The following is a 115,343-nucleotide window of genomic DNA, read 5'->3' on the forward strand; positions in this document are numbered from 1 at the left end:
GTTTAAAGAGCATTTCGCGAGGTTTGAACAAAGTGCAAAGAAACTTGAACTAGCAATGCCCTATGATGTTTCTACGTTTAAAAAGCTTACAGATGAACTGATCAGTAAGAACAACATTGAGAATGGAATGGTCTACATTCAGATGACTCGTGGAGTCGCACCCAGAAATCATCTTTATGAAAGAAATATGCAAAGTGTTGTAACAGGTTTTGCAAAATCCGTTTCACTTGAAAACATTGCGAAATCTCAAGCAAGTGGAATCAGCACGTATCTAACAGAAGATATCCGTTGGCTGCGCTGTGACATTAAAAGCTTAAACCTACTTGGCAATGTGATGGCAAAACGGAAAGCGGCAGATTTTGACTGTCAAGAAGCGATTCAGCACAGAGATGGAACAGTAACAGAAGGGTCTTCATCCAACGTATTTATCGTAATAAATGGAACATTGAAAACACATCCAAGTACAAATCTGATCTTAAATGGTATCACTCGACAAATCGTGATTACATTAGCACTAGAAAATGGCATCTCCGTTCTAGAAGAAGCATTCTCTGTAGATGACCTTTTAAACGCAGACGAGGTTTTCATTACAAGTACAACGATGGAAGTAACACCAGTTACCAAACTTGTAGGCTCAGAGAATCAAACATACGACATTGGTCCTGTAACACTTAAACTGCAAGACCACTTTAAGAGACAGATAAAAAAGAATACTTCTGTCGTTAACTAGTCTTTAATTGTAGGGGAAAATATGAAAAAAATACTCAAGTACTTTATAAATGGACTGCTGACTATCCTTCCGATCGTGTTAGCTGTTTATCTGATATATAAGATTTTTGGATTTTTAGACAGCATCCTTGGTAACTTATTAAAAGATGTTCTAAAAGAAGATTATATACCAGGCATCGGACTTATCACGACGCTTTTACTGATTACTGTCTTGGGTTGGATGTCTACTCAATATGTATCAGGAAAGTTATTTAGTCTTATCGATCGCGTGCTAGAGAAGACACCTTTTGTTAAGACGATTTATTCTGTGATAAAAGATACGATTCACTCTCTTTTTGGAGAGAAAAGATCTTTTTCCAAAGTAGTGCTGATTGAATATCCGGAACTGAATGTAAAAAGTGTAGGTTTTGTTACGACTGAAGATGTAAGTAGTTTAAGTGATGAGTTGAGAGATCACGTTGCTGTTTACATCCCTCAAACGTTTCAGATTGCAGGTTTCACTTTTTTAGTACCAAAAGACAAGATCAAAGTTCTTGATGTAAAACCTGAAGATGCCATGAAGTTTTTATTATCTGGTGGCGTAGCAACTAAATAAAATAGTCGATGAACAAACACCCTTGTAACGGAAAGGGTGTTTTTCGTTTGCTTTTTTCATACATTGAAAGAAAAGGAGGGTGTTAAGCTGATGACATCAAAACGGTTATTTACAAAATTAACACTCATCCCGTTCGAAATGTTCATAAATGCCTTTCCCTTTTTTCATAGAGAAAAAGTAATCTGGCAACTCAGTAAAGAAGAGAGGATGTTGCTACAAGATGAATGGAAAAGAATAAAAAGAAGAAACGGAGAAGTTAAGATAAATCTTCAAAGCAATAGCAAAGAGTTAGTTCGAAGAATCAAAGCAGAGACGAAACGCTATAACAAAAATAATGTCACACGTACCACAGCTTATTTAACGTTCTATAATAAACACCCTGAGATCTCATGGTCATTTTTAGCTCATATGGTTTCTAGAAACGCTGGATATTTTATGAGTGATCTTAAAGGAGAGTTCTTACCACACATTCTTGAAGAAACATTTCTAACAAAATTGTACGACATGCTTGAAAAAGGAAACAGTATGATTTTTGAGGATGCTTATCCTCAACTGCTTTTATACGAAGAGAGTAAAAGAACAGGAATATCTCTGTTTCATCTTAGTCATCATTTCAACATTTCTCCTTTTATTGAAGGCGTTTGGGAGATTTATATACGCCAAGAAGATCAGGGCTTTTTACTTCCTGTCGCACAGATTATTAATGAACAAAGTCATATTGAAAAAGCACTTGTTCAAACAGAAGAATATAAAGAATTATTAAATTCTATCACATATCGTCTACAAGAATGGCTGAAACTTTCGCAAATATTGTTTCCTACATGGCCGTTGAAACAATCAATTGGAAGAAACATGAACCATTTTAAGAACCTTGATGAAAGAATTCGGTTGGGGCAAAATTTATACTCCACATTATTTCAAACACAGTTTGCAACGAACATACACAGGTTTGCGAATGCTATTCCTCATACGGGATCGCGATGTGATTATGATCACAAAAGTTTTACTGCTATCTATCCTTCTCCGGATAAGTTTCCTAAAGAAAAGCTCTCTTTTTTCAAAGTGAAAAATAACACGAAAATATATAGTCCATTTCTTCTAGATGTATGGAAGCACAACTGTAGTGGACCTTATCTTGGTTCGAATTGGTTTGATGATGAAGAGTATGTATTAAAGAAGATGAAGTTAGTGAATAAACCTTCTCCCTCCACATGGATGACGTATTGGTCTGGTCTACACAAAATAGAGTCTGTATTTCTCTTTAATCGATATTATAAGATGCTCAAAAAAAATAGAAACCTTTGATAAAGGCTTCTATTTAAAAAAGGAAAGGATGTTACCCATTTGCTGTGCAAGCCCCATCACTTGATTTGCTCCGCCCATCATTTTTCCGAAGTTAAGTCCAGATCCTTGATTGTTCGGCATCATACCCATTGAATTTTGATTGCCTTGACTCTGCTGTTGGTTAAATGGCATACCTTGCATCATTGGATGTGGCATCGCACCAGGTGGCATCATTGGCATCATATATGGCATGAATGGCTGTTGAGTTAATCCTTGTGAATATTGCTGCTGTGGCATAGAAGCTGGAGCTGTTGGAGCGTATGGCGGTCTGCCGGGTACCGTTTGGCTATTTGCATATCCCTTTGCAGTTGGTGTAGTAAAAGGGTCGTATCCGCCATATGGGAACATTCTTACAGATTTCTCTTTCAAAAAAAATCACCTCATAATAGTTTCTATATATGTATATTCAACGAATGAAAAAGGGACATAACCCTTTCGTGGAAGTGATGAAAACGCCCTGTCCAAATTTAAAACACATCATATTTTAATAATAGAAATGTGTGCTTTGAAAAGGAGGATAAGGGATTTATGTCTGATGAACATACTTCATATGAATGGTTGTTAACGGCGATCGGTGATTCCTTAACTGTTGGAGTAGGAGCACCGGTGTTCGGTAAAGGATATGTTGGAAGATTTGTAAACTTCACACAAACTACTTTTGATAAGCACATCTTAGTAAAAAACTTCGCAGTAACGGGTACAACTTCCGAAGAAATATTAAATTCCTTAAGCGATAAAGAGATCAAACGGTCGATTAAGGATTCTAAAATCATATTAATCACAGCTGGTGGTAACGATCTTATTCAAGCGGCTTTTAAATATATGTTTACGAAAGAAGAAGAATTGATCGATCATGCTTTAGAAAATTGCAAAAAAAATCTAAACAAAATTTTTAAGAAGATCTATAAATTAAAAAGAAACTCAACAGAGCCGTTTATCATCAGAATATGCACGTTGTATAACCCTTACTTTAAATGGAGTAAAGCCATGCAATGGGTCAACATGTTTAACGATTTGATCAAGAGCTATGAGAAGATGCCATATGTGAAAGTAGCAGATCTATACAGTGTCTTTATGGGAAGAGAGAGTGAGCTCGTCTGTTTTGATACGATTCATCCAAACAAAAAAGGCTATCAAGTCATAGCCGTTTCACTGTTTGATTTAGGTTTTACTGAAATCGAGTAATAAAATGTTCCGCACTCAAACCCAATAAAATTTCACGTACCGTAAGCGCATTCTATTTTAAAAAAATTAAAACCAGTCAATAACCAAAAAAAGAGGAGCTGCCACAATAATGACAGCTCCTCTCCGGAATTTTATTTACATAACAGGAACTTTTTCAAATTCTTTTCTAAGTGATCTGGAACGTTTTGCAGCATGTTCCACGGCTTTTTCAATGGCAACACCACCGCCATTTTCTGCAAGTGCATCAAGTCCTGCCGCAGTCGTGCCGTTTGGTGAGGTCACTTTCTTTCTTAGTTCAGCTGGAGAGTCATCGGACTCCATAACCATCTTACTTGCACCATAAAGTGTCTGAGCTGCAATATCACGGGCTAATTCACGATCAAGTCCGTTTTCTACAGCGACATCTTCCATATGTTCAAGCAAGTAATAAAAATACGCAGGTCCACTACCGGCTATTCCTGTGAAAACATCCATCTGTTTCTCAGATATAATTTTCACTTTGCCAATAGCTTTCGACAATTCTTGAGCTAAATCCAAATCTTCATTTTTTACATACTTACCGGCACTAATACCTGTAATGGATTCACCAATCATACTCGATGTATTAGGCATAACACGAATGATAGGTAAAGATCTGTCTAGGATCTCCTCTATATACGTTGTTGAAATTCCGGCAAGAACGGATAAAATGACATGGTGATCTTGAAGTGCGGGTCGAAGTTGTTGAAGAACTTCTTCCGCTTGTTTTGGTTTTACCGCAAGAATAATCACGTCTGTGTTCGTTAATGAGAGTTCTTGAACTGAAGTTGTCGTAATGTTATATCTGTTCGTTAGTTCTAATCTTCTGTTTTCATTCGTGTGGTTCGCTGCTATGATTCGATCAGGAGAAATTTTGGCTTTGTTGATCAATCCTGATATCATTGCTTCTGCCATTGAACCTGCACCAATAAAAGTAATATTTCTGTATTTTAACATGCAACCCCTCTTTCAATGATTTTACTTATTTATAAAGTACTATGTTAACATGTTCACAAATAGATGCAAGTCGTTATATCCATTTCCACTGGATTGTAATATGATTTTTACATAAGAAACAAAGGAGGAGCGTGAATGAAATTTTATGTGGCTTCGGGATTTCAAAATATAGAACGTGTAAAAAAGTTAGGTAAAGATCTGCAAAAAAAACTTCATTGGAAGCTTACATATGATTGGACTGTTAACGATAGAGCAGAGACGAAAGAAGATCTGGCTGAAATAGGAATAAAAGAGTATGAAGCAGTCATGGAAGCTGATATAACAATCGTGGTCTTACCTGGTGGGAAAGGGTGTCATACTGAACTGGGTATTGCTTTAGGGAATAAGAAAATCGTTGTTTTGCACGATCCGGAAGGTGTGTTGCATAAATTATCTGAAGCAACTACATTTTATTTTCTACCACAGATTATACATTGGAATGGGGTAGTAGAAGAACTGCCTGCATTGTGCAGCTCTTCTGAACCTTATCGTGCCTCTTTATAAGATTGATTTTGAAATGTTGTAACGGTTTTGGCAGCGATCCGATTGTATCCTTCTTCATTTGGATGGATGGAATCGTACAACCATTTATCCATATCGTCTGTTTGAAGAGCATCGCTAACGGGAACTACCAAAGCTGGCTTGTGAGAAAGTGCTGTTTCGTATGCGATTAAATTCCAATCATTCAATAGTTTTTCCGTCGCTGGGTAATATTTTTGTTCAGCATTAACAACGTTATACAGTTCATTCAACACTATTATTGCGTTAGGGTTATGTTTTCTGATGTTTTCGAAAATATCATTTAAGTTTTGCTTATAATTAGATTTAACATCATCGTAACTTTGTATAGCTTTTAGTGGACCTTGTTTCTTTGCAATTTGTACGAGGTCATTACCGCCAATATTTATTGAAATGATGTCTGCTTTCTCTACAGATTGCTGAACAGCTGGAATGTCCAGTTGATTCAATAAGCCTTTACTCGTAAAACCAGAAACACCTTGATTTTCGAGAATAAAGGTTTTTTCTGTTAAGTCCTGCAGGTTGTCATTCACTTTGTTAGCGAAACCACCTTGCTCAGAGCCTCTTCCTTCAGCTACTGAATCGCCTAGCACGAGGTGATTCAAAGTGGATTTTGGAGAATTCTTTAGATATTGAAGATAAGTGATTTGTTTCGAATCTGATGAATCACTTTGATCGATCACAGATTCTTTCTTGATCTGGTTTATCTTATATTGCGGATAATAATACCACCCGGCTGCACTTATGACTAATAGCAAAGCAAACAAGGAGATGATATATCTTTTTTTCATATATATCCTCCTGTAACATATTTTTTTAAAAATAAAAGTATTAGTTATAGATAATATCATAAATATGCCTAGAAAGTGAAAGGTGACCACTTGAATAATAATTCACTAAAGATACCTGTATTTATTCCATTAATAATTGGGATCATCGCAATATCGTTTTCTTCTATTTTTGTTAAATGGTCAGATGCACCTGTTTCTGTTCAAGGAATGTATCGATTATTATTTACATTGATCTTGATGTTTCCATTCGTTTGGAAACAAGTTCGTTTTTTGAAAAAAATGACTTGGCAAGAAGGCTTTTTGTTATTTTTATCAGGAACCTTTCTAGCTCTTCATTTCTTGTTTTGGATGGGATCTTTGAAATTAACTACCGTTGCAAGCTCTACGATACTGCTTTCTTTACAGCCTGTTTTTGTAATGATAGGAGCATACATAGCGTTTCGAGAAAGAACTTCAAAGGCAGCAATCATTGGGATGGTTGTTGCGATCGTTGGGGCTATTATGATTGGTTGGGGAGATATTGGCATCTCAATAAAACATATTCAAGGAGATGTTTTATCTATTTTAGGAACGATTGTAGTTGCAGCTCATATGCTGATCGGTCAAAAGCTTCTAAGAACATTTCCTGCTACACTTTATAGTTTTTCTGTATTTTTTGTTGCTGTCATTGTTTTTGGAATCTATAATTTGACTTTGTCTATACCGATGACTGGGTATCCTGAGAAAGAATGGGGGATCTTTGTACTGCTTGCCATCATACCAACTGTATTTGGACATGTATTGTTCAATTGGCTATTAAAATATGTAACAGCTGCTACGATATCAATGGCAATCTTAGGTGAACCAGTTGGGGCAACTTTGTTAGCTTACCTATTTCTTGATGAATCACTAACTCTTTCCCAATGGAGTGGTGGTGCTATCGTGTTAGCGGGGCTGTATTACTTCTTGCAAAATACGCGAAAACAAAATAGACGTTCAACTCCTGCACCGATCAAGCCACCAGTAACATCAGGTCCAATTGTAAAAAAAGGGTAAGAGCCTTTTTCTATGCTTTTTATGGGCATTCTTATATGATGAAACAAACAGATGAAAAAAGGAGATTGATCTCATGAGTAACTATGCAAAAGCTACTTTTGCTGGAGGATGCTTTTGGTGTATGGTCACACCATTTGAAGAGTGGCCAGGCATCATTTCTGTAGAATCAGGCTATACAGGTGGTCACAAAGAAAATCCAACCTATAAGGAAGTCTGCAGTGAAACAACCGGCCATTTTGAAGCCGTTCAAATCACATTTGATCCATCCATCATTTCGTATGAAAAAATCGTCTCAGTTTTTTGGAAACAAATTGATCCTACTGATGCTGGCGGACAATTTTACGATCGTGGAGATTCGTACCGTACTGCCATTTTTTATCATGATGAAGAACAAAAAACGGTTGCTGAAAAATCAAAAAAGGAATTAGAAGAGAGCGGTCGATTCGACAAGCCGATCGCAACTTTAATTTTACCTGCTGATACGTTTTATTCTGCTGAAGAATATCACCAGGATTATCATAAAAAGAATCCTTTTCATTACAAACGCTATCGCCAAGGCTCAGGGCGAGATGCCTTTATCAAATCACACTGGGTAGATAGTGGGCAAAAAGAAGAAATACTTAAAACCCTTAATCCTATGCAATATAACGTTACACAAAAAGATGCAACAGAACCTCCTTTTCAAAATGAATTTTGGAACCATACAGAAGAAGGGATCTACGTGGATATCGTTTCTGGGGAGCCTCTTTTCAGTTCTTTAGACAAATTTGATAGCAGCTGTGGCTGGCCTAGTTTTACAAAACCTGTTCGTTCATCTACTGTCGAAGAAAAGGAAGATTTATCTCACGGTATGATCAGGACGGAAGTAAGAAGTAAGGATGCTGATTCTCACTTAGGACATGTATTCACAGATGGTCCAAGAGATCAAGGTGGATTAAGATATTGTATCAATTCTGCAGCACTTCGTTTTATTCCTAAGAACGAATTAAAAGAAAAAGGATATGGAGAATACCTCACTCTGTTCGAACAAAAATAAACCAGCCTTGAGCTGGTTTATTTTTGTTCAGAAGAGGAATAAGAATGTGATTGTATATATTTTAATCGAGCAAATAAAATGATAGCGCCAGCTGAAAGACCAGATATCAATCCGATCCAATACCCATATGCACCAAGCGACGTAAAATTAGCTAGGTAGTATCCCACCGGTAGACCGAGCACCCAGTATGAGATAAATGAAAGCATAAAGGTGACATTTACATCTTTATAGCCTCTTAGTGCACCTTGAATCGGAGCGCCTATAGCGTCAGCTAGTTGAAAGAACACCGCATACCATAAGAACGAAGTCGTAAGTTGAATGACTTCTGGTTCTTTTGAATAGATTCTCGCTACTTGTTCATCGAACACCATTAAGAGACCAGAGAGAATTAGGGCAAAGCCAACAGCCGTAACGATTCCTATATAGCTATACTGTGCGGCATCCTTAAAGCGTTTCGCGCCTACTTCATAACCAACTGCAATCGTGAGTGCAAAAGAGATACTCAAAGGCAGCATATATAAGAATGAAGCAAAGTTTAGTGCAGCTTGGTGAGCAGCGATTGTTATCGTGTTGAAATCACTCATTAAAAGTGTAACAGCAGCAAATATACTTACTTCAAAGAAGATGGCAAGACCAATCGGGACGCCGATCTTCAACTGTTCTTTCCAAGCAGTTAAAGAAGGTTTATAGAACGTTCGAAACAGTTTATATCTTCTGAACGGGTTCATGTTAATAACGATCATAACGGTTATAATGGCAGTTACCCAATACGTTATTGCTGTTGCCACACCAGCACCTACACCACCTAATTCGGGAAAACCACCTTTACCGAATATGAATAAGTAGTTAAAGATAGCATTTACGGGTAATCCAATCAGTGTGATAAACATCGTAATTCTAGTCTGACCTAAAGCGTCGATGAAAGATCGAAGTGCACCGTATAAAAACAGCGGCATGATGCCGAACGATAATGCGATTAAATAGCCTCTTGCCACATTTTCTACTTCTTTTTCGAGAGACATCGCACCTAAAATGGAATCTAACACAACTGATCCTAATGCAACAACGATGACTGAAATTACGACCGACAAGTAAACAGCTTGCATGACGGACCGGGGCACATTTTTTGTATTCTTAGCTCCTTCAAGCTGTGAAACAATAGGTGTTAATGCCATTAGGATACCATTTAGTCCAGTGAAAATCGGAACCCATAAACTCGATCCGATAGCTACACCTGCTAGTTGATCTGCACCTGAACGGCCGCTCATTACCGTATCTAAGAAATTCATGGCATATAAGCCTAACTGAGTGATCAATACGGGGATCACCAGTATTAAGAAATTTTTATATTTACTTCTTAACGAATATGTCTGTATCATCTGCATACTTCCTTTAGTAGTTAAACTGTCAATTCGAGACAATGAATTATATCATAAAACATAACTAATATACGTGAAGGAGAAACTATGAGTGTTCAATTTCTTTTTGAAGTTCAATCTGTTCTGCCAGGAGAGCAAAGCAACGAAAAAATTGTACTGGTTTCAACAGAGCTTTTATATAGAAGCAGTGGAGAAACAATCTATACAGGTGTAATACCGGTAAGAGTAACTGAGCATGGAGTGTTTGTATCGGTCCCAGCAGTTACAGCTGCCTTCAACTCAAAGTATTTACGAACGGAAACGTTATTTCGGTTAAAACGATACATTAAACGAATGAGAGATTACTTGGATTTTGATAAAAAGGAATAAGTTGACTTTTTGCTTTCACCTTCATATAATATGAAAAACTATATGTCAGAACATTTATGAAAAAGAGAGTAGTCTGTAAAGATGTTATATAGCGAGCAAGGGATTGGTGTAAGCCTTGCACAACTTTCAGACGAAGCGCACTTTGGAAATGTTTGCTTGAAAACGAAGTAGAGCAAACCGGGACTTCCCGTTAACAAGTCAAGTGGCCTTTAGGCAATGAGAGTGGTACCGCGGTTAATTTCCGTCTCTTCTATTAATTTAGAAGAGGCGGATTTTTTTTATTTTAGGGAGGTTAAAGAATGGACGGTAAAAAATTATTTGCAGCTTATTTAAAAGAAAAAATTGGTAGTGAACTATCTTTCGAAGAAATTGATTCCGCTATTGAAAAACCTAAACAAATTCAACAAGGTGATCTAGCATTTCCTTGTTTTCAATTAGCTAAGATCTATAAGAAGTCTCCAAATGAAATCGCAACAACGTTAGCTGGTGGAACGAGTCAAGATGCGTTTGAGAAAATAGAAGTTGTAGGAGGCTACGTGAATGCTTTTTTAAATAAAAAAGTAGCTGCTGCTTCGCTGTTAACTCAAATATTAAAGGAGAAAAACAACTATGCAAATCATCGTTTTGGTAATGAAAAGACAATCGTTATCGATCTTTCTTCTCCTAATATTGCAAAGCCTTTCTCAATGGGACACTTGCGTTCAACAGTAATTGGTTCCTCAATAGCCGCGATCAGTGAAAAATGTGGGTACACGACAGTTAAAATTAATTATATAGGTGATTGGGGTACACAATTTGGTAAATTAATCTGTGCGTATTTAAAGTGGGGGTTGGAAAATAAGGTAAAAGATAATCCGATCGGAGAGCTGACTAAACTTTACGTTCGCTTTCATGAAGAAGCTGAAAAAGATCCTTCGTTAAATGATGAAGGGAGAATGTGGTTTAAGAAATTAGAAGATAATGATCCCAAAGCAAAAGAATTATGGATCTGGTTTAAAGAAGCATCCTTAGACGCATTTCAGAACATCTATAAATTATTGGATGTCCATTTCGATTCTTATAACGGTGAAGCGTTCTTTAACGATAAGATGGAAGCTTCCGTAAAAGCCCTGCAAGAAGAGCATTTGTTAGAACTCTCTGATGGTGCCCAGGTTGTAAGAGTAGGTGAAGATCTACCACCGTGTTTGATCAAAAAAACGGACGGCGCCACTCTGTATGCTACACGTGACATTACTGCTGCCATTTATAGAAAGAAGACCTATGACTTTGACGAGGCATTCTATGTTGTCGGTCACGAACAATCTCTACATTTTGAACAAGTGAAACGCGTATTGAAAAAGCTTGGACACGATTGGGCTGATCACATGCATCATGTTCCTTTCGGGCTTATTTTACAGAATGGTAAAAAGATGAGTACACGAAAAGGAAGAACTGTACTATTAGAAACTGTTATCTTAGAAGCAGTAAAGTTAGCAGAACAAAATATTAGAAGTAAAAATCCTGAACTCCAAGATTTACAGAATGTCGCACGTCAAGTAGGGGTAGGCGCGGTTATTTTTCATGATTTAAAAAATGAGAAAGGAAACGATGTGGAATTCTCGCTTGATACGATGCTTAAGTTTGAGGGTGACACGGGGCCGTATGTGCAGTATACAGCTGCTCGAATACAGACATTATTAAATAAAGGGAATTTTAACGGAAGTGTTCCGAAAGAGTTGTCTATCGAATCAGAAAGCTGGGAGATTCTATCTGTATTAAATGAATTCCCTGAAGTTGTTGAACAGGCATTTCGCAGAAAAGAACCATCTGTTATTTCAAAATATGTCTTAAAGTTATCTCATAAATTTAATCACTACTATGCAAATGTGAAAATATTAAACACTAAAGAAACGCCGGAACGACTTGCGTTATGTGCAGCAGTTCAGATCGTCCTGAAAGAAGGATTACGATTATTAGGCGTTCAAACACCGAATAAAATGTAAAGTTACCCGTTATTTTGCTGCGAAGTTTATTTAGTAGCAAATCATCTAGAATCCGTTATATAATCTTATAACTTCATATAAATTATGGGATCGAGGAACGGACAATGAAATTAAATGAACATACGAAGGGTATATGGTATGCCGCTTTTTCTTATTTAATATGGGGATTCCTTCCACTGTATTGGAAACCACTTCAATCAGCAGGATCCGTTGAGATTTTAGCACACCGCATCTTATGGTCTTTTCTTTTAATGATCGCTGTAATGTTCTTATTAAATAAGAAAAACGCTCTTACAAGAGATGTAAAAGTGCTCTTTGGTAATAAGAAACAATTTCTATCTGTATTTACCGCTTCACTATTAATAAGCGGGAATTGGGTCATGTATATTTGGGCCGTCAATACAGACCATGTTGTTGAAGCTAGCTTAGGCTATTATATTAATCCACTTGTTAGTGTAATTCTGGGCATGCTTGTATTGAAAGAAAAATTAAACAGCTGGCAGCTCGTATCCTTTGTATTAGCCGCATGTGGTGTTTTTCTATTAACGTGGCAACATGGAGAGTTCCCTTGGGTAGCTGTTTCTCTAGCTCTTTCGTTCGGCCTGTATGGACTTGTAAAAAAACTTGGGAGTTTTGACTCGTTAACGGGCTTAACATTTGAGACGATGTTTGTCTTTCCATTAGCTTTCATTTATTTGATCTATCTTCAATGGAACGGGGAGGCGTCATTTATTTCTGGAGGCACTTCTACGACACTACTTTTATGGGGAGCTGGACTTGTGACTGCAGTCCCATTACTTTGCTTTGCGCAAGGTGTAAAGCGGATCTCTATGACGATGATCGGTTTTCTACAATACATTGCTCCCACTATCATGCTCGTATTAGGTGTATTTTTGTATCATGAAACATTTAGTCAGATTCATGTCATTTCATTTACCTTGATATGGATCGCGCTCCTTATTTTTACGGTCAGCAAAACAAAATGGGCAAATTATCTCATAAATCGTAAAAAACAAAATTCACTTTCTGCGAAAATATAGTATAATGGCAATGACCATTGTTACAGTTGAAACCTTATCAATGATAAGGTTCTTTTCATTCATTGTTTGAGAGCGCTTTAAATAGGGAAAAATTCAATGGCGAGAAATGATGAATCACCTGTTAACAGCAACAGCACAATACTTACAAAGGGAAGCAGGAGGGAACAAAAGATGAGTCATCAACGTTCCAAATCAGAAAATCCTTGGCAGGGACTAAGTGGACCAAATATGGCCTACATCCTTGAACTATATGATCAATATAGTGTGGATCCGGAATCTGTTGACAGTTCATTCAAAGAGAAATTTGATGCTTGGGGGCCTCCTATTGAGGGCTCTGTATCAAATCAACGTACTGCACAGAGTTTTGATGGATTGGATTTCGAGAAATTAGCAGCTGCATTAAAATTAGCAGAAAACATTCGCACTTACGGTCACTTAGCAGCTAACTTATACCCAGTAGGGGAATTTCCGAAAGACAACCACCATATTGACCCGAAAGAATTTAACTTAACTAAAGAAGATTTGAAAGCGATACCACCTTCCTTTATTTGGAAAGAAGCGCCATCTAGTGTTAAAGACGGCTATCAAGCCATCCAAATGCTTCAGGAAGTGTATACGAAAACAATCGCTTATGAATTCAGTCATGTACATGAGACTGAAGAGCGCCAATGGTTAAACACCATGGTTGAAACTAGCCAACATTATCCTAAATTTTCGGCTGAAGATAAGAAAAACCTTTTAACACGCCTGAGTGAAGTTGAAGGATTTGAGAAATTCCTTCATAAAACATTCGTTGGGCAAAAACGTTTCTCTATCGAAGGCGTTGATATGCTGGTACCGATGCTTGATGAAGCAGCTAAAGAAGGATGCCGTGACGGAGCAGAACATGCTCTGATCGGAATGGCACACCGTGGGCGTCTGAACGTACTTGCTCACGTTCTTGGCAAACCTTATGAATTAATTTTCTCAGAATTTCATCATTCTCCAAACAAGGAGCTAATTCCTTCTGAAGGTTCTAGAGGAATTAACTTCGGATGGACGGGAGATGTAAAGTACCATCTAGGTGCAAGCCGATTAGTTGAAACAGATCAATCTCATAAAATTAAAATCTCACTTGCTAATAACCCAAGTCACTTAGAGTATGTTGATCCAGTTGTTGAAGGATATACAAGAGCAGCTCAGGAAACGCGTGACAAGAAAGGTTATCCGGTGCAAGATACTTCTAAAGCATTTGCGATCCTTATTCATGGTGATGCTGCATTTCCTGGCGAAGGAATCGTTGCTGAAACATTGAACTTAAGTCGCCTTAGAGGGTATCAAACGGGTGGAACACTTCATATCATCGCAAACAATTTAGTAGGTTTTACAACAGATAGCGGTGATTCTCGTTCGACGAAATATGCGAGTGACCTTGCTAAAGGTTTTGAGATCCCGATCATTCACGTTAATGCAGATGATCCAGAAGCATGTATTGCAGCTGTACATCTTGCTTATGAATATCGTAAAAAGTTCCAAAAAGATGTTCTGATCGATCTGATCGGATATCGTCGATTCGGTCACAATGAAATGGACGATCCATCTGCAACACAGCCTCGATTGTATAAACATGTAAACAGTCATCCGACCGTTCGTGACGTTTATGCAAAACAGCTTGTTAACGAAGGTGTACTATCTGATGAAGAAGTAAAGTCTATTGAAAATGATGTATTAACAAAGCATCAGACTGAATATGAAAAAGTTCAAGGTCGCAAAGAAAAATTCAAATTGGAAGACACAAGACTTCCTGATCCGTTATCGAAAGCACTTCCTGATATCGATACCACAATTTCAGTTAGTGATCTTCAAGAACTTACAGAAAACATGCTGAAGTTCCCAGAAGACTTTAATGTATATCCGAAAATCAAGAGAATCCTTGAACGCAGACGCAAGTCATTCCAAGGGGAAAAGATCGATTGGGGTATGGCTGAATCATTAGCGTTCGCTTCTATCCTTAAAGATGGAACGCCGATTCGTATTACGGGGCAAGACTCTGAGCGTGGTACATTCGCGCAAAGACACCTTGTATTAAACGATAGTGAGAGCGGAAAGAAGTTTTCTCCATTGCATGCCATGGATGACATCGATGTTTCGTTTGCGATTCATAACAGTCCATTGTCAGAATCATCAGTTGTTGGTTTTGAGTACGGTTATAATGTATTTGCACCTGAAACGCTTGTTATTTGGGAAGCACAATACGGAGATTTCGCGAACGTTGCTCAAGTTCTGTTCGATCAGTTCTTATCAGCAGGACGTGCGAAGTGGGGACAAAAATCAGGTATGGTGATGCTTCTTCCTCACGGATATGAAGGTCAAGGACCTGAGCATTCAAGTGCACGTCTAGAAAGATTCTTACAGTTAGGTGCAGAAAATAACTGGACGGTTGCTAACGTAAGTACTGCTTCACAGTACTTCCATTTGCTACGACGTCAAGCAAAGCTTCTATCAATGGATGAAGTTCGTCCGTTAGTCGTTATGACACCTAAGAGCTTGCTGCGTGACACGAAAGTAGCATCCATGGCGGAAGCTTTTGAAAGTGACCACTTTATGCCATTGTTACAACAACCTGGTCTAGGCAAAGAAAAAGACAAAGTGAAGAAAATCTTACTTTGCTCTGGTAAGATTGCGATCGATCTTGAAAAAGCTCTTGAACAAGATCAAGTAGCAAGAACGGAGATGCATATCGTTCGTGTTGAACAGATCTATCCGTTCCCAGAAGAAGAGATGAATGCTCTATTAAAAGAGTATCCAAACGTTGAAGACTTGATCTGGGTGCAAGAAGAGCCGAAAAACATGGGATCGTGGTTATACATCGAACCAAAACTTCGTGCTGTAGCACCAAAAGCTCACGTTTCTTATATTGGACGTCAAGAACGTTCGAGTACGGCTGGTGGGGAACCAGACATCTATAAAAAAGAACAAGAACAAATCATCCAAACATCATTAGCACTAGACATTCAATCGCGAGAGGGAGGCCGTGAACATGTTTGACGTTAAAGTTCCGGAGTTAGCCGAATCAATTTCAGAAGGTACAGTAGCACAATGGCTTAAAAAAGAAGGCGACACAGTTGTTAAAGGTGAAGATCTAGTAGAGCTTGAAACTGATAAAGTAAACATTGAAATCAGTGCTGAGCGAGATGGCGTTTTAAAAAATATCAAAGTTGAACCAGGCGACACTGTAGCCGTTGGGGATATCATCGCTTCTATCGTTGAAGGCGGAGCTTCTGAGTCTGCAGAACCTGCAGCAGAAGAAAAGACGGACGAAAAAGCAGCTCCAACTCAACAAAAACAAGAGCCCGTCGTTGAAAAAGACGCGGCTGAAGAAGAACTGAAAGCTTCTGATCGCCCGATCGCATCTCCTGCAGCTCGCAAGCTTGCTCGTGAGAAAGGCATCGATCTTTCTGAAGTGAATGCTCGCGATCCTCTAGGACGCGTTCGCACGGAAGATGTAAAACGTCACGCTGAAGGTGGAAGCACGGAAAAAGCTGCTCCGGCATCTAAGCCAGCAGCATCGGCTTCTAAACCAGCTGCTTCTGTTGAAGCTGTAAATCCTGAGAAACCTGTAGAGCGTGTGAAGATGTCCCGCAGACGTCAAACGATCGCTAAGCGTTTAGTTGAAGCTCAACAAACAGCAGCGATGCTTACAACGTTTAATGAAGTTGATATGACGGCGATCAACGAAGTTCGTGCTCGTCGTAAGGACAAGTTCTATGAGCAAAACGGAGTTAAACTAGGATACATGTCATTCTTCACGAAAGCTGTTGTCGGAGCACTGAAAAAGTTCCCTGCCATCAATGCTGAAATTCAAGGCGATGAAATGGTTCTTAAGAAGTTCTACGATATCGGAATCGCAGTTGGTGCAGAAGAAGGACTAGTTGTACCAGTTGTTCGCAACGCTGACCGTCTAAGCTTCGCTGGTATCGAAAAAGAAATCGGAAACTTAGCTGAGAAGGCACGTTCTAAAAAGCTATCATTAGAAGACCTTCAAGGTGGATCATTTACAATCACGAACGGCGGAATCTTCGGATCGATGCTTTCAACACCAATCTTGAACGCACCTCAAGTTGGTATCCTTGGAATGCATACAATCCAATGGAGACCAGTAGCGATCGATAAAGAGCGTATGGAAAACCGTCCGATGATGTACATCGCGCTTTCTTATGATCACCGTATTGTAGATGGAAAAGAAGCGGTAAGCTTCTTAACAACGATTAAATCACTTCTGGAAGATCCAGAATCACTTCTTTTAGAAGGTTAATGTTTAGTACTATAATGATGATATGGAACGCCCCCTGCTTGCAGGGGGTGTTTTTTTGTGGGTTCGAACAGGATAGGTCTTTAGTGCGGTGTGGGAGGTTAGCGAGTGTTTTGGAAGGAAGGTGGCTGGATTTGTCGAATGGCCTTTATTTTTGATTTTCGGCTTAATTGTGGTTGGTGTCAGCTTAATTGGTAGGCTAAACGACTTAATGAACGTCTTTTTTGACTTAATTTTTTCATTTTAGACTTAATTGTGCACAACCTAAATTCCGAGCAAAAATTATTCATCAAACCATTGCTGAAAATAAAGGTTTTTTCTCAATTTTTATCGAATGACATATGTACTAAAATAGCTAGAGGTGATACCTTGATAAAAAAACCACGTACCAAGCCCCTGAAACTATTAAAATTAGACGCCATCTTACAAAGATTAGTACACAATCATATGAAACACGGTGAATTACAAATTGAATTTGCTAGATATTCAGCAGGTTATAGAGGTGAAGTGGCATTAGATTTTTTTTTGCACGATTTAGATGAGAATTCATACCTCATTTTTCATGACTTGCGACTTCCAAGAGATAAAGAAAAGAAGTACTACTTTCAGATTGACTGTCTGATTCTTCATTCTTCGTTTGGCATATTACTCGAAGTTAAAAATCTCTCAGGTGATCTATATTTTGATCATCACTTCGATCAGATGAAACGAACGAAAAATGGCATAGATGAAACATTTCCTGATCCAGTAAACCAGGTCCAACAACAAAAATCATATCTGGATAGCTGGTTCACAAGAAATCAGTTGCCTAAAATCCCACTTTATTCCCTCGTTGTTCTAACAAATCCTAATCTTTTATTACACTATCACCCCATTATGGCAAAAAAGCAGCTCATATTATTCGAGCTAAGGGTCTAGCTAATAAAGTTCAAGACTTTTCAGCGATCCATCAAGAAATCCTCTCAAAGAAAGACCTCTCAAAACTTACTTCAAAGCTATTAAAGCAACACGAAAAGCATAATCCAGACGTATTAAGAACATATAACATCAAGAAAACAGATCTTATTACCGGAGTCTTTTGTCCAGACTGCAATCATGTTCCTATGAAACGAGACAGAAGTACTTGGGTTTGTTCTAGGTGCAATGTAAAGTCCAAAAATGCTCATATAAGAGCAATCCAAGACTACGCACTGATCTTTGGTGAGCCAGTTAAGAACAAAACCTTAAGACGTTTTTTACACATCGATTCTTCTACATGTATGAAAAATCTTCTAAAATCCATGAATCTTACCCCGAGCGGACCTACTAATTCAGCAAAGTACCAACTTCCTATTCCTTAATATCTCTACTGACATAAAATTATTTCAATCTAATAAAAAGCAAGAATAAAAACCTTCTATTTTAACTTTCTATATCACTTGCAAAATGCAAATAAAAATAGTTGTAAAATACATTCATTGCAACGATTATAAATTTGCATTTTGCAACCAATACGCAAAAAAGGCAGCTGCAACATGCAGCCACCTAAATCACACACCAATATTCTATTAAGGTATCAACAAAATCTTCCCTGTACTCTTTCTACTCTCCAAATACTCATGAGCTTTTGCTCCGTCACGCAAAGAGAAAGATGTTTCATTAATTTTTACATCTCCATCCTTAATCCATTCAAACAGCTCGCTTGAACGTTTTACACGTTCTTCGTGAGAGGTTAGAACGTTCCACAAGTCGCCTCCGGTCAACGTCTTAGAACTATCCATGAGCATGCGGGGATCAATGGACACAGGGTCGCCGCCAGCCATACCAAAGAATACTACGGTTCCGCCAATCCTTGTAACTTCGAAACTGTCCATTATCGTAGAACCAACTGACTCGTAAACAACGTCTACACCTTTGCCAGATGTTTCACTCAACACGCTTTCTTTCCAATTATCATTATACAAGAATACTGAATCCGCTCCTGCTTCAAAAGCGACCTGACGTTTTTCTTCTGAAGATGTAAGACCAATAACTTTTCCGCCAAGCAACTTGATGATCTGGATCAATAGCTGTCCAACACCGCCAGCGGAAGCATGAACCAATGCAACATGACCTTGTTTAATCGAAAAACTGTCTCTAGTCAGATAGTGTGCAGTCAACCCTTGTAACAAAAGAGAGGCTGCTGCTTCAAAGGAAACACCTTCTGGAATGGGTATTGCTTTTTCATTAGGGACAACGACCAGTTCCGCGTTTGCAGCGGGTACATCTGCGAATGCGATACGATCTCCAACAGAAACACCATTAACAGCACTGCCAACTTCTTTAACGATTCCTGCTCCTTCATAACCTAGAATGTAAGGAGGCTTTCCTTCTAGATGATAATTGCCTTTTCTTCTATAAACATCAGCGAAGTTTAAGCCAATGGCTTTCATTTCTACCAAAATGTCTTGGTCACCTATAACTGGATTCTTAATTTCACGATAGTCTAAAACCTCCGGACCACCGAATGAGTCAAAAACTAATGCTTTCATATATGTAGATCTCCATTCTAATAATTATCTTCCTTATCATATTAACCGAAACAATCTGTGAAATACTAGGAAAGGAGCTCTTATAAATGAATTTGACAGATAGAGCAGGGCACATTATGATTTAACAAAAGAATTTCTTAAAGGAGAGAGACTTCATGATTCATTTAGAGTGGGCGAACAGAGAAACAATTCGCGAGATCAAATGCGTACATACAGATGCAAAAAAATATATGGTTAACCGTGCTTTAACTGCCGGCAAAACATATGAACTAAAAAATGAAACAGAGGAATTTTATTTTGTAGTAGATAACACAGGGAAAATAGGCGGATACTACAAAGAATATTTCGAAGGCTAAGCCATAAAGCGACCAAAGAATAAGCCTGACTCATTGAGCCAGGCTTATTTTATCTATTAAGAATGAATCTTCTTTTTTTCCTTGTTTAATAGAGCATCCATGAATTCATGGAATTCTGGAATGTTCATCTGTTGTGCTGAATCTGATAGCGCTACTGCTGGGTCAGGATGTACTTCAGCCATAACTGCATCGGCTCCGATCGCCATTGCCGCTTTAGCAGCAGGGAGGAGAAGGTCTTTTCGGCCCGTTGAGTGTGTTACGTCCACAACTACCGGGAGATGCGTTTCTTTTTTAAGAATAGGTACCGCTGAAATATCGAGTGTGTTACGAGTTGCTCTCTCGTAAGTACGAATACCGCGTTCACATAGAATAACTTGTGAGTTACCTTGAGCCAAGATGTATTCTGCAGCGTACATGAATTCTTCAATCGTCGCAGCTAACCCACGCTTCAGCAATACTGGTTTGTTCACAGATCCAGCTGCTTTCAATAGATCAAAATTCTGCATGTTACGTGCGCCAATCTGAATCACATCAACATAATCTAGCGCCATCTCAATATCGTTCGGATTAAGAATTTCACTTACAACAGCAAGCTGATGTTCATCTGCTGCTTTACGAAGAATTTTTAATCCTTCAAGTCCAAGACCTTGGAAGTCGTAAGGAGACGTACGCGGTTTGAATGCGCCACCTCGGATTAGTGTTAATCCTTTTTCTGCAATGACTTCTGCTACTTGCTTCACTTGTTCGTAGCTTTCTACCGCACAAGGACCCATGATGAAGTGGGGATTACCATCACCAATCTTTTCACCTTTTACATTTACGATCGTATCTTCAGGTTTCTTTTTACGAGATACGAGTAATGCTTTTCGGTTATCATCTTTTTGGAGCTCCAAGCTCGCTTTGAAGATTTGCTTGAAGATGTGCTGTACCGTTGATGTTTCGAACGGACCATCGTTATGAGAAGCAATCAAATCTAATAGCTCTCTTTCTCTTACAGGATCAAACCGTTTAACTCCTTGCATTTCCTTAAGCTTTCCAATTTGTTGTGCAACATTACCTCGTTCATTTAAAAGTTCTAAAATTTTTAAAGAAATATCATCCATCTGTTTGCGTAAGTCTGCTAATTCGTTTGACATGTGTGGTTCCTCCCCATATTTATACTACTGTAATTAGTTCCTATATCGCGGCCGCTCATAGGCTTATATATATACATCGTTACATAGACACTTTCGCGCTTTAAAGCGTGTGTCTCATAAAGTATTGTTTGTAACTTTAAAGGGATTTCAAAAGAATGTCAAGTACTTACACAAAAAAAGACAAAAATTATTTTTCAGCCTGTTTTACAAGCTTTTTGACATATAGATGAAGGTAATGTAAATTTTAAGAAAAATGAATGAATTTCCTTTACAACAGCGCTTCAACGTGCTAAAACTGTTTATAACTTTATAAAACAAATCGCAATGAAAGAACAGCAGTAGTGAAATGGTTCCCTGTTATTAGAGAGCTGATGGTGGTGCAAATCAGTACATAGCCTTTCACGAATTACAATTCTTGAGCATGCTTTGAAAAAGGCCGGAAAAATTTCCGTTAACAAAATGAAGGTGGCAAAGATATATTCTTTGCTGTCAGGGTGGTACCGCGATGATAATTCGTCCCTGCTTATTAGCAGGGATTTTTTTGTACTATCAGAACTATTTTTACAAGTGCAATAAGTAAAAAAGGGAAATGTTATGTACAACTAAGGCTGACTCAAAGATAAACGGTTCAGCAAAGATTTTTCTATAAATAAACAGGCAAACAGGAGGAATAGAACATGAGATATTTAACAGCAGGGGAGTCACACGGCCCTCAACTCACAACAATCATTGAAGGTGTACCAGCAGGTTTGCCTCTAGTAGCAGAAGACATTAACGAAGAACTAGCTAGACGTCAAAAAGGGCATGGGCGCGGACGTCGAATGCAGATTGAGAAAGATCAGGTTCAGATCGTAAGTGGTGTACGTCACGGAGTAACGCTCGGCTCGCCGATCACACTCATTGTTGAAAACAAAGACTTTACTCATTGGACGAAGATCATGGGTGCTGAACCTCTCGAAGACGACAACGGAGAAGTGAAACGTGTTATCTCTAGACCTCGACCAGGTCATGCAGATTTAAACGGTGCTATCAAATACAATCATCGAGATATGAGAAACGTGCTAGAACGTTCTTCAGCCCGAGAAACAACTGTAAGAGTTGCAGCAGGTGCTGTCGCGAAAAAGGTTCTAAAAGAACTTGGTGTTGAAGTCGGTGGACACGTGTTAGAACTAGGAGGAGTTATCGCAAAAGACACTACTTATGAATCGTTAGAAGAACTTCGTGAAAAAACGGAGGTTTCACCAGTTAGATGTTTAGATAAAAATGTTGAAAAAACGATGATGGAAGCCATCGACAAGGCAAAAGAAAACGGAGACTCGATCGGTGGAGTTGTAGAAGTAATCGTAGAAGGTATGCCAGTTGGCGTAGGAAGCTACACCCATTACGATAATAAACTCGATGCCAAATTAGCAGCAGCTATTATGAGTATAAATGCATTTAAAGGTGCTGAAATTGGTATTGGATTTGAAGCAGCACGAAAACCTGGAAGTGAAGTGCATGATGAGATTCTTTGGGATATCGAACGCGGCTATACAAGAAGAACAAACAACGCAGGGGGCTTCGAGGGAGGAATGACGACTGGAATGCCAGTTGTTGTACGTGGTGTGATGAAGCCGATTCCTACTCTATACAAGCCGCTAAACAGTGTGGATATTGAAACAAAAGAAGTCTTTGCCGCAAGCATTGAACGCTCTGACAGCTGTGCAGTCCCTGCTGCTAGTGTTGTGGCAGAATCTGTTGTTGCTTGGGAGCTTGCAAGTGCGCTAGTCAATCAATTCGGACAAGATAACATGGAAGTGATTAAGAAAAACATCGTGCAGCACCAAGAACGTGCAAGGGTGTTTTAAATGAACACGATACACATAACAACACCTTCAAAGAACTACCCGGTTTTTATTGGTGAAAAAGTAATTAATCAGATTAAAGTAGTTCTTGAAAATCTGAATCCTTCACCTAAGAACCTATTGATCATAACAGATGAAAACGTTGGAGCTCTCTATTTAGAAACCGTACAAAGAGTGATCGGTGATGCATTCACTCATGAAACGATACAAATTCAGGCTGGTGATGATCAAAAGTCTTTTGAGAATTATATGGCTTGCCAAAGTTTTGCTCTAACTAAAGAGCTCGACCGGTCATCTGTTGTTATTGCGCTTGGAGGCGGAATGATCGGAGACCTTGCTGGATTTGTCGCTGGCACCTACATGCGAGGAATTCGCTTTATTCAAGTTCCGACTACTATTCTTGCACATGATAGTGCAGTAGGTGGAAAAACAGGTATTAATCACCCTGAAGGTAAAAACATGATCGGCGTCTTTCATCAACCTGAAGCAGTGATCTATTCCACAGACTTCTTGACTACCTTACCACTTAACGAAAAAAGATCTGGCTTTGCGGAGGTCGTAAAACACGCATTGATTGCTGATGAAAATCTATATCGTTCGTTAAGAGAAAACGTTAAAACCATTGATGATCTAAAAGGTGACTGTCTACAGCAAGCTCTTATAAAAGGCATTGAAATAAAAAATGCGATCGTCACACAAGACGAGAAAGAAAAAGGAATTCGTGCATATTTGAACTTTGGTCATACACTCGGCCATGCTATAGAAGGAGAGCTTCAATACAAAGGCATCACTCATGGTGAAGCAGTTGCATTAGGTATGCTATTTGCACTTTCACTAAACGAGGGCACAGAAAATTTAGGAAAAGAACTAAAACTGTGGCTAACATCTTTAGGTTATCCGTCATTTCCTAAGCATTTATCTTCTTCCTCATTAATCAATCGTATGAAAAAAGATAAGAAAGCTGAAAAGGGCATGATTCAAATGGTGCTGCTGAACGGTTTCGGTAAGCCCTATTTATCACCTTTTACTTCAAAAGAATTAGAGCGTAAATTATCTTCTTTTATAGGAGAGATTTAAAAAGGAGTATGAATACATGAAGAACGTCTTACTAATAGGGGTTGGATTGATTGGTGGTTCAATCGCTCTTTCTATCAAACAAGAACACGAAGCAACAATCTATGGGTACGACGTTTATGCTGACAACAGTGTAAAGGCAGCAGAGATAGGCGTAATTGACGAAGCTGTTACAGACTTTACTAGGATTTCCCAAATAGCAGATCTAATTATAATTGCAACACCTGTTGAAGCAACGTTGCAGGTGATGGAGAAACTAGCTACCATTTCACCTGTAATTAAAGCGTTAGTTATGGATGTTGGAAGTACAAAAAAATCGATTATGAATAAAGCAGAGGAAATGGCCGTTTCTGGCATTCGTTTTATTGGTGGTCACCCTATGGCTGGATCGCACAAAACAGGAGTGGAAAGTGCAAAGGTACATCTGTTGGAAAATGCCTTTTATTTTTTGACACCAAACTCCTTAACTACTGAAGTAGATATCGATGAAGCAAAGACATGGTTAAAAGGGACAAGAGCAAAATTTCTCGTTACTGATCCAGATGAACATGATTTTCTTACTGGAATCATAAGTCACTTTCCGCATCTTGTAGCCTCAAGCCTTGTGAGGATTGCGCAAAATCATGCGAAGGAAAAACCGTTGATTCAGCAACTTGCAGCAGGAGGGTTTCGAGACATTACGCGTATTGCTTCAAGCTCTCCTAAAATGTGGAGTGATATTGTCAGTCAAAATAAGTCACATCTTCTTAAACTATTAAATGAGTGGAAAAATGAGATGGATACGGTGATTGAGTTCGTTGAAAAGGGAGATGAATCGGAACTCTATGATTACTTTGAAGGTGCAAAATCATTCCGAGATTCCTTACCTGTTCGATCAAAAGGTGCGATTCATCCATTTTCAGATCTTTATGTGGATATCCTCGATAAAGTAGGTGCTTTATCTCACATTACTGAACTCCTGGCACAATCAGAAATTAGTATTATTAATTTGAGTATTTTAGAAGTAAGAGAAGGACTCAACGGAGTACTTCGATTGAGCTTCCAAGATGATAATGATCGAGACCAAGCACAAGAAATTCTACAGAATGAGAATTATTTAACTCAAATTACTTTATAAGGAGGCACTATTCTATGACAAAACAATTACAACCCATTCAACGACTAAAGGGATCTATTAAAGTGCCTGGAGACAAATCTATTTCACATCGAGCAGTCATGTTTGGGTCCATTGCAGAGGGTCGGACGACAATTGATGGTTTTTTAACAGGTGAAGACTGCTTAAGTACTATTTCTTGTTTCAAGAAACTCGGCGTTTCAATTCTACAAGAAGGTGAAAAAGTAACAGTAGAAGGAAAAGGACTTACTGGATTAACACCACCTTCAGAAGATTTGTACGTAGGGAATTCGGGTACTACGATCAGGTTGATGCTAGGCATTCTTGCTAACACACCTTTTGAATCGATCTTAACAGGTGATGATTCGATCGCAAAAAGACCAATGAATCGTGTTACCAAACCTTTAAAAGAAATGGGAGCTACGATTGATGGAAATGATTCAGGAAACAAGGTTCCACTTCACATTAAAGGTGGCGAAACACGAGGTATTCATTACACCTCTCCAATCGCTAGTGCTCAAGTAAAATCGGCTATTATACTAGCAGGATTAGATGGAGAAGGAACAACTTCTGTAAAAGAACCCTTCAAATCGAGAGACCATACAGAACGCATGCTAAAAGCGTTTGGAGTAGAAGTCGAAACGGATGATCTATCTGTTTCGGTCGCAGGTGGCCAGAAGTTAAAAGGAACTCATATTGAAGTACCAGGTGATATTTCTTCAGCTGCCTTCTTTTTAGTGGCAGGTGCGGTCGTTCCAAACAGTGAGATTACACTAAAAAAAGTAGGGTTAAACCCAACTCGTACTGGAATATTAGATGTGCTGAAGAATATGGGGGCAGATATAGCCTACCAAAATAAAAATGATGAAGCTTCAGAACCTTTTGGAGATTTAGTCATCAAAAGCTCTGCCTTAAAAGGAACGATTATTGAAGGCGATCTTATTCCTCGACTGATCGATGAAATTCCAATCATAGCTCTAGCCGCAACACAAGCGGAAGGAACGACGATTATAAAAGATGCACATGAACTTCGAGTGAAAGAAACAGATCGAATTGAGACCGTAGTGAACGAGCTTAAGAAAATGGGTGCAGATATTGAAGCAACAGAAGATGGTATGATCATCCAGGGTAAGTCTTCATTACATGGAGCATCTGTACAAAGCTACGGTGATCACAGAATCGGAATGATGTTAAGTGTGGCCGCTTGTATAGCAGAAGGTGAAACAACACTTGCAAACAGTGAAGCAATAGCTGTTTCGTATCCTTCATTCTTTGAACAACTGAATGATCTTACAAAGTGAATGATCTTACAAAGTAAAGAAAAAACGTTCCTAGTCATGAAAAGGGAACGTTTTTTTTGTATTATTGAACACTTGAAAATGTTCTTAGATCTTCAATGTCTGCCACCTTGAATCCATTCGCTTCTACTCGGTGAACAAGTTCATCAATCTCTTCACGCGATACACTTTCATTGAAAGTGATAACAACTCTGCGAAGAAATTGCTTACCCGCGTCTTGGGTGAAAACACCTTCAATATTGTATTCTTCATGAATAGCTGTAAATAGCTTTCTTAACGAACCTTTTCCTTCAGTGGTTGAAACCGTTAAAGAATAACCACCTTTCTTAATGCCATAAGAATCTTCTAGTATATCCATTACTTTTGAGTGAGTAATGATTCCTAAGAAGTTATGATCATCATCGACCACAGCCATAAAAGGTAAGCGTCTAATCGTGAAGAGCACTTTGAAATAAGCTGTATTCTCATGAATAAAAGCGTCTTTCTCCTCTACAATTCTACTAACATGGTCTTTCACTGATCCAACATTATCAATAATATAATCAGATGTAGTCTCTTTAAAAAGAAGACCTACAAATTTTTGTTCTGATTCATCCAAAACGGGTATGCAGCGATACCCTGATTGGATAATAGTATATCGAGCTTCGCTGATTGACATGTTCTCTGTTACATACGTTACTTTAGATTTAGTTAGATAGTTGGATTTTACTTTCATAAGACACACCCTTTTCAGAATAATATAAATATTTAAAACTATTTCGACAAAAAAAGCAAATAACCTTTCTTTTTACTCAACTTTATTACTAATTGCATATTAAGCAATAATACCATATACTATTACTAGAATATTTAATAAATTTTTAAAAGGAGGTGTAAGGCATGCTTAAAGGTGTACAAATGTTTAACTGGTTGGTTGTTTTCCGTGCAATTACTTATGTATTTTCTAAAATTGGCGGAGTCTGTCCATTTTCAGTTAAAACATTAAAGTACATCACAAAGTAACCTTACCCTATCCTTTTTTATTGTTAGTAACCATGGGCAGGTATGTTGCTCATGGTTTTTTTGTATACAAAAAAGGGCAGTGGCATTGGATTAAAAGGAGAAAATGAAATGATAATATGCACTGTTCATAAAGTTAAGAAAATGTATGGCGGAAATGAGATACTAAAAAACATATCTTTTGAAATTCACGAACAAGATCGAGTAGGTATAGTCGGACAAAATGGTTCAGGAAAAACGACTCTGTTTAAGCTGCTAAGCGGGATTGACCATCCGGACTCAGGTTCTATAGCCATCAGGAAGGATGCAGAAATCGGATATTTAGAACAACTTCCTGAGCGTACGGAGAATATGAGGGTATATGATGTGGTTTCTGCAGCCTTTCAAGAAATCAATGAGATCGAACTTAAAATTCAACATGTTAATGCATTGTTAAGTGATCCAGATCAAACACACCGATTAGACAAAAATCTGAATAAGCTCTACAGACTGCAAGAAGAATTTGAAGAGCTTGGTGGTTATGCGATTGAGTCGAAGATAAATGGCGTTTTGGCTGGTTTAGGTCTAACTCAACTCTCTCAACACCTTTTTAAACAACTAAGTGGAGGAGAACAAACGAAGGTGGGTCTAGCTTGTTTGTTATTAAAAGAGCCTGAGCTTTTACTCTTAGACGAACCTACCAATCATCTTGACATCGAAACAATGAATTGGTTAGAAAATTATCTTCAAAAATATAAAGGTTCCGTTATTATTATCAGTCATGATCGCTACTTCTTAGATAGAGTTACATCAAAGACGATTGATATAGAAGATGGTGAATGTACCTTATATCATCAAAGTTACTCAGGTTTTCTCAAAGAAAAAGAGAATAACCTTCTTCTAGAATTTGAGAAATATGAAGAACAGCAAAAGAAAGTTAAAAAGATTAAAGAGTCGATCAAACAACTAAGAGATTGGGGAGCACGTTCAGGAAATGAGAAATTCTTCAAAAGAGCGAGGAACATGGAGAAAGCCCTTCATCGAATACAGAGTATGAAACGCCCCAAACTGGAACGTAAAAAAGCAGCTTTCGAATTTTCAGTAAACAAAAGAAGTGGCCAAGATGTAGCGGTAATTAAAGGGCTTAGTAAAGAAATCGAAGGTCGCTCCATATTAAGTAATCTCGAATTGCAGATTCGATATGGTGAGAAAGTAGCCCTCGTTGGTAAAAACGGTTCTGGAAAAACAACACTGCTAGAGACCTTGCAAACTCTTGAAAACTGCAGCGGCACGATAAAGCTTGGACCGTCCGTTTCAATCGGTTACCTTTCTCAAAAAGGCCTTATTGCTGAATCAACTCAATCCGTACTTGATATCTTCAGAGAAAAAGTACCGATGGAAGAAGGAGAAGCTCGGCATCACTTAGCAAAGTTTTTGTTTTACGGCGCATCCGTTTATAAAAAAGGAAATGAACTTAGCGGTGGAGAACGAACACGACTCAGACTTGCACAGCTTGTTTATGAAGGTTTTAATTTCTTAATACTCGATGAACCGACAAACCATTTAGATATTGATTCACGTGAAGCCTTAGAACTAGCACTAGAAGAGTTTAAAGGAACGATTCTATCAGTCTCACACGATCGATACTTTATGAACAAACTCTTTGAACGTACCATATGGTTAGAAGAGGGAACCCTAGAGAGTTATAGTGGAAATTTTGATTATGCACTTGAAAAGCGTTTAAGTATTTAATTTCAACTTTTCTACTGATAAACAGGTTATTTTAAATAGCCTGTTTCTTTTTGGTTATATCTTGTTGTTTATAGTTTTGGCTTTCGTTCAAGAGACGTGACCTCGAGGGGCTAGCCACTGCACCTAGACAGGTGAGACACTTATACGTGAAACGTACGAATGTGGCTCACCGCCTGCCCCGTGGAAAGCGAGCATCCTGGAACGGAAATCGACTACTTCCAAAAGCTTCAAGGTTAAAAAGAGCCTTCTTTTATTCGTTTTCTACTGATTGTTCTTTCAATGTATGGGGAATAATGGTGAGAAAACGTGTCTAAACAGGAGGGATCTTATGAGTAACTATGAAAATAACATGCCGCAGTTTCCAGAACCGATTTGGAGGCAGCAATTAAATCTACCTACATACTCTGTATTGAATGAAGATAATCAAACGGAAGTAGTGGTTGTAGGAGCGGGGATAAGCGGTATTACTACAGCTTATCTTCTAGCGAAAGAAGGCAAAAAGGTTACACTGATTGAGGCAGGTAAAGTAATTAATGGAACAACTGGTCATACAACAGCAAAGATCACTTCTCAACATGATGTTATCTATGATCACCTTATTTCACATATAGGGTTAGAAAGAGCACGTCAGTATTATGAATCAAATGAACAAGCTAAACAGTTTATTGAGAATCTTGTTAAACAAAACAATATTCATTGTAACTTTGAGAAACACGATGCATTTCTATATGCAAACACTGAGGAAGGAATCAAAAAGCTAAACAAAGAAGCTGATGCTTATCAACAGTTAGAGATCGATGGTGAGTTGGTCGAACAAATTCCATTTAACATACCGCATAAAAAAGCACTTGTTATGAGAAATCAAGCGCATTTTCACCCTGTAAAATATTTAGCAGCGTTATTACAAGAAATGGAGTCGCTAGGTGTTGAGGTCTACGAAAACACGACAGCAACAGATATTATAGAAGAGAAACACAAAAAAGCTGTTGTGCAAACAAGTAACGGACACAAAATTACTGCCGACTTTGTAGCTTGTTGTACACATTTTCCGTTTTTTGATGGATTGGGTTTTTATTTTACAAGAATGATGGCAGAGCGTTCATATGTATTGGCTGTAAAAACACAAGATACATTTCCAAATGGGATGTATATGGGAGTAGATCAAACCTCATTTTCCTATCGGTCTATCTTACAAGATGGAGAAAAGATCGTACTGCTTAGTGGAGAAAGTCATCAGACTGGACAAGGAATCCCGACTCATCAGCACTATGAGGCTTTATTAAAGGAAGCAAAAAAATCGTTAAACTTAGATAGTGTACTTTATCGCTGGTCTGCTCAGGATTTAATCACACTAGATAAAATACCGTTCATCGGAAAGCTTACGCATAAGCATGATCACATTCTTGTGGCTACAGGTTACAAAAAGTGGGGAATGACGACAGGCACACTTGCTGCTTTAATCATTAGAGATCATATCTTGGGTAGGAAGAATGCATTTGCTGAACTCTACAAGCCCCAAAGATTTCAAGCTGATCCCTCTGATATTAAACAGTTTATCAAGGAAAACGCAGATGTTGCTAAGCATTTTGTTTCTGGGAAGTTAGACAAACCGTCAAAACATCCAAGAAGTTTAAATAAAGATGAAGGTTGTGCCGTAACGGTTGACGGAGAGAGATGTGGGGCTTATCGAGATCAAAACGGAGAACTTCATATCGTAGATACGACTTGTACACATCTTGGTTGTGAGACAGAGTGGAACAGCGGTGATCGAACATGGGATTGTCCTTGTCATGGTTCGCGTTTTTCATACGATGGTTCAGTCGTTGAAGGGCCAGCGAAAAAACCTCTCAAACGTGTAGAACTACAATAAACGAACGAGAATGACTTATTAAAGTGCTTATTTGCTTTAGTAAGTTATTTTTTTGGTTAAAGATTAAATTTGAATAAAAAACTTTCATGCTTAATATAGTGCTAACTAGATATCAATGAATTTATTCTTATATTTTCAAAAAAATAACAAGTAAAAATAATGAAAATTTTATGAATTTAGTATAAAATAAAGTGCTTGAAAGCGAGAGGGGGAAATGAAATATGAAGCTTTTAAGAGAAACATTAAAGCACTTTAAGCCTTATTGGAGGGGACTTCTTCTTGCTTTTATCTGTTCGTTGATCGGTGGCGCCTTTACGGTAATCCCACCCATACTAGCAGGAAAGCTTGTTGATGAGATTCTGCCGAATGAGATGACGGATATGATCGGTTGGTTAGTCGCAGGGGTTCTTTTCTCGTTTTTATTTAAGGTGATATTTGAATCCTTACAAGAATTTATTCAAATTCAGATCGGTTTAGATGTTATCACAGATATGCAGATGCGTGCATTTGGACGGTTGCATAAAACACCAATGTCATTCTTCACGACTACACCTCGTGGAGATATGCTATATCGTCTCACTCACGACGTAGAAGCTGTACAGAACTTAAATAATACGGTCGTACCTCGATTCGTACAACAAGTAGTGAGTGCGGTCGCGGCTTTTATTGCAGTGTTTGCTCTATACTGGCCAGTAGCTATCGTTATGTTCTGTGTATTCGCTATCTATCTGTACCCATCCTTTAAACTCGGAACGACTATGAGAAAAATGAGTGCTGTTCAGAGGGATATGCGTGCAGATATTTATCACCACCTTCAAGAAAGCATCGAATCAACAAGACTAGTTCGTACTTTTCAAACACAAGAAAGAGAAATACATACACAAGATAAAAAGCTAACAGATTGGAAGGATTATTCCATACGTGCTGCTTTGATCGGAAAAGTAAACTGGCGTCTTGGTAATCTATTCAATATTGCTACACCCGGAGTAGTAATGCTTGTTGGAGGAATGGCGGTCTGGAATAATACCATTTCGGTTGGAACACTTGTTGCTTGTTTAGGGTTTATTCCTACGATGTTTTTTCCCATTCGTTCACTCGCTGAGAACGCATTGATCATTCAGCAGGCTATCCCTGCTCTTCAACGAATCTATGAATATTTTGACTTACCTAAAGAACATGAAGATGACCTACCAAACATGCAACCGATTCGTGGGGATATTGATGTTGATAATCTTTGGTTTCGTTATCCAGGTAAAGAAGAATATGTGTTAAAAGGTGTTTCACTGAATATGAAAGCTGGGCAGCATATTGGAATCGTTGGTACGAGCGGCGGTGGAAAATCAACGCTTATTCAATTGCTGCTTGGTCTTTATGAACCCGAAGCAGGTTCTATTGAAATCGACCAACAAAACCTGTTTGAGTTCAATAGAAATTCTTTTCGTCAGCAAGTAGGAGTCGTCTCTCAGGAAACGTTTCTTCTTAACAACACACTGAGGATGAACTTATTATATGGAAGAAAAGATGCAACACAAGCCGATTTAGATGCGGCATGTGATGCTTCAGGACTTACAGATTTTGTAGCCGCCTTACCAGAAGGCTATGAAACAATCGTTGGTGAGCGTGGACTTAAGCTTTCTGGTGGACAAAGACAACGCGTAGCTCTTGCAAGAGCTATTCTTCGACATCCTGCTCTATTAATCTTTGATGAAGCAACTTCTTCACTCGATGGGGAAACAGAAGAACGCGTTCAGACTGCTCTTGATGAACTCATACCAGGCAGAACGACAATTACGATTGCACACCGGCTGATCACCGTTAGGGATTCAGATAGAATCGTACTCCTAGACAAAGGTGTAGTAGCAGAATCGGGTACTCATGATGAACTTCTTGCAGAGCGAGGACAATATTACGAACTTTATATGGCGCAATACAGTGAATTAGAAAAGGAGAGAGCGATATGAGCCAAACGAATTTGAAACAAAAAAATCGAGATGGCAGACGCGTTCTAGCCTTTTTAAAACCACATAAAAAATGGGTATTTGCTGATGCGTTTGTTATCGCTATATCTCAAGTATTTTCCGCGCTAATTCCGACGCTTGCACTCGGTTGGCTTGTGGATAAAATTCTACCAGGTGAGTCCAATCAACTATTATGGGGATTGATGTGGCTATTGATCTTTGCCGCAGTTGCTGATTTAATCCTGATGGTTATCGATGAGTATTTTTGTCACCAGGTCGCGAAGACTGTAACGAACTGGCAAAAGTTAAGACTGTTTAAACATCTACAGAACTTACCTTTTTCCTTTTATCAAAACAACCAATCTGGTGAGATGATGGCTCGTGTTTCTGATGATCCGGATACACTCCATAATTTCTTGGCTTGGGAAGGGTCAACCTTTATGGCATCTGTACAAGGTGTTATTTTATACAGCATCGTACTTTTGTGGATTCATCCTTATTTAATGATTACGAGTGTTGTGTTAGGTGTTACCTTTTATTTAACATCAAACGCTGTCGGTCAACGCACACGACAATCTTCGGCAAATGCCAGAAAAGAAGCTTCTCGTTATCTTGAGAGACTTCGTGAGTCTGTAACCGGTATCCATCTTTCCCGGGTTTTAGGCGTTTCCGATGGTGAGGTTTCAAGTGTTGCTGAGATTAGAAAATCATTCATAAAAGAATCTCGTCATGAATTAAAAGCAAGGATGCAATCCATCGTGGTAATCGGAAGCTACAATGGACTTGCCTTAGCAGTCGTTTATGGTCTTAGCGCATACTTAATCTGGAACGATAAATTAACAGCTGGTCAGATGCTTACTGCTGCAGGTCTTGTGGCAATTGCTGCTAATGAGATGCAGAGAATGTTAAGAAACTGGCTTTCAGTAAGAAGGACCGGTCCTGCATTAGATCGCTCTGAACTTTTACTCAGCCAAGAAGTATCAAGTGCTGAAACAGAAAAAGGATTCATTCCACAACAAATTGAAGGGGAAATTGAATTTAGGGATATAGCATTCGGTTATCCTGAAAAAGACGATAAAGTTTTAAAAGGGTTATCATTTTCCGTAAAATCCGGAGAAGCAGTAGCACTTGTAGGGCCGAGCGGATCTGGTAAATCGACTGTTGTAGATCTATTACTGCGATTGTATGAGCCTGAGAGTGGGGCCATCTTTATTGACGGAAAAAACGTATCAAAAATTGATGCAGGGTGGCTTCGCTCACAAGTTGCGATCGTTTCACAAGATGTACAGCTTCGAAATGGTTCTTTAGCTGATAACTTACGAATCGCCAATCCTGAAGCAACTGATGATGAATTGATAAGTGCACTCGAAGACAGCGGTCTCGGTGAATTCTTACTTACTCTTCCGGATGGACTCAACACGCTAGTTGGAGAAAGAGGGAGTCTATTATCAGGAGGACAGAAGCAAAGGCTTTCATTAGCAAGAGCTCTTGTAAAAGATGCGTCTATTTTAGTTCTTGATGAAGCGAGCTCTGCCTTAGATCCCATCACAGAAGTACAAGTCAACGAAGCGATCAATAAAAGAAAATCAAAACAAACGCTCATTATTATTTCGCATAGACTTTCAACCGTCTTAGCTGCCAATCGAATTATTGTCATAGAAAACGGAGTAATGATCGAGGACGGAGTTCATGATGAGTTGCTGAAGTCTGATAATGGCGTATACAGCAGGTTGTTTAAACGTGAAGCGGATATTGGGACACAAGCATTTAGCAGTTAAGAATGGTAAGGTAATCTAACTTAGATTGCCTTTTCCTCATAATTCCACTCTAATTTGGGTATATATGAAACTATATATCCAAAGGAGGGAACCTTCATGTCAGCAACAATTAGAGCTTTTCTGAATATCGCAGCACTCGCCGCAGTAATCTTTGTTAATTATTTGGCCAATGCATTACCTTTGAATGGAAGAACAACCGGAGAGTTATCAGCAAAGTACAATGTGTTGATCACTCCAGCAGGTTATGTATTTTCCATATGGGGACTCATATATTTGCTATTAACGATCTGGGTGATCATTCAAGTGATGCCTAAGAACAGAAATGAGACCGTGTATAGAAGCATCGGCTTATGGTTCGTTTTGAACTGTATCTTAAATTGTACATGGATATTTGTTTGGCATTATGAACTTCTAGGTTTATCTTGGATTGTGATGATCGGACTCTTATTGTCACTCATCATGATCTATACGAAGATCCAAAATCAAGATAACCAGTCTTCGTTCGTTCGACTTCCATTCTCGGTCTATCTAGGATGGATCAGTGTGGCAACAATCGTAAATACAGCGGTCGTTTTAAAGTATGGCGGTTGGAATGGTTTTGGACTTTCATCTGTTACTTGGACCGTGATCATGCTTATTGTTGGTACGGGATTGGCGATCTTTTTTACGATTCAAAACAAAGATATCATTTATCCGCTCGTCTTTGTTTGGGCTTATATCGGAATAGGTGTTAGACATAAGGGTGAGATAGACGTTCTCACGTATACGAGTTTTTCACTAGCTATTTTACTTTTGATCTTTATAATTTGGAGAGCTGTCACTAGAAAAAATGGAGAAACAGCAATGAAATAGGAACTTTAGAGGGAGAGTTACGAATGGTTAAGTTATCGATGCCGGTAGGTTTGTTGATGGAGTCAGCATTAGCAGGTGGTGTTTCGGGGGAAAGACTACTAGAAGTGATTGAAACTAAGGATTACGAAGCACTCCGGCATGTTGGGAAAGAAGAATCAAGCTGGACTTTCTTTTTTGAGTTTGCAGAACAAAACCGGGAAACTGTTGTTTCTGCGATTACATCGGGTTATACCTTTAAATTTATAACAATTAGAGGATTGTTGAACTTATTACAGACCAAATATAAACTAAAAGAAAACGAAGACTTTTTAATGAATGAATCTGGTATAGACATGAATCTCTCAGATGAACAACTCGATTTTCTTCGTTCTCGAATACCTTCACAATGGGTCTTCAAAAAACAAGAACAATCACAGTACTGTGTTCAGTCTTATTTAGCACAAACCATTTCAACAAGTGTGTAGTTAAGACTAAAGCGCTTAAGCGAGAAGCATATCCCGCTTAAGCGCTTTTTTAATCTTGATAGTTATTTCGTGCACTTAACCACGTGTTGATTCCGATCGCTTTACATACAGAGAAGTAATGAAGAAGCATCAATAGCACGGAACCTGCATTCATACCAATGATGATGCCATGCATCCCTAATGATGGTTGTGACCCTAACATGTACATAAGGACAAACGATAACGTTGTTGACCAAACCGACTGAACAAATGCTGTTGTAATTAAGCCTAGACCGATCAGATAAGCTTGGAGAGGTATTAGGAAAAAAGTAAATAAAAAACTTGGCCACAACAATTCTAAATACGTAGCTGCGGATTGTGAATGAAAGAACATTAAGGTAAGTTTTTCTGAAAACATTAAGAAGATTGCAACAGCTGGAAAACCGTATAATGCAGTTATGCCCATTACACGAATAAGAAGGCTTTTTAATTTTTCTACATCTTTTTTAGCCGTAGCTTCTGAAACTGTGGGTATTAAGACGACTAAAAGAGAGTGAGCAATAAATGCTGGGAAGAAGCCAATTGATATTGCTACTCCTGCCAATAAACCAAACTCTTCTGTTGCGGCAACTCCTGAAAACCCTGCAAGTGACAGTGAATATTTGATCAAAAACGGCTGTATGGCGTTTGTAACAGCATGAAACAGACGTAAGCCAGTAGTAGGAATGGTTACAGCCATAAGGCTCCTAGTCACTTCGTTTGATGAAAGATGTTCATTGTTGTGATTTTGCATTCTTTTGTATTGAATTAAATAAGCCGTGAAGAGATAGACGAAAACGATGAGTTCACTGCCTACAAAAGTTGCTAGGGCTATAAGGATTGCCGTTTCATTATCAAACGAGAACAATTGATAGATGCCTGTTAATAAGATGAGCTGAGCTAATTTCCGAAATAAGTTTGAGAATGCCAGTTTGCCCATCTGTTGTTTACCCATAAAGAACCCTCTAGCAATAGATGTTAGGGAGATTAAAGGGATTAATATGACCATAAGCCATCTAACTAAAGGATGATAACTATTGAATACGGGTATGAAAGGCAGGATCACTAAAGCGAGCACAATCATAGCTACAGTCAACAATATAGTCATCTTTGTAGCATGTTTCAACATGCTATAGTGTTGTTTCTCCTCTTTTTCTGCAACGAACTTTGAAATGGAGATCGGTAATTCCAAACTCGCTACAATAATGATTAAGATGACGGTTGGAAAGATCGACATATAATGCCCGAGTCCTAATTCACCTAGTTCTCTTGCTAACACCATGTTCACAATGAATTCTAGACTTTCACCAACTAATGCAGCAGCAGCAAGCAGCAATACTCCTCTAAAAAATATATTCATACGATGAGTGCATCTCCTTGTACACGTTGTCCTTTTATTCATATGCAAAAAAAAGGAAACAAGACCTCGAAGGACTTTAAACATTGAAAGAGAAAGATAAGCATATAGCAGAACAAGGAGAGATTATTGTGACATTACATACAGAACAAAATGCAAATCAAATTCTATCATTATCAGAACAAGAAAAGATTATGGATCAGTGGCTTTTTGAAAGGTTAGAGCATTTATTGCCTTTTTTAATGAAGAAGCATAACGTTGATATGTGGGTAACAATCGGCAAAGAATACAAGGAAGATCCACTAGGGAAGACTTTCTTTCCATCTGCGATCGATAGTTCAAGAAGACTAACCATACTAGCATTTGTTAAGGATATCCATTCTGACGAAATTAAACGGTTTGTTATCTCTTCAAACAAAAACTTCGAACCTTATTACTCATGCTTCCCACTGAGAGATAGTGAAGACTCTTTTACCGGTTTAAAACGATTGGTTGATAAATACGACCCTGAATCCATAGCAATTAATACTTCATTGCATTATGCTTTTTGTGATGGATTAAGTCACTCAAATTATGAGGAATTAGTGAAAGTCTTAGGGAAGCGACATAAAGAAAAATTGATGTCATCTGAATCCATTGCAATTGACTGGTTTCAAACAAGGACAGAGTCTGAACTTAATTCGTATAAAACATTAGAAGGCATAACAAAAGAAATTGTGAAACAAACGTTTACGAACGAACTAATCAAACCTCATGTAACCTCAACAAAAGAAATAGTTGGGTGGATCAGACAATACGTTAGAGATCTAGGGTTGAAAACATCCTTTCATCCTACTGTAGATATTCAAAGAAAAGATGGATCTTCAGACCGATTGGAAGACGTTATACGTCCAGGCGATATTCTACATCTTGACTTTGGCATTGAATATCTAGGTCTTTGCACAGATACACAACAATTAGCTTATGTTCTTAGAGATAACGAAAAAGAACCTCCTGCAGGGCTAATAAACGCATTAAGTGAGGCGAACAAATTTGAAGATTTTTTCTTTGAAGAAAGTAAAGTAGGAATGACGGGTAATGAAGTTTTTTTAAGTGTACTAAAAAAAGCAAAACTAAATCATATGGACGCCATGCTTTATTCACATCCGATCGGCTATCATTGTCATGGAGCAGGACCGATTATCGGACTGTATGATAAACAAGAATATATTCCTGTTCGGGGAGAGCTAAGGATTGAGAATAACACATGCTATGCACTAGAATTTAACATTAGACATTTCATACCTGAATGGAACAAAGCTGTTCCAATCTATCTAGAAGAGACGGTTTGTTTTATAGAAGGAAAAATGCAATTTTTTACAGGCAGGCAAACAGAATTTTATTTAATCGAGCCTAAGTGGTAATAAAATACATTTGAAATATCTATTCACCTCTAGTACAATGAGAAACTGTGTGTGTTTCAGCTTGTTGTAGGGGAGAGATTAGATTAAATGCTATTGCTTGGACAAGAACAAGACAAAGAAACAAAACTCGATCGCAACGAACTCGAGTTTCAATTATTGCGTATGCAGAACGATATGAAGCAAATTGCTAAAAGTTATGATGTGATCGGTGTGGATCAAACAAAGGACGATAACCTTGTGATCGTATATAAATCTGAACAATTGGATCAATGTAAAATTATGATTAATGACTGTGAATCAAGGTATGATGGATGGGACTTTTCAATTGATGCAGTTTATGAAGATGAAAACACTCTGCATATTGGTGATATTAAAGGACCTGCTAACAAAGGTTACGGCTCAATCTGTATGCATTATTTGAAAGAGACGGCATCAGATAAGAATATTCCAACAATCAAAGGCGATATTGCAAAAAGAGATTGGGGACATGTAGAGCGGCTTATCCATTTTTATGAGAAGCATAATTTTGCTATTGAACTTGATCCAGAAAACAAATGCGGAAAAATTGAATGGAACGATTTTTAAGAAAAAGACGTGTATCGTAGTGAACACACGTCTTTTTTTTTGTGCTTTTTTATTCATAAACATGAGAAAAATAAGAACGTAAGCATTTAAGCCTTGACTTGTTTTGAAACCTGATTTACGATATTAATCGTAATCATTACGATTTAAAAGGAGTTTTTAATACATGTTACATACACTGACAAAACGAGTTCCAGTTACCGTGTTGAGTGGATTTTTAGGAGCAGGTAAAACCACATTAATGAACCATGTCTTATCAAATAGAGACGGATTAAAAGTTGCTGTTATCGTTAATGACATGAGTGAGATCAATATTGATGCTGCATTGATAAAAAATGAGACGCAGTTATCTAGAACAGAAGAAAAACTCGTAGAGATGACAAATGGCTGTATTTGCTGCACCCTAAGAGAGGATCTACTGATAGAAGTAGAAAGAATCGTAAAAAACGGTGATATTGATTATATTCTCATAGAATCAACGGGTATAAGTGAGCCGATTCCAGTTGCACAAACTTTCACTTATCTAGATGAAGAATCAGGTGTAGATCTTGCTTCTCTATGCAAGTTAGATACGATGGTAACAGTAGTTGATGGAAATCGATTCTGGAACGATTTTTCATCCGGAGAAAGCTTATGGGATCGACAAGCAGCATTAGATGAGACCGATAAGAGAGAAGTGGTAGATCTGATAATTGATCAGATAGAATTTTGTGATGTTTTAGTTTTAAATAAGTGTGATCTATTGAAGAAAGAGGACCGAGAAGAACTCAAAAGAGTATTGAAAAAATTACAACCACAAGCAATACTAATTGAAACAGAATTCGGTAAAATAGATCCGAAAGACATTCTATCTACAGGTCTTTTTGATTTCGAGAAGGCAAGTGAATCAGCAGGATGGATGAAAGAGCTTGAAACAGAGCATATTCCAGAAACAGATGAGTACGGTATCTCTTCTTTTGTATACCGAAAGAAAAGACCTTTTCACCCAGCAAGACTTTTTACTTTTTTAGAGAATTGGCCAGCTGAAATTGTTCGAGCAAAAGGATTTATTTGGGTAGCCTCTCGAAACGATTGGGCAATTTTGTTAAGTCAAGCAGGTACGAGTATTATCTTCCAGCCAGCAGGTCAATGGGTGGCAGCACTGAAGAAAGAAGAACAAGAAGAAATAGTAGAAGAAGAAAAGAGTCATAATCCAAACTGGGATGAAGAATATGGTGATCGAATTACTGAACTAGTGTTTATAGGAATTGATTATAACAAAGAACAACTGTTAGAACAGTTAGATCATTGCTTATTAACTGACTTTGAAATGAATAACGAAGATTGGGGTGAGTTTAACGACCCGTTACCTCGTTTTCCTGAAAGTGAATAATATTAACAAACGAATCCATTCTGGGTTCGTTTTTATTCTGCTCAAAACTCTTTAAAGGATTAACAAAATGTTAGCATGAGCACTCTCCATAACTTTACATATTCACTAGAAATTTTAGTTTAAAGTTGTTAAAAAATTGGGTAGTAAAATGGTATTGATAGATAGAAGGAGAGATCGAACTATGAACGTAACTCATATAAAATCTAATACAGAAAACAGTCTTTCTGAACGATTTGAGATCGCCTTTAACCAGATACACAAATGTTTAATCGACAAAGTTAAAGATACGAAAGATGATCGGTTTAAAAACCTGGTGGAAACAGGAATGAAAAAGCATTCTCTTATCAGATCTTTTTATAATGAGCTGGGTCAGTTCGCGAAGCTTAGAAATGCTATAGTCCATGAAAAAGTTGATCATGATTTTTACATTGCTGAACCTCATTTAGAGATCGTAGAGAGAATAGAGAAAATAGCGGGTTATTTTATGAAACCTGAAACAGCGCTGAACATTGCAACAAAAAAGGTCCATCATTTTAAAGAAAGTGACCGTCTTGAAGATGTTTTAAGCTGTATTAGAAAAACATCGTATTCACGTTTTCCTATTTATAATGAAAAAGGAGAGTACCTTTGGCTTTTAACGGCTACATACTTATTGAATTGGTTAACTGACCGGCTGGCCGATCAAGTAATCGATCTAAACAATGCAAGAATATCAGATATTGCAGACAATGAGCAAAAACAGCTGGTTGCTTTTATTTCTAAAACTTCTAGTATCTTTAAAGCTGAAGAGATCTTTGAAAGCATCCATAAGGAAGGGAAAAAGCTTGAGGCAATCATTATTACTTTAAATGGAAGTGAGAATGAAAAGCCATTAGGGATTTTTACTTCTTATGATCTTATTGAGATTGATTTAGATGACTAAACAAGGAGGCACTCATAAAGAGTGTCTCTTTATCTGTCAAGGAATGAAAAAAAGCATTTGTTTAAGGAAATAACGATTAGGGAAACGGATGTTTGAGATGTCGGAATATTTTGCATGTTTATCTTAGGAAAGGGTGATGGTCATTTGAAAGATTTTACGATTAAAATAAACGGAACAAAAAGAAGTGCTAGTAGTGGAGAAACCGTATTAAATCTGCTAGATGGATCTCCAGATCAAATCCCTCATGTTTGTTATCATCCCAGCCTAGGACCAATTGAAACCTGTGATACATGTATCGTTAAAGTGAATGGTGAGTTTGTTAGAGCGTGTTCCACGACAGTTAATAACGGAGATGACATTGATACAAATTCTGATGAGGTAAGAGAAGCTCAAGTGATCGGAATGGATAGAATTCTTTTTAATCATGAGTTATATTGTACAGTTTGTGATTATAACAATGGCGGTTGTGAAGTACATAACACGGTTAAAGAAATGAAGATCAACCACCAGAGCATTCCTTTTGAACATAAGCCATATGAAGTAGATAACTCAAACCCATTTTATAGGTACGATCCTGATCAATGCATATTGTGCGGGCGATGTGTAGAAGCTTGTCAAGATGTACAAGTAACAGAGACACTCACAATAGATTGGGAACGAGAGCGGCCAAGAGTCATTTGGGACAAAGATGTACCGATCAATGAATCTTCATGTGTATCATGTGGTCACTGCTCTACAGTTTGCCCATGTAATGCCATGATGGAAAAAGGCATGGAGGGTGAAACGGGTTATATGACGGGAATTAATCGAGAGACACTCCGTCCGATGATTGAGATCACAAAAGGCGTTGAGACGGGTTATGGATCCATACTGGCTATCTCCGATATGGAAGCTGCGATGAGAGAACAAAGAATAAAGAAAACAAAGACCGTTTGCACTTACTGCGGCGTGGGATGCAGTTTTGATGTGTGGACAAAAGGAAGAGAAATATTAAAAGTAGATCCACAGATTGATGCACCAGCAAACGGGATATCCACGTGTATTAAAGGAAAATTTGGTTGGGATTTCGTTAACAGTGAAGAACGATTGACCAAACCCTTAATTCGTGAAGGTGATGTGTTTAGGGAAGCCACTTGGGACGAAGCGTATAACTTAATCGCTTCTAAATTTACTGAGATTAAGGATAAGAATGGCGCGCAAGCATTAACGTTTATTAGTTCATCTAAATGTACGAATGAAGAATCCTATTTGATGCAAAAGTTGGCACGTAGTGTTATAGGAACAAATAATATCGATAACTGTTCGCGTTATTGTCAGACTCCTGCCACTATGGGACTATTTCGAACTGTAGGTCATGGTGGGGATTCGGGGTCTATTAAGGATATTGAAAAGTCAGAGCTTGTTATCGTGATCGGCTCGAACACATCAGAATCTCATCCCGTCTTGGCGACGCGTGTTAAGCGATCACATAAACTACACAACCAAAAACTAATCGTTGCTGACCTTCGAAAGCATGAGATGGCTGAGCGTGCTGACCTATTTATTCAGCCACGGGCTGGTTCGGATCTCGTGTGGCTCTCTGCCGTTACGAAGTATATTTTGGATGAAGGATTAGCAGATCATGATTTTTTGCAAAACCATGTGAATGGATTAGATGAGTTTAGAGAGAACCTTGAAAAATTCACATTAAAATATGCAGAAAGAGTAACAGGACTTTCTGGAGATATCCTTATCCAGTTAGCGAAAACCATTTCACAATCAAAAAGTGTTTGTGTTCTCTGGGCAATGGGAGTTACTCAACATACGGGAGGAAGTGATACGAGTACCGCCATATCCAATTTACTTTTAGTAACAGGAAACTATGGACGAGAAGGTGTAGGCTCTTATCCATTACGGGGACATAACAATGTTCAAGGAGCCAGTGACTTCGGTAGCATGCCAGATCGTTTTCCATCATATGAGAAAGTGGCAGACATCAAGGTAAGAGAAAAGTATGAGAATGCGTGGAGTGTAAAGATTCCAGAAGATCCGGGTCTTAATAATCATGAAATGGTACAAGGCATCCATGATGGCCATGTAAAAGCGATGTATTTAAAAGGGGAAGACATGGGAATCGTTGACTCAAACATAAACCATGTTCATGCTGCTTATGAGAAACTAGATTTTTTTGTGGTTCAAGATTTATTTCTTACAAGAACTGCTCAGTTTGCTGACGTTGTTCTCCCAGCAAGTCCAAGTCTCGAAAAAGAAGGTACTTTTACAAACACGGAGAGAAGAATACAACGATTGTATCAGGTGCTAGAGCCACTTGGAGATTCTAAACCAGATTGGGAGATAATCCGTGATATTGCAAATCGACTTGGAGCTGGATGGGATTACAAACATCCGAGTGACATTATGGAAGAAGCTGCTCAACTAGCGCCGCTATTTGCCGGAGTATCCTATGAAAGATTAGAAGGGTACAAAAGCCTTCAATGGCCAGTGGCTGAGGACGGAACAGATACACCTATTCTTTTCAAAGATGGATTTCCGTTTGAAGATAAGAAAGCGCGACTTTTTCCAGTAAACTGGACAGAGCCAGTAGAATTCGGTGAAGAATATGATATTCATGTTAACAATGGACGCCTTTTAGAACATTTTCATGAGGGAAATATGACATATCAGTCAGAAGGCATTACATCCAAGACGCCTAACACTTTTCTTGAGATCTCACCTGAACTAGCTGAAGATCGAGGAATAAAGGATGGGACACTAGTAAGATTATCTTCACCGTATGGAAATGTAAAAGTGCATTGTTTAATAACGGATCGTGTTAAAGGTAAAGAAGTATATCTTCCTATGAACGATAGCGGAGAAGCGGCTATTAATCTACTTACGAGCAGTTATTCAGATAAAGATACAGATACACCCGCATACAAAGAGACAAGTGCAAAACTTGAGATCTTGATGGAAGAGGGTGTGAATCCGTTGCCAAAAACAAATTTCAGGTATGGAAACCCACAACCTCAAGTAGGAGTTAACGTAGAGAAGAAATGGGCAAGAAAGGATTATATTTTCCCAGGTGATGCTGTGAAAAAGGAGAGAAATCAACATGGCTAAAGCGATTAAAAACGTTCAAAAACAAACGATAAAAGCTGAAGAGAAACGTTCTAATGACCTCCGAGAAGTAGAAGATGCTCTTATTCAGAACAAGACCGCGATTCTGCAAACACTAGAGATCATGAACCATATGAACGAAAAAGGAATTCTCCCTCTTTTAAATGGTTTGTTCGGACAAGGTGATAAGGTGATGGATATTGCTGTGAAAGCGATGGACAAGCCTGAGAACACAAACACACTAAAGAATCTTCTCTTGCTCTTAGGAACTTTAGGTATGATCAATGTAAAGCAGCTTGAACCTTTCCTACTAAAAATTGATGCAGGGATTGCCCGAGTGGCTGAATACAAAGATACGGATGAAAAAACAAGCTACTTCGATTTAGTACGTTCCCTAAAAGATCCAGAGATCAACAAAGCAGTTACCATTCTCATGCAGTTCTTAAAAGGCATGGGCCAAGAAACAGAACACTATGAAAAAACAACAGGAGACACACCTGAAAAACGGGTGAATCAGAGCAAGGAGAAAACCTTAGAATAAAACGTGTAGAGGAGTAGAACGGATGGCTAAAAAAGTAAAAAACCGTTGGTTGATTGCTGCAGCTGCTGTAGGTATTCACATATCGATCGGGTCTGTCTATTCATGGAGTGTATTCACAAATCCACTCCGAGAAAAACACAATTGGGGGCTAAGTGAAATCTCTTTAACATTTAGTATCGCAATCTTGTTTCTAGGATTATCAGCTGCTTTTATGGGGCATTTTGTTGAACGGCATGGACCTCGTAAATCTGGTATCATAGCCTCAGTTTGTTTTGGTGCCGGTCTATTAGGTTCAGGCTTTGCTGATCAAATAAATTCTATTTATCTGCTCTACTTTTTTTACGGTGCCTTAGGTGGGATAGGACTTGGCATTGGCTATATTACACCTGTCTCTTCACTTGTAAAATGGTTTCCTGATCGGAGAGGATTAGCGACAGGTCTTGCGATTATGGGGTTTGGTTTTGCATCACTTATTGCTAGTCCTGTTATCGCAAGGCTGATATCAGGTATAGGAATTTCGAATACCTTCTACTTATTAGGTGCTGTTTATTTTACAATCATGTTTCTTTCTTCATTATATCTTACACCACCTCCAAAAGATTGGCAGCCACATGGCATGAACGAAAATAGTAAGAAAGAAGAAAGTAACTCAAAAGATCTTGCGCAGTTAACTGCTAATGAAGCGGTTAAGACGATTCGTTTTTGGGCTTTATGGGGAATGTTATTCATAAATGTTACATGTGGTATCGCCATTATTTCTGTAGCATCTCCAATGGCACAAGATATTGCAAATCTAAGTGCTGCCTCAGCAGCCACGATGGTTGGAATCATGGGGTTGTTTAACGGTTTTGGCAGAATTGGTTGGGCGTCGATTTCAGATTATATCGGTCGCCCGAACGTTTACACCACGTTTTTCTTGATACAAACGGTAGCGTTCGTTCTTTTACCGAATGTTACGAATGCCTTTTTATTTCAGTTACTTCTATATTTAATCCTTACCTGTTATGGTGGAGGTTTTGCTTCCATACCAGCATATATTGGTGATCTGTTTGGCACGAAGCAGCTTGGGGCCATTCATGGCTATATTTTAACCGCATGGGCAGCGGCAGGACTAGTAGGTCCTTTAGTTGTTTCGTGGATACGTGAATCTACTAACAGTTATTCCTTGACTCTGTATATCTTTACAGGTGCCTTTGTCGTAGCGCTTGCCATCTCGCTGCTTATTCGCATCAACATTCGGAACATTAGAAAAGAAAACAGTCAATCTCATGTAGCTAGTTGATGTTAAAAGAATAAGATTTAGAAAAAGCTTGGCACTTTTTTGCCAAGCTTTTTGTGATAAATTTTTTATTTATTTATCAAGAGAAACTAAGCTCTAATTCTCAACTTCTAGATATAGCATAAATCTATTGATATTGCTCTAAAACAGAGAAGAACTTAATCACAAATTCAAAGAACACTTGTTCAGCAGGAGCTAGTTCACGACTGCGAGGCGTAATGATTCCCACCGTGCGTTTTACATCTGGTATGTCAATCGGTATCTTCACTGTATAACGTGGTTTCGTTTCATAAAAGGAACTATCGGGTAAAAGGGTAACACCCATACCAGCTGTAACTAGCCCTTTTATCGCATCTAGATCTTCACCCTCACATGCGATCTTAGGAACGAAGCCTGATTCTTTGCAAGCATTAACTACTACATCTCGTAAAATATACCCATCCGGAAATAGAACAAATTCATCATTTCGTAAATCGCTCAATAATAAACTTCGTTTTTCGGCTAAAAGGTGCTGTTCGGGTAATAGTGCTGATATTCTTTCAGTAAAAAGAATATGTCCTTCCAAATCAGGATCGTTTGTAGGTACTGGTCCTAAAAAAGCGAGATCAATATCACCGCTCTTAACACTTTCTGTAAGAAATCTGTAAGACCCTTGCCTTAAATGGAAGGCGATATTGGGATGTTCCCGTTTAAAGGCTGAAACGACTGTTGGCAGAAGGTGTCCTGCAAGACTAGTAGGGAATCCAATCTTAATCGTCCCTCTTTCGGGATCTAAGTACTCATCAATTTGTTTTTTTGCATGGTCTATCGCTTTCATTGCAGTTTTTGCATGAATTAAGAATAACTTCCCAACAGGAGAGAGTTTAATATTTCTACCTTCTCTTTCAAACAACTCTACGCCTAATTCGGATTCTAAATTTGCGATCTGTCGACTTACTGCAGATTGCGCAACATGCAAAGCAATCGCTGCTTCCGAAACATGTTCTCGTTCTGCAACTTCAATAAAATACTGTAATTGTCTGATTTCCATGCCTTGTCACAACCAATCATTCTCAATTTGAGATCGTTTTAATCTAAATTATATATTGTTTCGATTAATTATAAAACCTAAACTAAATGAAAGAAAGTTTCGAATATTTCAAGTTGAAAAACTTAAGGGGGAGTTCAAAATGACCTTTAGTCAATTTCCAGAACCACAAGGTTTATATAATCCGAAGAACGAACATGACGCTTGTGGAATTGGTCTATATGCTCATTTAAAAGGGCATGCTACCCATGAAATTGTTGAAAAAGGACTTCATATGCTATGCCAGCTTGACCACCGTGGAGGACAAGGAAGTGATCCTTTAACGGGAGATGGAGCCGGCTTAATGACGAAGATACCGCATGATTTTTTTACAAAGGTTACTGACTTTGATCTTCCTGAAAAAGGACGGTATGGTGTAGGGATGATCTTTTTCCCTAACGATATAGCAGCTCAACAGAAATTAGAAAATCAAATCAACCATTTTATTAATCAAGAAGGCCAAAAACTTTTAGGCTGGAGAACAGTACCTGTAAATGTTGAAACGATCGGAAAAAAGGCTCAAGAAACTTGCCCTTTAATTAAACAAGTTTTTGTCGCTTGTAATGATACTTATTCTGAAGATTTAGCTTTTGAAAGAAAATTATTTGTGATAAGAAAACAAGCAGAGCATTGGGCAAGAGAAGAAGGACTTCAAACGTATTTTGCAAGTTTATCTTCACAAACCATCGTTTATAAGGGGCTTTTAACACCTGAACAAGTAGATGCCTTTTATTACGATCTACAAGATACGGATTTTGTGTCTCCATTCGCTTTAGTGCATTCCCGTTTTAGCACAAATACGTTTCCGACGTGGGAACGTGCTCATCCGAATCGATACATTATCCATAACGGAGAAATCAACACCCTACAAGGCAACATGAACTGGATGAAGGCACGAGAGAAACAATTTGTTTCAGAAGCATTTGGGGAAGATATCGAAAAACTGCTTCCTATTCTTGATGCAGATGGCAGTGATTCTTCGATCCTTGATCAAGCCTTTGAATTTTTTGTACTGGCTGGGAGAAAACCTTCACATACGGCGATGATGCTTATCCCAGAACCATGGAGTGAGAACCCTCATCTAGAAGAAGAGAGAAAAGCTTTTTATGAGTATCATAGTTGTTTGATGGAGCCATGGGATGGACCGACAGCAATCTCGTTTACAGACGGTAAACAAATTGGCGCGATACTCGATCGAAATGGTCTTCGTCCAGCGAGGTATTATGTAACGAAGGATGATTATATTATCTTCTCTTCTGAGGTTGGAGTTATTGATGTTGAAGAAGAGAATGTTCTTTATAAAGAGCGACTAAGTCCTGGTAGAATGCTTTTGATTGATCTCGAAGAAGGACGTATCATCACGGACAATGAGATCAAAACAGAAATGGCGAGTAAGGAACCATACGAACTATGGCTTACAAATGGGCTTCATCACCTAGATCAAGATAGCGAAGAGACGGAGATCATAGTAGAAAATGTAAGAAGGAAGCAAAGAGCTTTTGGATATACGTATGAAGATATTCATAAATATTTAATTCCTGTCATTACTGAAGGAAAAGATCCGATTGGTTCTATGGGTAATGATACACCTTTAGCAGTTCTGTCCGATAATCCTCAATCACTATTCAATTATTTCAAGCAGCTCTTTGCGCAAGTTACGAATCCGCCGATCGATGCTATTCGTGAGAAGATTGTTACTTCAACGATGACGCTGCTTGGGGCTGAAGGAAATCTCTTACATCCAGGACCGCAGAATGCTAAAAGAATACAATTGAATTCTCCTGTGTTAACAACGAATGAGTTTAAACAAATCACAGACAACTTGATTTATGAATTCAAAACAACTGTTCTACAGACTTTATTTTCGGAAGATTTGGAACTCGGTTTAATAAACTTGTTTAAAAGTGCAGAAGAAGCGATACAAGATGGAGCAACTTTATTAGTTTTGTCAGACAGAGAAATGAGTGAATCTTCTATTCCGATTCCTGTCTTACTTGCTGTTAGTTCTCTACATCATCATCTCGTAAAAGAAGGATTGCGCACCAAAGTAAGTTTGGTGGTTGAATCAGGTGAAGTTAGAGAAGTTCATCATTTTGCAGCGCTCATTGGATACGGTGCAGATGCTATCTATCCATATTTAACTTATAAAACATTTGAAGAAGCGATTCTTGATGAACATATTAAACTTTCGTTATCAGAGACTATCAAAACCTATAAACAAGGAATAACAGATGGCATCGTTAAAGTGATGTCAAAAATGGGTATTTCAACCGTTCAAAGCTATAGAGGCGCTCAAATTTTTGAAGCAGTCGGAATCGGCAAAGAAGTGATCGATCGATATTTTCCAGCTACGGCTTCTCAAATCGATGGAATCACGTTAGCTGAGATTGAAAAAGAAGCTACCCTTAGACATCAACAAGGCTTTAAAGAGACCATTGATGACACTTTAGATTCAGGTAGTGACTTTCAATGGAGGAATACTGGTGAACATCATGCTTTTAATCCAAAAACGATTCATACCCTTCAATGGGCTTGTCGGAAGAATGATTATTCACTTTTTAAAACGTTTTCAAAATTGGCAGATGACGAGAGAACAACTTTCTTAAGAAACTTATTCTCATTTGCTCCTGAAACAAAATCTATACCACTCCATGAAGTTGAACCTGTAGAAGAGATTGTAAAGCGCTTCAAAACTGGTGCTATGTCTTTCGGTTCTCTCAGTCGAGAAGCACATGAGTCTCTTGCTATAGCAATGAACCGTCTAGGCGGAAAAAGCAATAGTGGTGAAGGCGGAGAAGATCCAGCGCGTTTTGTTCCAGATGAACTTGGCAATAACCGAAGAAGCAGCATTAAACAAGTTGCTTCAGGTAGATTCGGTGTAAAAAGCCACTATCTTGTAAATGCAGATGAACTGCAGATCAAGATGGCACAAGGAGCTAAACCAGGTGAAGGTGGACAATTGCCTGGCAATAAGGTCTATCCTTGGGTAGCAGATGTTCGTGGATCAACGCCAGGAGTAGGTCTGATCTCCCCGCCGCCACATCATGATATCTATTCGATCGAGGATATGGCCCAATTGATCCATGACCTTAAGAACGCTAATCGCGAAGCAAGAATTAGTGTTAAGCTTGTGGCGAAATCCGGTGTTGGAACGATAGCTGCCGGTGTTGCAAAAGGCGCAGCTGATGTAATCGTTATCAGTGGTTATGACGGTGGAACTGGAGCTTCACCGAAGACAAGTATCAAACATACTGGACTTCCTTGGGAGTTAGGACTTGCTGAAACACATCAAACGTTGATGCTTAATGGACTTCGAGAACGTGTAACCCTCGAGACAGACGGGAAGCTGATGACAGGTAAAGATGTTGTGCTTGCTGCATTGTTAGGCGCTGAGGAATATGGTTTTGCTACAGCACCACTCGTTGTATTAGGTTGTATCATGATGCGTGCTTGCCATCTTGATACATGTCCAGTAGGTGTAGCTACACAGAATCCTGAATTAAGAAAAAAATATATGGGTGACCCTGATCATGTTGTCAATTACATGAGATTCGTGGCTGAAGAAATTCGTGAGATCATGGCTGAACTCGGTTTCCGTACGATGGAAGAAATGGTCGGGCGCACTGACGTTTTAACAGTTGGAGATCGTGCGAAAAATCACTGGAAAGCGAAGCATCTCGACTTATCAAAGCTTCTTTATCAAGCAGACGGTATTCGTACGAAACAGACTTCTCAAAATCATAAGATTGATCAATCACTCGATATGAATGAGATCTTACCGAAACTGCAGTCTGCCTTAGAAACGAAGAAGGCTGTTTCATTCAACCTTCCAATTAAGAACACGAATCGTGTAGCAGGTACGATTGCTGGTAGTGAAATAACGAAACGATTTGGTGAAGAAGGTCTTGCTGAAGATACTGTAACGCTTAACTTTACCGGATCTGCTGGACAAAGCTTTGGAGCATTCGTGCCACGAGGCATGACTCTCTATCTGAACGGTGACAGTAATGACTATTTCGGAAAAGGCTTATCAGGAGGCAAATTGATTGTTGCACCTCCTAAAATGGCTGAATATTTAGCTGATGATAATGTCATCTTAGGAAATGTTGCTTTTTATGGAGCAACGAGTGGTGAAGCTTACATTAACGGCTTAGCTGGAGAAAGATTTGCAGTTAGAAACAGTGGGGCTAACATTGTTGTCGAAGGAATCGGAGACCATGGCTGTGAATATATGACTGGTGGTCGAGTAGTTGTCCTTGGAGATGTTGGAAAGAATTTTGGAGCAGGTATGAGTGGAGGTATCGCTTATATCTACACACATCAGCCCCTTTTATTAAAACAATTGTGCAACAAAGAAGGTATTGAGTTTGAGAGATTAATGGATTCTGAAGAAACAGAAACAGTCAAGCAGATGATTATTAATCATTTTTCATACACTCAAAGTAAAAAAGCTTCAGCAATCCTTCAAAACTGGAAAGTAGAACAGTCACATTTTGTGAAAATCATTCCACATGATTACAAAGAAATGATTAAGAAAATAGAAGAAGAGAAAATAGCTGGATATTCCGAAGATGAAGCGATTATGAACGCTTTTGAAGCAGGTTCAAGCGCAGCGAAAGCAAGTGGCAGACCTGGACCGACAAAATTAATCCTGAAATAAATTGAGATGAGAGGAGAGATTTTACATGGGAAAACCAACCGGATTTTTGGAATACCCGAGAGAAGAAACGATAGAGAGAAAGCCTCTCCAACGTCTTAAAGATTGGAAAGAGTATACAAAAAAACAACCAGAAGATATGTTGAAAAGGCAAGGCGCTAGATGCATGGATTGTGGTACACCTTTTTGTCATATTGGTATCGAGATTAATGGGGCTGCTGCAGGCTGCCCTATTAACAATCTGATACCTGAGTGGAATGATCTGGTTTATCGTGGAAAATGGAAAGAAGCGCTTGACCGTTTGATGAAAACAAACAATTTTCCTGAATTCACAGGACGGGTTTGTCCTGCTCCTTGTGAAGGATCATGTACAGTTGAATTAGCTGGACCTGCTGTAACCATAAAGAACATTGAAAAAGCAATTATTGATAAAGGGTTTGAAAACGGCTGGATCCAACCTAGGATTCCAGAAAGAAGAACAGGAAAAAAAGTCGCTATTGTAGGTTCAGGACCAGCTGGGCTTGCTGCTGCTGACCAGCTGAACCAAGCGGGTCATTCTGTTACCGTTTATGAAAGAGCAGACAAAGCCGGCGGATTGTTAACGTATGGAATTCCTAACATGAAGTTGGATAAAGATGTTGTGGAAAGAAGAATCAAATTATTAAGACAAGAGGGTATTGATTTTATTCTTAACACAGAGGTGGGAAAAGATGTTACCTCTGAGGAACTAAAGAATCAATATGATTCTATAATTCTATGTACAGGTGCACAGAAACAAAGAGATTTAACTCTTCAAGGAAGAGAAGCTGATGGTGTTCATTTTGCTATGAACTATTTAACACAAGCAACGAAGAGGCTGTTGAACATCGAAGTTTCTGAACCACTTATTGATGCAGAAGGTAAAAATGTAATCGTAATTGGTGGTGGCGATACTGGTGCTGACTGTGTGGCAACGGCTCTTCGACAAAAGTGTAAGAGTGTAGTTCAATTTGGTAAGCACCCTAAGCTTCCTGATGTGCGCAGTGATGCAAACATGTGGCCAGAGCAACCTAACATTTTCACAATGGATTATGCCTATGAAGAAGCTACTGCTCAATACGGACATGATCCAAGAGAGTACTCCGTTCAAACGAAAAAAATCGTATCAGATCATAATGGTCGATTAAAAGAACTTCATACGATTCAGATGAAAAGAACATCAGATGATGCAGGAAATATGGTTTTTGAAGAAATTCCTGGATCTGAAAAAATCTGGCCAGCTGATCTAGTTTTCATCGCGATCGGTTTTGAGGGTACAGAACTGCCAGTCTTAAAAGAATTTGGTGTTGAAGTCAAACATAACAAAGTAGTTGCTAAACATGGTGACTATAGAACAAATGTAGATGGAGTATTTGCAGCAGGTGATTCTAGACGTGGTCAAAGTTTAATCGTTTGGGCGATCCAAGAAGGACGTGATTGTGCACGTCAAGTGGATCTATCGTTGATGGGAAGTACGGTTTTGCCTTAATACTTTTTTCCATGCTACAATAAACTCCAAAAGCCAAAAGCTTTTTATATATGATAAAATAGGGCTTAGGCTAAAACAATTCTTTTATTTATAAGGAGTAGACGCATGGAAAAAGTACTTATTTTTGGACACAAAAATCCAGATACTGACACGATTACATCAGCTCTGGTTTACGCTGACTTGAAAACTAAATTAGGACAAAACGTAGAAGCTATTCGCCTAGGTGAGATCAATGGTGAAACACAATATGCATTAGATTATTTTAAAGCTGAACTTCCGCGTTTAGTTGAACATGTCTCTGCTGAAGCAAACGCGGTAATCTTAGTTGACCATAATGAACGTCAACAAAGTGCAAATGACATTGACAAAGTAAGAGTATTAGAAGTTATTGACCATCATCGTATCGCGAATTTTGAAACAAGCGATCCTTTATACTATCGTGCTGAACCTGTTGGCTGTACAGCTACAATCTTAAACAAGATGTACAAAGAGAAAGGCGTTCAAGTTGAGAAGAACATTGCCGGACTTATGCTTTCTGCCATTATTTCTGACTCATTGTTGTTTAAATCACCTACTTGTACAGAAGAAGATGTTGCCGCAGCACGCGAACTTGCTGAAATTGCTGGTGTAGATGCGGAAAAGTACGGTCTAGAAATGCTAAAAGCAGGTGCTGACTTAAGTGATAAATCTGTTGAAGAATTGATTTCACTTGATGCTAAAGAATTTAACATTGGTGAAAATAAAATTGAAGTTGCTCAAGTGAATACGGTTGATGCTAGCGATGTAATGAAACATCAAGAGGATTTAGAATCAGCGATTACGAAAGTGATTGCTGACAAAGGTCTAGACCTGTTCATGTTTGTTGTAACAGATATCTTAACAAATGATTCGACAGCGTTAGCTCTTGGTAAGAGATCACAATCTGTTGAAGAAGCTTATAACGTTAAATTAGAAAACAATACAGCCATCCTTAAAGGTGTTGTTTCTCGTAAAAAACAAATCGTACCTGTTTTAACAGAAGCGATGAGCAAATAAATGAAGATTTTAAAGGGTAATGCCATACTACGGCTTTGCCCTTTTACTTTGTTATACAAAGGTCGTGTTTCTTAAAAATAGTTGACAATCTAAAAGAGACTGCTATCATTTAAGACAGAAACCAACTATATAAAAACGAACCACTAGGGGTGCCTTTTATAAGGCTGAGATCAAAGTGCGACTTTGAGACTCTTAGAACCTGATCTGGATTATACCAGCGTAGGGAAGTGGTGTTGCGGAGTCTTTATTCCTGTTTTGAATTCTCCATATACAACCACTTTCTTAGCTGAGAGTGGTTTTTTTGTTGGATAAAACAAGGAGGATTCATATGAACACATTTACTGATATCTTGCGAGAAAGAGCGGCTTCTATTTGGGAAGCGAACCTTCAACATCCATTTGTGAAGGGAATTGCAGATGGTGACCTTTCTTTAGAACGGTTCAGGTACTATGTATTACAAGATTCGTATTATTTATCTCATTTTGCAAGAATACAAGCGATGGGGGCTGCAAGAGCTGAAGATTTGTATACGACTTCTAGAATGGCAGCACATGCACAAGGTACAAATGACGCGGAGTTAGGACTTCATGAGACATTTATGAAACAGCTTGGAGTGACAGAAGAAGAACTAGCTGATTTTGAACCTGCTCCCACTGCTTACCATTATACATCTCACCTTTACCGAGTTGCAGAGTCTGGAAGTTTGGGAGAAATTATCGCAGCAATTCTGCCTTGTTATTGGATCTATCAAGAGATTGGTGAAACATTCAAAGGGGCGACACCACAAGAATCCATCTATCAAGAGTGGATCGCTGCATATGGCGGTGAATGGTTCACAGAACTTGTACAAGAGCAGATTGATAGACTGAATCAATTGGCTGAAAAAGCAAGCGATGTGGAGAGAAATAAGATGATTCAACATTTCTTGATCAGTTGTCAGTACGAGTATTCCTTCTGGGAGATGGCTTATACATTGGAAAAATGGCCGATTCCATTCAGCCTGACCACGTCGACGATCGGGAGTGAAGGGTAGTATGCAAAAGGGGTTAAAGTTAACGGATATCCTTGTAACAATCGTAATCTCTATCGCATTTGGCATACTGTATAAGATTTGGGGACCTCTATATTATGCCGTAAAACCGTTTGGCCTTCACATCGATCAGTTGATATATGGGATGTGGTTCATGGCGGCGACCGTTGCATTCCTAATCATTCGAAAGCCTGGAGTTGCCCTATTGGCTGAAATTGCTGCTTCTTCAGGAGAATTTTTGATGGGTTCTGAATTTGGACTTGAAGTGTTACTATACGGACTGATTCAAGGATTGTTTGCAGAATTTATCCTATTCGCATTTCGTTATAAACGATTTGACCTTTTCGTCATCTCACTTGCTGCACTAGGTTCATGTGCAGGATCTTTAATCATGGACTTTTACAAAGGATATATCGGTGATCTTTCAACATGGAATCTAACATTATTTATCGTATTTAGAATAATCGGTTCTATCTTGTTTACAGGATTGTTTGCCGTTTCTATTGCAAAAGCTTTAGAGGCTACAGGTGTGACGAATTTAGTACGATCTTCGTCAAAAAAGGATCATGAAGCGTTAGATCAATAACTGAGGTGGTTGGATGACAAGCGTAACTTCTGTGAGAAATCTGAGATTAAAGTTTCCGGGCGAATCAAAAATGCTGTTTAGAGATATGAGTTTGTCTATTAATCGTGGTGAAAAAGTGCTTCTTCTTGGCACCTCCGGATGTGGCAAATCCACATTGTTGCAGGTTCTTTCTGGACTAGTACCACGAACAATTGATATTCCTATGAAATGTGATGACATACAAATCCCTGATCAATGGGGATTTGTATTTCAAGATCCTGATACTCAGTTCTGTATGCCCTATGTTGATGAAGAATTAGCATTTGTTCTTGAGAACTTGGAAGTGCCTCGAGAAGAGATGACCAGCAAGATTTGTTCTTTATTAAAAGAGGTTGGTCTTGAGCTTGAGAACATTCATACACCGATTCAACATCTATCTGGTGGAATGAAGCAACGATTAGCGATTGCATCTGTATTAGCACTGAAACCAGATGTAATATTTTTAGATGAACCGACTGCTTTTATTGATGAAAAGGGTACAGAACAAATTTGGGAAACGGTAAAAAGAATATGGAAAGATAAGACGTTGATCATTGTTGAACATAAAATTGAGAAAATCCTAGATTTCGCTGATCGTCTCATTGTATTTACTCCAGATGGAGAAATTCTAGCTGATGGAAACACTTCAATGGTCTTTACTCATTATAAGGAAAAGATCAAAGAGTTTGGAATTTGGTACCCTGGTGTATGGGATGATTATAAACGAGAACCAATCATGAATAACAAGAAAGAACTTTCAAACACCATGAAGTTACAGATTTTCAAAGGATATCGAAACAAAGAAGTTAAGATCGTGGTAGATCACTTAGTGATCCATTCAGGAGAATGGGTCACTATAATGGGTGAAAACGGAGCAGGAAAGAGTTCATTATTATTGGCTCTGATGCAGCTCATAAAAACATCTGGAGACTATTTTATCAATGATGTACCTATTCGAAAAACGAAAGACATCTCTGGACTTCTTTACCTCGTATTTCAGAACCCTGAATATCAATTTTTAACAAATTCAGTTCACGATGAAATAACCTATGGATTAAAAAATGACCAAGAAATTGAATCCGATGTAAAAGAGATACTCTCTTCTCTCGAGTTGACAAGCAAAAAGGAGCAACATCCTTATCAATTATCTGTTGGTCAGAAGAGACGTCTAAGTGTGGCCACTGCTTTTTTACAAAAACCAAATATTTTACTTCTTGATGAACCAACTTTTGGTCAGGACTCTTTAAACACGTTTAAGATTTTGGAAATGATCGAACAAGAGCGTCAAAAAGGAACGATCATTCTCATGGTCACACATGATCATCATATTACCGAACGTTTTGCAACACGGTTATGGGAGGTACAGAACGGTAGAATTGTAACTGATCTTCAACTCAATAAAGGTGGTAACGTACAGAGGGAGATTCTGCATGAATTCATTATTTAGTGGGAAGTACACTTGGTTACACAGCATAAATCCATCTCTAAAACTACTAACAATATTGGGTCTGTTCATATTAGCCATCAACATTCATTATCTTAACTTCATGGTCGGTTTTTCTTGCGTGATCTTAACATTGTTTATATTCGGTACAGGATATTCTTATAAGCAATTATTCTTATTATCTCTGCCCTTTTTGTTTGTTTTTCTTTCAACGTCTTCATCTATGATTCTATTTGGAAAGGGAGAAACCATCCTATTTAAATGGGCATATGTTCAAATATCAGAGGAGAGTTTGATAAGGGGCATTCACCTAGGGTTTCGAGCTTTATCATTTGCAATGCTTGGATTGATATTTGCTTTAACTACCAAACCAGTTATGCTGTTTTACTCTCTCATGCAACAACTTAAACTGCCACCGAAGTTTGCTTATAGTTTCATGGCGGCCATACGATTGATTCCTATCATGATTGAGGAATACCAGATCATTATGAATGCTCAAAGGGTAAGAGGATTAGAACAAAAGAATCATTTTCTAAAAAGAATGCAAAGGCTTGCGATTCCTTTATTATCACAAAGTATTCGCAGAGCTTATCGAATAGCCGTATCAATGGAAGCAAAACGATTTCAATCAAACAGAAAGAGGACCTTCTATTATGAGGTCGGTTTTTCAAGAAATGATCTAATATTCTTATGCTATTTTCTTGTTCTGATAGGAGTCGCCTATCTTCTTTCTAACCATTTTCCATTCCTACCAAATACGGATGTGAGATATTTATCTGATTGAGAGACTGAAACTATATTCCTTCAGTCTCTTTATTTCATTAAGGTGATGTTATCATTTTGTTTCATCAGCACGGTATGTCTGCCTTCTTTAATCTTCAAATATATAGCGTTAGATACACGAAGTTTCTTACCATTCTCAAAAAAAACCATGTAATGTGGTTCTGTTACGAATGAATCTCCGATGCTAATTACTTTATCCGTTCTTTCCTTTTTAACGATGAAACCTCGATACTCACTTATATTAAATTCATCCTTTAAATAACCAGACCATGCAAAGAACAACAGAAATCCCGCAATAAATGTACAAACGGTCGAGCTTACTTTTTGCATTTTCTCACCTCAGTTTTGTTTATGACGAAAGAAGGAAAAATAATAGAAGGGTTTGCATCAAATTGATCTAATACTAATGAAACAATAAAATTACCTTTTTTCTTTTTTAATCAACTTGTTATGCCATGAAGTGAGCAATAGCAATGCGAGGAATGAACCGAGTAGCGTAAGTGTCATGTCCCATTGAGCATCCCAAATATCTCCTTGAGCACCAACAAAGTCTTTTGTTTCACGTTTTGCTATCTTGCCAGCGAGCCATTCAGCAATTTCATAGAGTGCTGCTATTGCCAACGTAATACTTATTGCAATAAATTGGACCCATTTTCCTAAACGCAAAGGTGTATTTAAAAGCAGAATATCGCGTATAACAATCGCCAACAAACCTTTCATAAAGTGGCCAAAGCGATCATAGTGATTGCGGTTCAAATCATAGTGCTGCTGCAGCCAATCGAAAAAGGGAACGTCATCATAGGTATAATGTCCACCTATGAATGTCAAAATCGATAATAAAGCAATGATGCAATATGTAAGAGAAGTGAACCTTAGCTTTTTATAAAGGAAGAAAACGAAGATTATACCTATAACAGTTGGAGCAACTTCTAGTATCCATATTGGATAATGTGCAGGTTTAATAAGTGACCACAGGAAAAAGAAGAAAACGATGATTAATAGAACCACATGGATTTTGTTAACTTTCATGATCTATCCCTCACAATCTAACATTAGTATTGATATGAAGTTAGAAACGTATTCTTTTGTTGCGTAAAAACAATTTTAAATAAGGATGTGATACATCATGACTAAAAAAATCGCAGTGGCTATTCTTCATGGAATCGGTAATCAAAACGAGGATTTTTCGGATTTATTTATTGAAGTGCTTTCCAAAAGATTCTCTCAACAGATTAAACCTTTTTATGCGACTCCTGAAAAAGAACTGATCATCCAACCTATATACTGGGGAAGTGTCTTTAACGAAAGGGAATCACACTTGTGGCAAAGACTTAATAAAGAAGACAATTTAGATTTTAAGCAGTTAAGACAGTTTGTCATCCACTTTTTTGGTGATGCCATTGCCTACCAGCCTGTAGCCGATCACAATCCGAACTATATTAAAGTACATGAGGTATATGCTAGGGGACTTCGAAAATTAAGTGAAGTGGCTGGTGAAGATGCACCACTCTTTGTCATTGCACATAGTTTAGGTACCGTGATTTCGAGTAATTATTTTTATGATCTACAATTCATTTCTGAAGAAATAGCTGAAGATGTCTTGCGAAACATGAAAAAGACTCCTTTAGAAAAAGGTGAGACTCTAACCAGCTTTTATACATTAGGAAGTCCATTGGCGTTATGGGGTCTCAGGTATGCAGATTTCGATAAGCCCATACAAGTTCCATCGCCACATTTAAAGGATCATTACCCTGAGATTCAAGGAAAATGGGTAAATATGTACGATAAAGATGACGTGTTCGGTTATCCTCTGAAAACGATCAATGACTCTTATGATCGAGCAATTGCTGTTGAGAAAGAAATAAATAGCGGCGGCATTATAAGCAGTTCTACACCACTCTCTCACAATAATTACTTTAAAACGAATGAAGTCATCAATGACATTGGTGATGATTTAGCTGAAATATGGAAGCAGTTAAATTTAGCACCTCAGCGAAAATAACGTTTCTTCTCGTCCACGAATACATTAAAACATCTTATTAAATGGACTGTTGCCGAATGGATAATCAGCAAAAACAACAAATTGGCGGTGTTATACAGGCAATTGGAACAGTCATTTCGGCGATTGCCAACACGCCGATTTCGGTCTTTAGTGATCAGTTTCAGGAAGATCTTGATTTAATAGGAAATGTTCTGCAAGCTACTGGAAATGGTTTAATTGCTGATGGACAAATCCCGTTTACCCTCAAGAGAATCGGAAATGAAGTCCAAGCCATTGGAAATACGACGGTAATCGCAGGTATGGTCTTACCATTAGAAGATGATACTTCTCAAGTCTTGAATATTAAAGGGAACTTACTTCAAGCATTTGGGGCAGGGATTGTTCTAGGTGTTGAATTCGACAACGAACTAGGCGATTCACCCTCGAATCAGGGGATAACCATTATTTCAAATTTACTTCAAGTTGCTGGAAACTCATTACAGGCATTAGGTGGGAAATTTGAACTTGACCATCCGAATGAAGATAAAAGCTATAGTGAATCCTTAATATTTGCAGGAAGTTGGATCCAGGCTGCCGGTGCCGTGATTTCAGCGTTACCACGTCAGTAAAAGGGGAGATACAAGTGGAGGAATTTCATAGCACTATTAATCGTTTTATAACCGAGAATAATATAGATGGCATTCATATGGTTTTAAGGGAATCATGTCATTCTGTACAGGATGCTTCTAGAGCACTAAATGTATCCCAACATGATTTCGTAAAAAACATTTGTCTTTTAGATAATAAAGAACAGCTCATCTTAGCCATTGTGAAAGGTGAAGACCGGGTGAGCACCACACGTGTTGGAAAGGCTCTGAATATTGAACGCCCTCGTCTCGCAACAGAGGATGAAATATTAGCTCATACTGGCTTTCCTGCAGGAGGAGTTCCGTCATTTGGATTTAAAGCCATTTTTTTAGTTGATCCAAAAGTAACAGAGCTTTCATACATATACACGGGAGGCGGCTCTCAGTTGTCATTGATAAAAGTAGAAACAAATAGTATGTTACAAGCAAACAAAGGACAAGTCATTCGAATTAGAAAATAAAAAATCTTAATAATCCCCGAAAAAAAAAACAAACATCCCATCATTCATCTATGGGATGTTTAAGTCTTTAATAAAGTGAAATATTAATCATTTTTTGAGATCATATGATGCATGTGAGCGCGCAATACCCATTTTAAGAGAGGAGGTACTGCAAAAAAGATAAAAAGAATTCGGAAAAGTTGATAACCTGTAATCATCGTAACATCCGCTTTCAGCTCATGTCCGATAATCCCCATCTGATCAGCTCCACCAGGTGCCATACTCAGGAAACTAGTAATGAAAGAAAAGTTAAATTGATACATCAGCAAAGAACTTAGAAGAAGTGCGAAACTTACCAACATGATTCCGCTGATCAAGGCTATTGGAATCATACTAGCTTTTTTTCTAAGCTTTTCAGGCTTCAATAATAATCCAATATAGCCCCCGATTAAAAATTGAGAAACATCGAGTATTGAAGCGGGAAGAGGAGGTCCTTTGAAACCAACTATATTTAAAGCAGCAATTCCTAGAATTGGACCAAGCAGAAAAGCTGTAGGTAGTTTTATTTTTTTTCCTAACAGTGCCATTCCAACTGAAAATAGTCCAAATAGAATAATCTGTGGAAAAAAGGCAGAAGAGGTTCCTTCCGAGATCACATCAGGAATAGTAGCAGAACTTCCTGAGGAAAAAATGGGACTGAAAATCAGAAAGGGAACAGCGAATATGATAACGATGAGACGTGTCACTTGAAAAAACGTAACGGTTGTAATATCAATTCCCTTAGTCTCTTCTGCAAAAGTAATAATTTGTGAAAGACCACCAGGAATTGAACTGGTAAGTGCAGTCGGGAAATTGATCGAGGTAGTACGAGATATTATAAAAGCCATCCCTGAACAGATTAATAATAATAAGATCGTCATGAATGCCATGGATGGTAAGTGAGTAATCATAAGTTTTAACGTATCTTTTGTAAACGTTAAACCGATTGAATAACCTACGATGATCAAACCCGTATTTCTTATAAAAACTGGCCAGTATAACTGGGTCCAACTTAGTTGGTTCACAATTAATACGGCAGTCATAGTTCCTAAAAGCCAAGGGATCGGCCAATTGAGTACATTGAATATGAAGCCCCCAATAAAGGCAATTGTCAATGTTACTAAGAGTTGATAGCTTTTTTGTTGATATAAACGTTTATATTTCATTGCAAAACCTTCTTCTTATGTTTGCTTGTGTAAACTAACAAACTTCTTTTTTTCTTCAAATCTATGCATATACTTTGCGATCCACTTCTTACAAACCAAATAGGATCTTTGGTAGATGGGTCTTTGAATGAAAGTATAAAAAAATGTGAAAATAAAAACTGGCCAACCCATCATGAGACCAATCCATAATACAAGGCACTCCATGGATATCCTTACTCTACTTATTGAAAATCCAGCACTTGAACCAGGATGGCGAAGATTAATTATTCTATAAAAAAAAGAATAGATTAATAGCATACTTCACCATAAACTCCTCTTTTCCAAAATAACCCTATAATTATCTTTGACTATAATGCAATATGAGAAAAAAAGAAAAGAAGTTGCTTACTATTCTTATAGGGCTTTATAAAAAATGAAGGATTTCACATGTGCATTTGTCGAAATAAGAAGAATGTCTAACAAATATAACAGGAGTGTTGAATATGGAATACATTAAAGAAGCAAAGGAACACGATCTTGATTCATTGACTGAATTGGCTTTAGCATTATGGCCAGATAATGAATTCATTGATCTGAGAAAAGAATTCAAACAACTTCTAAATTCTGATAAGGATAAAGTGATTGTATATCTAATGCATGCTCAACTCATTGCATTTATTCATATTTCCGTTAGAAGTGATTATGTCGAAGGATCTAAAGACAGTCCAACAGGGTTTATTGAAGGCATTTATGTAAAACCAGAGTATAGAAAGAAGGGCATATCAAAAAAATTAATAGAAAAAGGAGAAAGCTGGTTAAAGACAAAAGGTTGCAGTCAGATAGGTTCTGATATTGAACAGTCCAATGACACGAGTTATCACTTTCATAAAAGTGTAGGTTTTAAAGAAGTGAATCGTTTAATTGCTTTCATTAAAGAGATAGAGTGAGTGTAACAGGCATAAGTATGAATAAAGGGTTTCTTAAGGCACATTTCTGTGTCTTTTTTATTTGGATAGAAACGAAAGTATATATCGCATTAAAAAGGTTAAACCTGTTAATCAATGATATTTTAAGAAAAGTTGTAGGTTGTTTTAGTCAATTACTGTTTGAGAGATTGATTTCGTGAGGTGACAATAGTTTGAAACGAAAAATTCTACTTATTATAAGTACTGCCTATGCCATATTTATGGCTTACCTATGTTTTTATTATTTTTCAAAAGGTGAGACACACAGTTATCAGGTGGCATTCGGTGGTATATTCTGCGGGCTAATTCCATTATGTTTAATTCTATTCACTAAGATTAAATTCAATATGCCTATTATGATATCATACTTTGCTTTTTTATTTGCATCGCAGTATTTAGGATCTATCTTAGATTTCTATCGGTTAGGGTGGTGGGATACCTTCTTACACCTTTTAAGTGGAGCATTATTGGCTTTTGTAGCCATTGCCCTTTATGAGAGGATGACGCACCAAGAAGCTAGGAAAGAAATTTCTTATTGGCTTGTGTTTTTATTTGTTCTGTCTTTTTCTGTATTTGGTGGGGTGGTTTGGGAGATCTATGAATTCAGTATGGATCAATTCTTTGGAATGACCTTACAAGGCGGAGGGAATTTTGACACGATGGTGGATTTACTTGCAGATACGGCTGGAGCAATCGTAATTGCAACAATTGCTGCTTTTAGGACGAAAAAAAGGTTTAACATGTCATAAAAAGTATTACGCATATTAATTAGATAATATGCGTTTTTCACTATTATATAAACGGTTTGTAAATTAAGAGATGTTTTTCAGCCAACTAATTAATCTTATAATCTCAAAAGGTCTATGCCAAGTGATGATAAATATCAAATGCTGTAAAACATAGCATAGCCCCAAGCAGGATAATGAGAAATCCCCCTAGAACCTTCCATTCAGAATAACCTATTAAATCTCCATTAAATATAATTAAAAGTCCTAACATTAGAAAGACCAGTGACCACGTACTACTTTTTTTCATGGCATTTACCTCCAATCTCATTTTACATTTTACCATTTTTTAGGTAATGGTGATATTCTTATTAAAATAAAAAAATAAATGAAAAGCCCATTGACCTTCACGTGGCGTAAAGGTGTAGAGTTAAATGTGTCAGGAGGTGATCACATTGGAATACACCATACAAAAGCTTGGCCAACTAGCAGGAGTAAGCACCAGAACATTAAGATATTATGATGAGATAGATATTCTTAAGCCGGCAAGAATAAACTCGTCAGGATATCGAATATATGGTAAAGCAGAGGTGGATCGATTACAGCAGATTTTGTTTTACAAAGAGCTCGACCTCCCGCTTCATCAAATTAAAGAAATCATCACATCGCAAAGCTTCTCACCAGCCGAAGCACTACGTGAACACCGTGAAAAACTCCTGAACAAACGAGAACAGTTAGACCGTCTCATTTTGAATGTAGAGCAGACGATCGCTGCGAACGAAGGGAGAATAACAATGAAAGATAAAGAGAAATTTGAAGGATTTAAAAAACAGATGGTTGAAGAAAACGAACAAAAATTCGGTAAAGAAATCCGTGATAAATATGGAGATCAAGTTGTTGATCAATCAAATAAAAAAGTATTGAATATGACTCAAAGTGAGCATGACAAAGCTACACAACTTGCAGAGAAAATTCACACGGTACTTGCGGAAGCATTTAAAACAGGAGACCCTGCTGGTGATTCAGCGCAAGAAGCAGCTGAGCTTCATAAGGAGTGGTTGATGTTGTACTGGCACGAATATAGCAAAGAAGCACATGCGAATCTTGCGCAGATGTATGTGGACGACGAACGTTTCACTGCCTATTATGATAAAGAACAGCCAGGAACCGCTGCATTTTTACGAGATGCTATCCACATTTATACAGATTACAAATAAATATTAAAATGTTTCACCATCTCTAAGGGAGGAAACCATCTTGGTTTTCTTCTTTTTGTTTTATTCATCTCTTCAATTCGTTAAACTATGAATAATGAGTAAGAAGGGATGAACAGTTATGACTAAAAAATTATATTATTCTTCGCCATATAAAACAAATTGGGAAACAACTGTAAAAACTACTTTTGAGAAAAACGGAGAATTTTTTGTGACCTTAGAAAGTACCGCTTTTTATCCAACCGGTGGTGGTCAGCCATTTGATACAGGTACGATTGGCGGAAATGATGTACTCGATGTTTTTCTCGAAAATGAAGAAGTGATACATAAGGTGAGGAGTCTGCCTGAAACTTCCTCAGTAACCTGTGAGTTAGACTGGGATAGAAGATTAGATCATATGCAGCATCATACCGGACAACATCTATTATCTGCTGTTTGTTACTCTTTATATCAAGCACGTACCATTAGTTTTCATTTAGGTTCTGAAATCGCAACGATTGATATTGAAACAGACACACTGAGTCAACATCAAATGGATTTCATTGAAAAAGCCGTTAATCAGGAGATTTATAAAAACAGAACAGTACATACATACTTTGTTTCTGATAAAGAGCTTCAACATTTGCTGCTATTAAAAATGCCGAAAGTGAAAGAGAACATTCGAATTGTTCAAATTGAAGGTATTGAGCATAATGCATGTGGCGGTACTCATGTTCGTTCAACCGCTGAGATTGGAATCATCAAACTTTTGAAAGCCGAAAAACAAAAAGGTGCCACACGATTGTATTTTAAATGTGGTCAGCGTGCTTTAGTAGACTACAATGAAGCGTTAAAACTGCTTACGATGATCTCAGGCAAGTTTAATACGGGTCGAGATGAAGTGATGAACCGTCTTGAAAAATGGGAGAACAATCAAAAGGAATTAGAATTGGAGAACAGACGACTAAAAGAGGAGAACAATCATTTTCTAAGTAAAGAACTTATCTCAAAAGCAAAAGCAGGACTACTTATGCATGTTTTTGAAGAAAAAAGCTTTAATGATACAAAAGAACTTGCTATAAAAATTGCGAGTGAGGAACCATTATTGATCTTACTTGCTTCCACATTAGAAAATCGTATCATCTTCATGCATGACGGTTCGTCTCATGTTTCATGCGGAACATTTTTTAAAGAAAACCTTAGCTCTTTTAAAGGTAAGGGCGGCGGAAATGATAAATCTGCTCAAGCTGGATTTGCTTCAAAAGAGGATATGATTCGATTTATGGACTTTGTTCAGGAGACATTTAAAAATAATTAAGTATTCATTGATACTCTTTAAAAGTAGTTGATTTTTCGCTTCTGGTAGCTCGCTTTCCATGGGGCGCACGGTGAGCCTCCTGCCGCTCTGCGCCATTAGGTGTCACCACCTGACAGCTCGTCCCATAGGAGTCTCGCCACGTTTCACTTAAATGAACTTGCATAAGAAGAAAAAAACATTCAAAAGCAAAATCGTTTAGAAAGATTGTTTTCGTAAACTTTGTTGCTTTTGGAAGGTTGATTTCCGTTCCAGGCTGCTCGCTTTCCACGGGGCAGGCGGTGAGCCACATTCGTACGTTTCACTTTTAAGTGTCTCACCTGCCCGCCTGTCCCGTAGGAGTCTCGCACCTTCCACTCCAATCAACATTCAATGAAGTTAATTAAAGAATTTAAAAGCAACAATATAGCCTTAGAAGCATTAAAAATCGCAACGAAATTCGTTGCGGTTTTTTCTATGATATTTAAGGGTTTTGGTAAATTTACACCACTTTAATAACAAAACATTAGTACCCTAATTCACACGTATTAGCAAGATGACAATAGCTATTGTCACGCTGCGTTTTGATAAACTAAATTACTTGTTAAATGACTTGCCTATTGCGGTGAAAGGATTAGACGACTGCTAAATCGAATAAATAATAAGATTAATAGTTTGCAGTCCTTATTCAATAAACGTAGCAGGATTGTTGAGGAAGGAACCCATGTATAAAATGAAGAATTTAATACATTTGAAGTTAACTTTAATAAGTGAGGATGTATATGAAACAGAAACCTTTTGGAGAACACTGGAGAGACATAAAAGGATATAGAGTAATGGAAGGAATAGATAGGTATAAACATAATTTTGGTGGTCAAGATTACGAAGTACCTGTTTGTAAACTGTGCGAAAAGAAAATGCACCAAATATTTTGTTTTGATTTGAAAGATCCAAAGCTTTCAGTATTAAAAGTGGATGGAATTAGTATGTTACCACTAGTTTCTTGCCTAAACTGTGCGATGGTGTGGGAGCCTCAATATTTTCAATTAAGTAATGAGGGGAGAACTACACAAGTATTGAGTCAAGAGAATACTGAAGATTGGGCTCAAGATGAGGAAGATCAACTACCTGTACCACTTCCAGAAACCAATGTGAAATTAATTGAAATGAAAGATGAAGATGTTCCAATAAATGAAGACAATTATGATGCTGCATTTGCTTTATTTGGTTCTCAATATGTATGTAGATTGTTAGGTGCACCCTTGTATGAGGAAGTTCCTAATGATTTAGAGTGTCCGAGATGCAAATGTGAAATGATGTACATTGCTTCAATAACACAAGATATTGGTGATCCGGAACTTATTTCAGTTGTCGATTTTCAAATCGGTGAGATGAACATTTACTATTATTTATGTAAAAAATGTCTAGTTATAAAAACTGAAATACAAAGCACATAACATCAACAATCGGGTGCATTTCTTCAACAAGGAAATCTGCACTTTTTTATTGAGTTAACAAACGTAGAAGGAAACCAATAAGGATATATATAAGACTTAAATATGTTTGAGGTGATTTTTTGAAAAAAATTGGATACGGTCTAGTGGTAATGATTCTTGGATTTGTTATTATAATGTTCTCCGCATCAATTTATGATAATGGTTCGGAAGGTCCAATTACTGCTGGTACTTTTTACAATGGCTTAATGATGTTAATAGCCGCCATTTTGTTCTTCTGTGGAACAATCACCGTGTGTACACTTTTAATATTGGATGCATTAAAGAAGAAGTGAAAATTACTTCTATTTCGACCTGGGTGCATTTTTAAATACATAATGATAGCCTGAAATAATTGGGCGATTTATGTATGGTGAAGGAAAAATTCAACCATCAAGCTAAAGATTTTATTTATAATTAAACATCTGATTAACCTTTTTCTTCAACAATCGGGTGCGTTAATCCAAGAAGGATTAACGCACTTTTTAATGAATTTATTAAACAAATGAGCAGGAGTGTTGAAAAAGCTGTTAATAAAGCCTAAGGAGAATTACTGATCAATTGATACAGAGAGATAAATATAACTACCTGTATGAGAGGGGATATTTATGAAAGTCCAAATTATTGGTGGATCAGGAACTGGCAAAAGCACTTTAGCAAAATATATCAGTGAAAAGGAAGATATCAAGTGGATAGATACCGATAATTATCTTTGGAAAGATGATTCTTTTTTAGAAAATAATCCTATTGAGAAACGGGTTGAGATGTACCAAAGAGATATGTTTTCTAACGATAGTTATATAGCATCGGGTTCCGTTTTTATGTGGTGTCCAGAAGGCTTTAATAACCGTCACCTTTTAGTTTTTCTTTCACTTGATGAAGAAGTCCGTATGCAACGATTAAGGAACAGAGAAATCGAACGAAATAGTCAAATCTGGCTAGATGAAAATGGTGAGTATACAAATGATTTTCTAGAATGGTGCAAAACTTATTGGTCAGAAGAAGATAAGAAGATGGCAGGTACATATGGAGAACAATCCTATCAAATGACAATATCAAAGAGTCCTGTATTAAAGCTCAACGGCTCGCAACCTCTTGATGAACTCTATGCTGAAATAAGAAGAACTGTGAGTAAAGAAAATTGCTAGTTGCCTAATTAAGCGAGGTTATATCTTCAGCAATCAGGTGCTTTAATTGAATAAGGGTTTAAGAAAACGACCAGACAAAAATGAACTGCACCCCAATTGTTAGTGGTGTCTAACAATTGGGGTGCAGTTCAAAATCTGGTTGTTTTTAATCATTTACATATCCAATTATAGTGCTATTTCACCTGCTAATTGGCTTGCGAATTGCGAAATACGATTTTCTCCTACAAAAGAGAACCTGCTAGGCAACCAGCCCACTCCTCTTTTTCTACGTATCAAATCAAAAAGATTGCCACGATGGTAGTTACAACTAATCCGATAAAAACAGGTTTGATGTTTCTTCTAGCAAGTTCAAATGGATCAACTCCGCAGATTGCAGCAGCTGGAATTAACGCCCAAGGGACGAGTGTACCTCCGCCGACCCAGATTGCCGAGATCTGACCAAGTGCTGTTAATGTGGCTGCTCCGGCTCCTATTGCGGTTCCAAATATGTTTGCGACAGATCCTGCCAGTGAAATTCCTGAAAATCCTGAGCCATCGAGGCCGGTAATAGCCCCCACAGTAGTTAGTGTTATTGCCCCTACCTCTTTACTTAAAGGGACCACTGACGCAAGTGCTACACCTAAATCGTTAACGATTCCGTGAGATGTCTTTGGAAGGAAATCACCGATAATCTTAGCAAACCCTGAATCACCTAGATAAAAAAAGGCAGCGATCGGAATGACTGGACCAAACACTTTAAATCCAAACTGGAAACCATCAATCATATAAGAAGTTGTTTTCTCTAATCCTTTGTTCTTATGGCTGACCATCGTAATTAAAAGCAGAATTAATACAGAGGTTCCGCCAATAAGTGCAGTTGCATCTCCACCTTGAAGATTAAAAATGGACATCGCGGCTACATCCAGTGCAAACATGACAGGGATAAAGAGAGCAAAGAATTGTTTTTGCTTATTCGATAGCAAATTTAATTCCTGCTCATTTGAATTTTTTATTGGGTTAGCAGTAAGCCCTGTATTTGCGTTCAACTTTCCAGACTTCAAGTCCCGCTTTAAAAAGTAGAAAGCCGCTACTGTCGTTACAAGACCCATAACAAACACGAGTGGGAAGCTCGCATAAATAACTTCACTTACTGGCAAACCTGCGGCATCAGCGGTTAGTTTGGGTGCTGCCTGGATGATGAAATCTCCGGATAGAGCTATACCATGGCCAAACAGGTTCATAGCCATGGCTACGCCAAGTGCAGGAAGACCAACTCGAATGGCAACGGGAAGAAGCACAGCACCCATGAGCGCCACTGCAGGTGATGGCCAGAAAAACCATTTAATGCCCTTATAGACACCATTAAAAAACCTTGCTACAATAGGGTTTAGACAGACATAGGGGGTTATACCACATGACAATTGAGGAAATTAAAGTGCGAATCAAAGAACTAGAATTAAAACGAACAGAATTACTGAATAAGCGTGATGAAATTGATTTAGATTTAGAAGAAGTTAGGTTAGAAAAGCGTGATTTACTTCAAGCTTACCGTGAATTTGGTGGTTTTGATGGAAATTAAAAATGTAGCAATGTATTTAAGAATCAGTCGTGATAAAGGTGAGAATATAGATACCCTTCAGAATCACAGGGAACGTCTAATTAGAGTATGTGAAGAAAAGGGATATAAGTATACTATTTATGAAGAAATTGTATCAGGACAAGCAGAGTTAAGCGACAGGGAAGCATTGCTAAAACTGTTAGATGAACTATCTTTGTATGATGCAGTTCTTGTGACTGGATTGGATAGGTTAAGTCGTGACTTAGAAACAGCCATGCACTTATGGAAGAGGTTCAACAAAGCAGGTATTCCAGTTATTACACCTGACAGAACATATACGGATAGTGACTTTATGATATATGCAATGGAAGGCTTAGTTGCACATGAGGAATACTCAAGAATCACTAAAAAGATGAGAGATAATAAAAGGGATGTTGCTTTACAAGGTAACTATGTAGGAAGCAGACATCCGTTAGGATTCGATAAAGTAAAAGCAAATAACGGAAGGTATACTCTAAAGCCTAATCAAGATGCTGAGAAGGTAAGGAAGATATTTGACTTGGCTATTAACGGTTATGGTGCAAAGCGTATTTCTGAAGTTGTAGGGATTCCTCAAAGGTCTGTAAAGCATATGATTTTAAATAAGGCTTATATAGGCACTTCTATATTTAAAGATGTTGAAGTTCCAGACGCTTTTCCTGCTATTGTTGATAAAGATACTTTCTATAAAGCTAATGAAGCTATGAAGAGTAGATTTGCAGGAAGCAGAGAACAGAGAACAAGAACTAAAGGAACGGTAAGAACCATTCTTAAAGATTTAGTCTATTGTGGGGAATGTGGTCGGAAGACTTTATTCCAACTTAAAGCTAGAATGTACAATGACAAAATGGTCGTTAAGAAATGTGAATGTGGTATGCGTGGTGCTAAAGAAGAGATTATTTTGGAAGAGTTTAACCGTCTTATGGAGGACTATACAGAAGAGTTATTTTACAAAATTCAAAGTAATACAAAACCCAAGATAAATCAAAATGATTTAATTAAAGAAGAGATACAAAAGATTGAAAATGAGATAGCGGTTCTGAATAAAAAATTCCAAAAGATTAAGGAAGCTTATACCGAAGAAGTCTTTACATTATTTGAATTCAAGGAAGAGAAATTAAAGCATGAGGAAAAGGTAAAGTTTCTCACAGCTTCACAAAGGCAGTTAGAAGAAAAGTTAGATATACCGACTTTCTCAGACACCAAAGAAGGAATCCAAGAAAGAATAAGCAATCTTAGGAAGCTAAATTTTGATAATAAAGAAGACACAAACCGTATTCTTAAAACCTTAATTGAAAAGATATACTATAAGAGAGTTACGGAAGGTTTTGATGAAGACGGATATTTTGAAACAGATGAAATTGAATTAATTATAGAATGGAAATAAGGTTATCCAAACGGGTAGCCTTTTTCTTTTGTATAGGTAAAAAAAGTGAAGTGAATTACCCGTAACATTATTATAAGGAAATCCACTAAACCTATGCTACATAAGGGATTAAGAGTAATTGAATGCGGTGAAATATTTAAAATAAAGGTGTCATTCTACCCACTAAAAACAAATTACATATACAAGGATTAAAGTTACAAATAACCTCTTGACACAAACCTTTCCAAGAATACTTACGGGCATTTAATGAAGCTTCTGCCAAAATAAGTTTTTGTATAAGATTGTATGAAAATAAGTTGTCTGAAAGCTTTATATAACCCTCTAATATATCCCCGTTCCTGAAACCTTTCCAGTAGTATTCTAACGGTATATATAAGCTTATCCTTACATAACAAACACATATCATAAAGCCATTGGATAACGGTTATCATCAACTATTATATTAACTCTTAACATACCGCTTACAACACTCTTATTACAAATCACTTTTATTATGAATTATCCTAATAACGGTTAATGAAAGGAAGATTATGAAAAGGGTAGGGGTAGGATTAATTGGAAGCGGTTAGGTGGATGGGGTATTGATACATACAATATTCTCACATTTAAAACTGCAACTTGTAAAATACAATCTTTCTAATAGCTATATACAAACCAAATTTTAGTAAGTAAAATATTGGTAAAGTAATTTAAAGGGGGTATTTTTATATTTATTTTAGATAAATTGGAAGACCATTGTGATATTCATAAATGGGCAGAATATAGACCGTTTGAACAACATTATGAAACTTTTGAACCTCATGTTGTTTATACTGCAAATAAAATTATTGATGTTTACTACACTTTTGCTAGTGCACGTTCATACTTATCAGATTATGAATGTGAAGAGTTTGGTCAAATAATTACTGAACATGATGAAATTCATATTAACTTCTTAAGGTCTAAATACCTTCAAGCAGCCCTAGCCCATTATAATTATGCAATAGATTTGTCTTGGCAAGTTTTATGGTTTTATACGGGGGATAATTCTTATTTATTCATGGAAAAACCAAAGCTGTTTGAAAAATACTCAACTTTATGTACCGAAAAAAGGCTATATTTTAAGTTAAGGATAAATAAGATGGATGATATTAAGGAACACATCAGCGAATTCTTTAATTCTGATTTAACACAAGAAGTAAGAGAAACATATAACTATGTAAAACATAGAGGCAGTTTGCATACGGATGAAATTAGTAGAGAACACGAATATTACATGATGTCTTATACAGAAAATGAAAATTACTTCCTGCCAAGGATGTTAACAAGAAGAAAATTCAACCTAGAGGAATTCAAGGACATATTAATTGATTTTGATATTAGTTTTAGTGACTATTTCCAACAAATCATCAAATGGACGATGCCTTATAATTATATTGAAACTAAATTCAACATGTTTAACTGTATTCCTAGAGAAAGAATGAAATTTCACTTTTATGAGATGGAGAACTATGAAAAGTTATTTAATGAACATATTAAGCTTTTTTACTCTAATGATATAGATTCAATTAATCAGAATCCTAATAAATATATAAAAGACACGAATTTAGTAGGGGCTTACTATAATCCTCGAAAATTTAAAAATATCTGAAAAATTTAGTTGGTTTTGGAGGTTTATTATGAAAGCTAATGAAATTATAAAGGTACTTAATCAATTTAAAGATTATAGTTATCAACGGATTCTAATAAACGGTACTTGGGGGATAGGTAAGACAAAATATGTTTTAGATTTTAAAGAAGGACATTCCGAAGCATGTTATGTATCTTTATTTGGAAAAAAAGATATCGATAGTATTATTCAAGAAATATATTTTCAGATTTTAGAAAATGTGCCTAATAGTGGAATGAAAAAAGTTTCAACGGAATTAAGAGAAAAGCTTAAGAATGTTAACTTTCGCCTTCCAGGAGTTTCAATTTCAGTTCCACTTATAGGGAATCTGCATAAAACTTTATATAAAGAGTTAGACAAGAAAGACACATTTATTATTATCTTTGATGATTTAGAAAGAAAGCATGATGACCTTAATATTAAGGAAATATTAGGTTTAATTGATAGTTTTGCTAAAGTAGAAAATATAAAAACCGTACTCCTTGCAGATACTGACCAACTTGAAGATAAGGATAAAGATATTTTTAAAAATTATAAAGAAAAAACTATTGATAAGACATATACAATAGATGAATATGCAGGTGAAGCACCTATAGAAATAATGGGTGAACAAATTTGGAATGTAATTGAAAAGTATACAAAAGAATTCAAGTTCAAAAATTTGAGGACATTTGAAAAGACGAAGCTATTTATAAATGAAGTAGTTCGTGTTATCGGAGAAGATAATTTTACAGACAAATTTACAAAAGACGATATTTATAGAATGTGTTTGGCAACTATAATTTTTAGAATTGAACATAAAAGTGAATTGGTATTAGTAGATGATGATGGTAGTGAAAAAAGTAAATTCAACAAAGCTTATTACAAAGAAACTCCATCAGGTCATATCGAGTATGCACTTAATTATATTCTGAAAAATTCTCTTGATAATAGTAGAAATAAAGAAATTTTTTATTATATTTTCAAATGGTATGACTCAGGTTCTTATCCTAATGAAAATTTACTCAATCTAATTGCATCAATAAATAATTATGAAGATTCTACAAGAAATTTCTATTCTTCCCAAGAGGAGATAATTTTAGTTATAGAAAATTGTAGAAAGTATCTAAATAATTTAAATGGAAATGAATCATTGCAAGAAATAATTTCAAAAATTTCAACTGCGTTTTCATGGTGTGAAGTTTTATCTATAAATTTTGGATTTAGTGAAGATGAAATTCTATCAAAGATTGAGAAAAACATTTCAAGTAGTATTGACTTTAAAAAAGGATATAACGGTAATGATTTTCCATCGGGTCATGTTGATAGTGGTAAAGTAAGAAATATTATTATTTCAATAAATCAAGCTTTAAGAGTCGAATATTACAAACAGTTGATTATGCGAATTAAAGAAAGTTACGAGACACGTACTTTCAATGAAATTTATTTAGATGAACTTTCTTTCTTAATAAATCATATTGACCAAGAGGCGTTTAAAGATACCCTTTTAAATGCTTTTAATGAAAACCAATACTTTTTTCCAATTCCTTTTGGGAGGATTACTGAAGAACAATGGAGATGGTGTTACCACATTGAAGGAAATATAAGAAAATTTGATATCCGCTGGGGTTTGAATAATTTTCATGAAGGTTTTAAAAACTATCTATATTATCAAGAGATAATCAAAGAAGATAAAATGCTTCAGCATAGACTTGAAAAACTTTTTGGGAAAGGAATTAGCCATCCTTCACTTCCATAATAATGATATAATTGAAATATCTTACAGGAGGTGTTTTAGTTTGTATAAATTACAGTTTATCAATACCTACTCACAGGAAGTGTTAAGAGAAACTACATATGCTTCAAACGTTGAAATAAATCATATGCTTATGGGTTTTGAAAAAGCTAGTGAAATTGATGAACCTACATTGATATTTTGTAATAACCGAAAAACTTGGAAAGCAGAGTATCTGTTTCACAAGGTGATAACCGAAGGTAATGGAACTACATATAAAGTGTTTTTCATTGTTAGTTTATCGGAAGTACAAGCTAAAATACGTGATTAATTAGAAGAGAAGGTTGCCCAGTTCCTTGGGTAATCTTCTTTTTTATTTGCAAACTTTTTGACACTCTGTAATTCCTTAAAACTCCCAAAACCCTTATGTACCAAGAGGTTAAGGGGGTAAAGAGTTAATTTAAACTTTACTAAAACTCTTAACTATTAACATTAATTAAAAAGATAAAGAGATTATCTTCGTTACTTCGTAACTTCAGATTATTAATATCTATAGACGGTAGTTCTTATTTAAGAAAGATATACCGTTAGGTAATTAATAATTCGACTGAAAGGAGAATAATTCTTTTTATCTTTTTATATAAAACTTTATTAAATAAAACTTCTCTTATCCCCCTAAATCCTTACTCTCCCAAGGATTCTAAGCATTTCCATTGAGTACAGAGTGTCAAAAACTTTATTAAAAAACTTTCCCGATTCGTTGTGCAAAGCTGATGTTCTCACTTTATTAATAAGTATAAGGATTATTTCTTAATACCATTGTGCATTTGTAACACAATCACTTTATTAATAAGTATAGGGATTACACCATAGGAGAGAACATCATGGAAGCCTTACAATTAACAGTTAAATCAAAAGTCTTAAAGACATTATATAAAACCCAAAGCTTAATCGGAATGAATCACCTTAACTCAGTTTCACTAACATTTGAAGAGTTAGCTTTAGAAACAGGGGTTAGCTTAAGAACCGTTAAACGTCACGTTGAGGAACTTCAAGCAAATGAACTTCTTTTCATTAAAAAAGAACATTGTCCGTTTACTGGGAAGCAATCAGCTAACACTTACTACTTATACGACTATGAAGCAGCGATGCGTCTTAAAGAAGGAATGAAGAGAGTATCAATCACTATGGCTGACATTGCTAAAGCCGATGCAGACTACTGGGAACAATTCTAAGGAGAGTAATAATATGAAACTAACAGTACTATCTAAAAGCGAAGTAATGATTATAACAACAATTATGGCACTACAAAAACAAGGTATTAACAACCCGTCAAGAAAGGACATTTCACTTCTTTCAGGGGTTAACTTCCATACGGTTAAACAGTTACTACCAAAACTTGAAGAAAAAGAGTTCTTCACCATTGAACGTTCTAAGGATGAATACGGTAGACCTGATAAGAATGTCTATAAGCTTCCTGAAGAACTTAAAAGGAGATTAGTGAATTAGAATTTTTTCAGCAGGTTTGTAGAACGGGAACTAAGATTACAAATGTTAATGGAACACATTGAAACAATTAACTTCATCTTAGCGGAACAGTCCGCACTAATTAAAGAACAGCGTTACTTAATAGATATTCTTAACGAACAACTTACACAATTAAAGGAGACTAACTAAACATGGAACAACAATACAAGATGATGATGAACTCACCAGTATTTAAAAAGGCAATGCGTGATGCAGAACTTTACTTTGAAGGAAAGAAACAGGAATTAGAACAGCTTAAGGGACAAAAAGAAATGATTCAATCAGAGATTTCCCGTATCATGACTGGAAAACCTGAACATAGAAGCAAAACTATACTTAAGAATGTAAACGGTACGTTACTCCTTGTAAGTACAACAGACTTTGGTGACATTAAAAACGTTGACCCAGTTAAAGAGTTTGGACAGCTTTCAAACAATGAACGTACTCAACTATTTGAAACAGATAAGAAAATGTACAAACTACTCGAACATGGTTTATATCATCCTAAAATGACAGAACATACAATTGATTTAATGGTTGCTGAAAACATGAAATATGAAGAGTTCGCTTTACTAGCTGATACTCCACAAAAACCTGACTTATCGGGATTAACACGGGAAGAAGCTTCAGATGCAGTAAGAAAGTATACTACAGCTTTGGAAGACAATAAAGCAAGACTTAACGCTTTCCGTTCGGACATGGAAGCATACCAAAAAGGAAAGATTCAGGAAGACTTACGAAACGTTGAAGAGAAGATTGAAGCAGTAAAAAAAGAATTAGAATAAACCATTAACAAAAAGGTGTTTCCTTAACGGGAAATGCCTTTTATACATTTAGGGGGAAGAATTATGAAAGCTAAAGCAATGAACGGATACTGGATAAAAGGAAAATGGTCACTTACAGAGAGTGGGAAGAATGTTAAGCCTAATCATCATAATTCAGGAAGCATAGTTCTTCCAAACGGTAACAGTCGTAAATGTTTCTATATAGATGGTGAAGTCTTTGTAAAAGTGCGACACAAGAACATGCCTAAAGCTTCACAAGTATTTAACGGAACTAACTTAGAAGATGTATTTCACAAAGCCGTATTACTTGAGGATAGTTGGTATTACATTAACGCTAATCTATTGGAGGTAACTGAGTAATGGCATATTACAGCATTGAAGAACAAGAAACAGTTATTCGCTATGATTCAATTACTAAGCAATGGGACATCTATACAACAATTCCAAAGCACATTAAAAGGTTAAAAAACGAAGCTATAGCTACACTTTTACAGGAAGAAAAAGATTCCGATGGGTTAACTATTGCTTACCGAATTACTATAGAAAATTTGCCTAATAGCTACACTTTTAATCGGTAATAGGAGGTCTTCAAAATGATAACTAATAACGTTTATAACAAAGAAAATATATTTCTAAAAGTTAAGGACAAAGAATCATTAATTGAAAAGCAGCGAAGACTTTCAGGAAACCTTAGAACTGGAAAACTGTTAGAGAATACAATCATTTGGGAAGACGGTGAAGAAGAAACTTATGTATATTATAGAGTTCCGAAAAAATACTGATTACATTATCCATTACCAGTTTGAATTAGAAGTTACCCTTCAGGACATTATCACAAATGCTACAAGACGTTTTAGACAGTCTTATATAGTCGATAAAGAGTGTGCTTCAGGCTACATTTATAAGTTTGAGGAAAACGGTAATAGAAAATACTTGGGGAGATTTTAGATATGGCTAGGAAGAAATCATTAACGGATAAAATGAAGTCCTTTGCCGTTACTTATATTGCCAATAAGGGTAACATACAAGCTACAGCAGAACAAATTGGAGTATCAAACAAGACAGCTTACGGATATATGAAAAATGAACTTGTAATAGGGGAGATAGAAAGCTTAATGAAGGTTGTTGCAGTTGATACGGTTAGGAGTGCAGTTCAACTTCAGAAAGAACTTAATAACATGCTTTCGGATGAATACAAAGAAGAAGTTTATGATTTTAAGTCTGGTAAAATAGTTCATGTTAAACCACGTTTAGCGGACAAGGTTAAAGCCATTGAGTTGCTTGGGAAGTTCGGAGGACACTTTGTAAATAAACATGAAATTAATGCACCAACACTTATAACGATTGATATAGTTGACGATGAAGAAGATGTTATAACGTTTATTGAAGCAGATTACGTTGAAGTATAAACAGGAGATTGGCATATTTGCCTTTCTCCTTTTTTTATAGCCATTAGTTAACTGGTTCATAGCTTTTCAAAACTTGTTTAACTATAACTTCAACTTCGTTATCTAACTCGGCTACTTTTAAGAAAGAAATAAGTTCTATAATCATTGCGACAGTTAAAGCAAACACTTGTCTGTAAATAGTGTTTTCATCAAAGCTTGGTTTGAGATTATATTTAAACTTTCCATTTTCAAATTCACCATAGTTTATAAAAGTACTTGGGTTAAAATGAACAAATGAATTCAGTACGGTATACTGATTTCTAAATACATCAATTTTCCCTGTTTTGTTAGCTAATTTTAAGGGGTCATCTAAAAAACTATATTCTTTTGGTAATTTAAAATCCTCTTCAACAGAACTTAGAAAGTCATTTACAATCTTACCTTTGTTTTGAAGGTTCCTTTGTTTTGAAGCAATTCTTTTATGAGAGTTTTTTGTTAATGCTTCATATCCCTTTTGAATTTCTTCAGGTGAGTCTAATTCGGATATTACGTATGAAAAATGAAACAAGGTTTCTAAAAGTACCCTATAAAGCGGGAGACTTTCAGTATATGTAACGTCTTTATCACTTGAGTTTTTTATAACAAATATTGCGGAAAAAGTTCTTTTATATCTCATATATAAAGTATAAAACACATCAGTTATTAGTGGATTTACGGTTTTAAATTCTTCTGTCTGTTCTATCTTTTTAAATAAATTTTTTAACACTCTTTCATCCAATTCAATCACATTCCTTTCATACCTAATAATACTATGGAAGGAATTGATTTTCATATAAATAATTTATTAGAAATTTTTAATAAAGTGAAAACCCTATAATATCAACGTTAATCAATCAGTTGAAGCCAGTAAAAACACGCTAGTATCTGTATCGGCACTTACTCCAAGAAATAATCATCATGAGAATACCTATCGTCCAATAAGCGAGTCCGGGTGTTCTAATGAGTTTCGAGAATGGAGAAATCATCACATCATTGATGCCTGTAGAGGTCAGAACTCTGCTCATGGCAACGATAATTGAGATTACAAGTATAGTAGGAAGAAGCTCGGTGATCGCATAAATAAAACTATTAAAAATACTGCTAACAGAACCCGTTAATGAACTAGTCGCAGTAATAGAGATTAAGAAGATACCGAGAATACTTATTAATGTAGTATCGCGTCTCTTAACCATAAAACCAATGATTAAACCGATAAACACAACATAAATCCAATGCAGCGCTGTTAGTTCAACGCCCATTTGTATTCCTCCCCGTTGAAATGGGTATTTAGCCCTTTCGTGATGTAATACAGAATATGATGAGAAAGAAAAGGGTGTGAGGGGAACTTTTTTACTAATAGTTGTTAGTGACAGGTAAAGGTAATTAATGTAAAATTATGACGATGATACTGAAGATAAGAAAGAGGTAACTACATGTTATCTCTTTTCTTTTTGTTACATACATTCAACAAAGGAGAAGATTAGGGGGCCGTATGATGGACCAGTCCAGATTCATTAAAGATCTTAACGAGTTAAAAGAGGGAGGATATGTTAAAAAGAAGGATTATTTAAACGTGCTTGATGGCTATTACAGATATAGAGAAGATGTTAGAAATAAAGAAATCAATGAATCGACTTTACATACAGCAGAAGTTACGAATGATGAACCTAAACAAAATCCAAAACCAATAAAAACAATAACGCCTCCACCTACACAGCCAAAAGTGGAAATCACACCTGAACAGAGAAGAGAGAGAAATATTACAAGCATAATGGCAGCAGGCGTGATTCTGCTTTTATTAGGAGGACTTACTCTAGCAACAAGCAACTGGGATGTTTTTAGCTCGATTACGAAAACAATGTTAGTTGGAGGGATTGCCTTATTATTTGGTGGCCTAGGTGTACTTTCGGAAAAAATACTTCAAATTAGAAAAACAGCGTTTACGTTCTTTGTTTTATTTGCTCTGTTTATTCCGATTACCGTACTCTCAGCGGGTTACTTTGAATTGTTTGGGAGTTGGCTCAGTTTTAATGGCGAGGGAAGATATATTTTAGGCGTTATGGCGGCTGTCGTCTGTACTCCAATCTATTATTATTTCGGACAATATTTTAAATCCAAGCTATTCAGCTGGCTTACTTATGTTGCGATCGCCATTGGATATGCGTATTTAATCCTATCGTTTGGCTTAACCAAAGAAGCATTTTATTTTGTTTATGCATTAGGAAATGTAGGATTTATACTTTTATATCATTTCAAAAAAGCAAAACAATCGATATTCCTTCAAATCTTGCCTTTATTTATACAAGCGAATTTGATTCTTTCGACGCTGTTCATTTTAATCTTATTTGAGAATCAACTTTATCAAAGTTTCAATATTATCTTAACAGCTGCATTATACTTGTCGATGAGGATGGTCAATCAAAGAAAAGAGTATGAGCTTTTCTTTATCGGGTTTATCACGTATGGACTTTATCAATTGATTCAAAACTCTCTGTTAGTAGATTATCGTTTGTTTTTGATCGTACTGATACCGATTATATTCGTAATAGTAGCTAATTTTTCAGATGCTGGATTAAAAAAATATTATCAGCTTGCAAATGGTGCAATCTCTATACTTGCTTTTCTATATATAACCGTTGAAGGCGTGTTATTGTCTGTAGGAGAAGGCAGTATGTGGTTGTTATTCGGGTATCTTGTTCTAGCTGGTAACTTTATTTTCTTAAGCTATAACTCTACGTTTTTATTCTTTAAATATTTGGCACCGTTCTACCTATTCTGTGCGTTTATGGAAGTTTATCATATGATGGGCGATCGCTTTGAAGATTATTGGACGCTTGCAATCGGCATCTCAAGCGCATTATCTTATTCGATCGGACAGTATCTCAAACCACTGAACAGAGCAAGCCTCTTTGTCGGTGGTGGAGGATTACTTATTAGCTTTCTATTATCATTGGAACTCGCTCACTATGGGCAAGGAAGTATGATTTCCGTCATTCTAACGATACTAACTGTTCGTCATTTTTTAATCGAGAATGGAAAAGAAAAAATAGTAGCCACCTGGCTGGTACCCATTTTCACTTTTTTTACATTCTGCCTGCTTGGGATGAAGTACTTGCCATCACCGACATTATCATACTCTTTACTTCTTGGAAGTGTCGTCACTTTAATTGTCTATCTGTGGCAAAGAAAGCAGAAGCAGCTTGCAACTTCATTTGTTTCCATTACAACCATAATGACGACTGTGAATTTTATAGTCATCTTAGTCGAAAGTGATTTTACGTGGATAAAGATTTCATCGTCCATATTTCTAATGGTAGTGTTATGGTTTTTCACTAAACATTTTAATTGGGCGCTCGGGTTCTCTGGTATTCAGATTGCCTTATTCTTTGCACTAAGTTATGTTGCAGAACTACTTGGAGTTTCATTAGGTACTGAGGAATCACTTTATACGTTCATCATCATTTCCTATTTGTTATTAATGAGTAGCGAGGTATTCCAGAAGATCGACTCAAGCAGTGAATATCCAACGAAGGCTGTTTCTCACTTCATTACTTTACTCATAGGTTTTTATGCTTTACTCGTAACAACTGCAGCAGCTCCGTTCATACTACTTGCAACAGTGTATGGAGTTTACCTGTTTCGTTCTCGTAAGGAATATGAGATTAGATATAATCTTTACGCTTGCTTGATATTTTTAGCTATTGGTTTCCAATACTTTATTAGATCATGGCTCACTCATGAAGGTCCTGTTGTTTACAGCATACTTCTAGCTGGTTTCTACTTTGTTGTTAACAATGAATGGAGAAAGCGATTAAGAGCTTTCATTGTACCTTTTTCTGTCATTTTCTTAGGAGAGTATATAACGATTAGAGGGTCTGATGAGGCGTTTCTTATTATCCATGCAGCTGTATTAGTCGGGTTTATAGTGTTCTATCAATCGTTAGAAAAATACTGGAAATACGCATCAGTAATCTTGTTGATCTACTTCATGATAGATTTAGAGGAATGGTTGTTAATAAATCGAATAGCCAATGAAATGTACTCAATTGCTTGGTTCACCTCAGGTATACTCATTTCACTGGCAGGTATGTATTTCTATAAAAAGCTATACAGCCAATCTGATTATGTTCAAATTGACTTCTTTGCAGTTTTTGGAATGATTTCTGTACTTATTGGATTGGTGCGATCGGAAAATTTCGTAACAACGTTTGGTCTGGTCATACTTGCTATCCTTTTCTATGTTCAAGGAAATCGATTATTGGATGTTCTGATCGGAAAGAGAATACTTCAATCAGGTTCCAGTTTGCTTGTCCTGTTCTCATATTATTCATTTCTTGATCAATTTGAGGTCCCAGTGATTATTCAAACTGAACTTATTGTATTGCCGTGGATCTTATTAAGTTATGTAATTACAAGGAAAATGTGGGACATATCGGAACAAATAGCTAACCTTATTCAATATGTTTTGCTTGGTGTAATAGGGATAACATTGATGATCGATGCGATAGAGAGCTATCAAGTTATGGATGCGATCATACTTGGTACATTATCATTTGGGAGTATCATCTATGGATTTATCTCAAAGCAAAAAAGTTATTTCTTTACTGGATTGATCGTACTACTTCTGAATGTTTTGGTCCAAACTCGCCCATATTGGGGGAACATGCCCTGGTGGGTATACTTATTGCTAACAGGTATCCTGCTCATAGCTTTTGCTAGTTTTAATGAGTTCAAGAAACAAAAAGGAATTGATTCTCCACCATTAAAGGATATAATTTTAAATAAATGGAAACATTGGTTTGGAGAGTGGAAATAAAATCTCTTCAAATAAGGGGGATTAATGAAGTGGAACAAGATCAAAACAAACCCAAGATTACGATGGGTATGCTTTTTCAAAACAAAGTCATTCGTACCATACTTTTTTCAGTACTCTTCTTACAGATTGGGATATGGGTTCGTAACTATTCCATCTTATTGTATGTGATAGAGAAAACGAACGAAAATCCAATCGCTGTATCTTTAATATCTGTAGCAGAATTCGCTCCGATATTTTTGTTTTCATTTATTGGTGGAACGTTCGCTGATAGATGGAAACCAAAAAAGACGATGATTTGGTGTGATCTATTAAGCGCTGTATCTATCTTTGTCGTATTATTAACGTTGCTTTTTGGAAGCTGGAAAGTCATATTTTTTGCAACGCTCGTTTCATCGATCTTGTCTCAATTTTCTCAGCCATCGGGTATGAAGTTATTTAAGATTCATGTACCTGAGGAAATGGTCCAATTAGGGATGTCGATGTATCAAACACTTTTTGCTGTATTTATGATTCTAGGACCTATTCTTGGGACTTACGTATACCAGCAATTTGGTATTACAGCTGCGATAGCAATTATGGGAATCGCGTTCGTATTGTCTGCCGTTATTCTTCTATTACTTCCTCCTGATGAAGAAGTTGAAAAAACGGAAGAAAAACCATCGATCTGGTTAGAGATGAAAGAGGGGTTCAGCTATGTCCTTAACAGACGCTCTTTAACCTTACTAGGTGCGTGTTTCGCCGTAGCCGGATTAGCTTTAGGTTTGACACAGCCGTTAACCGTTTTCTTAGTTACAGAACAACTTGGTCTTCCAAAAGAGGAACTTCAATGGCTCATGGCTGCATTCGGTACTGGAATGATCTTAGGTGGAGGTTTAACCATCGGAATCGCGAGCAAAGTAAAGCCACAATTATTATTGGCTTTAGGAATGGGAGCAAGTGCGATCGGATTTATGATTATGGGATTCTCCGAACATTTTTGGTTAACCTTATCCGCCGAGTTCATAAGTGGTCTTTTCATGCCATGTGTTCACATTGGTATTAATACACTAATTCTCCAGAATACAGAGGCTAAATTTATAGGTCGTGTGAACGGAATATTAAATCCACTATTTATGGGTGCTATGGTTCTTACGATGTCCATTACCGGTTGGCTAAAAGAAACATTTTCACTTGTATTGATGTTTGAAGGAGCAGCACTTCTTTTTGCTATCGGTATATTAACGATGCTACCACTTATTCGACAAAAAGTTGTTCCAGTGGCTGAAGTTGAGAAAGCCTAAATGTAAAAAACCTCAAAAGCTACCTTAGCTTTTGAGGTTTTTTTTATGTTTCATGTTGGATTTTAGCTGAATCGCAAAGAGGTGTGTGTCGATAAACGTCGAGGATTGTAAACTCGCGGATAAACAGCAAAAACTCGTGGATTGATGTAAGAAACTTTTGGATTTACACCCTGAACTCGTGGATTGAGAGTCAAAACTTTTGGATTCACCACTTACATGCTTAATTTACGGCCAGAAACAAACCCTCACACAGCACTGTTGACGCTTTTTCAACCTCATACTGTTTTTCAAATCATTTAAATGGGTATTATAGATATATTTCCATCATTGCTGTAATGAATATTGAATGTCTAAAAATATAAGGGGAATCTAACATATGTCTATCTCACCAGATCAACGAATAACATTACACGGATTCAATAATCTTACTAAATCACTTAGCTTTAATCTGTATGATGTTTGTTATACGAAAACGAGAGAAGAGCGAGAAGCTTACCTTGAGTATATTGATGAGCAATACAACGCGGAAAGGCTTACGAATATTTTGCAAACTGTCTCCGATACGATTGGAGCTCATGTGCTTAATATAGCGAAACAAGATTATGTACCCCAAGGAGCCAGTGTCACTGTACTTGTCTCAGAAGGACCCATTGTTGAAGTACCAACTGATACATTTGATGAGAATTCCACAGCCATGCCAGAGTCTGTTGTGATGCAGCTTGATAAGAGTCACTTAACGGTTCATACATATCCAGAGTTTCATCCAGAAGAAGGAATCAGTACGTTTAGAGCGGACATAGATGTTTCTACTTGTGGAGAAATCTCGCCGCTTAAAGCACTTAACCATTTGATTAACTCATTTGATATGGATATTGTTACGATGGATTATCGAGTTAGAGGATTTACACGAGATATAAAAGGTCACAAGCTGTTTATTGATCATGACATCAATTCAATACAAAACTATCTTTCTTCAGATATTAAAAAGACGTATACAATGATCGATACAAATATTTATCAGGAGAATATTTTTCATACGAAGTGCAAATTAAAGCATTTTGAACTCAATAACTATCTTTTCGGTTATACCAAGGATGAAATTGATAGTGAAACTCAAGAACACATCACAGGGTTGATAAATGCAGAAATGGACGAGATTTTTTACGGAAGAAATATTAATTCTTCTAGACGTTAATACCTTATAGATGAACGGATCACTAAGATACTTTTAGTGGTCTTTTTTTTGCGTGAACAATATGAACAAAATGCATTTTATGCGGTTAAACTTCCATTTGAAAATCTGAATGTTAGGATTATGAAAAGTAAATGAAAGCGCTAACATTAAGAAGGGGATGTGAACATGATGAAAACGAAGAAATTGAAAAAATGGCTTGTAGCAGGCGTTATCTTATCTTCACTTACAGCTTGTAGTACGTCTGGGTCAAATGCTGGAGAATCCGATTATCCGAAAAAACCAATAACAGTGGTTGCTCCGTCGGGTGCTGGAGGTGGTTGGGATCTAACAGCGCGCTCACTGACCAAAATTCTAGGTGAAACGAAAACCGTTGATCAAACGATGACTGTTGAAAACAAACCTGGTGGAGGTGGAGCTGTCTATCTTGCAGAATTTGCGACACAACATAAAAAAGATGATTACAAGCTTTATGTGAACTCTCCGCCAATCTTGATCAACAACTTGAAAAAAGAAGGTAATAGTCCTTACGGCTTTAAGGATACGACACCACTTGCCCAATTAACAAAAGACTTTGGAGCAATCGTTGTAAAAGAAGATTCAAAATACAACAATCTAAAAGAATTGATGGACGCTGTTAAAAAAGATCCAAAATCTGTCACAGCCGCTGGTGGATCTGCACCAGGATCCATGGACCATCTCGTAGCTGTTCTACCTGCTTACAAATCTGACATTGATCCAAAAACAGTCAAGTATGTTTCCTACGATGGCGGTGGTGAAGCAATTGCAGCCCTATTGGGAGGCAATGCAGATTATATTGCAACTGATGCTTCTGCGGTAGGTGAATATTTAAAAGCCGGAAAAGTAAAAGTGCTTGGTATTTCTTCAACGGAACGTTTAAAAGGTGATTTGGCCGATGTTCCGACATTTAAGGAAGCTGGAATCGATGCAGACTTCACGATTTGGAGAGGTGTCTTCGGACCGAAAGAGATGTCTGATAGTGCAGTGGCATATTGGGATAAAACATTAAAGAAATTAAATGAAAGTAAAGAGTGGCAGGACGAGCTAGAACGAAACGGTTGGGAATCAGAATTTAAGGATGGCAAAGAATTTGAAACCTTCTTAAAAGAGCAAGAAAAACAAGTTGAAGACCTTTTGAAATCACTAGGAATGAATAAATAGTTATGACATGGAGAAGTATTTGTGCTTCTCCTTTTTTCAAACAAGGAGGGAAGTACTTTGCAAACAGGAAAATTTGATCGTTATGCAAGCATCTTATTTGCTTTACTTGGAGCAGCTTTTTTAATCGAAAGCCGCAATATTTCGAAAAGTGCTTATGGAAGTGAAGTCGGACCTAACGTTTTTCCCTTTCTCTTAGGACTTATTCTTATCTTACTAAGCGTTAAACTCTTTCTTGAATCATTTAAAAACATACAGAAAGAAAAGAAGGACAAAGAAAACTTACAGATAAAAAGATTTATCATTATCTTGACCGCAAGTCTTCTGTACGCAGGTTTCATCGAAATACTTGGTTATATCTTAAGTACTTTCTTATTTTTGTTTGTTTCCTTTCAAGCGATGGAAAGAGGAAGTTGGATAAAAAATGGAGTCATTGCTTTGGCATTCTCATTCTTTGTTTATTATTTATTTGTTGTTGTTTTGAAAGGCTCGTTGCCTGGAATGCCAATTTGGTTTAGTTAGGAGGATTAATGATGGGTGTTATGGATTTTTTAATGCAAGGATTTCAGACGGCCATTCAGCCGCAAAATATATTCTTTGCTTTTATCGGCGTTTTAATTGGAACCGCAGTAGGCGTTTTACCTGGTATTGGACCCATGAGTGGTGTTGCACTATTAATTCCTGTAACCGCTACTTTCACGAGCGGAATGGATCCTTCTGCAGCAGCTACAAGCTCAATTATCCTTTTAGCGGGTGTGTATTATGGAGCCATGTACGGTGGATCTACTACATCCATTCTATTAAACACACCTGGCGAATCTTCATCTGTCGTTACAACACTTGATGGTTATCAAATGGCCAGACAAGGAAGAGCTGGAGCCGCACTATCAATCGCAGCGATCGGGTCATTTTTTGCCGGAATCGTTTCCATCATTGGGTTGGTGTTATTAGCTGAACCACTTTCAGAGATGGCATTGAAATTCGGACCAGCTGAATATTTTTCTCTAATGCTGTTAGGTCTAGCAGCAGTTAGCGGTTTGGCGGGAGGTTCGATCACGAAGGCATGGATGATGACCGTAACCGGCCTTTTGCTCGCCACAATCGGAATCGATGCGGTCTCAGGTGTTGCTCGATTCACTTATGACATTCCTGTTCTGTTTGGAGGACTTGAATTTTTAACGGTTGCTGTTGGTTTGTTTGCATTGGGTGAGGTGTTTAAGACTGTTCTGCATAAGGAAGAAGAGGCTGAAAAGGTGGCGAAAGTTGGGAGAGTTATCCCTGCTAGAGCAGATCTAAAAGAAAGTGCCGGGCCGATAGCACGTGGCTCATTCTTAGGGTTCTTTATTGGTGTCTTACCAGGTGCAGGTGCAACACTTGCTTCTTTCTTTTCATATATCGCTGAGAAGAAGATAAGTAAAAATCCTGAGAAGTTTGGAAAAGGTGCGATAGCTGGAGTTGCGGCTCCTGAGTCAGCCAATAACGCAGCTTCTGGAGGAGCGATGATTCCATTATTAACACTCGGAATTCCTGGTTCAGGAACGACAGCGATTCTTATGGGAGCTCTTATCATGTATAACGTACAGCCAGGTCCTTTATTATTTAGTGATCATCCGGACGTAGCATGGGGGTTAATCGCTTCGATGTTTATCGGAAACTTGATGCTTCTCATCCTTAATATGCCGCTTGTTAAGGTTTTTGCGAAAATTATTGAAACACCTGCGAAATACTTGCTGCCTATTATTATTGCTATTTCTGTCTTTGGTGTTTACGCCGTACAAGTAACGACGTTCGATCTGTTTTTATTGATCGGCTTTGGACTTGCTGGATATCTCTTAGCACAGAATGACTATCCGATTGCTCCTCTTGTACTCGGCTTAGTACTAGGACCAATGATTGAAAACAATATGAGACGTGCATTAACAACATCAAACGGTGATTTTATGGTATTTGTTCAACAACCCATTTCTGCATTTTTCTTGGTTTGCGCGGTATTATGGATTCTCGTTCCATTCTTTCTGCGATTAAAAGGAAAAAATGTTGTTGTGAACGTTGAAGGATAAGACTTGATACGTAGAGAAGACTTTCTATTCTAAGAAAGTCTTTTCTATTTTTACGGAGGGAAACTATGAAACTGCAAACAAAATTAATTCTCATCAGCTGTTCCCTAATTTTTATTGTGGTCACGATTTTAGCACTTATCTTTCAGAATATGTTTGAAGATACGATGAAAAGTCAAATTGGGGAAAGGGCACTAAGCGTTTCTTATGCCGTAAGTAATAATCCACTTGTTATTGAAGAGTTCGAAAGTGATGATCCCTCTGAAACAATCCAGCCTTATGCAGAGAAGATCAGAAAGAAAACAGGAGCTCATTACATCGTAGTTGGAAACAAAGAAGGTGTTCGTTATTCCCACCCCATTAAAGAACGAATCGGAAAGAAAATGGTTGGTGGTGACAACCAAAAAGCGTTATCAGGTGAACCGAGTATAACGGAAGCAACAGGTTCACTAGGTCCAGCTGTACGAGGAAAATCCCCTATTAGAAATAATGCTGGCGAAATCATTGGCATAGTATCGGTAGGTTTTTTAACCGATCAGATAAAAGAAGAGATTTGGCCCTATAAATTAAAGATTCTTATTGTAGGCATATTGACACTGTTGTTAGGGATAATCGGATCCGTATTGATTGCTAAGGGTGTGAAGAGAGCGACACATGGCTTGGAACCTAAAGAAATCGGGATGTTATACAAAGAAAAAAGCGCGATTTTAGAAGCCATTAGAGAAGGGGTCATTGCTGTTAATCGAGAAGGTGAAATAACCCTTGCCAATCATACAGCGCTACAGATGCTTCAAACAGAAAGTGAGAGTTTATTGGGTGAAAATGTGTTGAAAGCTATTCCGAATACAAGATTACTTGATGTTATTGCTTCAGGAAGAAATGAATTTGACGAACAGATGAAACTCGGGAACACGAAAGTTATCGCAAATAGAATCCCAATATTCGATCATCATGATCAAGTCATAGGGGCTGTCGCAACTTTTAGGAACAGAGACGAGCTTTTCCGTTTAAATGAAGAACTCGCGCAAGTGAAAAGCTATAGTGAAGGCTTAAGAGCTCAAACACACGAATTTTCAAATAAACTGTATTTAATATCTGGACTTATTCAGCTAGGTTCTTATCAGGAGGCACAAGATATTATTACGAAAGAATCAAATGTTCATCATCATTTCACACAATTTATTATGAAGCATATATCTGATCCTTATATAGGCGGTCTATTAATCGGCAAGTTCAATCGTTCGAATGAGCTAAGAGTAGAATTTTCGATTGATCCTTCAAGTCACCTAAAAGATATTCCGGACTCAATCGACAGACAATTACTAGTTACGATCATTGGTAATCTAATAGACAATAGCATGGAAGCTGTATTAGAGTCGGGAACATATGACCCAATAGTAACAATCAATCTTTCTGATTTTGGAGAACAGCTGATCATTGAAGTTGAAGATAATGGGGAAGGAATTTCTGAAGATATCGCTAATATGTTATATAAAAAGGGATTCTCTACAAAAGGACAGAATCGCGGCTATGGTTTATATCTAATCAACCAAGCTGTGGAAGTATTAGACGGTCATATCTTTTTTGAGAGAACAAAAGCGGGAACAACGCTTTTCACTGTAATAATCCCAAAAGAATAGAGGAAAGACATCATGAGTTCATGGGAAGTTTTTATCGTTGAAGACGACATTCGCATTGCCGAGATCAACAAAAAATTCGTTGAAAAAGTAGAAGGTTTTTCGGTATGTGGCATAGCATTAAACGAGGAAGAAGCAAAAGAACAGATTTCAATTTTAAGACCTGACTTAGTAGTCTTAGATATCTATTTTCCAGATATGAATGGACTAGATCTACTAAGATGGATTAGGAGTGAATTTCGAGGGATTGAAGTCATCATGGTAACAGCGGCAACAGAGGTGAAAACGTTAAAGGTTGCTCTTGAAGATGGTATTTTTGATTATATAGTTAAGCCCGTCATCTTTCAGCGGTTTAAAGATACTTTATTACAATTTAACGATTATAAGCGATCTATCTCTCAGCTGTCAGCAGATAAAGAAGTCAATCAAAATATGATTGATTCTTTATTAAAACGCGAGAAGGTCGAGATTGAACCATACTTACTCCCTAAAGGAATCGATCCTATTACACTTGAAAAGATCTTGTCCATATTGATGCACCATCAAAAAGGCTTTACTGCAGAAGACCTTGGACAGCGTACCGGAGTTAGTCGAACAACGGCAAGAAGGTATCTTGAATATCTCGTGTCAGAACAAAAAGCAAAAGCGGACATCACTTATGGGGGTGTAGGCAGACCGGAAAGAATCTACAAATATGGACTATAGTTCAGAGTGACCTGTTTATCGGGTTGCTTTTGTTTTGATTCTTATACTACTAAAAATTAGTTAAGTTGATGTATAATGTTCTACATAGATTTAAAGTTGAAAGAGAGTGAACAATATGGGACGTAAATGGAATAATATTAAAGAGAAAAAAGCATCAAAAGACGCAAATACGAGCCGTATTTATGCAAAGTTCGGTCGTGAAATCTATGTGGCTGCAAAACAAGGAGAGCCTGATCCAGAATCCAATCAGTCTTTAAAAGTCGTTTTAGAACGAGCAAAAACATATAGCGTTCCTAAAAACATCATCGACCGTGCGATTGAAAAAGCGAAAGGCGGTTCAGACGAGAACTATGACGAGCTTCGTTATGAAGGTTTTGGTCCGAACGGATCGATGATAATTGTGGATACTTTGACGAATAATGTCAATCGAACAGTAGCTGAAGTGCGTTCTGCTTTTAATAAAAATAATGGAAACATGGGTGTTTCTGGTGCAGTATCATACATGTTCGATGCAACAGCTGTAATTGGTCTAGAAGGAAAGTCAGCTGATGATGTATTAGAACTGTTGATGGATGCAGATTTAGATGTTCGTGATGTGATTGAAGAGGATGAATCAGTAATTGTTTATGCTGAACCCGACCAGTTTCATGCTGTGCAAGAAGCGTTTAAAAATGCAGGGATTACAGAGTTTTCGGTAGCAGAACTTACGATGCTTGCACAAAACGATGTGGAACTCACTGAAGAATCACAAAGTCAATTTGAGAAATTAATTGATGCCTTAGAAGATTTAGAAGACGTGCAGCAAGTGTATCATAACGTTGATTTACAATAATTCTATATAAATAAAGGGTCAGTTTCTATTACAGGACTGGCTCTTTTTTATTGTCAGAGCAAAAAGAAAAAGCAACCGATTAATTCGATTGCTTTCTCATCCATAACATACAAATTGTTATAGTTGTAAATCCAACAAAAGCTAATAGTGGAATCGTGATGAATCCTAGCCAGTTAATATACTGACCTGAACATGGAATACCAGATGTACACACTTCAAAAGCTTTTAGTGCAGGAATTTTTTGAAGAGCATAATGATAGCCTGAAACGATGATGCCCATAATGGATAGAGGAAGGACATAACGTGTGACTTTATGATCTTGTTGATAAAAGGCAACACCTAGAAGAATGACTAACGGATACATCAAAATCCGTTGATACCAGCAAAAATTACATGGCACAAACTTCATGACTTCACTAAAAAACAGACTTCCTACCATGGAAACGATTGAAGCAATCCAAGCGATCAATAAAGGTTTATTACCCACCTTTATTTACTCTCCTTCGCAGCATCATCAACCATTTCCTTTAAATCTTCTAAAGAGGTACCTTCAAATTTTTTACCATTAACAAACAATGTTGGCGTACTCGTTACACCAAGTTCACTTACTAGTGCTTCATCTGTTTTCAGCGCTTTTTCATTTTCCTTGTTCTCCCATGTTTCAGTAACTTTCTTAACATCTTCTTCTGAAGTCACTTCACCAAGTGTTTCTGTTAAGAATTTCTCTGTAAAAATGTCCTGTCGTTCTAGACTCTGATCGTCAGGTTGCTTTTCATATAGCGTCTTATGAAACTTCCAAAACGTTTCATTTCCTAATTCCTTATAAACAGTTTCCGCAAATATAGCTGAGCGTTCAGAATCTACATTAATAAACGGATAGTTTAAAAAATAAAATTTCACTTTCCCTGTTTGAATCAGTTCTTTATCAATAAGCGGGAAGAATGACTCATTAAAGTTTTTACATGCGGGACACTTGTAATCTCCAAATTCAACAATGTTAACTGTCGCATCTTTCTCACCTAAGTAAGGCTGGTTTTCATAGGATATATCAGCTGTGGACGTATCCTTATTATCAAGTGCACCGCTGAACAGAAAAATGATCAATCCTAGAGTCAAAATACCAATCGTCCAAAAAAGCCAAACAGGAGAAGAGTTGTTCTTGTTCTTTGAGCTGTTTACATAAGCCTTATTCTTTTTTTGTTTACCCATTGTTCACCTCGTAGAATTTTTACTAAATAAAAAGAAGTTACTTTTATCGTAAACAAAGTTGACGGTATTTACAATGAAGAAATATCGAACATTATGTTTTTATGTCTTTTAGATTATGCATAGCACCTGAAGGTTACAAAAACTAATTCTAAAAAAACTTGTATGCAAAAGCAGATTTTGGCAGTATAATTTTCTAGAAATTATACTAAACTAGTTTTCTGGGGGTCAGGGATGAAAAAGGTTGTAACTTTCTTATTGGCTATTACGATTAGCCTCGGCATCTTGCCGTTGTCAGCGTTCGCGATCAATGCAAACGACAAAGAGTATAAAGCGTTCTTACAAGAGATTGGTTGGAACTCGAAGGATTTTGTTGCTTATCTAGACAGTAAAGAGTGGGCATTAAGAGATTTTGATTCTGTCGATGAACTTGGTACACCCTTATCAGAAAAAGGTGTTCAAGTAGTGTTAAAAGAGTTTGCCATCAGTCGTGATAGACTCAATGAACTTCTTGTTGAATATGGAAATATAGAAGAAGGACAAGACGTTCTTGACGGAACTTATATTATCTTTGAAGAGGAATTGTTTGAGGAAGTTGATTTTATGATCGGCACACCTATAGATGACATTAATCTTCAAAAGTTATTAAGTGATTACGATTTAAAATCCATTGAAGAACTGGATGCTTTATTAAAAGAGAACGATGATTCACGTGACAACTATGAATATATCGAACACCTAGAATGGTCTGTTGATTATTATATCAATGGAGATGACTGGGAAGGAACTCTTATTAATGATGAAAATCTTCAACAATTATTAAGAGATTACAACTTAGCTTCTCTCGCGGAACTGGACGCTTTATTAAAAGAAAATGATGATGCAAGAGAAAATTACGAATACATTGAAGATCTTGAAGGAGCCGTTGATTTCTATATAAATGGCGATGACTATATGGGTGATGATATCGAGGATCTATTTACAGAGATTGGTTTAACAGAGGAAGAAATAGAGAAGCTTTTAACTCATATGGAAACTCTTAATTGGGAAGATCCAGCATTTCTTGATCAAATGATGGTACTTGCTGAAAGAATGATGGCATTTGATGATTTTGAAACTGCAGACGAACTTACTTCTGAACAAGTTGCTGAACTATTATCCATCTTTTCTGAGATGAAGCAGCTGTTACAACTTGATACAAAATACTATCTAATTGTAGATGGACAAAAACAAGCTGTGTCGATGGATACATTGATGACGATGGAAACGACAAATGGAAATAATCTTATCATGGAAATTTATAATCTAAATGGTGAGTTATTAGCTGATATTCGTATCACAGCTGAAATGTTTGGCTCTGAAATGATTCAAGAAACAGGTAAAGATATTCAAAAAGTTGAAAAGATTGTCTCTGCAACTCCGACTAAAGCGAGTCCACCTGTAAAAACAGTGAAGGGCGGAAAACTTCCTACAACCGCAACAAACCATTTAGAGAATACTTTAATGGGTCTAGGTATTTTAGCGGCAGGAATATTCTTATTTAGAAGATTTCGGGTAAAAGGGATCTAATGAAAACGAGAAGTAGCATTCGAACGACACTTCTTATTTTTTCACTTGTTTTAATATTGCTTGGTTTTTGGTTTAGTACTACAAACGCTTATACATTTATTAAAGGATACATGCTCTTTCAAACGAGCCAGACACAGATTGGAAAGAGTTCAGAAAAGCCATCCAAAATACACATAAAGCATTCTGATCAGGAGGAAACACTCTATTCGGTAAGACCGAAAAAAGGTGAGAATATCGGTAACCTACTCATACCAAAATTAAATGCTACACTTCCTATTTTTCATGGAACAGATGAAGAAGAATTAGAAAGAGGTGTAGGTCATTTCGAGAAAAGTGTATTACCAGGAGAACAAGACAATGCTGTTCTATCTGGACACCGAGATACGGTTTTTCGAAAGCTTGGTGAAGTAGGAAAGGGGGATACGCTGATTGTGAAAACCTCAGCGGGAACCTTTACCTATAAAATTCGGAATGTGCGCATCGTAGACAAAGATGACAGAACTGTAATTGTTCCTAAACCAAGAGCAACATTAACTGTTTCAACATGCTATCCTTTTAATTTTATTGGTGCATCACCTGAGCGCTATATTCTTGTAGCAGATTTGATATCACAAAAGTTAACATAATCTACTTAGACAACATGAACTATTTATGTTGTCTTTTTTTAGTCCATTTTGCAAGAGGTGTGTACCTGTTTTGTTTAAAAGTTGATCAAAACAGGTATGAATACCAATAATGCCAAAGGTCTAAAGAAATCCCCCCTGATACATACTTAGAATAAACAACTAGAAGTCGGAGGTTGAAACATGAAGAAAATATCATTGATTATAGCAGCGTGTATGATTGTCGTGTTAGGCGTTGCTTTTGGCGTATACTCCTTTAACTCAAAAGAAATGGAAGTAACAGCTCTTGGAGATTCACTCGCTTACGGATTAGGTGATACAAAGGATAATGGGTATATAGGAGATGTAGAAGAGCGGTATGAAGAAGATTTAAACAAACACCTCGTTGTACATGACTTTGGAGTTCCAAATGATACCAGCACAGATTTACTTAAGCGGCTGAATAATCCTGAGATAGCAAAAACGGCTAAAAGCTCAGATGTGATTTTTATAAATATAGGCACGAATGATTTTTTGAAAAGTACGGATTTATTGACCAAATTTAACAAAGAAGAGCTAGCAGCCAACGAGGAAATCTACAAAGAAAATTTGAACCAAATCATTCAAAATGTACAAAATCAAGAGTACCCGAAGACCATTTATATATTAGGTATCTATAACCCTAAAGCTGAATGGAGTGATATGTCTGTCGTTAACGAAGCCGTATCAAATTGGAATCAATCCACAATAGAAGTTACGAAGAAAAATAAAAATACCGCTTATATACGCACTGATGACCTTTTTATCGACAAAAATAAACGTGATTATTTCTCTGACAAACTTCATCCTAACGAAAAAGGCTATGCGTTAATCGGAAAAAGAGTTTATGAAACCATCCGACAAAGTACTGATTATAAATAAGTCACTTCATTTAAGTAAAGTCACATAAAGAGGTTTTCATTTTCAGACCTTTATCGTATAATGTGAGTTAACTTCATAAAGCTCGTATAATCGCAGGGATATGGCCTGCAAGTTTCTACCAAGCCCCCGTTAAGGGTTTGACTACGAGTGACGCAAACTTTCCATGCATTTTGTATTTCAAGATGTATTGGGCTATTTATGTGTTCCGATTTTGTTATACCGGAGAATTGCTTCACTCGATCAGAGAGAAGGAGTTCTCCGGTTTTTTTGTATTTAATAAAAAAGTATGAGGTGGGAAAATGAATTTTTTAGAAAAGAAAATTTGTGATGAAGGTATTGTTTTATCCTCGTCCGTTTTAAAAGTAGACTCGTTTTTGAATCATCAGATCGATCCTGAACTCATGGTTCAAATTGGTAATGAATTAGCGGATCGTTTTATCAGTGAAGGAATAACAAAAATAGTAACGATCGAATCGTCCGGTATAGCACCTGCCGTTTTCGCAGGATTAAAACTTTCCGTTCCTGTTGTTTTTGCTCGTAAAAAGAAATCGTTAACCTTAACAGAAGGACTATTAACTTCAAGTGTTTATTCTTTCACAAAACAAGAGCAGAACGAGATTTCCGTTGCAAAGAAATTTATCCAACCAGGTGACAACGTGCTGATCATCGATGACTTTTTAGCACACGGTGAAGCAGCTCTTGGTCTGGCAGACCTTGTTAACCAAGCAGATGCTACAATAGCCGGTTTTGGGATCGTGATTGAAAAATCGTTTCAAGTCGGTCGTCAAAAACTTGAGGAAAAAGGATATCGTGTTGAATCGATCGCAAGAGTTAAAGAAATGAACACAAATGGGATAACGTTCATCCAATCTGAGGTGATGTCTTCATGAAGAAGGGTAAAGTGGTTTCTCTAGGTATACAACACGTTCTAGCAATGTATGCAGGAGCGGTTATCGTACCACTAATCGTAGGAAGTGCTTTAAAATTATCTCCTGAACAACTAGCTTATTTAGTTGCCATCGATCTACTAACATGTGGATTAGCTACTCTTATACAAGTTTGGCAGAATCGTTTCTTTGGAGTAGGTCTTCCTGTTGTTTTAGGCTGTACGTTTACAGCTGTAGGGCCAATGATCGCGATTGGTGGACAGTATGGGATGAGTGCCATTTATGGTTCTATTATTGCGGCAGGATTGTTCGTTGTTATTTTTGCTGGAGCGTTCGGAAAAATTCTTAAGCTGTTTCCTCCAATCGTTACCGGAACCGTAGTTACGATAATTGGAATAACTTTAATCCCAGTCGCGATCAAAGACATGGCGGGTGGAGCGGGAAGCGAAAACTTTGGCTCACCACAAAACTTAATTCTTTCTTTTGGCGTTTTAGCATTCATCCTTCTTTTATATCGTTTTTCTAAAGGTTTCATTCGATCCGTATCTATTCTATTAGGTCTAATTGCCGGAACTGTTGCTTCATCATTTCTCGGTTTAGTGAATTTCACACCAGTCATGGACGCCTCATGGGTTCATATGCCAAAACCCTTTTATTTTGGAGTTCCAACCTTTGAAATTGGTGCGATCATCACAATGATTTTAGTTGCAATCGTAAGTTTGATTGAGTCTACAGGGGTGTTTATGGCTTTAGGTAAGATATGTGATAGAGATTTAACACCGAAAGACTTAACAAAAGGATATCGAGGGGAAGGGCTTGCTATTATATTAGGTGGAATCTTTAATGCCTTTCCTTATACGACATATTCACAGAACGTCGGACTTGTTCAGTTATCTGGCGTTAAAGCAAAGCAGGTTATCTATGTTGCAGGAGGTATGTTAATCTTCCTTGGTTTGATGCCAAAAGTTGCTGCACTTACAACATTAATTCCAACAGCCGTAATGGGCGGAGCGATGGTTGCCATGTTTGGGATGGTGTTTGCTTCAGGTATTAAAATGCTCAGTGAAGTAAACCTTGCCAAACAAGAAAATCTTCTCATTATTGCTTGTTCCGTAGGTATGGGATTAGGCGTAACGGTTGAACCTGAACTTTTCAAAAGTCTTCCTGAGAGTATTCAGATTCTCACAGAAAATGGAATCGTAGCTGGGAGTTTGATGGCTGTTACATTAAATCTTTTATTTAATACCAAGTCTAAAAAAGTGATCGTTTCTCACGTGCAAAAAAGCCAGAAGGAAGCGGTATAAACGAAGAAGCGGCTATGATCCTCACTGAAACCAGTGGATGATAGCCGCTTCTTATGTTTGATGTGGTCTAATTTTTCCTTTTTCGATTTTGTTCTCTTCGATGTCATCAAATTATACATCTCGGGATGTGCAAAAGCACTTCTTTCCAGAATAGGATTTCGTTTTCCTTCACGAACACTTCTTTCTCTTATTTTCTTTGCTTTTGATTTTGCCATTTTCTTCATTCCTTTCAATTCACTCAATGGAAGTTAATGGATGATACAAGATTACTATACTATATTTATACGATGAAAAGATACACGTTGTGTAGAAATGCACAGAATCTTGAAAAAACAAGCTAGTATTATCAGAAAAGGAAGATTATAATCTTCCTTGGGACCAAAATGTTAGGATTTTCGGATAATTCATGTAAGTTGCTTTGAAATAGCTTTTGTTTTTCGCCTCATCCACAGTTGATTGAAGTGGAAGATGCTTCTAAAGGCACGTAGCTAAAGGAGGCATATATTCGAAGTAACAGATGATCCTCCTTGATCTGACCAGTTAGTCTCAATCATATGAAATAAAGGGGTTATTGTTGTGAATAAAAATGTTAAGAAAGTAGCTTCACTTACTTTAGCTATCAGTCTATTAAGTTCACCTTTAGCTGGCCAAGCCATCGCTAAAATGCCAGCAAAACACAAAAGTAAAGTTAACCTCAGAATCATGGAAACAACAGATATTCATACAAACCTACTTAACTTCGATTATTACAAAAATGCAGCATCTGAAAACGTTGGTTTAGCAAAGACAGCTACACTTGTTAAGACAGCTCGAGAAGATTTAAAGTACAGTCAGAACAGTGTGTTAGTCGATAATGGAGACCTCATTCAAGGTACACCACTCGGCACATATAAAGCAAAGATCGCTCCATTAAAAGACGGGGAAGTTCATCCAGCAATCGCAGCTATGAATCTAATGGATTATGATATGGCAACACTCGGTAACCATGAGTTCAATTACGGCCTCGACTTTTTAGCAGAAACGTACGATGATGCTAACTTTCCTTTTGTAAACGCTAACGTGTACGTGGATGATCATGATAATAATCCTAAAAATGATGTAAACAAATACTCACCATACAAAATTGTAAAGAAATTCGTTAGAGATGAATACGGCAGACCGAAGCTTTTGAAAATTGGTTATATTGGTTTCGTGCCACCGCAGATTAACGAATGGGATAAATCACACCTTGATGGGAAAGTAATTACGAAGAATATCATTGAAAGTGCAGAAAAGTTTATCCCGCAGATGAAGAAAAAAGGTGCAGATATTATCATCGCACAAGCTCACTCTGGCTTTAACGGAAGTGAAGCGAACACAGAAGATGTTATCTATTCCCTCAGCAAAGTAAAAGGGATCAGTGCCATCACATTCTCACATACACATAAAATATTCCCAGCAGCTGATGAGAAATCATTAGATGCGTTGTTTAAAGATGCTAAGGGCAATATTCTTCCTGGGATTGATAATGCGAAAGGTACGATTAACGGTGTGCCAGCTGTACAAGCAGGCTATGGCGGAGGATCACTTGGTCTGATCGACTTAACCCTTCAACAAGATCGTGGAAGATGGAAAGTCGTTTCTTCTCAGTCTTCAGTTAGAAGTGCAGCTACCGTTAAACCAGACGAAAAAGTGGTGAAGACTGTAAAAAATGTACATGATGCAACGATCAAGTACGTAAACACACCAATCGGTTCAACGACAGACGATATTCATAGCTTCTTTGCACTTGTTCAAGATGACCCATCTGTTCAAGTCGTAACGAATGCTCAGAAATGGTACGTAGAAAAATACATCTCGTTAAACAAACCAGAATACAAAGATCTTCCTATTCTTTCCGTTGGAGCACCATTTAAAGCAGGAAGAAATGGCGTTAGTGAATTTACTGAGATTCAAAAAGGACCACTAACGATTCGCAGTGCAGGTGACCTCTACCTGTATGACAACACGTTAAAAGCACTTAAAGTAAAAGGATCTGTTGTAAAAGAGTGGTTAGAAATGTCCGCTGGTAAATTTAAGACGATCGATCCTAACAAAACAGAAGCACAAGAACTCTTAGATGCAGGTTTCCCTGTTTATAACTTTGATGTAATCGACGGCGTTAATTATCAAGTCGATGTAACAAAAGCTCCTAAGTATGATAAAAACGGAGCAGTGATTAACGCCAACAGCAATCGTATCGTGAATCTATCGTACGATGGAAAAGCAGTCGATCCTAACCAAGATTTTATTGTAGTAACTAACAATTACAGAGCGGGTGGCGGCGGAAACTTTCCAGGTGTAAAAGGCAGCGAATATGTAGTTGACTCTGCTGATGAGAATCGTCAGATCTTAATGGATTACATCACAGAGATGAAAGAGATCACGCCAACTGCGGACAACAACTGGTCGATCGCTCCGATTAGTGGTAATGCTAACGTAACGTTCCTATCATCACCGAACGGTCAAAAATATACAAGTGAGACAGGCAAGATTCAATACACGAACAAAACAGACGCAAACGGATTTGGAATCTATAGTATTGATTTAAAATAAAGAAGAGGAAAGAGAGCCTAAATGGTTCTCTTTTTTATATGGAAAAGAAGGTGTAAATCAGTTTTAGTAGAAATATAAAAATTGTAGCAAAGATAAATAAAGTTTGATACAATAAAAACGAACAAATGTTCTTGTGTCGAAAAAATGAGACGATGAGGTGCTAAAAAATGATTGTAGCAGTGAATCCTTATGTAGTAACAAATGGAAACGGAAAAGAAGCAGTAGAGTTTTATGTAGACGCTTTTAACGCAGAGCTTATCTCACTTCAAACATTCGGAGAGATGCCAGAAGATCCTAATCATCCACTTCCAGAAGAAGCAAAGGACCGCGTAATGAACGCTCAATTTAAAGTAGGCGATACTGTTATGATGCTTTCTGATAATTTTCCAGGGATGCCTTATAACATTGGAAATCAAGTAACCATCGCGATTCAAATCGATTCAGTGGATTCTTCGAAACAAGTTTTTGAGAAACTCTCTAAAGAGGGTAAAGTGACAATGCCTTTACAAGAAACATTCTGGAGCCCATCGTATGGCCAAGTAACAGATAAATATGGTGTAGAGTGGCAAGTTTCTGCCGTTCCTCAAGACTAAATACAAATTAAGCAGACCCTTTCTTTTACATGGAGAGGGTCTTTTTGTTTAGTTCTCTTTTTTAAAGGTTATTTTAGTAATGTATCATTATAATAAATGAGCAAGTCAAAATGATTGACTACCTATCATAAACATATTATAGTGATTTCACTAATACATGTTCATAAGTTTAAACACTTAATTTTATGTTGTAGGAGGCGTAAAGCTTGAATCAGCCAAACACGATGAAAGATAGCACAAAGGAATCAATTGATAAACTTGTACTTGCTCAAAGAACTTACTTTCGAAGCGGCGTAACTCGATCATATGATTTCCGTATGAAAGCTTTAAACAACCTTTCAAAGCTTGTTAGAAACAACGAAGCGAAGATTCTTCATGCATTAAAGACAGATTTAAATAAATCTGAAGCAGAAGCCTATACAACGGAGATCGGCTTTTTATTAGAAGAGATTCGTCACACTCAAAAACATCTCAAAAAGTGGATGGAACCTAAAAAAGTAAAAACAGCAAAAACCCATATTGGCTCAAAAGGGTATACCATCGCCGAACCTTATGGCGTCACATTAATCATCGCACCCTGGAACTATCCATTCCAACTGCAACTTGCTCCATTAATCGGTACTATCGCAGCTGGTAATACGGCTATTTTAAAACCATCCGAACTTACGCCACAAACGTCAAAACTATTGGATGAATTGATCAAAGAATACTATCATCCTGACTTTATTGCAGTCGTAGAAGGCGGAGTTGAAACCAATCAGATCTTGCTCGATCAACCATTGGATTATATATTCTTCACAGGCAGCGTACCAGTAGGTAAAATTGTGATGGAAGCGGCTAGTAAGAGACTTATACCTATCACATTAGAACTAGGTGGCAAGAGCCCTTGTATTGTAGATGAAACAGCAGACCTTAAGCTTGCTGCGAAGCGAATAGCGTTCGGTAAGTTCACGAACGCTGGACAAACATGTATAGCACCAGACTATATCTATCTACACAAAAACATACGTCAACCATTCATTGAGACATTTAAAGAAGTAATCAAAGAATTTTACGGAGAAAACCCACTGCAAAACGAAGCATTCGGTAAGATCGTAAATGATCGTCATTTTAATCGTTTAAAAGGTTACTTATCAGAAGGAGAAATACTTTTCGGTGGTCGATACGATGAAATCAGTGAAAAGATCGAACCAACTTTAATAGCACCATCTGACACTTCATCACCTGTTATGACTGATGAAATCTTTGGACCCATCTTTCCAGTCATGGAATATGAAAACATCGATGAAGTGATTGAATTTGTTGTAGAACGCCCAAAACCACTCGCACTATACCTTTTTACGATTAACAAAGATACTGAAGAAAAAGTAGTGAGTAACATCTCATTTGGTGGTGGATCGATCAACGATACATTGATGCACATCGCCACACCATATCTGCCGTTTGGTGGAGTAGGAGAGAGCGGGATTGGAAGTTATCATGGTGAGTCCAGTTTCGTTGCGTTTTCTCATAACAAAAGTGTGCTCAATCAAACGAATAAATTCGACTTTAGTTTTCGATATCCGAACGCTAAACTCGGCTTGAAAATCATTAAAAAGTTAATGAAATAAAGCTTATTTCTAGACGCTATCATTTGAGATAGCGTCTTTTTGTGTGCAAAAGTGCCAAAAACCCGACTAGAGAACAAGTGTTCGTTTTGATAAAAGTAAGTGAATAAAGAAGTAGATTGGTTTGCGAAAAAAGATGTGCACCATGAGTATTACGAATGAAGATTACTTCAAAACATGGTCAGCATCTATGGCATATGTATTAGGTTTTTTTGCAGCAGATGGTTGTTTGCCAAAAGGTTTGCAATTGGTAAGTTTTTCACAAAAAGATCCTAAAATCCGATGAAGAGTTTCAACTGAAATTCAATTCTGTATGTAATGAAAAGAAAATTTAGTTAAGAAAACACCAATCGCAACTTTTGGATTGGTGTTTGTATTTTGAAAGACACATAACAAGAGGAAAGTGTTCATTTAAATAATCAATAGTAAGTTAATTATTTTTAACTAGTTAACGTAATATCTATTCTCGGCAACTATGTAAAACATAATGAAACATGTCTCAAAAGCAAAGATTACTTAAGATAGTGAGACAAAAACGAAAAAATTTCAGATGTTAAGCTATGTAAATTGCTACATCTTAAAATCAACTTCTAGACGCAGCAAAATTTTATTATCTTTTTCTATACTGCGAATTACTCTGACCACCAAATAAACTACTTTTCTTACATTGATGAATGCTTGATTCGATACAACAGTTCGATGACTCTTCTCTAAACCCTTCAATGGTTGGTGTCGGTGTAATAAACAATGATGCTGTATTGATTGTAATCGTCCCTGCAGAAATTAGCGGTGTAATTGATCGTAAGATGATTGAAACTGATTCACCTGGCATCAATCTCACATTTAGCCCTAACTCCAAATTTGTATTCGCTGAAAATCCTGCTGGTGAAGCGGCTGGAAAGAATTGAGTTGACGTTGAATCTGCAATTACCCTCCCTGTGCTCGTAACAAGTTCAAATAAAAGTGTATTTGCCACTCCAGTTGTAGTTGTAACTGTGGAACTAATTAAATATGCTATGTCATAGACACCGCCTGTTGTAGTTTGTAAACCTGAAGCTACACCGTTTCTCAAAAATTCAATACCAGTAGTCGTTACTGCATCATCAAGTGTTATTAGTATTGGAAAAGTTGTAGTCGTTGTTGTTAACGGTTGGAAAGATATTTCTTTTACTGCGATTCCAGTACCAAGTCCTGCTCTATTCAAATCATCGCATGAAAAACAGTCATTATGAAAGTGATTTCTTCTTTTAGCCATTTTGCAGTCTCCCTTCATCCCTATTCATATTATTTAATGAAAGATCTCACTTTTTCGATATGGACAATAGTGGAATAAATCGAAATAACTTTTCATATTTATGGATTCATAGTATAATGCTTTAAATCCGACATAACTCATTGGATTTGGAGGTTTTATAGTTATGGAACAAAATGAGACTTATCTTTCATCAAATAAACAACGAGCATTTCAACCTACCACTGTTGTAGCGAAATTACAGCCTATGCAAAGGACTTATGTATTTTTTGGAATCCTTGCAGCAATGATTTTGCTTTTATTTACAGTTCAAGTTGCGAACTGGACACAAGGTAGCCTTTTTATAATTGGGTTAGCGCTTGGTGGAGCTTTGCTATATGCACGATTCGGCTTTACTTCAGCATTTCGTAGATTGGTATCAGTCGGCAACGTTCAAGGACTTCAAGCACATATGCTGATGCTTGCCGTTGCAACCACATTATTTGCAATCATTTTAAGTACTGGTTTTAGTTTTACTGGGACAGATCCTAAAGGATACGTTTCACCTGTTGGTGTAAGTGTAATCTTTGGTGCCTTTTTGTTTGGTGTTGGTATGCAGCTTGGAAATGGCTGTGCATCTGGTACGCTTTATTCATTAGGCGGTGGCTCCTCATCAATGGTTTTGACTCTACTTTCCTTTATTGCAGGCTCATTATTGGGAGCTTATCATTTTACATTTTGGATGGAAGAAACACCATCATTTAAGCCGATTTCCCTTGCAGAAACAACTGGTTTTGGATACTTTGGTGCTTGGATACTTCAGATGGCACTATTTGCATTGATCTATTGGATTACAATATTAATCTCTAAAAAGAAAAATCCTCCAATGATGAAGCCTCTTCCTACTACTGTTGGTTGGAAAAAGATTCTTCGTGGATCTTGGCCGTTGTTTACTGCTGCAATTGTTCTTGCTTTACTTAATGCTTTAGTATTAACGATCAGAGGAAATCCTTGGGGTATTACATCAGCATTTGCACTATGGGGTGGCAAGTTCTTAATGGAAACTGGCGTGGATGTTTCCAGCTGGGGTTATTTTGCTGGACCTAATGGCGAAGCTCTTACTAAGAGTGTTCTCTCTGATTCTACGAGTGTTCTTAATTTCGGTATCATGCTAGGCGCGTTTATCTCGGCGTCATTTCAAGGAACTTTTAAGCCTGGAAAAATCAAGCCAGGAGTAGCAGGTGCTTCTATTGTTGGTGGTCTATTAATGGGATATGGCGCAAGATTAGCTTTCGGTTGCAATATTGGGGCATACTTTGGTGGCATTGCCTCATTTAGTCTTCATGGCTGGGTCTGGGCTGTAATGGCGATGTTCGGCACCTTTTTAGCACTGTTTATTAGACCTTTATTCGGATTGAAGAATCCTAAATCTACAGATTCAATCTGTTAATATAGAAAAAGCTAATGGATTACAAGCATCCATTAGCTTTTTTCTTATCTTGAAACCTCGAATAGTAGTTTTCCGATTTTCCCCATAATCCGCTTAGATTCAGTTCGGTTTGGAACGTTTCTACTCAATATAGAAATTGCGTATGTATGACCTGGAAAATAGAATAATCCTACATTATGTTCCACCCCTGATACATAGCCTGTCTTGTGAGCTGCTTCCCAATTCGGAATCATTCCAATTGCACCTTCTTCATTGGGAAGTAAACTCGGAAGTAAATCATTCATCTTCTGTTGTTTAAGAATCTTGATCATCCTGTCACATGCATTCATGGAAACAACTCTACCTGATGCTAAATGGATTAAAAACTGATTTATTTCATTCGGTGTTATAATGTTGAATTCACCAGGTTTTCTGTCGGGTGAAATTTGCAGCTTGTGATTCAGTTGGCTCGTTCTGAATCCCCATCGTGTCATATGTGATGCTATGTTTTCTATACCTACTAAATCAATCAAGACATTTGTTGCAGTATTATCACTTTCAATAACCATTAGCACAAGTAGATCATAAATTGTCCATTCCATACCTGCAGATAAATGCTTCAAAATACCATCGCCAGGTACAAAGTCTTCTTCATGAATTTGAATTTTATCCTTTAAACGGCACTTTCCTTCATATGCGTGTGCAAAAACAGCAGCCATGATAGGAACCTTTATAATACTAGCAGCATAGAAGGATTCATTTTCTTGAAAAGCAAAACTCTCTTTTGTTTTAAGATCATACAAAGAACAACCATACATCCCTTTGCCAGAAGATAATAATTCAGATAACGACTGTTCGATTTGATTTATCATACCCGCTTCCCCGCTTTCTTCAACACGCGTTCTTTTAATTTGTACCTATATGAATTTTTAAAAAAAGTCTCATTTACAAAATTCAGAATCAAAAATAGACTGAGAGCGTTACGAGTTCAATGTTATGTTAATAAAAAATACATAGAAGGAGCGATAATCTTGAAGAAACAGATTTGTATTGTCGGAAGCGGTACCTCTGGTTTACAGCTTGCTTATGCTCTTAGAGATGCTTTTCAAGTTAAGGTTAATCACTCTCATTCTCCAGAATAGATACGTACTGGACGAGTTATGACGATGTAAAGCACCTGAAACTTCAATCAGGTGCTTTATTCTAACTTAACACATTAAAATACCGTGCTTCGGGATGAGCAAAAACAATCGCAGAAACAGATGCTTCAGGCTCCATCATGCACCCATCCGTCAGTTGAATACCAATATCTTCTGGCTGTATCAGTTTAAATAACTTTTGCTGATCTTCTAGTTCTGGACAAGCCGGATAACCGAATGAAAACCTTTGTCCCTGATAACGAGCGGAAAATCGTTCTCTCATTGTAAAATCTACCGAGTCAGGAAAGCCCCAGCGATCTCGCATCTGTTGGTGAACAAGTTCGGCGAACCCTTCTGCCGTTTCTAAAGCTAATGCTTGAAGTGCATGGCTCTCAAGAAATCGTCCTTCTTTCTTATATTCTGCAGCAAGTTCACGAATACCTGTCCCTGCTGTAACTGAAAAGAATCCAACATAGTCCATTTTCCCGCTTTCTTTTGACCGTAAATAATCTGCAATGCAAAGATAAGGCTCTTTGTTTTGTCTTGGGAAGTCAAACGTTTCTACGACTGTTCTTTGATCAATCGGATCATAGATCAGAATCTTTTCTCCATCACTTTGTCCTGGAAAGAATTGATATAGAGCTGAAGGTTGAATCAAATTCTTTTCTTTCGCTTCTTTTAACAGAAGATCAATCAATGATTTCATTTCAAGGGTCCGCTCGTCCTTTTCTTGAAGCAACCTAGTTATTTTACCTTTTATGCCAAGATGATGTCCGAGCAGCATCTGTAGATTGATATAAGGCTGAATATGTGAGAGTGAGTAGTTTTTTAAAATGTGTCTTTCCGTATCGTTCGGAACAAAAACGGGAGCAGTTCTTGAAACCTTTGATCGGACTCTAACAGCAGTTGCAACCCCTGCAGAGCTTTCATTGATTTCAGAGTTTAGAGCTATTGTTTTTTTTCTCTCTGCAAACTCCACAGCCAGTCGATCGAACTCTTTTGGTGTTTGAATCTGATTGGCAAACGAGAGACCTTCCATCGCATCTTTTGCATAAAGAACCATTCCTTCGTATTCCTTCGATATCTTAGTGTCTGTGAACTTTCTTGATAATGCAGCACCCCCAACTAAAATGGGTGTTGAGATGTTCGCTTCTCTCATATCGTTTGCCGTTAACACCATCTGTTGAGCAGATTTCACGAGCAATCCAGATAGTCCGATAATATTTGGTTTTTCTTTTTTAATCGCTTCAATTAACGTTTGTGACGTTACTTTGATCCCTAGGTCTACCACTTTAAATCCATTGTTGCTTAGTATGATGTCTACAAGGTTTTTACCGATGTCATGAACATCACCCTTAACTGTCGCAAGTAACACTTTTCCTTTTGAAGCAGATTCATCATTCGTTTCCATGTAAGGTTCCAAATAAGCAACGGATGCTTTCATGACTTCTGCACTTTGCAGGACTTCTGCAACGATTAACTGATTCTCATTGAAAAGTCTGCCCACTTCTTTCATGCCATCCATTAAAGGACCATTAATGATGCCTAACGGAGTAGCATACTTTAGTAATGCGATCTCTAAGTCTGGAATTAGTCCTTCTTTCGTACCTTCTAAGATATAATATTGAAGCCGCTCTTCTAAACTCATATCAGGCAGCTTTGATTTTGTTTCTTTCTTCTTTCCTCTATAAAAATCAGTAAAAGTAGATAATGCTTCCTCTGTTGTTCGAAATAATAGATTTTCTGCCATATCAATTTCTTCCGGTGCAATAGAAGCGAAACGTTCTAACTTTTCAGTATTTACGATCGCGTAATCAAGTCCCGCTCCTGTGCAATGGTAGAGATACACTGCATTTAATACTTCGCGTCCGACCGGTGGCAATCCGAATGATACGTTACTGACTCCTAAAATGGTTAAGCATTGTGGAAAGTGTTCCTTTATCAGGCGAATGCCTTCAACCGTTGCATTCGCTGAGCCAATGTACTGTTCATCACCTGTACCCACTGGAAAAACGAGCGGATCGAAAATGATGTCTGACGGTGAGACTTTATATTTTTCTACTAATAGGTCATACGATCTTCTTGCGATTTCCAATTTCCGCTCAGCCGAAACGCCCATTCCAATCTCATCAATCGTTCCAACCACTACTGCCGCTCCATATTTATGAAGAAGCGGGATCACTTTTTCAAAACGTTCTTCACCGTCTTCTAAATTAATAGAATTGATGATGGCTTTACCTTGTGAATACTTTAAAGCGAGCTCGATAACATCTTCATCAGTAGAATCAATCACAAAGGGAATTTTAACCTTCTTAACTGCTTCTTTCATAAACGCTTCCATATCACTTAATTCATCTCGATCAGGGTCAGCTAAACAAACGTCGAGTACATGAGCACCGCCTTTTACTTGAGCCCTTGCAATTTCAGCCGCTTCTTCAAACTTCCCTTCAGCAATCAACCGTTTGAATTTTCGTGAACCGATAACATTTGTTCTTTCTCCTACCATGATCGGTCTTAACGTTGGGTCATCGTAAATGAATGGTTCGATTCCTGAAACCATATGAGTTTCGTTTACTTGCAAGTCACGTGGTTGATAGTTCTTCATAGCTTTTGATAATGCTTTAATATGAGCAGGTGTCGTACCGCAGCAACCACCCACCACATTCAGCCATCCTTTTTCTGCAAACCCAGATAGTTTAGTAGCCAATGAGTCTGGTGTTTCATGATAATTTCCTTCTTCATCTGGTAGTCCTGCATTCGGATAACAGCTCACTGCTGATGTAGACAGACTTGATAGAGAGCGAATGTGATCTTGCATGAATTCAGGTCCTGTTGCGCAGTTCAACCCAACGGCAAGAGGATTCATGTGTTTTAACGATATATAAAAAGCCTCAATTGACTGACCCGCAAGTGTGGTTCCCATTGGCTCGATCGTTCCAGAAACCATGAGCGGGATTCTTCTTCCCGTTTGTTCAATAGCTTGCTCGATTCCTAGAAAGCCAGCTTTTACATTGAGCATATCTTGGCTTGTCTCTAAGAGAAGAAGATCTGCACCTCCGTCAATCAATCCTCGTGCTTGTTCAGCATAAGCATCTCTTAACGAATCAAACGTCGTTCCGCCCGTAACACTGAGCGTTTTTGTCGTTGGTCCGAGTGAGCCCGCAACAAAACGTGGCCAGTGTTCTGTTGAAACAGCATCAGCTGCTTTTCTTGCAATTTCTGCTCCAAGCTTATTGATCTCATATGCTCTATATCCTAGTTCGTATTCATCCAGTACAAGATTCGTGCCGCCGAATGTATTCGTTTCAATGATATCAGCGCCCGCCTCAAGATATTTATAATGAATGGATTCGATAACATGGGGTGCCGTTACATTTAAATACTCATTACAACCGTCATACGCTTCACCGCCAAAATCTTCTGGAGTGAGATTGGCTTCTTGAAGCATCGTTCCCATCGCGCCATCCATGATTAAAATCTTTGATTTTAGCTGTTTTTCTATTGATGACTTAGGCATTCTGTGACCTCCTGGATAAAAGTGATGGAGAGTTCGCTCGTGTATATCGTGCTAATTCAACGGTTAGTTCGTAACGCATAAATGGTGTGATCAAGTAGATGCCGTTAAAGAGTTCCATAGCTGTGTCTAATAACGACTTCGCAATTGATAAGCCTTCTTCGCACGCTTGTTTTGGATCATCTGTATACTTACCCATGCGGTCACGCACAGCGTTCGATAGTTTGATGCCGGGAACTTCATGATGAAGAAACTCTGCGTTGCGGGAAGAGGTTAAAGGCATGATTCCAATATAGATCGGTTTATCAATATGTTTTGTTGCCTCATACGTTTCAATAAGTCTTTGCTCTGAAAATACAGGCTGGCTGATAAAGTAGTCTGCACCGTATGCAATTTTCTTCTCTAACCGCTCAACGGCTTTATCGATGGATCGGATGTTAGGGTTAAAAGCAGCTCCTACCGTGAAAGATGTTTTTTCTCCAAGCTCTTTTCCTGATAGAGATAATCCTTCATTAAACTGCTTGATGAGCTTGATCAGTTCAAATGACGTGACATCATATACAGAAGACGCACCTGGGAAATCTCCGACGCTTGCAGGATCTCCCGTTACAGCGAGTATTTCATGAATGCCCTGCGTGTGAAGCCCCATTAAATGAGACTGAAGACCGATTAAATTTCTATCGCGACACGTAATATGAACGAGCGGGCGAAGATTAAGTTGGGATTGGACAATCGACCCTAATGCAGCGTTACAAACACGTGGTGATGCAAGTGAATTATCAGCGAGGGTAAGTGCGTCGATTCCCGCTTTTTTTAACGCCTTTGCTCCTTCCATAAAACGTGACGTATCTAATTTACGTGGTGGATCTAATTCAACAATTATGGATTGCCTTTTCTTTACTTCTTCACTTAGAGGTACATAGTTAGATTTTGATGCTGATTGAATCACAATCTTTCGTTTTCTTTGTTTCACTTCTTTTTCTGTTACAGGTGCTAAGTTTTTTAGTTCACTAGAGAAGGCATGTATATGAGCAGGTGTCGTACCACAGCATCCTCCTAATAGACGAACTCCTTGCTGCCTGAACAAATGGGCACATTCTTTAAAATAGTCAGCATCCCCCTCATAATTAAAACGGCCATCTGTATAAGAAGGAAGCGATGCATTAGGAAACGCTGAAAGAATTGCCTGATTTGGTAATGCAACTTCTTCAAGTGTCATCAGCATGTGATACGGCCCTAGACGACAGTTTAATCCCACAACATCAGCACCAATGTTCTCTAAAGAGGTCAAAGCTTCTGAAATGGGAGTGCGGTCCTGCATAAAGCCGACCTCCTGTAATGACACTTGAGCAATAATCGGAAGTGATGTTTCTTTTCTAGCAATCTTTAAAACCGTTTCTAATTCTTCTAGGTCATAATAGGTTTCTAATTGGATGCCATCTACATTCTCCATCAACAAACAATACAGCTGCTCGCGAAAACTGCGCTTGATCTCTTCAAGAGAAATGCTATATGGTTTTATACCGCGTATGCCACCGATCGTACCTACAACATATTCTTTATGAGCAGCTTTTCTGGCGATCTGAACAGCCGCTTTATTAATCTCTTTTACGTGATCTTGAAGTCCATAGCGTTCGAGCTTTGAATAGTTCGCTGCATACGTATTGGTTTGAATGATATCAGCACCTGCATCTAAATAAGCACGATGGATATTATAGATCTGCTCTTCTTGAGAAAGATTTAACTCTTCGTAACAAAAGTCGGATCCGTACGAATACAGAAGGGTTCCCATCGCCCCATCACCGATTAGTATCTTGTTTTGTTTTAAGTCTGTGATTAAACTCATGACAGCCTCCTATATAAAAAATAAAAAGCCTTCTATAAAAGAAGACTTTTTGAGCGTCGGGGTCTTCTTATCTTTACAAGTTCAAGAATTGAACTTGCAGGAATTAGCACCTTTTCAGCTAGTAGCTGCTGGTTGCTGAGGTTTCATAGGGCCGCTCCCTCTACCTCTCTTGATAAGGATTTATTCATTTATTGGTTCGTTTACTAAATTGCGATCTATTTTCTTTAATAATTCCTGTTTATACGCGCGTTGCTTTTCTTCGTTATATAAAAAGGACCGATCTGTTAACTTTGTTAATAAGTCTTTTCGATTTTTTTCCGGATATTCCTTCTTAATGATCGATCTACATTGAAATAAAAAATCTAAATACGTTTCATAGTCTTCACTGTATTTTTGTTGAAGCTCTTTTTTTATCGATTTAGATAAACTTGGACTAGCTCCAGAAGTAGAAACTGATAAAATGAGTTTCCCTCTCTTTACGACACTAGGAACAATAAAGTTACCCAGGTCTGGTTGGTCAACAACATTCACAAGCTGTTTCGAACTTGTTTGTTCTGCAATCCAAGAATTAATCTCTTTACTATTGGTTGCAGCAATGATTAGAAACGCTTCTTCCAAATCAGCACGTTCCACTTCTCTTTCGATCCAAGTCAGCTTTCGTTCAGCATGCCATTCTTGAATTTCTTTGACAGCTGCTGGGCTGATTACTGTAATTATTGCCTCTTCATTCAATAAATCATTAATTTTACGATGTGCTACTAGACCACCGCCAGCTACTACAACCGTTCTACCTGACAAATTTATGTGAATAGGATACATAGCATTCCTCTCTTTTTAAGAACATGCATACTTCTTTGTTTCAAGTGTTTCATGTATTCGTGTGAGTAAAACGTCTTTCAGAATAGGATGGTAGCCAAGCGTCTCGCAAAGAGTTACGTTTTGTGTGGTCTGCTGCTGATGGCGAATTATCGTATGTTTCATTCCATTTATTAATAGTCCTGAAAATAGAAGGTAAGGCACAACGATAACTTGCTCATATAATTCACTGCTACTCCAAAGTGCTTTTTCAAAACTTGGTTCTGAACCAGTTAAAAAGCAAA

100 protein-coding genes, 2 pseudogenes, 3 riboswitches and 2 other annotated features (2 of these 107 only partly in view) are annotated in these 115,343 nt (G+C 37.4%); of the genes and pseudogenes, 79 read left to right on the forward strand and 23 right to left on the reverse strand.

Going from position 1 to position 115,343, the window contains the following annotated elements; all coding sequences use genetic code 11:
• From dat to IHV10_RS06965, 3 genes are all read left to right on the forward strand, one after another.
• Positions 1–730, forward strand: partial view of a D-amino-acid transaminase gene (gene dat / locus IHV10_RS06955; protein ID WP_197127887.1) — the 3' portion only. The gene continues 137 nt to the left of window position 1, outside the view; 730 of the gene's 867 nt are visible here — the last part of the coding sequence; its start codon lies off the left edge, out of view; its stop codon occupies positions 728–730.
• Positions 731–751: 21 nt separating this feature from the next.
• Entirely contained in the window at positions 752–1,324 is a 573-nt protein-coding gene (locus IHV10_RS06960; RefSeq protein ID WP_197127888.1) for a DUF502 domain-containing protein, read from the forward strand.
• A gap of 90 nt (positions 1,325–1,414) precedes the next feature.
• Positions 1,415–2,629 (forward strand): DUF2515 family protein, encoded by a 1,215-nt coding sequence (locus tag IHV10_RS06965; protein WP_197127889.1) that lies wholly within the window; start codon positions 1,415–1,417, stop codon positions 2,627–2,629.
• A gap of 9 nt (positions 2,630–2,638) precedes the next feature.
• Here IHV10_RS06965 and IHV10_RS06970 read toward each other — a convergent pair whose 3' ends face one another.
• Entirely contained in the window at positions 2,639–3,037 is a 399-nt protein-coding gene (locus tag IHV10_RS06970; RefSeq protein ID WP_197127890.1) for a hypothetical protein, read from the reverse strand.
• 159 nt (positions 3,038–3,196) lie between these two features.
• Here IHV10_RS06970 and IHV10_RS06975 point away from each other — a divergent pair, with 159 nt between their 5' ends.
• The gene (locus tag IHV10_RS06975; RefSeq protein WP_197127891.1) at positions 3,197–3,853 is read left to right on the forward strand and encodes a GDSL-type esterase/lipase family protein; all 657 of its coding nucleotides are present in this window, start codon (positions 3,197–3,199) and stop codon (positions 3,851–3,853) included.
• A 135-nt stretch (positions 3,854–3,988) separates the two neighbouring features.
• On the opposite strand, the gene proC is transcribed toward IHV10_RS06975, so the two are convergent.
• The gene (gene proC, locus IHV10_RS06980) at positions 3,989–4,828 is read right to left on the reverse strand and encodes a pyrroline-5-carboxylate reductase (RefSeq protein WP_197127892.1); all 840 of its coding nucleotides are present in this window, start codon (positions 4,826–4,828) and stop codon (positions 3,989–3,991) included.
• 135 nt (positions 4,829–4,963) lie between these two features.
• Here proC and IHV10_RS06985 point away from each other — a divergent pair, with 135 nt between their 5' ends.
• Positions 4,964–5,371: a group-specific protein gene (locus IHV10_RS06985; RefSeq protein ID WP_197127893.1), complete on the forward strand. Its 408-nt coding sequence runs from the start codon at positions 4,964–4,966 to the stop codon at positions 5,369–5,371.
• Here IHV10_RS06985 and IHV10_RS06990 read toward each other — a convergent pair.
• Complete coding sequence (locus tag IHV10_RS06990) at positions 5,353–6,177, reverse strand: GDSL-type esterase/lipase family protein (RefSeq protein WP_197127894.1); 825 nt, start codon at positions 6,175–6,177, stop codon at positions 5,353–5,355. The two genes, IHV10_RS06985 and IHV10_RS06990, sit on opposite strands and share 19 nt — an antisense overlap.
• A 90-nt stretch (positions 6,178–6,267) precedes the next feature.
• Here IHV10_RS06990 and IHV10_RS06995 point away from each other — a divergent pair, with 90 nt between their 5' ends.
• Together IHV10_RS06995 and msrA are read left to right on the forward strand one after the other, a co-directional pair.
• Complete coding sequence (locus IHV10_RS06995; protein WP_197127895.1) at positions 6,268–7,212, forward strand: DMT family transporter; 945 nt, start codon at positions 6,268–6,270, stop codon at positions 7,210–7,212.
• 73 nt (positions 7,213–7,285) lie between these two features.
• The gene (gene msrA / locus IHV10_RS07000; RefSeq protein WP_197127896.1) at positions 7,286–8,248 is read left to right on the forward strand and encodes a peptide-methionine (S)-S-oxide reductase MsrA; all 963 of its coding nucleotides are present in this window, start codon (positions 7,286–7,288) and stop codon (positions 8,246–8,248) included.
• A 17-nt stretch (positions 8,249–8,265) separates the two neighbouring features.
• Here the strand turns inward: msrA and IHV10_RS07005 are convergent, their stop codons facing one another.
• Positions 8,266–9,627: an MATE family efflux transporter gene (locus tag IHV10_RS07005; RefSeq protein ID WP_197127897.1), complete on the reverse strand. Its 1,362-nt coding sequence runs from the start codon at positions 9,625–9,627 to the stop codon at positions 8,266–8,268.
• Positions 9,628–9,714: 87 nt separating this feature from the next.
• Here IHV10_RS07005 and IHV10_RS07010 point away from each other — a divergent pair, with 87 nt between their 5' ends.
• From IHV10_RS07010 to IHV10_RS07035, 6 genes are all read left to right on the forward strand, one after another.
• On the forward strand, positions 9,715–9,996 hold the full coding sequence (locus IHV10_RS07010; protein WP_197127898.1) for a hypothetical protein: 282 nt from the start codon (positions 9,715–9,717) through the stop codon (positions 9,994–9,996).
• Positions 9,997–10,043: 47 nt separating this feature from the next.
• Positions 10,044–10,248, forward strand: a binding site (T-box leader).
• A gap of 47 nt (positions 10,249–10,295) precedes the next feature.
• Positions 10,296–11,978 carry an arginine--tRNA ligase gene (argS, locus tag IHV10_RS07015; RefSeq protein ID WP_197127899.1) on the forward strand — a complete coding sequence of 561 codons (1,683 nt, stop codon included), beginning with the start codon at positions 10,296–10,298 and terminating at the stop codon, positions 11,976–11,978.
• 104 nt (positions 11,979–12,082) lie between these two features.
• On the forward strand, positions 12,083–13,018 hold the full coding sequence (rarD, locus tag IHV10_RS07020) for an EamA family transporter RarD (RefSeq protein ID WP_197127900.1): 936 nt from the start codon (positions 12,083–12,085) through the stop codon (positions 13,016–13,018).
• 171 nt (positions 13,019–13,189) lie between these two features.
• Positions 13,190–16,045 carry a 2-oxoglutarate dehydrogenase E1 component gene (locus tag IHV10_RS07025; protein ID WP_197127901.1) on the forward strand — a complete coding sequence of 952 codons (2,856 nt, stop codon included), beginning with the start codon at positions 13,190–13,192 and terminating at the stop codon, positions 16,043–16,045.
• Positions 16,038–17,312, forward strand: coding sequence for a 2-oxoglutarate dehydrogenase complex dihydrolipoyllysine-residue succinyltransferase (gene odhB, locus IHV10_RS07030; RefSeq protein ID WP_197127902.1), 1,275 nt, complete (start codon positions 16,038–16,040; stop codon positions 17,310–17,312). Before IHV10_RS07025 ends, odhB begins: the two co-directional genes overlap by 8 nt.
• A gap of 366 nt (positions 17,313–17,678) precedes the next feature.
• Complete coding sequence (locus tag IHV10_RS07035) at positions 17,679–18,227, forward strand: nuclease-related domain-containing protein (protein WP_197127903.1); 549 nt, start codon at positions 17,679–17,681, stop codon at positions 18,225–18,227.
• A gap of 629 nt (positions 18,228–18,856) precedes the next feature.
• Here the strand turns inward: IHV10_RS07035 and IHV10_RS07040 are convergent.
• The gene (locus tag IHV10_RS07040; RefSeq protein WP_197127904.1) at positions 18,857–19,819 is read right to left on the reverse strand and encodes a quinone oxidoreductase family protein; all 963 of its coding nucleotides are present in this window, start codon (positions 19,817–19,819) and stop codon (positions 18,857–18,859) included.
• 155 nt (positions 19,820–19,974) lie between these two features.
• Between IHV10_RS07040 and IHV10_RS07045 the strand changes: the two genes are divergently transcribed.
• On the forward strand, positions 19,975–20,175 hold the full coding sequence (locus IHV10_RS07045; RefSeq protein ID WP_144700434.1) for a DUF6501 family protein: 201 nt from the start codon (positions 19,975–19,977) through the stop codon (positions 20,173–20,175).
• 56 nt (positions 20,176–20,231) lie between these two features.
• Here IHV10_RS07045 and IHV10_RS07050 read toward each other — a convergent pair whose 3' ends face one another.
• On the reverse strand, positions 20,232–21,311 hold the full coding sequence (locus IHV10_RS07050) for a bifunctional 3-deoxy-7-phosphoheptulonate synthase/chorismate mutase (protein ID WP_197127905.1): 1,080 nt from the start codon (positions 21,309–21,311) through the stop codon (positions 20,232–20,234).
• A 315-nt stretch (positions 21,312–21,626) separates the two neighbouring features.
• Positions 21,627–21,835: a binding site (T-box leader), on the forward strand.
• 153 nt (positions 21,836–21,988) lie between these two features.
• Here IHV10_RS07050 and aroC point away from each other — a divergent pair.
• From aroC to aroA, 4 genes are read left to right on the forward strand one after another with little or no spacing between them, the layout of a single operon-like run.
• On the forward strand, positions 21,989–23,158 hold the full coding sequence (gene aroC / locus IHV10_RS07055) for a chorismate synthase (RefSeq protein WP_197127906.1): 1,170 nt from the start codon (positions 21,989–21,991) through the stop codon (positions 23,156–23,158).
• Entirely contained in the window at positions 23,159–24,232 is a 1,074-nt protein-coding gene (aroB, locus tag IHV10_RS07060) for a 3-dehydroquinate synthase (protein ID WP_197127907.1), read from the forward strand.
• A gap of 16 nt (positions 24,233–24,248) precedes the next feature.
• Positions 24,249–25,346, forward strand: a complete 1,098-nt coding sequence (locus IHV10_RS07065) for a prephenate dehydrogenase (RefSeq protein WP_197127908.1) — start codon at positions 24,249–24,251, stop codon at positions 25,344–25,346.
• 14 nt (positions 25,347–25,360) lie between these two features.
• Positions 25,361–26,644: a 3-phosphoshikimate 1-carboxyvinyltransferase gene (gene aroA / locus IHV10_RS07070; RefSeq protein ID WP_197127909.1), complete on the forward strand. Its 1,284-nt coding sequence runs from the start codon at positions 25,361–25,363 to the stop codon at positions 26,642–26,644.
• A 61-nt stretch (positions 26,645–26,705) separates the two neighbouring features.
• On the opposite strand, the gene cbpA is transcribed toward aroA, so the two are convergent.
• Positions 26,706–27,356: a cyclic di-AMP binding protein CbpA gene (cbpA, locus tag IHV10_RS07075; RefSeq protein WP_066394129.1), complete on the reverse strand. Its 651-nt coding sequence runs from the start codon at positions 27,354–27,356 to the stop codon at positions 26,706–26,708.
• A 164-nt stretch (positions 27,357–27,520) separates the two neighbouring features.
• Here cbpA and IHV10_RS22945 point away from each other — a divergent pair, with 164 nt between their 5' ends.
• The 7 genes from IHV10_RS22945 (at position 27,521) to IHV10_RS07105 (ending at position 36,293) form a co-directional block, all read left to right on the forward strand.
• Entirely contained in the window at positions 27,521–27,643 is a 123-nt protein-coding gene (locus IHV10_RS22945) for a hypothetical protein (RefSeq protein ID WP_255520073.1), read from the forward strand.
• Positions 27,644–27,751: 108 nt separating this feature from the next.
• Positions 27,752–29,371: a ribosomal protection-like ABC-F family protein gene (abc-f, locus tag IHV10_RS07080; RefSeq protein ID WP_197127910.1), complete on the forward strand. Its 1,620-nt coding sequence runs from the start codon at positions 27,752–27,754 to the stop codon at positions 29,369–29,371.
• Between the two features lie 328 nt (positions 29,372–29,699).
• Positions 29,700–31,241: an FAD-dependent oxidoreductase gene (locus IHV10_RS07085; protein WP_197127911.1), complete on the forward strand. Its 1,542-nt coding sequence runs from the start codon at positions 29,700–29,702 to the stop codon at positions 31,239–31,241.
• 221 nt (positions 31,242–31,462) lie between these two features.
• A complete protein-coding gene (locus IHV10_RS07090; protein WP_197127912.1) occupies positions 31,463–33,202 on the forward strand; it encodes an ABC transporter ATP-binding protein in 1,740 nt (579 codons plus the stop codon).
• A complete protein-coding gene (locus IHV10_RS07095) occupies positions 33,199–34,977 on the forward strand; it encodes an ABC transporter ATP-binding protein (RefSeq protein WP_197127913.1) in 1,779 nt (592 codons plus the stop codon). The genes IHV10_RS07090 and IHV10_RS07095 overlap by 4 nt, the downstream gene beginning before the upstream one ends.
• 96 nt (positions 34,978–35,073) lie before the next feature.
• Positions 35,074–35,829, forward strand: coding sequence for a TspO/MBR family protein (locus tag IHV10_RS07100; RefSeq protein ID WP_197127914.1), 756 nt, complete (start codon positions 35,074–35,076; stop codon positions 35,827–35,829).
• A 23-nt stretch (positions 35,830–35,852) separates the two neighbouring features.
• Positions 35,853–36,293: a hypothetical protein gene (locus tag IHV10_RS07105; protein ID WP_197127915.1), complete on the forward strand. Its 441-nt coding sequence runs from the start codon at positions 35,853–35,855 to the stop codon at positions 36,291–36,293.
• 49 nt (positions 36,294–36,342) lie between these two features.
• Here the strand turns inward: IHV10_RS07105 and IHV10_RS07110 are convergent, their stop codons facing one another.
• The gene (locus IHV10_RS07110) at positions 36,343–37,671 is read right to left on the reverse strand and encodes an oligosaccharide flippase family protein (RefSeq protein WP_197127916.1); all 1,329 of its coding nucleotides are present in this window, start codon (positions 37,669–37,671) and stop codon (positions 36,343–36,345) included.
• Between the two features lie 128 nt (positions 37,672–37,799).
• On the opposite strand from IHV10_RS07110, the gene IHV10_RS23095 reads away from it, so the two are divergent.
• From IHV10_RS23095 to IHV10_RS07145, 7 genes are all read left to right on the forward strand, one after another.
• A complete protein-coding gene (locus IHV10_RS23095; RefSeq protein ID WP_197127917.1) occupies positions 37,800–39,071 on the forward strand; it encodes a M24 family metallopeptidase in 1,272 nt (423 codons plus the stop codon).
• Between the two features lie 87 nt (positions 39,072–39,158).
• A complete protein-coding gene (locus IHV10_RS07120; protein ID WP_197127918.1) occupies positions 39,159–39,656 on the forward strand; it encodes a hypothetical protein in 498 nt (165 codons plus the stop codon).
• A gap of 163 nt (positions 39,657–39,819) precedes the next feature.
• Complete coding sequence (locus tag IHV10_RS07125; protein WP_197127919.1) at positions 39,820–41,025, forward strand: GTP-binding protein; 1,206 nt, start codon at positions 39,820–39,822, stop codon at positions 41,023–41,025.
• A 181-nt stretch (positions 41,026–41,206) separates the two neighbouring features.
• A complete protein-coding gene (locus IHV10_RS07130) occupies positions 41,207–41,947 on the forward strand; it encodes a CBS domain-containing protein (protein WP_197127920.1) in 741 nt (246 codons plus the stop codon).
• 114 nt (positions 41,948–42,061) lie between these two features.
• The gene (gene fdhF / locus IHV10_RS07135) at positions 42,062–45,046 is read left to right on the forward strand and encodes a formate dehydrogenase subunit alpha (RefSeq protein WP_197127921.1); all 2,985 of its coding nucleotides are present in this window, start codon (positions 42,062–42,064) and stop codon (positions 45,044–45,046) included.
• Positions 45,039–45,584, forward strand: coding sequence for a DUF1641 domain-containing protein (locus tag IHV10_RS07140; protein ID WP_197127922.1), 546 nt, complete (start codon positions 45,039–45,041; stop codon positions 45,582–45,584). Before fdhF ends, IHV10_RS07140 begins: the two co-directional genes overlap by 8 nt.
• A gap of 22 nt (positions 45,585–45,606) precedes the next feature.
• Positions 45,607–46,866 (forward strand): L-lactate MFS transporter, encoded by a 1,260-nt coding sequence (locus IHV10_RS07145; RefSeq protein ID WP_197127923.1) that lies wholly within the window; start codon positions 45,607–45,609, stop codon positions 46,864–46,866.
• Positions 46,867–46,990: 124 nt separating this feature from the next.
• Here IHV10_RS07145 and IHV10_RS07150 read toward each other — a convergent pair whose 3' ends face one another.
• Entirely contained in the window at positions 46,991–47,893 is a 903-nt protein-coding gene (locus tag IHV10_RS07150) for a LysR family transcriptional regulator (RefSeq protein WP_197127924.1), read from the reverse strand.
• A gap of 139 nt (positions 47,894–48,032) precedes the next feature.
• On the opposite strand from IHV10_RS07150, the gene gltB reads away from it, so the two are divergent.
• From gltB to IHV10_RS07185, 7 genes are all read left to right on the forward strand, one after another.
• A complete protein-coding gene (gene gltB, locus IHV10_RS07155; protein ID WP_197127925.1) occupies positions 48,033–52,589 on the forward strand; it encodes a glutamate synthase large subunit in 4,557 nt (1,518 codons plus the stop codon).
• A 25-nt stretch (positions 52,590–52,614) separates the two neighbouring features.
• Entirely contained in the window at positions 52,615–54,093 is a 1,479-nt protein-coding gene (locus tag IHV10_RS07160; protein WP_197127926.1) for a glutamate synthase subunit beta, read from the forward strand.
• Positions 54,094–54,198: 105 nt separating this feature from the next.
• The gene (locus IHV10_RS07165) at positions 54,199–55,128 is read left to right on the forward strand and encodes a manganese-dependent inorganic pyrophosphatase (protein WP_137789468.1); all 930 of its coding nucleotides are present in this window, start codon (positions 54,199–54,201) and stop codon (positions 55,126–55,128) included.
• Between the two features lie 135 nt (positions 55,129–55,263).
• Positions 55,264–55,371, forward strand: a riboswitch (TPP riboswitch).
• An 85-nt stretch (positions 55,372–55,456) separates the two neighbouring features.
• Complete coding sequence (tenA, locus tag IHV10_RS07170; RefSeq protein WP_197127927.1) at positions 55,457–56,161, forward strand: thiaminase II; 705 nt, start codon at positions 55,457–55,459, stop codon at positions 56,159–56,161.
• A 1-nt stretch (position 56,162) separates the two neighbouring features.
• Positions 56,163–56,744, forward strand: coding sequence for an ECF transporter S component (locus tag IHV10_RS07175; protein ID WP_197127928.1), 582 nt, complete (start codon positions 56,163–56,165; stop codon positions 56,742–56,744).
• Between the two features lie 13 nt (positions 56,745–56,757).
• The gene (locus IHV10_RS07180) at positions 56,758–58,209 is read left to right on the forward strand and encodes an ABC transporter ATP-binding protein (protein ID WP_197127929.1); all 1,452 of its coding nucleotides are present in this window, start codon (positions 56,758–56,760) and stop codon (positions 58,207–58,209) included.
• Positions 58,193–58,990: an energy-coupling factor transporter transmembrane component T family protein gene (locus tag IHV10_RS07185; RefSeq protein ID WP_197127930.1), complete on the forward strand. Its 798-nt coding sequence runs from the start codon at positions 58,193–58,195 to the stop codon at positions 58,988–58,990. Before IHV10_RS07180 ends, IHV10_RS07185 begins: the two co-directional genes overlap by 17 nt.
• A gap of 29 nt (positions 58,991–59,019) precedes the next feature.
• Here the strand turns inward: IHV10_RS07185 and IHV10_RS07190 are convergent, their stop codons facing one another.
• Both IHV10_RS07190 and IHV10_RS07195 read right to left on the reverse strand, forming a co-directional pair.
• Positions 59,020–59,319 (reverse strand): hypothetical protein, encoded by a 300-nt coding sequence (locus IHV10_RS07190; RefSeq protein ID WP_197127931.1) that lies wholly within the window; start codon positions 59,317–59,319, stop codon positions 59,020–59,022.
• Between the two features lie 90 nt (positions 59,320–59,409).
• Entirely contained in the window at positions 59,410–60,018 is a 609-nt protein-coding gene (locus IHV10_RS07195) for a DUF2238 domain-containing protein (protein WP_197127932.1), read from the reverse strand.
• Positions 60,019–60,115: 97 nt separating this feature from the next.
• Here IHV10_RS07195 and IHV10_RS07200 point away from each other — a divergent pair, with 97 nt between their 5' ends.
• From IHV10_RS07200 to IHV10_RS07210, 3 genes are read left to right on the forward strand one after another with little or no spacing between them, the layout of a single operon-like run.
• Entirely contained in the window at positions 60,116–60,991 is an 876-nt protein-coding gene (locus IHV10_RS07200) for a chemotaxis protein (RefSeq protein WP_197127933.1), read from the forward strand.
• A 41-nt stretch (positions 60,992–61,032) separates the two neighbouring features.
• Positions 61,033–61,599 (forward strand): DUF6944 family repetitive protein, encoded by a 567-nt coding sequence (locus IHV10_RS07205; protein ID WP_197127934.1) that lies wholly within the window; start codon positions 61,033–61,035, stop codon positions 61,597–61,599.
• Between the two features lie 14 nt (positions 61,600–61,613).
• Entirely contained in the window at positions 61,614–62,078 is a 465-nt protein-coding gene (locus IHV10_RS07210) for an aminoacyl-tRNA deacylase (RefSeq protein WP_370568805.1), read from the forward strand.
• 83 nt (positions 62,079–62,161) lie between these two features.
• On the opposite strand, the gene IHV10_RS07215 is transcribed toward IHV10_RS07210, so the two are convergent.
• Complete coding sequence (locus IHV10_RS07215; protein WP_197127935.1) at positions 62,162–63,262, reverse strand: AbrB family transcriptional regulator; 1,101 nt, start codon at positions 63,260–63,262, stop codon at positions 62,162–62,164.
• 482 nt (positions 63,263–63,744) lie between these two features.
• Between IHV10_RS07215 and aac(6') the strand changes: the two genes are divergently transcribed.
• From aac(6') to IHV10_RS07245, 6 genes are all read left to right on the forward strand, one after another.
• The gene (gene aac(6'), locus IHV10_RS07220; protein WP_197127936.1) at positions 63,745–64,188 is read left to right on the forward strand and encodes an aminoglycoside 6'-N-acetyltransferase; all 444 of its coding nucleotides are present in this window, start codon (positions 63,745–63,747) and stop codon (positions 64,186–64,188) included.
• Between the two features lie 191 nt (positions 64,189–64,379).
• Positions 64,380–64,955, forward strand: a complete 576-nt coding sequence (locus IHV10_RS07225) for a hypothetical protein (RefSeq protein ID WP_197127937.1) — start codon at positions 64,380–64,382, stop codon at positions 64,953–64,955.
• A 431-nt stretch (positions 64,956–65,386) separates the two neighbouring features.
• The gene (locus tag IHV10_RS07230; protein ID WP_197127938.1) at positions 65,387–66,148 is read left to right on the forward strand and encodes a MerR family transcriptional regulator; all 762 of its coding nucleotides are present in this window, start codon (positions 65,387–65,389) and stop codon (positions 66,146–66,148) included.
• A 118-nt stretch (positions 66,149–66,266) separates the two neighbouring features.
• Positions 66,267–67,442 carry an alanyl-tRNA editing protein gene (locus IHV10_RS07235; RefSeq protein WP_197127939.1) on the forward strand — a complete coding sequence of 392 codons (1,176 nt, stop codon included), beginning with the start codon at positions 66,267–66,269 and terminating at the stop codon, positions 67,440–67,442.
• Between the two features lie 758 nt (positions 67,443–68,200).
• Entirely contained in the window at positions 68,201–68,875 is a 675-nt protein-coding gene (locus tag IHV10_RS07240; protein ID WP_197127940.1) for a hypothetical protein, read from the forward strand.
• Between the two features lie 644 nt (positions 68,876–69,519).
• Complete coding sequence (locus IHV10_RS07245) at positions 69,520–70,059, forward strand: AAA family ATPase (protein WP_197127941.1); 540 nt, start codon at positions 69,520–69,522, stop codon at positions 70,057–70,059.
• A 272-nt stretch (positions 70,060–70,331) separates the two neighbouring features.
• On the opposite strand, the pseudogene IHV10_RS07250 reads toward IHV10_RS07245, so the two are convergent.
• Positions 70,332–71,384: pseudogene (locus IHV10_RS07250) on the reverse strand (hypothetical protein); the annotation flags it as partial.
• Positions 71,385–71,452: 68 nt separating this feature from the next.
• On the opposite strand from IHV10_RS07250, the gene IHV10_RS07255 reads away from it, so the two are divergent.
• The 12 genes from IHV10_RS07255 (at position 71,453) to IHV10_RS07310 (ending at position 80,105) form a co-directional block, all read left to right on the forward strand.
• Complete coding sequence (locus IHV10_RS07255; protein ID WP_197127942.1) at positions 71,453–71,617, forward strand: hypothetical protein; 165 nt, start codon at positions 71,453–71,455, stop codon at positions 71,615–71,617.
• Complete coding sequence (locus IHV10_RS07260; protein WP_197127943.1) at positions 71,607–73,022, forward strand: recombinase family protein; 1,416 nt, start codon at positions 71,607–71,609, stop codon at positions 73,020–73,022. Before IHV10_RS07255 ends, IHV10_RS07260 begins: the two co-directional genes overlap by 11 nt.
• 724 nt (positions 73,023–73,746) lie before the next feature.
• Entirely contained in the window at positions 73,747–74,652 is a 906-nt protein-coding gene (locus IHV10_RS07265) for a hypothetical protein (protein WP_197127944.1), read from the forward strand.
• A 28-nt stretch (positions 74,653–74,680) separates the two neighbouring features.
• A complete protein-coding gene (locus tag IHV10_RS07270) occupies positions 74,681–76,408 on the forward strand; it encodes a P-loop NTPase fold protein (RefSeq protein WP_197127945.1) in 1,728 nt (575 codons plus the stop codon).
• Positions 76,409–76,448: 40 nt separating this feature from the next.
• Positions 76,449–76,715, forward strand: coding sequence for a hypothetical protein (locus tag IHV10_RS07275; RefSeq protein ID WP_197127946.1), 267 nt, complete (start codon positions 76,449–76,451; stop codon positions 76,713–76,715).
• 553 nt (positions 76,716–77,268) lie between these two features.
• Positions 77,269–77,619, forward strand: coding sequence for an HTH domain-containing protein (locus IHV10_RS07280; RefSeq protein ID WP_197127947.1), 351 nt, complete (start codon positions 77,269–77,271; stop codon positions 77,617–77,619).
• A gap of 13 nt (positions 77,620–77,632) precedes the next feature.
• Entirely contained in the window at positions 77,633–77,893 is a 261-nt protein-coding gene (locus IHV10_RS07285) for a hypothetical protein (RefSeq protein ID WP_197127948.1), read from the forward strand.
• 170 nt (positions 77,894–78,063) lie between these two features.
• On the forward strand, positions 78,064–78,696 hold the full coding sequence (locus IHV10_RS07290) for a hypothetical protein (RefSeq protein ID WP_197127949.1): 633 nt from the start codon (positions 78,064–78,066) through the stop codon (positions 78,694–78,696).
• Between the two features lie 63 nt (positions 78,697–78,759).
• Complete coding sequence (locus tag IHV10_RS07295; RefSeq protein WP_197127950.1) at positions 78,760–79,056, forward strand: hypothetical protein; 297 nt, start codon at positions 78,760–78,762, stop codon at positions 79,054–79,056.
• Entirely contained in the window at positions 79,056–79,274 is a 219-nt protein-coding gene (locus IHV10_RS07300; RefSeq protein WP_197127951.1) for a hypothetical protein, read from the forward strand. The genes IHV10_RS07295 and IHV10_RS07300 overlap by 1 nt, the downstream gene beginning before the upstream one ends.
• 15 nt (positions 79,275–79,289) lie before the next feature.
• Positions 79,290–79,478 (forward strand): hypothetical protein, encoded by a 189-nt coding sequence (locus IHV10_RS07305; protein WP_197127952.1) that lies wholly within the window; start codon positions 79,290–79,292, stop codon positions 79,476–79,478.
• A gap of 168 nt (positions 79,479–79,646) precedes the next feature.
• Positions 79,647–80,105, forward strand: coding sequence for a terminase small subunit (locus IHV10_RS07310; protein ID WP_197127953.1), 459 nt, complete (start codon positions 79,647–79,649; stop codon positions 80,103–80,105).
• A 43-nt stretch (positions 80,106–80,148) separates the two neighbouring features.
• Here IHV10_RS07310 and IHV10_RS07315 read toward each other — a convergent pair whose 3' ends face one another.
• Together IHV10_RS07315 and IHV10_RS07320 are read right to left on the reverse strand one after the other, a co-directional pair.
• A complete protein-coding gene (locus IHV10_RS07315; RefSeq protein ID WP_197127954.1) occupies positions 80,149–80,862 on the reverse strand; it encodes a DUF5677 domain-containing protein in 714 nt (237 codons plus the stop codon).
• A gap of 163 nt (positions 80,863–81,025) precedes the next feature.
• Positions 81,026–81,382: pseudogene (locus IHV10_RS07320) on the reverse strand (hypothetical protein); the annotation flags it as partial.
• Positions 81,383–81,618: 236 nt separating this feature from the next.
• Here IHV10_RS07320 and IHV10_RS07325 point away from each other — a divergent pair.
• The 9 genes from IHV10_RS07325 (at position 81,619) to IHV10_RS07365 (ending at position 93,821) form a co-directional block, all read left to right on the forward strand.
• The gene (locus IHV10_RS07325; RefSeq protein WP_197127955.1) at positions 81,619–84,939 is read left to right on the forward strand and encodes a hypothetical protein; all 3,321 of its coding nucleotides are present in this window, start codon (positions 81,619–81,621) and stop codon (positions 84,937–84,939) included.
• 62 nt (positions 84,940–85,001) lie between these two features.
• Positions 85,002–86,219, forward strand: coding sequence for an MFS transporter (locus IHV10_RS07330; RefSeq protein WP_197128238.1), 1,218 nt, complete (start codon positions 85,002–85,004; stop codon positions 86,217–86,219).
• 376 nt (positions 86,220–86,595) lie between these two features.
• Positions 86,596–87,414, forward strand: a complete 819-nt coding sequence (gene speD, locus IHV10_RS07335) for an adenosylmethionine decarboxylase (protein WP_197127956.1) — start codon at positions 86,596–86,598, stop codon at positions 87,412–87,414.
• A 165-nt stretch (positions 87,415–87,579) separates the two neighbouring features.
• A complete protein-coding gene (locus IHV10_RS07340; RefSeq protein WP_370629646.1) occupies positions 87,580–88,593 on the forward strand; it encodes a Bug family tripartite tricarboxylate transporter substrate binding protein in 1,014 nt (337 codons plus the stop codon).
• Between the two features lie 57 nt (positions 88,594–88,650).
• Positions 88,651–89,112 carry a tripartite tricarboxylate transporter TctB family protein gene (locus IHV10_RS07345; RefSeq protein ID WP_197127957.1) on the forward strand — a complete coding sequence of 154 codons (462 nt, stop codon included), beginning with the start codon at positions 88,651–88,653 and terminating at the stop codon, positions 89,110–89,112.
• 11 nt (positions 89,113–89,123) lie between these two features.
• Positions 89,124–90,650 (forward strand): tripartite tricarboxylate transporter permease, encoded by a 1,527-nt coding sequence (locus tag IHV10_RS07350; RefSeq protein ID WP_197128240.1) that lies wholly within the window; start codon positions 89,124–89,126, stop codon positions 90,648–90,650.
• Between the two features lie 65 nt (positions 90,651–90,715).
• Positions 90,716–92,287: an ATP-binding protein gene (locus tag IHV10_RS07355; protein WP_197127958.1), complete on the forward strand. Its 1,572-nt coding sequence runs from the start codon at positions 90,716–90,718 to the stop codon at positions 92,285–92,287.
• Between the two features lie 12 nt (positions 92,288–92,299).
• Positions 92,300–92,989 carry a response regulator gene (locus IHV10_RS07360; RefSeq protein WP_197127959.1) on the forward strand — a complete coding sequence of 230 codons (690 nt, stop codon included), beginning with the start codon at positions 92,300–92,302 and terminating at the stop codon, positions 92,987–92,989.
• A 115-nt stretch (positions 92,990–93,104) separates the two neighbouring features.
• Positions 93,105–93,821, forward strand: a complete 717-nt coding sequence (locus IHV10_RS07365) for a YebC/PmpR family DNA-binding transcriptional regulator (RefSeq protein WP_197127960.1) — start codon at positions 93,105–93,107, stop codon at positions 93,819–93,821.
• A gap of 79 nt (positions 93,822–93,900) precedes the next feature.
• Here IHV10_RS07365 and IHV10_RS07370 read toward each other — a convergent pair whose 3' ends face one another.
• A complete protein-coding gene (locus IHV10_RS07370; RefSeq protein ID WP_197127961.1) occupies positions 93,901–94,308 on the reverse strand; it encodes a disulfide oxidoreductase in 408 nt (135 codons plus the stop codon).
• Positions 94,309–94,310: 2 nt separating this feature from the next.
• A complete protein-coding gene (locus IHV10_RS07375; protein WP_197127962.1) occupies positions 94,311–95,030 on the reverse strand; it encodes a DsbA family protein in 720 nt (239 codons plus the stop codon).
• Positions 95,031–95,261: 231 nt separating this feature from the next.
• Between IHV10_RS07375 and IHV10_RS07380 the strand changes: the two genes are divergently transcribed.
• From IHV10_RS07380 to IHV10_RS07420, 9 genes are all read left to right on the forward strand, one after another.
• On the forward strand, positions 95,262–96,596 hold the full coding sequence (locus tag IHV10_RS07380; protein WP_197127963.1) for a processed acidic surface protein: 1,335 nt from the start codon (positions 95,262–95,264) through the stop codon (positions 96,594–96,596).
• Positions 96,596–97,222, forward strand: coding sequence for a class D sortase (locus IHV10_RS07385; RefSeq protein ID WP_197127964.1), 627 nt, complete (start codon positions 96,596–96,598; stop codon positions 97,220–97,222). Before IHV10_RS07380 ends, IHV10_RS07385 begins: the two co-directional genes overlap by 1 nt.
• A 180-nt stretch (positions 97,223–97,402) precedes the next feature.
• Positions 97,403–98,119, forward strand: coding sequence for a GDSL-type esterase/lipase family protein (locus IHV10_RS07390; RefSeq protein WP_197127965.1), 717 nt, complete (start codon positions 97,403–97,405; stop codon positions 98,117–98,119).
• A gap of 62 nt (positions 98,120–98,181) precedes the next feature.
• Positions 98,182–98,283, forward strand: a riboswitch (purine riboswitch).
• 135 nt (positions 98,284–98,418) lie between these two features.
• Complete coding sequence (locus tag IHV10_RS07395) at positions 98,419–99,009, forward strand: xanthine phosphoribosyltransferase (RefSeq protein ID WP_197127966.1); 591 nt, start codon at positions 98,419–98,421, stop codon at positions 99,007–99,009.
• Positions 99,006–100,310, forward strand: a complete 1,305-nt coding sequence (locus IHV10_RS07400) for a nucleobase:cation symporter-2 family protein (RefSeq protein WP_197127967.1) — start codon at positions 99,006–99,008, stop codon at positions 100,308–100,310. Before IHV10_RS07395 ends, IHV10_RS07400 begins: the two co-directional genes overlap by 4 nt.
• 576 nt (positions 100,311–100,886) lie before the next feature.
• Positions 100,887–102,884 carry a bifunctional 2',3'-cyclic-nucleotide 2'-phosphodiesterase/3'-nucleotidase gene (locus IHV10_RS07405; protein WP_370629647.1) on the forward strand — a complete coding sequence of 666 codons (1,998 nt, stop codon included), beginning with the start codon at positions 100,887–100,889 and terminating at the stop codon, positions 102,882–102,884.
• A gap of 167 nt (positions 102,885–103,051) precedes the next feature.
• Positions 103,052–103,477 (forward strand): VOC family protein, encoded by a 426-nt coding sequence (locus tag IHV10_RS07410; protein ID WP_197127968.1) that lies wholly within the window; start codon positions 103,052–103,054, stop codon positions 103,475–103,477.
• A 224-nt stretch (positions 103,478–103,701) separates the two neighbouring features.
• Entirely contained in the window at positions 103,702–105,087 is a 1,386-nt protein-coding gene (locus IHV10_RS07415; RefSeq protein WP_197128242.1) for an aldehyde dehydrogenase, read from the forward strand.
• Positions 105,088–105,229: 142 nt separating this feature from the next.
• Positions 105,230–105,370 (forward strand): hypothetical protein, encoded by a 141-nt coding sequence (locus tag IHV10_RS07420; protein WP_197128256.1) that lies wholly within the window; start codon positions 105,230–105,232, stop codon positions 105,368–105,370.
• Positions 105,371–105,694: 324 nt separating this feature from the next.
• Here the strand turns inward: IHV10_RS07420 and IHV10_RS07425 are convergent, their stop codons facing one another.
• The gene (locus IHV10_RS07425) at positions 105,695–106,339 is read right to left on the reverse strand and encodes a hypothetical protein (RefSeq protein ID WP_197127969.1); all 645 of its coding nucleotides are present in this window, start codon (positions 106,337–106,339) and stop codon (positions 105,695–105,697) included.
• Between the two features lie 163 nt (positions 106,340–106,502).
• On the opposite strand from IHV10_RS07425, the gene IHV10_RS07430 reads away from it, so the two are divergent.
• The gene (locus IHV10_RS07430; protein ID WP_197127970.1) at positions 106,503–107,765 is read left to right on the forward strand and encodes a YeeE/YedE family protein; all 1,263 of its coding nucleotides are present in this window, start codon (positions 106,503–106,505) and stop codon (positions 107,763–107,765) included.
• Between the two features lie 44 nt (positions 107,766–107,809).
• Here the strand turns inward: IHV10_RS07430 and IHV10_RS07435 are convergent, their stop codons facing one another.
• From IHV10_RS07435 to IHV10_RS07455, 5 genes are all read right to left on the reverse strand, one after another.
• A complete protein-coding gene (locus tag IHV10_RS07435; RefSeq protein ID WP_197127971.1) occupies positions 107,810–108,616 on the reverse strand; it encodes a serine hydrolase in 807 nt (268 codons plus the stop codon).
• 331 nt (positions 108,617–108,947) lie between these two features.
• A complete protein-coding gene (gene metH / locus IHV10_RS07440) occupies positions 108,948–112,400 on the reverse strand; it encodes a methionine synthase (RefSeq protein ID WP_197127972.1) in 3,453 nt (1,150 codons plus the stop codon).
• Positions 112,393–114,243: a bifunctional homocysteine S-methyltransferase/methylenetetrahydrofolate reductase gene (locus IHV10_RS07445; RefSeq protein WP_197127973.1), complete on the reverse strand. Its 1,851-nt coding sequence runs from the start codon at positions 114,241–114,243 to the stop codon at positions 112,393–112,395. Before IHV10_RS07445 ends, metH begins: the two co-directional genes overlap by 8 nt.
• Before the next feature lie 64 nt (positions 114,244–114,307).
• A riboswitch (SAM riboswitch) is annotated at positions 114,308–114,422 on the reverse strand.
• Position 114,423: 1 nt separating this feature from the next.
• Complete coding sequence (locus IHV10_RS07450; RefSeq protein ID WP_197127974.1) at positions 114,424–115,062, reverse strand: NAD(P)-binding protein; 639 nt, start codon at positions 115,060–115,062, stop codon at positions 114,424–114,426.
• Between the two features lie 15 nt (positions 115,063–115,077).
• A protein-coding gene (locus tag IHV10_RS07455; protein ID WP_197127975.1) for a sirohydrochlorin chelatase crosses the window boundary here: on the reverse strand, positions 115,078–115,343 show its end. The gene runs 487 nt beyond the window's last position; only the last 266 of its 753 coding nucleotides appear in the window; the start codon falls outside the window, past its right edge; its stop codon occupies positions 115,078–115,080.

Source organism: Fictibacillus sp. 5RED26, assembly GCF_015903895.1.
GTDB classification, from domain to species: Bacteria; Bacillota; Bacilli; order Bacillales; family Fictibacillaceae; genus Fictibacillus; species Fictibacillus phosphorivorans.

Coding starts and splice junctions, on each gene's coding strand:
- IHV10_RS06960 (WP_197127888.1), top strand. CDS start 752: ATGAAAAAAATACTCAAGTACTTTATAAATGGACTGCTGACTATCCTT.
- IHV10_RS06965 (WP_197127889.1), top strand. CDS start 1,415: ATGACATCAAAACGGTTATTTACAAAATTAACACTCATCCCGTTCGAA.
- IHV10_RS06975 (WP_197127891.1), top strand. CDS start 3,197: ATGTCTGATGAACATACTTCATATGAATGGTTGTTAACGGCGATCGGT.
- proC (WP_197127892.1), bottom strand. CDS start 4,828: ATGTTAAAATACAGAAATATTACTTTTATTGGTGCAGGTTCAATGGCA.
- IHV10_RS06985 (WP_197127893.1), top strand. CDS start 4,964: ATGAAATTTTATGTGGCTTCGGGATTTCAAAATATAGAACGTGTAAAA.
- IHV10_RS06990 (WP_197127894.1), bottom strand. CDS start 6,177: ATGAAAAAAAGATATATCATCTCCTTGTTTGCTTTGCTATTAGTCATA.
- msrA (WP_197127896.1), top strand. CDS start 7,286: ATGAGTAACTATGCAAAAGCTACTTTTGCTGGAGGATGCTTTTGGTGT.
- IHV10_RS07005 (WP_197127897.1), bottom strand. CDS start 9,627: ATGATACAGACATATTCGTTAAGAAGTAAATATAAAAATTTCTTAATA.
- IHV10_RS07010 (WP_197127898.1), top strand. CDS start 9,715: ATGAGTGTTCAATTTCTTTTTGAAGTTCAATCTGTTCTGCCAGGAGAG.
- argS (WP_197127899.1), top strand. CDS start 10,296: ATGGACGGTAAAAAATTATTTGCAGCTTATTTAAAAGAAAAAATTGGT.
- rarD (WP_197127900.1), top strand. CDS start 12,083: ATGAAATTAAATGAACATACGAAGGGTATATGGTATGCCGCTTTTTCT.
- IHV10_RS07025 (WP_197127901.1), top strand. CDS start 13,190: ATGAGTCATCAACGTTCCAAATCAGAAAATCCTTGGCAGGGACTAAGT.
- odhB (WP_197127902.1), top strand. CDS start 16,038: ATGTTTGACGTTAAAGTTCCGGAGTTAGCCGAATCAATTTCAGAAGGT.
- IHV10_RS07040 (WP_197127904.1), bottom strand. CDS start 19,819: ATGAAAGCATTAGTTTTTGACTCATTCGGTGGTCCGGAGGTTTTAGAC.
- IHV10_RS07045 (WP_144700434.1), top strand. CDS start 19,975: ATGATTCATTTAGAGTGGGCGAACAGAGAAACAATTCGCGAGATCAAA.
- IHV10_RS07050 (WP_197127905.1), bottom strand. CDS start 21,311: ATGTCAAACGAATTAGCAGACTTACGCAAACAGATGGATGATATTTCT.
- aroC (WP_197127906.1), top strand. CDS start 21,989: ATGAGATATTTAACAGCAGGGGAGTCACACGGCCCTCAACTCACAACA.
- aroB (WP_197127907.1), top strand. CDS start 23,159: ATGAACACGATACACATAACAACACCTTCAAAGAACTACCCGGTTTTT.
- IHV10_RS07065 (WP_197127908.1), top strand. CDS start 24,249: ATGAAGAACGTCTTACTAATAGGGGTTGGATTGATTGGTGGTTCAATC.
- aroA (WP_197127909.1), top strand. CDS start 25,361: ATGACAAAACAATTACAACCCATTCAACGACTAAAGGGATCTATTAAA.
- cbpA (WP_066394129.1), bottom strand. CDS start 27,356: ATGAAAGTAAAATCCAACTATCTAACTAAATCTAAAGTAACGTATGTA.
- IHV10_RS22945 (WP_255520073.1), top strand. CDS start 27,521: ATGCTTAAAGGTGTACAAATGTTTAACTGGTTGGTTGTTTTCCGTGCA.
- abc-f (WP_197127910.1), top strand. CDS start 27,752: ATGATAATATGCACTGTTCATAAAGTTAAGAAAATGTATGGCGGAAAT.
- IHV10_RS07085 (WP_197127911.1), top strand. CDS start 29,700: ATGAGTAACTATGAAAATAACATGCCGCAGTTTCCAGAACCGATTTGG.
- IHV10_RS07090 (WP_197127912.1), top strand. CDS start 31,463: ATGAAGCTTTTAAGAGAAACATTAAAGCACTTTAAGCCTTATTGGAGG.
- IHV10_RS07095 (WP_197127913.1), top strand. CDS start 33,199: ATGAGCCAAACGAATTTGAAACAAAAAAATCGAGATGGCAGACGCGTT.
- IHV10_RS07100 (WP_197127914.1), top strand. CDS start 35,074: ATGTCAGCAACAATTAGAGCTTTTCTGAATATCGCAGCACTCGCCGCA.
- IHV10_RS07105 (WP_197127915.1), top strand. CDS start 35,853: ATGGTTAAGTTATCGATGCCGGTAGGTTTGTTGATGGAGTCAGCATTA.
- IHV10_RS07110 (WP_197127916.1), bottom strand. CDS start 37,671: ATGAATATATTTTTTAGAGGAGTATTGCTGCTTGCTGCTGCTGCATTA.
- IHV10_RS07120 (WP_197127918.1), top strand. CDS start 39,159: ATGCTATTGCTTGGACAAGAACAAGACAAAGAAACAAAACTCGATCGC.
- IHV10_RS07125 (WP_197127919.1), top strand. CDS start 39,820: ATGTTACATACACTGACAAAACGAGTTCCAGTTACCGTGTTGAGTGGA.
- IHV10_RS07130 (WP_197127920.1), top strand. CDS start 41,207: ATGAACGTAACTCATATAAAATCTAATACAGAAAACAGTCTTTCTGAA.
- fdhF (WP_197127921.1), top strand. CDS start 42,062: ATGTTTATCTTAGGAAAGGGTGATGGTCATTTGAAAGATTTTACGATT.
- IHV10_RS07140 (WP_197127922.1), top strand. CDS start 45,039: ATGGCTAAAGCGATTAAAAACGTTCAAAAACAAACGATAAAAGCTGAA.
- IHV10_RS07145 (WP_197127923.1), top strand. CDS start 45,607: ATGGCTAAAAAAGTAAAAAACCGTTGGTTGATTGCTGCAGCTGCTGTA.
- IHV10_RS07150 (WP_197127924.1), bottom strand. CDS start 47,893: ATGGAAATCAGACAATTACAGTATTTTATTGAAGTTGCAGAACGAGAA.
- gltB (WP_197127925.1), top strand. CDS start 48,033: ATGACCTTTAGTCAATTTCCAGAACCACAAGGTTTATATAATCCGAAG.
- IHV10_RS07160 (WP_197127926.1), top strand. CDS start 52,615: ATGGGAAAACCAACCGGATTTTTGGAATACCCGAGAGAAGAAACGATA.
- IHV10_RS07165 (WP_137789468.1), top strand. CDS start 54,199: ATGGAAAAAGTACTTATTTTTGGACACAAAAATCCAGATACTGACACG.
- tenA (WP_197127927.1), top strand. CDS start 55,457: ATGAACACATTTACTGATATCTTGCGAGAAAGAGCGGCTTCTATTTGG.
- IHV10_RS07175 (WP_197127928.1), top strand. CDS start 56,163: ATGCAAAAGGGGTTAAAGTTAACGGATATCCTTGTAACAATCGTAATC.
- IHV10_RS07180 (WP_197127929.1), top strand. CDS start 56,758: ATGACAAGCGTAACTTCTGTGAGAAATCTGAGATTAAAGTTTCCGGGC.
- IHV10_RS07185 (WP_197127930.1), top strand. CDS start 58,193: ATGAATTCATTATTTAGTGGGAAGTACACTTGGTTACACAGCATAAAT.
- IHV10_RS07190 (WP_197127931.1), bottom strand. CDS start 59,319: ATGCAAAAAGTAAGCTCGACCGTTTGTACATTTATTGCGGGATTTCTG.
- IHV10_RS07195 (WP_197127932.1), bottom strand. CDS start 60,018: ATGAAAGTTAACAAAATCCATGTGGTTCTATTAATCATCGTTTTCTTC.
- IHV10_RS07200 (WP_197127933.1), top strand. CDS start 60,116: ATGACTAAAAAAATCGCAGTGGCTATTCTTCATGGAATCGGTAATCAA.
- IHV10_RS07205 (WP_197127934.1), top strand. CDS start 61,033: ATGGACTGTTGCCGAATGGATAATCAGCAAAAACAACAAATTGGCGGT.
- IHV10_RS07215 (WP_197127935.1), bottom strand. CDS start 63,262: ATGAAATATAAACGTTTATATCAACAAAAAAGCTATCAACTCTTAGTA.
- IHV10_RS07235 (WP_197127939.1), top strand. CDS start 66,267: ATGACTAAAAAATTATATTATTCTTCGCCATATAAAACAAATTGGGAA.
- IHV10_RS07240 (WP_197127940.1), top strand. CDS start 68,201: ATGAAACAGAAACCTTTTGGAGAACACTGGAGAGACATAAAAGGATAT.
- IHV10_RS07245 (WP_197127941.1), top strand. CDS start 69,520: ATGAAAGTCCAAATTATTGGTGGATCAGGAACTGGCAAAAGCACTTTA.
- IHV10_RS07255 (WP_197127942.1), top strand. CDS start 71,453: ATGACAATTGAGGAAATTAAAGTGCGAATCAAAGAACTAGAATTAAAA.
- IHV10_RS07260 (WP_197127943.1), top strand. CDS start 71,607: ATGGAAATTAAAAATGTAGCAATGTATTTAAGAATCAGTCGTGATAAA.
- IHV10_RS07270 (WP_197127945.1), top strand. CDS start 74,681: ATGAAAGCTAATGAAATTATAAAGGTACTTAATCAATTTAAAGATTAT.
- IHV10_RS07280 (WP_197127947.1), top strand. CDS start 77,269: ATGGAAGCCTTACAATTAACAGTTAAATCAAAAGTCTTAAAGACATTA.
- IHV10_RS07285 (WP_197127948.1), top strand. CDS start 77,633: ATGAAACTAACAGTACTATCTAAAAGCGAAGTAATGATTATAACAACA.
- IHV10_RS07290 (WP_197127949.1), top strand. CDS start 78,064: ATGGAACAACAATACAAGATGATGATGAACTCACCAGTATTTAAAAAG.
- IHV10_RS07295 (WP_197127950.1), top strand. CDS start 78,760: ATGAAAGCTAAAGCAATGAACGGATACTGGATAAAAGGAAAATGGTCA.
- IHV10_RS07300 (WP_197127951.1), top strand. CDS start 79,056: ATGGCATATTACAGCATTGAAGAACAAGAAACAGTTATTCGCTATGAT.
- IHV10_RS07305 (WP_197127952.1), top strand. CDS start 79,290: ATGATAACTAATAACGTTTATAACAAAGAAAATATATTTCTAAAAGTT.
- IHV10_RS07310 (WP_197127953.1), top strand. CDS start 79,647: ATGGCTAGGAAGAAATCATTAACGGATAAAATGAAGTCCTTTGCCGTT.
- IHV10_RS07325 (WP_197127955.1), top strand. CDS start 81,619: ATGGACCAGTCCAGATTCATTAAAGATCTTAACGAGTTAAAAGAGGGA.
- IHV10_RS07330 (WP_197128238.1), top strand. CDS start 85,002: ATGGGTATGCTTTTTCAAAACAAAGTCATTCGTACCATACTTTTTTCA.
- speD (WP_197127956.1), top strand. CDS start 86,596: ATGTCTATCTCACCAGATCAACGAATAACATTACACGGATTCAATAAT.
- IHV10_RS07340 (WP_370629646.1), top strand. CDS start 87,580: ATGATGAAAACGAAGAAATTGAAAAAATGGCTTGTAGCAGGCGTTATC.
- IHV10_RS07350 (WP_197128240.1), top strand. CDS start 89,124: ATGGGTGTTATGGATTTTTTAATGCAAGGATTTCAGACGGCCATTCAG.
- IHV10_RS07355 (WP_197127958.1), top strand. CDS start 90,716: ATGAAACTGCAAACAAAATTAATTCTCATCAGCTGTTCCCTAATTTTT.
- IHV10_RS07360 (WP_197127959.1), top strand. CDS start 92,300: ATGAGTTCATGGGAAGTTTTTATCGTTGAAGACGACATTCGCATTGCC.
- IHV10_RS07365 (WP_197127960.1), top strand. CDS start 93,105: ATGGGACGTAAATGGAATAATATTAAAGAGAAAAAAGCATCAAAAGAC.
- IHV10_RS07375 (WP_197127962.1), bottom strand. CDS start 95,030: ATGGGTAAACAAAAAAAGAATAAGGCTTATGTAAACAGCTCAAAGAAC.
- IHV10_RS07380 (WP_197127963.1), top strand. CDS start 95,262: ATGAAAAAGGTTGTAACTTTCTTATTGGCTATTACGATTAGCCTCGGC.
- IHV10_RS07385 (WP_197127964.1), top strand. CDS start 96,596: ATGAAAACGAGAAGTAGCATTCGAACGACACTTCTTATTTTTTCACTT.
- IHV10_RS07390 (WP_197127965.1), top strand. CDS start 97,403: ATGAAGAAAATATCATTGATTATAGCAGCGTGTATGATTGTCGTGTTA.
- IHV10_RS07395 (WP_197127966.1), top strand. CDS start 98,419: ATGAATTTTTTAGAAAAGAAAATTTGTGATGAAGGTATTGTTTTATCC.
- IHV10_RS07400 (WP_197127967.1), top strand. CDS start 99,006: ATGAAGAAGGGTAAAGTGGTTTCTCTAGGTATACAACACGTTCTAGCA.
- IHV10_RS07410 (WP_197127968.1), top strand. CDS start 103,052: ATGATTGTAGCAGTGAATCCTTATGTAGTAACAAATGGAAACGGAAAA.
- IHV10_RS07415 (WP_197128242.1), top strand. CDS start 103,702: ATGAAAGATAGCACAAAGGAATCAATTGATAAACTTGTACTTGCTCAA.
- IHV10_RS07420 (WP_197128256.1), top strand. CDS start 105,230: ATGAGTATTACGAATGAAGATTACTTCAAAACATGGTCAGCATCTATG.
- IHV10_RS07425 (WP_197127969.1), bottom strand. CDS start 106,339: ATGGCTAAAAGAAGAAATCACTTTCATAATGACTGTTTTTCATGCGAT.
- IHV10_RS07430 (WP_197127970.1), top strand. CDS start 106,503: ATGGAACAAAATGAGACTTATCTTTCATCAAATAAACAACGAGCATTT.
- IHV10_RS07435 (WP_197127971.1), bottom strand. CDS start 108,616: ATGATAAATCAAATCGAACAGTCGTTATCTGAATTATTATCTTCTGGC.
- metH (WP_197127972.1), bottom strand. CDS start 112,400: ATGCCTAAGTCATCAATAGAAAAACAGCTAAAATCAAAGATTTTAATC.
- IHV10_RS07445 (WP_197127973.1), bottom strand. CDS start 114,243: ATGAGTTTAATCACAGACTTAAAACAAAACAAGATACTAATCGGTGAT.
- IHV10_RS07450 (WP_197127974.1), bottom strand. CDS start 115,062: ATGTATCCTATTCACATAAATTTGTCAGGTAGAACGGTTGTAGTAGCT.